Raw genomic sequence first — 114,344 nt, 5'->3', positions numbered from 1 at the left:
GATCTCCACGATCTTGCCGAGGTACATCACCGCGACCCGCTGTGAGAAGTGCCGGACGATCGCCAGGTCGTGGGCGATGAACACGAACGCGATGCCGAGTTCCTTCTGCACCTTCTGGAGCAGGTTGACGACCTGTGCCTGGATGGAGACGTCCAGCGCGGAGACCGGTTCGTCGGCGACGATCAGCTTCGGTTCGAGGGCCAACGCGCGGGCGACACCGATGCGTTGGCGCTGGCCGCCGGAGAACTCGTGCGGGAAGCGGTTGTAGTGCTCGGGGTTGAGGCCGACGATCTCCAACAGCTCCCGGACGCGGCCCTCACGGCCGCCGGACGGGTTGATGTTGTTGATCTCCATCGGGCCGGACACGATCTTGCCGACCGTCTGGCGCGGGTTCAGGGAGGCGTACGGGTCCTGGAAGATCATCTGGATCTCGGACCGGATCGGCGCCAGCTGCTTGCGGCCCGCGTGGGTGATGTCCTGGCCGCGGTAGGTGATGTTGCCGGCGGTCGGCTCCAGGAGCCGGGTGATCAGCCGGCCCGTGGTCGACTTGCCGCAGCCCGACTCGCCGACCAGGCCCAGGCTCTCGCCCTCGCCGACCTGGAAGTCGAGGCCGTCGACGGCCTGCACGGCGCCGACCGTACGACGGATCGGGAAGCCGCCCTTGATCGGGAAGTGTTTGGTCAGCCCGCTGACGTCCAGGAGGGGGGTTGTCTCGCTCATGATGGGAAGTCCTGTTTCTAGTACGTCAGTTGTGCTGGGCTACGGCGGTGAGGTCGGCGAAGAGCTCCTGGCGCTGCTCGGTGGTGAGGTGGCAGGCGGAGCCCCGGCCGTCGACCACCTCCAGCACGGGCCGCTCGCTGGAGCACCGTCCGCCCGGGACCTTCTCGGCGAAGGCGCACCGCGGGTGGAAGCGGCAGCCGGTCGGCGGATTGAGCAGCGAGGGCGGCGAGCCCGGGATCGGCATCAGCGGTACGTCGACCGGTCCTTCGAGGCTCGGCATGGAGCTGAGCAGACCGAGCGTGTAGGGGTGCTGCGGGTCCGTCAGCACCTCCTTCTTGGTGCCGCGCTCCACGCACCGGCCGCCGTACATCACCAGGACGTCGTCGGCGATGTCGGCGATCACGCCGAGGTCGTGCGTGATGAACACGATGGCGGTGCCGAACTCCTGCTGGAGGTCCTTCAACAGGTCCATGATCTGGGCCTGGACCGTCACGTCGAGGGCCGTCGTCGGCTCGTCGGCGATCAGCAGCTCCGGGTCGCAGACCAGCGCCATGGCGATCATCGCGCGCTGGCGCATACCGCCGGAGAAGAGGTGCGGGTAGTCGTCCACCCGGACCTCGGGCTGGGGGATCCCGACCCGCTTCAGCATCTCTATCGCGCGCTCCCGGCTCTCCTTCTTGGAGGCGCCGGTGTGCTTGCGGTACGTCTCCGCGATCTGCTTGCCGACCGTGTGGTACGGCGACAGCGAGGCCAGCGCGTCCTGGAAGATCATGGCCATCTTGTTGCCGCGCAGCCGCTCCAGCTCCCGCTCGGAGGCGGTGAGCAGCTCCTTGTCGTCGAGCAGGATCTCGCCCTCGATCGCCGTGCGGTCGCGGTCGTGGAGGCCCAGGATCGTCAGGTTGGTGACGGACTTGCCGGAGCCCGACTCACCGACGATGCCGAGCGTCTTGCCCTTGGCGAGATCGAAGGAGAGCCCGTCGACGGCCTTGACGATGCCGTCCTCGGTGGAGAAATGGACCTTCAGATCCCTGACGGAGAGGAAGGGCTGCTGATCGGTGCTCGTCACGGGGACGCTCCTGGGGGGTGATGCGGGGGGTAGGGGGTACGGGCGGAGGGTCAGGCGAGCCGGATCCGCGGGTCGATGAAGGCGTAGGCGGCGTCGACGATGATGTTGAAGAACACGATCGCCGCCGCGGAGAGGACGGTGACGCCGAGCAGCATGGGCAGGTCGCTCTGGATGACGGAGATCACCGCGAGGCGGCCGATGCCCTGGAGGCTGAAGACCTGCTCGGTGATGATCGCGCCGCCGATCAGCGTGCCGAGGTCGATACCGAACACCGTGACGATCGGGCCCATCGCGCCGCGCCAGGCGAAGCGCAGGAACACGTTGGCACTGGAGAGGCCCTTGGCGCGGGCGGTGCGGACGTAGTCCTCGCTGAGCTGCTCGACGAGCTGGGAGCGCGCCATACGCGTGTAGTTGGCGGTGAAGATGATCGACAGCACGAGCCACGGCAGCAGCAGGCCCGAGAACCAGGCGGCGGGGTTGTCGGTCAGCGGCGTGTACGAGGGCTGGTCGAGGATGCCGGTCTTGAAGACCAGGAAGTACAGCGCGATGTAGCCGACGAAGTAGATCTGCAGCGAGGAGCCGAGCAGCGAGGCCGAGGTCGCGAACTTGTCCAGGAACTTGCCCTGCTTGAGCGCCGCGATCATGCCGGTGCCGACACCGAAGATCAGGAAGATGACGGCCGAGCCGAAGGCGAGCGAGAGGGTCAGCGGCAGCCGGTCCATGATCGTGCCGAAGACGGGCTCGTTGTTGGCGAAGGAGTAGCCGAGGCACGGCGCGTTGCAGTGTCCGAAGCCGCTGTAGTCACGCCCGACGAAGATGCCCTTGAGCCAGTACCAGTACTGGACCGGTATCGGATGGTCGATGCCCAGGTTGTGCCGGATCTGCGCCAGCGAGGCCGGCGTGCAGTTCTTGCCGCAGGACATCATGGCCGGGTCACGCGGGACGGCGTAGAAGAGCCAGAACGTGATGGCGCTGATGATCAGCAGAATGACCAGCGCGCCGATCGTACGGCGGACAAGGAAGCGGAACATGGGGTCAGGACTTTCCGGACGAGGCGCCGTTGCCGGGGCGTGAGGGGTGTGGAGCCGGTGGGGGGCGGCCCGGTGGAGCCGCCCCCTGGTGCCGCGTGGCGCCTATGCCTTGGCGTAGAGCCTCGTGAGCGCGATGCCGGTGTTACCGGCGTCGTAGACGAAGCCGCCGACCTTCGTACCGTGCATCCAGTTGCGGATGGCGTGGTAGTCCGGGACACAGGCCGCGAGTTCCATGATCTGCTTGTCGATCGCGCCCCAGGCCTTGTTGGCCGCGTCGGCGTCGGTGATCAGGGAGGCCGCCGCGATGGCCTTGTCGACGCCGGTGTCCTTCAGCTGGGCGTAGTTGCTGCGGCCGTCGCCGATGTTGTCGCCGTCCCAGCAGGGGTAGAAGACCGAGTAGCCGCCCGGCCAGTCCGGGCTCCAGCCGGCCGCGAACAGGTCGTACTGGTTGTCGATCTTGCCGATCTGGGTGTAGAAGGTCGACTTGTCGATCTGCTTGTTGACGACCGTGAAGCCGGCCGCCTCCAGCGCGTTCTTGATCGCGACGGCCTGCTTCACCGCGTTGTCCGACGTCTGGTAGGCGATGACCAGCTTCTGGCCGACCTTGCCGGCCTCCTTCAGGAGGGCCTTGGCCTTGACCGGGTCGCCGCCGGGCTTCGTGGTCTTGCCGTACAGGTCGAAGTCCGTGTAGCCGGGCGTCACCGGGGAGAAGATCGTGGTGGCGATCTCGCTGGTGGACGCGCCGCCGCGGATGGTCTGCAGCTGCTGGTTCGGCCAGGCGTAGTTGATGGCCTGGCGGACCTTGACGTCCGTGATGCGGGTGGTGTTGATCGGCCAGTAGTAGGTGACCGTGTCGACCGCGGTGAGCACCTGCTGCTTGAGCTTGGTGTTGGTGAGGACCGTGGCGATCCGCTCGGGGGCGACCTCGTTGAAGATCGACATCGTGTACTGGTCGTTGCCCTTGTCCGCGATGTAGCGGTCGGTCGAGGCCAGCAGCTCGTAGCCGAACTGGAAGAGGTACTTGTCCGGGTAGGCGTTGCGGATCGGGTCCGTCGCCGCGTCCCAGTGCTCGTTGCGGGTGTACGTCAGGGACTTGCCGACGTCACGGGCGGAGATCTTGTACGGGCCGCAGGAGAACGGCTGCTTGTCGTACTTCTCCTTGGTGTCCTTCGACTTCTTCACGAAGGAGTACGCGCGCTCGGCGAGCGTGAAGTTGAAGTCACCGCGGGCCTGGTTGAGGCGGAAGGTGATGGTCTTGCCGTCGATCTCTATGGAGTCGAGGTTCTTGCCCTCATAGGGACCCGTGTACTTGTCGCCGCCGACCAGGAACTGCTGGACGTAGCGCGGGCCCTCGGTGACGAAGGAGGCGAAGAGGCGCTCGAAGGTGTGGCGGACGTCGTCCATGGACAGCTCGGAGCCGTCCTCCCACTTGATGCCGTCCTTGATCGTGAACGACCAGGTCTTGCCGCCGTCCTTGGCGGTGCCCGCGTCCGTGGCCACGTCGCCGACGAGGGTGGCGCCGCCCTTGGAGTCGAGCTTGTAACCGGTCAGGCCACGCATGATCGGCGTGGTGATGAGGATCTCGGTGGAGACGTAGATCTGCGCCGGGTCCAGGTGGTCCATGTCGAACTGGTCGAGCCCGTAGATCGTCCCGCCCTTGACCGCGCCGGCGACCTCGGGGGCGGGGCCCGTCGAGTCGGCCTTCGTGCCGACCGCGATCTTGCTCTGCTTGGCCTTGCTGACCGAGGGGACCTTGCTCTTCGAGGTCGAGTTGCCGCCGCCACAGGCGGTCAGCACCGAGCTCGACGCGGCCACCACACCGGTGGCGATCATGAAGTTTCTACGGGAAAAAGACACAGTAGCCCTGCCTTATGGGTGGGACGGGACCAGCCGGACGACATTGACCGGACCGGAGATGAGAGATGGGTCAGCGCTTGGACTTCGGGTCGAGCGCGTCGCGCGCCGAGTCGCCGAGCAGGTTGAACGCCAGGACGAAGATCACCATGGCCAGACCCGGGAAGAGCATGAAGGTGAAGTCCTGGGTGTAGAACTGGGCGCCCCGCTGGATCATGACGCCCCAGTCGGGGGTCGGGTCGATCATGCCGACGCCGAGGAAGGCGAAGCCCGCCTCCGCGGTCACATAGGCCGGGAGCATGAGCGTGGACTGGATGAGGATCGGGGTCCACAGGTTGGGCAGGAGTTCCTTGAACACGATGCGCATCGGTGACGCCCCGGTCACCTTGGCCGACTCGACGAACTCCCGCTCGCGCAGGCCGAGTACCTGACCGCGCAGCAGACGGGCGATCGACGCCCAGCCGAAGAAGGACATCATCAGGATGAGTGCGGTGGCCCGCAGCCAGGTCGGGATGTTGTCGTCGGCCGCGACGAACAGCCCGAACACCACCGGCATGAAGGCGATGATGAACAGCGTCGAGGGGATCGACAGCACGATGTCGATGATCCGGCCGACGAAGTAGTCCGTCTTGCCGCCCAGATAGCCGGCGGTCACGCCGATCACGACGCCGACGACGGTCGTGATCAGGGTGGCGGCCAGGGCGATGCCCAGCGAGGTCCGGATGCCGTAGATCAGGAAGGTGAAGACGTCACGGCCGAGCTGCGGTTCGATGCCGAACCAGAACTGCGAACTCATGCCGCCGTTCGGGCCCGCCGGGTACGAGAAGGCGTCGAGCAGGCTCGGGTCCTGGCTCGCGTACGTCGTGTACGGATCTTTCCCGTACAGCTTCGAGATCAGTGGCGCGGCCAGCGCGATCGCGAAGAAGAAGATCACGATGATCGCCGATATGACGCCCGTACGGTCACGCTTGAAGCGGCGCCACGCGAGCTGTCCCGGAGACCTGCTCTCGCCGGCCTTCGAGTCGGGAGAAGTGATCGACTTCTCGTCGCTCTCGTCGGTCACCTCAAGCGGGGCCGCGGATGGGGTTGGGGGGGTCATGATGCTCCTGGCCCAAGGGCGGGTCCGATAAGACTCCGCAGGGCACTCCCTACGGGCTACGCCGGACTTTTTCAACGCAATTCATGCAGGGTCAATAAAATCTGGGGCGACTTGTGCTTGTCTTTACCTATTTTACTTCCGCTTGATCATTCCGTAGCTACGCGGGTAGCGCGCCGTGATCGGGCCGTGTTTTATGTCGGACCAAACGTGCGAAACGGGCAATGGGTTCGATATGCGGACGTCTCTGTATCGGAATGCGTACATCGGGGCGTCGTGATCCAACGGTTCTGCATCGCTTCGCGGTGACCCATTGTGCGCTATGCCGAGGATCGTCCGAACGGGGGCCGGAGGTACCCCGAAAGGGTGGGCCCAAAGGCGATGTTCTCCTTTTTGTGCCGATATTGGCCGGTAACGGATCGATCTGGACCGGCTTGCCTGAGGAGGCACTCGATGCGTGGAGCCACGCACGCCAAATGGGCCGCTTGCGCGGCGGCGGTAGCCCTCGCGGCGACCGCCTGTGGGAGCAGCGGCGGGGGCGGCAGCAGCAGCGGCGGCGGTGACGGCAGCGGTGTGCTCAGTGCCTCCTGGGGAGACCCGCAGAACCCGCTGGAGCCGGCCAACACCAACGAGGTGCAGGGCGGCAAGGTCCTCGACATGGTCTTCCGCGGTCTCAAGCGCTACAACGCCAAGACCGGCAAGGCCGAGGACATGCTCGCCGACAAGATCGAGACCACGGATTCGCAGAACTTCACGGTCACCATCAAGAGCGGCTGGAAGTTCAGCAACGGCGAGGCCGTCACCGCGAAGTCCTTCGTCGACGCGTGGAACTACGGCGCCAGCCTCAAGAACAACCAGAAGAACGCGTACTTCTTCGGGTACATCGACGGCTACGACAAGGTCCACCCCGACAGCGGCTCACAGTCCGCGACCACCCTCTCCGGGCTCAAGGTGACCGGCACCGACACCTTCACGATCAAGCTCACCCAGAAGTTCTCCACGTTCCCGGACACCCTCGGCTACGCGGCCTACTCGCCGCTGCCGTCGACGTTCTTCTCGGACCACGAGGCCTGGCTGAAGAAGCCGGTCGGGAACGGGCCGTACACCATCGAGTCGTACACCAAGGGCTCGCAGATGCAGCTCAAGAAGTGGGACGGCTACACCAACGCGGACAAGGCGCAGAACAGTGGCGTGACCCTCAAGGTCTACACCGACAACAACACCGCCTACACCGACCTGATGGCCGGCAACCTCGACCTCGTCGACGACATCCCGGCCGCGCAGCTCAAGAACGTCAAGAGCGACCTCAGTGGCCGGTACATCAACACGCCCGCCGGGATCATCCAGACGCTCGCGTTCCCGTACTACGACAAGGACTGGAACAAGAGCGGCTCGGAGAAGGTACGCCAGGGGCTGTCCATGGCGATCAACCGCGACCAGATCACCGACACGATCTTCCAGAAGACCCGCACCCCCGCCACCGACTGGACCTCACCGGTGCTCGGCACCGCGGGCGGCTTCCAGGACGGGCTGTGCGGGGACGCCTGCAAGTACAACCCCACCGAGGCCAAGAAGCTGGTCCAGGAGGGCGGCGGGCTGCCCGGCGGCCAGGTCAAGATCACGTACAACGCGGACACGGGCTCGCACAAGGAGTGGGTGGACGCCGTGTGCAACTCCATCAACAACGCGCTCGGCAACGACAAGGCGTGCGTCGGCAACCCGGTCGGCACCTTCGCCGACTTCCGCAACCAGATCGGCCAGCACAAGATGACCGGGCCGTTCCGGGCCGGCTGGCAGATGGACTACCCGCTCATCCAGAACTTCCTTCAGCCGCTGTACTACACCAACGCCTCCTCCAACGACGGCCAGTGGTCCAACAAGGACTTCGACAAGCTCGTGAACCAGGCCAACGCGGAGACCGACACCGCCAAGGCGATCAAGCTCTTCCAGCAGGCCGAGGGCGTCGTACGGGACAACATGGCCGCCATCCCGCTCTGGTACCAGAACGGCAGCGCGGGCTACTCCGACCGGCTCTCCAACGTCGCGCTCAACCCGTTCAGCGTCCCCGTGTACAACGAGATCAAGGTCGGCTGAGCCCGCATGGGACGGTACGTCGTCCGGCGACTGCTGCAGATGATCCCGGTCTTCATCGGCGCCACCCTGCTGATCTTCCTGATGGTGAACGTGATGGGCGACCCCATCGCGGGCCTGTGCGGCGACCGGCAGTGCGACCCGGCGACGGCCGCCCAGCTCAAGAAGGAGTTCGGCCTCGACAAGCCCCTGTGGCAGCAGTACCTGACCTACTTGGGGAACATCTTCACCGGTGACTTCGGTACGGCGTTCAACGGCCAGAAGGTCACCGAGCTGATGGCGACCGCGTTCCCCGTCACCATCCGGCTGACCATCGTGGCGATCGTCTTCGAGGTCGTCATCGGCATCACGCTCGGGGTGCTCACCGGCCTCAAGCGCGGCCGACCGATCGACACGAGCGTGCTGCTGCTCACCCTCGTCGTCATCTCCATCCCGACCTTCGTCACCGGTCTGCTGCTGCAACTGCTGCTCGGCGTCGAGTGGGGCTGGATCAAACCCTCCGTCTCCTCGGAAGCGACCTTCAGCGAACTGATCGTGCCCGGCCTGGTCCTGGCCTCGGTCTCGCTCGCCTACGTCACCCGGCTGACCCGGACGTCCATCGCGGAGAACCGGCGCTCCGACTACGTCCGCACGGCCGTCGCGAAGGGCCTCCCGAGACGCCGGGTGATCACCCGCCACCTCCTCCGCAACTCGCTCATCCCCGTGGTCACCTTCATCGGCACCGACATCGGCGCCCTGATGGGCGGCGCGATCGTCACCGAGCGGATCTTCAACATCCACGGCGTCGGCTTCCAGATCTACCAGGGGATCGTGCGGCAGAACACGCAGACCGTGGTCGGCTTCGTGACGGTCCTCGTCCTCGTCTTCCTGGTCGCCAACCTGCTCGTAGACCTCCTGTACGCCGTACTCGACCCGAGGATCCGCTATGCCTGAGCAGCCGTTCGAGCCGGAGCGCGCCATCGCCGGGACCGGCGCGGGCGGGGCGATGGACCTCGCCACGAGCGAGGCGGAGACGTTGGAGAAGACCCCGGGCGGCCCGGAAGGCACGGGCCCCCAGGAGAAGCCCCGCTCCCTCTGGTCCGACGCCTGGCGAGACCTGCGCCGCAACCCCGTCTTCATCATCTCCGCGCTCGTCATCCTCTTCCTGATCGTCATCTCCCTCTGGCCGTCCCTGATCGCCTCCGGCAACCCCCTCAAGTGCGACCTCGCCAAGGCCCAGGAGGGCTCCCAGCCCGGCCATCCCTTCGGCTACGACGGCCAGGGCTGCGACGTCTACACGCGCACGGTCTACGGCACCCGTACGTCGGTGACGGTCGGCGTCCTCGCCACGCTGGGGGTCGCGATCCTCGGCTCGGCCCTGGGCGGACTCGCGGGCTTCTTCGGCGGGGCGTGGGACTCGATCCTCTCCCGCCTCACGGACATCTTCTTCGCGATCCCGGTGGTCCTCGGCGGCCTGGTCCTGCTCTCCGTGGTCACCAGCAACACGGTCTGGCCGGTCATCGGCTTCATGGTGCTGCTCGGCTGGCCGCAGATCTCCCGCATCGCGCGCGGCTCGGTCATCACGGCCAAACAGAACGACTACGTCCAGGCCGCGCGGGCCCTCGGCGCCTCCAACTCCCGCCTCCTGCTACGGCACATCACCCCGAACGCGGTCGCCCCGGTGATCGTCGTGGCCACCATCGCGCTCGGCACGTACATCTCCCTGGAGGCGACCCTGTCCTACCTCGGCGTGGGCCTGAAGCCCCCCACGGTCAGCTGGGGCATCGACATCTCCTCGGCCTCCGCCTACATCCGCAACGCCCCCCACATGCTCCTCTGGCCGGCCGGAGCCCTGGCGATCACCGTCCTCGCGTTCATCATGCTCGGCGACGCGGTGCGCGACGCCCTTGACCCGAAGTTGAGGTGAGGGGGGCGTGCTGGTGCTGGAGATGTGTGGTCCGCGGGAGTTTCCCACTGGGATGGTCTCCCCGCGCGCGAGTCGCCGTCGTCGGGGTGGAGGAGGCGGGTGTGCCGTCCGCACCGGTCGGCCGGTGGGCTTCGGTCGCGTCGACGATCGCCGGGTCCGGGTTTCTCCGACGGCGCGAGCACGCGCCCTCGACCGGGCTACCGGCATGGGTACGCCGGCCGCGTCGATGGTCGCCGGGCCCGGTTTTTCCGTGCCGGGCGACGCAGTCCGCGACGTCCGTCGATCCGAGCCCGAGGCGACGGCGCGACGGCGTGGGAGGTGTGCGAGTCGGGATCGGGCGCGGGCCGTCGTCGCCGCGACGGGCGCTGGCGCACGGTCGGACCCCGGTCGGCCTGTGGGCCCCGGTCGTGCCGGTAATCACTGCGGCCGGCTGTTCCACACCTGGCGGTGCGGTGCGTGGTGTCCGGGGGTCCGAGGTCGAGGTGACGGCGTGACGGTACGGGAGGCGTGCGGGGCGCGGGGTGGCGGTGGGAGGACGGGTGTGGGTACGCCGTCCGCCCGGTGCGCTCGGGCCGGGGCGGCTGAAGTCGGCCCCGGATGCGGTGTGTTCGGCGGCGCGGTGTGCGGCGCCTCTGATGCGAGGGTGAGGTGACCGGCGTCATGCTGCTCGAAGTGCGGGATCTGCACGTGGAGTTCAGGACCAGGGACGGGGTCGCCAAGGCCGTCAACGGGGTCGACTACAGCGTGGACGAGGGGGAGACCCTCGCCGTGCTGGGGGAGTCGGGGTCCGGGAAGTCGGTGACCGCGCAGGCCGTGATGGGGATTCTCGATGTGCCGCCGGGGAAGATCACCGGCGGGGAGATCCTGTTCCGGGGCAAGGATCTGCTGAAGTTCAAGGAAGAGGAGCGGCGCAAGGTCCGCGGTGCCGAGATGGCGATGATCTTCCAGGACGCGCTGTCCTCGCTCAACCCCGTGCTCTCCGTGGGCGATCAGCTCGGCGAGATGTTCGTCGTGCACAGGGGGATGTCGCGGAAGGACGCGCGCGCCAAGGCCGTCGAGCTGATGGAGCGGGTGCGGATCCCGGCCGCCAAGGAACGCGTCCGGGACTACCCGCACCAGTTCTCCGGCGGTATGCGTCAGCGCATCATGATCGCGATGGCGCTCGCCCTCGAACCCGCGCTCATCATCGCCGACGAACCGACCACCGCCCTCGACGTCACCGTCCAGGCCCAAGTCATGGACCTGCTCGCGGAGTTGCAGCGCGAACTCAACATGGGGCTCATCCTCATCACCCACGACCTCGGAGTCGTGGCCGATGTGGCCGACAAGATCGCCGTCATGTACGCGGGACGGATCGTCGAGTCGGCCCCCGTCCACGACATCTACAAGTCCCCGGCACATCCGTACACCCGCGGCCTGCTGGACTCCATCCCGCGACTGGACCAGAAGGGCCAGGAGCTCTACGCCATCAAGGGCCTGCCGCCGAACCTGATGCACATCCCGCCCGGCTGCGCCTTCAACCCCCGCTGTCCGATGGCCCAGGACGTGTGCCGGACCGACGAACCACCCCTGCACGAGGTGGACGAACACCGGGGCAGCGCCTGCCACTTCTGGAGGGAGTGCCTCAATGGTCGAGTCAACGGTTGAGCCGATCCTGGAAGTGACCGGACTGGTCAAGCACTACCCGTTGACCCAGGGCATTCTGTTCAAGAAGCAGGTCGGTGCCGTCAAGGCTGTTGACGGTGTCGACTTCACGCTGGGCAGAGGAGAGACCCTCGGCATCGTCGGGGAGTCCGGCTGCGGCAAATCAACTGTTGCCAAGATGCTCGTCAATCTTGAGCGGCCGACCGAGGGGTCGATCAAGTTCAAGGGCGAGGACATCAGCAAGATGTCCGGCCGCGCCCTGAAGGCCGCCCGCCGCAACATCCAGATGGTGTTCCAGGACCCGTACACCTCCCTCAACCCCCGGATGACGGTCGGCGACATCATCGGGGAGCCGTACGAGATCCACCCCGAGGTGGCGCCGAAAGGCGATCGGCGCAAGCGGGTTCAGGATCTGCTGGACGTGGTCGGGCTCAACCCCGAGTACATCAACCGCTATCCGCACCAGTTCTCCGGCGGCCAGCGCCAACGCATCGGCATCGCACGGGGGTTGGCGCTGCGCCCCGAGGTCATCGTGGCCGACGAACCCGTCTCCGCGCTCGACGTCTCCGTACAGGCCCAGGTCATCAACCTCCTCGACCGCCTCCAGGACGAGTTCGATCTCTCCTACGTCTTCATCGCCCACGACCTGTCGATCGTCCGGCACATCTCGGACCGGGTCGGGGTGATGTACCTCGGCCGGATCGTGGAGATCGGCAGGGACGAGGAGATCTACGACCACCCGACACACCCGTACACCCAGGCGCTGCTGTCCGCCGTCCCCGTGCCCGACCCGGACGCGCGCGAGCACCGGGAGCGGATCATCCTGTCCGGCGACGTGCCGTCCCCGACGAACGTCCCGTCCGGCTGCCGCTTCCGCACCCGCTGCTGGAAGGCGCAGGAGCGCTGCTCGCTGGAGGTGCCGCTGCTCGCCGTACCGGCCGAGTTCCGGCTCGCGAGCGGGCCCGCGGCCCACGACTCGGCCTGTCACTTCGCGGAGGAGAAGACGGTCGTACCGTCGGAAGCACCCCCGGACGATCTTGGGAATGCGGCGGAATAAGGGTGCAAACAGGCATCAACCGCGTTAACACGCAGGCAACTCGGCCGACCCGATCTCGATATACGGACGAGTCAACCTGAACAACGTACGGCCGTGCGGGTGCCGTAAACGGACCGGGGCGCGCCATGTCGCCCCGGTCCGTTGCCCGTTGTCAGCGGGGAAGCCCCAACGAACGCCGCAGGAAGTCCAGTTGCAGGAGCAGCAGGTTCTCCGCCACCGTCTCCTGCGGGGTCATGTGCGTCACCCCGGACAGGGGGAGCACCTCGTGCGGGCGGCCCGCCGCGAGCAGGGCCGAGGACAGGCGCAGGGAGTGGGCGACCACCACGTTGTCGTCCGCGAGGCCGTGGACGATCAGCATCGGGCGGTGCGGCTCGGCCGCGTCCACCAGGCCCGCGTCGTCGATCACGGAGTTGCGCCGGTAGACCTCGGGCTGCTCGGCCGGGTGCCCGATGTACCGCTCCTGGTAGTGGGTGTCGTACAGCCGCAGATCGGTGACCGGTGCGCCGACGACCGCCGCGTGGAAGACGTCGGGGCGGCGCAGCGCGGCGAGGGCGGCCAGGTAGCCGCCGAACGACCAGCCCCGGATCGCGACCCGGCCGAGGTCGAGCGGGAAGTCGGCCGCGAGCGCCTGGAGCGCGTCGATCTGGTCCTCCAGGACGACCGCCGCGAGGTCGTCCCTGATCGCCTTCTCCCACGCCGGCGAGCGGCCCGGCGTGCCCCGCCCGTCGGCGACGAGCACCGCGAAACCCTGGTCGGCGAACCACTGCGAGGTGAGGTGCGCGTTGTGCGCGGCGACCACGCGCTGACCGTGCGGACCGCCGTACGGGTCCAGCAGAACCGGGAGCGGGCTGGTGCCGTCGTAGTCCCGTGGCATAAGCAGGGCGCACGGGACGCGCCGTGCGCCCCCCTCGGTGAACGTGATGCGCGGGGACATTCCCGGATCTTCGGCGTACGACGCGATCGTCACCGTCTTCTTGCCCTCGCGCAGCACCTGTACCTGCGTGCCCGGCCGGTCCGGCACCGCCGACAGCAGTACGGTCACGCCCCCGGCGCGCACCGCCGAGTGCACGCCGGGCTCCTGCGAGACGCGCTCCAAACCGAGTTCGTTGACCCGGTAGACATGCACCTCGCCGATCTCCGGGGCGGGCGCGTCCTCGCCCGCCGAGGCCGCGACCAGCACATTGTCGTCCGAGACGTCCAGCACCGCGCGGACGTGCAACTGCGGTCCGGTGAGCGGGCGTTCGCCGACCGCGAGCACCCGGGCGCCCCCCTCGTCGGCGATCCGCACGAGCCGTCCGGAGGGGCTCCAGCACGGCAGGCCGGGGAAAAGATCAAGCCAAATTGGATCTTCGTCGGCGTGCACCATCCGGGTCGCCCCGGTGTCCGGGTCCACGGCCAGGAACAGCTGACTGCGCTGGTCCCGAGCCTGCACGAGCAGCAGTGGCGCACCCGCCGCTGACCAGTGCACTCGCGCCAGATACGGGTACCGCGCCCGGTCCCAGACGACCTCCGTGCGCACCCCGTTCAACGCGATCGCATAGAGCCGTACCTCCGCGTTGGCCGTCCCCGCCGCCGGATACGCGACCCGCCGCGGCTCGCGCTCCGGGTGGGCCGGGTCGGCGATCCACCAGCGCTGCACCGGCGTGTCGTCCGCACGGGCGACCAGCAGCCGGTCCGAGTCCGGCGACCACCAGAAGCCGCGGGTACGGCTCATCTCCTCGGCCGCGATGAACTCGGCCAGTCCATAGGTGACTTGATCCGACTCCGGCTCGGCGAGCGCCCGGTCGTCCTCGCCCTCGGCTCCCACGACCCGCAGGGCGCCACCGGTGACGTAGGCGATGTGCCGTCCGTCGGGGGCCGGGCGGGGGTCGATCACCGGCCCGGGGACAGTGAGTTCACGTGCCGTGCCGGCCCGTAGCTCGGCCGTGAAAAGCCGCCCTGACAAGGCGAAAGACGCCAACTCGACCGCGCTGTCGGTGGCGTAGCCGACGATCCCCGCACCGCCCTCGCGGGCCCGCTCGCGCCGCGCCTGCTCCTCGGTCGAGAGGTGCTCCGAGGCGCCGCCCAGGAGGGCGCTCGGGTCGGCCGCCACGCGCTCCTCGCCGCCGACCGGATCGAGGACCCACAGCGAGTTCGCGCGGTCCGTGCCGGAGGAGGAGCGCAGGAACACGACCCGGGAACCATCGGGCGCCACGCTGAACGCGCGCGGCGCGCCGAGGGTGAACCGCTGGGTACGGGCGTGCCGTCGGGGGAAGGAGTGAGCCTCGGTCGTCATGCCCCGACCATATTGGCCATGCGCCCCCTTGTGCGGCTGTGCGCCGAGCGATGCGCGAGCGCGGATAGTTATGATCACTGGCGTTGGGTGGGTATGAACCTGCTGGCTGCTGTATGGATTTGCTCTACGGATCCACGCCATGGATCCATTGCCCCCATAGTCCGACCCCCTAGTCCCTGGGATCATTGGAGGTGAGCCGCCGTGGCACTCTCGATTTCGGCGGTGGTGCTGCTGGCGATCGTCGTCTTCCTTCTGGTCAAGAAATCAGGGCTGAAGGGCGGGCACGCGGTCGTCTGTGTCCTCCTCGGGTTCTATCTGGCCTCCTCGACCATCGCGCCCACGATCAGCGATCTCACGACGAACATCGCGAGCATGATCGGCAGCATCAAGTTCTGACGGCCCCCCTTTAGGGTGGGCACATGACCGAACCGCCCTCCCCCACCCTGCGGGCGGGGGGACCCCCATCTCGCTGCGCTCGCCGTCTGCTCCTGGTGCACGCGCATCCGGACGACGAGTCGATCAACAACGGCGCGACCATGGCCAAGTACGCGGCCGAGGGTGCGCACGTGACGCTGGTCACGTGCACCCTCGGTGAGCGGGGCGAGGTCATCCCGCCCGCGTTGCGGCAGCTGACGGGTGCCGCGCTCGGGAAACACCGGGCGGTCGAGCTCGGGGCCGCGACGGGCGAGCTGGGAGTCGGTGACTTCCGTCTCCTCGGCGGCGCGGGCCGCTACCAGGACTCCGGGATGATGGGCACCCCGGACAACGACGACCCCGACTGCTTCTGGCAGGCCGACGTCGACGAGGCCGCCGGACACCTCGTCGAGGTGATCCGCGAGGTGCGCCCCCAGGTCCTGGTCACCTACGACCCCGACGGCGGATACGGCCACCCGGACCACATCCAGGCCCACCGCGTCGCCATGCGGGCCGCCCAACTCGCCGCCGACGCCGGGCAGTCGATCGCCAAGGTCTACTGGAACCGCGTGCCCCGGACCGTCGTGGAAGCGGGATTCGCGCGGCTGCGCGACGCGCTGCCGGAGCTTCCCTTCGCCGAGACCGCCGCCGTGGACGACGTACCGGGTGTCGTGGACGACGGGCGGATCACCACCGCGATCGACGGCACCGAATACGCGGCCGCCAAGACCGCCGCGATGCGCGCGCACGCCACCCAGATCGAAGTCGCCCCGGACGAGCCGTACTTCGTGCTCTCCAACTATCTCGCGCAGCCGATCCTCACCACCGAGTACTACGAGTTGGTCCAGGGCGAGGCCGGCGGCCCGGCGCCCGAGACCGACCTCTTCGAAGGGCTGGGCCTGTGATGAGCGCCAATCAGGGCGGCGGAAGCCTGCTCGCCCAGCCGCTGCAACGGCCGTCCGGGCCAAGGGTGTTGGCCTACCTCGGGCTCTTCTTGCTCGGCGCGGTCGTCGGGGCGGCGGGAGCGCTGGTGCAGGGCGGCTGGTTCCCCGGCGGGCTGCTGCTCGCGCTCGCCGGAGCGGGCGGACTCTTCCTCGGCGGGGCGAGAGCCGCCGGCGGCCGGGGCGGGGCCGTGGCGCCCGCGGCCGGCTGGATGGTCGCCGTCATCCTGCTCACCGCCAGCCGTCCGGAGGGCGACTTCCTGTTCGGCGCGGGAGTCGGTTCCTATCTCTTCCTGCTCGGCGGAATGGCTGTAGCTGTGATCTGCGCCACGTTGGGTTTGGGGCGGCAACCAAGCAGCCCTGACGTCCGACTTGGCAAGTGACGTACCACTTCGCGGTGACGCGCGCGTGCGAGTCCGGTGTGGGTTTCCCCAGCGGCCGTGGGATACCGCCAAGAAGTGGCCAGTATGGTGGTGCGCGCCGCCGAGTCGCCCGTGGGTGTCGGGCGGCGGAGCCAACCGGGAGAACCTGCCTTGAGTCGTGAAACTGACACTCCGTCCTCCGGGCCCGACGGGCGCGGCGGAGCCGCCTACCCCTCGGGGACCCCGCCGTACGGGACGCCCGCGGCTTCCGACGACCGTACGGATGCGGGGCGTTCGGCCGCGCAGCCGGAGGAACGCAAGACCGAGACGACGCTGACGACCCGGATCCGGATCAACATCCCCGGATCGCGGCCCATTCCGCCGGTCGTCGTGCGCACGCCCGTCGCGGACGGCGAGTCCGCCGACGGGTCCACGACCGCCGAGACGCAGCTGCCGAGTTCCGCGCTGCCCACGGGCGTCGTCGAACCGACGGCCGAACTCGCCCTGCCCACACCCGAGGAGAAGACGAGCGACTGGTTCGCGCCACGCAAGTCCGGCCCCGCGAAGGGCGGTCAGGGCGGTGGCGGCACCAACGGCGCAGGAATTCCGGGCGGTTCGGCCGCCGGAACCCCGAGCGCCGGCACTCCGACTCCGGGTGCGCCCGGGGCCGCGCGGCCGACCGGCGGCCGGCCCGGCGGTGTCGTCGGTGCGATGGGCCTGCCGAGCGCTTCCCGGCCGGGCGGCGCCAACGGCTCCACGAACGGTGCCGGGTTCGCCGGTGCCACCGGTGGCGGACCCGTGGCCCCCGGGCACGGCGGCGGCACCGGTTCCTTCGACGTGACCGAGGCGCTGGCGGGGGGCTCGCTGGGCAACGGCTCCCGTCCGAACGGCGGCCCCGGCGAACCGCGCCGCGACGACCTGCCGTACTTCTCGGAGAACGGTCAGGGTGCCCAGGGCGGCCTTCCCGGAGCCGACGGACAGGGCGGCGGCGAGCAGGGCGGTTTCCCCGGGCCCGGCGCCCAGGGCGGCTACCCCGAGACGAACGGCCAGGGTTTCCCCGCGACCAACGGTCACGGCGCGCGCATCGAGCAGTTCCCCGGACCCGACGGCCAGGGCATGGGCCCCGGCGGCCCGGGCGGTCCCGGTGGACCCAGCGGTTTCAACGGCCCGAACGGGCGCGGTGGTCCGGGCGGCCCCCAGGGTCCCGCGGGCCCGACCGGCGGCCCGGTCACCGGCGACGGCCTGATGCTGCCGCCCGGCCCGATGGGCGGAGCGCAGGGAGCCCCCGGTGCGCCGATCGGCTACGCCGACGGCCCGGGCGGCCCGACCAACGGCTCCGGCGGCCCGGGCGCACCCTCCGGCCGACACGGCGGACGCGGCAGGGGCCCGGGTGGTCCGGGTGGTCCCGGCGGTCCGGGGACGGGACCCGGCGGCCCGGGCATGGGCCCCGGTGGCCCCGGTGGTCCCGGCACAGGCCCTGGTGGCCCCGGTGGCCCCGCCATGGGGCTCAGCGGTCCCGGCACGGCCGGCGGTGCGAGTCTCCCCGGCATGATCCCGGGCGGCGGTCTCAGCGACGACACCGCGATCCTCACCCCGCAGAAGCTGGCCCAGCCCGGCATGCCCGGCTACGGCACCCCCGCCGACCAGGTCTCCGGACACACCGTCACCAGCGGTATGCCGGTCGTCCCGGGCAACGGCACCTCGCCGTTCGGCACGGGCACCCACCCCGACGGACCGCTTCCGCACACGCCCCCCAAGCTGCCCGAGCCCGGCTCGGCGCAGAGCGCGCCCGCCGCCAAGAACGCGGGCAAGAGCGCGGCGAAGAAAAAGAAGAAGGGCCGCAGCAAGCTGGTCCTGCTCGGCGTCGGCGTGTTCGTCATCGCGGGCGGCGCCTACGGTGCCGGGCTGCTGATGAACCACACCGACGTGCCGAAGGGCACCACCGTGCTCGGCGTCGACATCGGCGGCGGCACCCGTGACGACGCCGTCAAGAAGCTCGACGACGCGTTCGGCGACCGCGTGAACAAGCCGCTGAAGCTGTCGGTCGGCGGCAAGACGGTTTCGCTGAAGCCGGACCAGGCGGGGCTGCAGTTCGACTTCGCGTCGACCGTCAGCAAGGCCGCCACCAGCGACTACAACCCGGTCTCCGTGATCGGTTCGCTCTTCGGCCAGCACCGGATCGTCCAGCCCGAGATGCCGACGGACGAGGAGAAGCTCCAGGCCGCCCTGGCCAACCTCGGCGGCGGCTCCGGCTCCGGCGCGGTGACCGAGGGCACGATCGAGTTCAAGTCGGGCAAGGCGGTCGCCGTCTACGGCAAGGCGGGCAAGGCCATCGACGCGGCCGGCTCCGTCACGGCCGTGGAGGAGGCGTACCGCACCGAGGTGGAGACCAACACGGCCACCACGGTGACGGTCCCGACGACCACCAAGCAGCCGAGTGTCACGAACGCCGAGGTCGACCGCGAGATGAAGGCCTTCGCGGAACCCGCGATGTCCGCCTTCGCCACGGTCAAGACGGACACCGGTGTCACGCTGCTGCTGAGCCCGAAGAACTCCCTGTGGAAGTTCCTCAAGGTCAAGGCCGTGAACGGCAAGCTCACCGACAGCCCCGACCTGACCGCCCTCAAGGCGCTCTACGGCAACCTCTTCGACGACGTCAAGATCACCCGCGCCACCGGCCAGAAGACGGCCGTCACACCCCAGGAGGTCTACCTCGCCCTCCGCGGGGCGCTGATCAGCAAGACCAACAGGGTGGGGATCATCGACACGACCCCCAACTAGCTGGCGCACGCCCGAAGAACCGAGGGGGCATCCGGAACAGCGCCGGGTGCCCCCTCGGCGTACGGCATCCGCCTCGGTCGTACGACATGACATCTGTCATGCGCGACACCGGACCGCCGACACTGCCGGGCACCGGCCCCGGGCGGCCACGATGGATGCATGACGACAACAGCGGCGACCACCGCCACCCCGGTGGTCGGGTTCGACCAGGTGAGCAAGAGCTACGGCGACGTACGGGCCGTGGACGGACTGTCGCTCGTGCTGCACCCGGGGGAGACGGTGGCCCTGCTGGGTCCGAACGGCGCCGGCAAGTCGACCACCCTCGATCTGCTGCTCGGCCTCAAGCAGGCCGACACCGGCAAGGTCAGCGTCTTCGGCACCAGTCCGCGCGAGGCGATCGTCGCCGGGCGCGTGGGCGCGATGCTGCAGAGCGGCGGGCTGATGGACGAGGTGACGGTCGGTGAACTGGTCAAGCTGGCCTGCGACTTGCACCCCAAGCCGTACAAGGTCGGCGATGTGATCGCCCGCGCGGGCATCGCCCAGATCGCCGACCGCAAGGTCAACAAGCTCTCCGGCGGCCAGGCGCAGCGCGTCCGCTTCGCCCTCGCGACCGCCGGCGACAGCGATCTGATCGTCCTCGACGAGCCGACCACCGGCATGGACGTCTCCGCCCGCCAGGCCTTCTGGGCCACCATGCGCGAACAGGCCGACCAGGGCCGTACGGTCCTCTTCGCCACCCACTACCTCGAAGAGGCCGACGCCATCGCGGACCGCGTCCTGGTCCTGCACCGCGGCCGGCTGCTCGCCGACGGCACCTCCGCCGAGATCAAGGCGAAGGCGGGCGCCCGCAGGGTCGCCTTCGACCTGGACGGCGAGATCGACGAGGCACCGATCCGCTCCCTCCCCTTCCTGACCTCTGTCGACATCAGCGGCCAGACGATCCGCATCCAGTCCACCGACGCCGACGCGACCGTCCACGCGCTCTACGGCCTCGGCGTCTACCCCCGCAACCTCGAAGTCGCCGGACTCGGCCTGGAGCAGGCCTTCGTCGCCATCACCACCGCCGAGGAGGCCAAGCAGTCATGAACAGCCTGATCAAACTGGAACTCACCCGCGCCCTGCGCAACCGCAAGTTCCTGTTCTTCTCGGTGATCTACCCGTCGGTGATCTTCCTGCTGGTCTCCAACCAGTCCGGCACCGTCGACGGCACCGGCCTGAGCATCGCGAAGTACGTCATGGTCTCCATGGCCTCCTTCGGCGCCCTGACCGCCGTCCTGATGGGCAACAGCGAGCGCATCGCCAAGGAGCGCGAGAACGGCTGGGTACGGCAGTTGCGGCTGACCCCGCTGCCCGGGCGCGGCTACGTCCTCGCCAAGACCGCCAGCGCCGCCGTGGTCAGCCTGCCGTCCATCGTGGTCGTGTTCATCGTCGCCGCCGTGCTGAAGGACGTACGACTGGAGGCCTGGCAGTGGCTCGCGCTGACCGGCGCGATCTGGGCCGGCAGCCTGGTCTTCGCCGCGCTCGGCGTCGCCATCGGCTACCTCGCCTCCGGGGACGCGGTCCGCCCGATCACGATGATCGTCTACTTCGGCCTGTCCATCCTCGGCGGCCTCTGGTTCCCGTCCACGACCTTCCCGACCTGGCTCCAGGACATCGCGAAGTGGCTGCCCACGCACGCGTACGCTGCCCTGGGGCAGGCCATCGAGCAGAGCCGGTCGCCCCACGCGAAGGACATCACCCTCCTCGTCGTCTACTTCGCGCTCTTCGCGGGCGGGGCGGCCTGGCTGTACCGGAAGGACACGCTGAAGGCGTGAGCGCGATGACCGAGGACCCGCTGCCGGAGAAGGCCAGGGTGGAACGGCTGATCCGGATCGGACAGCCACCCCGCAACCGGAGCGAGATGCTGCGCAAGCTGGTGTGGATCCTGCCCTGGCTGGTCTTCCTCGGCGCGCCCGTGCAGGACCTGCTGGACGGCCACCACACCACCGCGGCCACGACGGCCGGCTGGGTGGGCCTGGTGGCCTTCACCGGGATCTACCTGGCGGTCGTCTTCCGCACCATGGGCCGCCCCTACTCCGGTTGGCTCGTCGCCGCCATGGTCGCCGTCCTGTGGGTACTGGCCGTAGCGCTGGCCCTCAGCCTCGGCAACTCCTGGCTCGGCCTCTTCGTCTACGTCTCCGTCAGCTGCGGGGTGACCCTCCCCCTGCGCGCCGCGTACTGGACGATCCCGCTGACCACCGCGGCGATGATGCTGGCGGGCTGGTTCGTCGACGACCTGGACGAGGCCTGGGGCCTGTTCCTGATCGTGCTGCTGGTGGGCTACTCGATGACAGGCGTACGGCAACTCGTGCGCACGACGGTCGAGTTGCGCAAGGCGAGGGCCACGGTCGCCCAACTGGCGGCCAACGAGGAGCGGTTGCGCCTGGCCCGGGACCTGCACGATCTCCTGGGCCACTCCCTCTCCCTGATCACCCTGAAGAGCGAGCTGGCCGGCCGGATGCTCCCCGACCACCCCGACAAGGCGGCCCAGCAGGTCGCCGACATCGAACAGGTCAGCCGCCAGGCCCTGGTGGACGTCCGCGAGGCGGTCACCGGCTACCGCCGCCCCCGCCTCCCCGGCGAACTCGCGGGCGCCCAGGTTGCGTTGACGGCCGCGGGCGTCACGGCCGACCTCCCCGCCGAACCGGACCTCACCGACGTCCCCGAGGACAGCGAGTCCGCCCTCGCCTGGGCCCTGCGCGAGGCGATCACCAACGTCGTACGGCACAGCGGCGCCCAGCGCTGTGTCGTCGAACTGGTCCGGCGCCAGACCCTGGACGGCCCGATGCTCGAACTCTCCGTCGAGGACAACGGCTCGGGCGGCTCCGGCAAGGGCCCCGGCAACGGTCTGACAGGCCTCACCGAGCGCCTCGCGAAGGTCGGCGGCTCTCTGGAGACGACCCGCCTCAAACACGGCTTCCGGCTGGTCGCACGAGTGCCCGCGGGCGTTCCGGTCGCTTCGGCGGACGTAGGATCCCCCGCATGAGCCGTACGATCAAGGTCCTCCTCGCCGAGGACCAGTCGATGGTCCGCGAGGCACTGGCCGCACTGCTCGGCCTGGAGGACGACATCGAGGTCGTCGCCCAAGTGGCGCGCGGCGACGAGGTGTTGGCGGCGGCGCGGGAACACGCGGTGGACGTGGCCCTCCTCGACATCGAGATGCCCGGCTGCACCGGCATCGAGGCGGCGGCCCAGGTCCACAAGTCGCTGCCCGCGGTGAAGCTGGTCGTCCTGACGACCTTCGGCCGCCCCGGCTACCTCCGCAGCGCGATGGAGGCGGGCGCCGACGCGTTCCTGGTGAAGGACGCCCCGGCGGCCCAACTGGCGGAAGCGGTACGGAAAGTACTGGCGGGCGAGCGGGTCATCGACCCCACACTGGCCGCAGCGGCCCTGGCAGAGGGCGCCAACCCGTTGACCGACCGAGAGCGCGAGGTCCTGCGAGCAGCGGCAGACGGTTCGACGAACGCCGAGCTGGCCAAGGCGCTTCATTTGTCCCAGGGAACGGTCCGCAACTACCTGTCGACGGCGATCCAGAAGTTGGCGGTACGGAACAGGGCGGAGGCGGTGCGGGCGGCAAGGGAAAAGGGCTGGCTGTAAAAACGTACGCCGGGACCGATGCTTTTAGGGGCGCGGGGAACTGCGCGCCCAGCCACAACGCACCCGCACCCGCCAACTCAGTTCAGCCTGGCCCTCGCAGATTGCGCCTGGCCTCGTACCCGATCCGCAGCAGGTTCATCCACCACAGCCACCACCTCCGCATACGCCTCCAACTCGGCAGCCCCGGTGAGGAAATCCCCCCGCTCGACCAGCAGTTGAGCCCGCTCGTACCGCAACCGAGCCGAATGCGAAGGCAACAGCAACGCCAACTCGACGGCCCACAGGGCGACATCCGACCGCTCCGGCCGAGCCGCAGCCCACGCCCGGATGTTGTTCAGGACGCGCGAAACAACCTCCAACGGCGCCGCAGGCACCAGCATCGAGGGCTCAAGCGAAGCTCCCGTCGCCCCCGCGACCAGCAACTCCGCATCGCCGCCCGACAACACCCGCCCCCCGTCGAACGGATCGGCCAGCACCTGCTCCTCCGCCGGCCCGAACCCCACCACGAAGTGCCCCGGCAGGGCGACCCCGTACACCGGAGCCCCCGCCCGCCGGGCGACCTCCATCCACACCACGGACAACAGGATGGGTAGCCCGCGCCGCCGCCGCAGGACCTCGTGCAGCAGCGAGGATCCCAACCGCTGGTAGTCGCCGGGCGTACCGCGGAACTCGAAGCGGACACCGAGGAGTTGGTGCAGCGCGTTCGCCCACGCGGAGGGCCCGCCGGGGCGGTACGGCAACTGCCCGGCCAGCCGGTCGAGTTCGAGCTGCGCCGCGTCGATGCCCGCGTCGTCCAGCGCCCCGTCGGCCACCGCCCCCACCAGCAGGCACAGCGTGGTCAGATCGGGCCGCTCGGACCGAGCCTCCTCGGCGAACCAGGCACGTACGTCCGCCGCCCGCTCGGGCGACGGGGGAGTGGGACAGGGAACGGGCATGGCGAACTCGAACCCCCTCACGACGAACCGTCGCGACCGATGCCACCGTCGCGACCGATGCCACCGTCGCGACCGATGTCACCGACGTCACCGATGCCATCGGCCGGGGCCGGCTCGCGATAGTGGTGGTAGGCGTGATGCGCCGCGAACCCCATCCCGGAGTACAGCGCCCGCGCCCCCGCGTTGTCCGCCTCGACCTGCAGCCACGCGGCCGACGCGCCCTCCGCCAGCGCCCGCGAGGCCAACGCGGCCATGACGAGCGAGGCCAGCCCCCGTCGCCGTAGCGCCGGATCGACTTCTACGGCACCGAAACCGGCCCACCGTCCGTCGACGACGCACCGCCCGATCGCGGCGGGCTCGGCACCCTCACCAGGGACCGTCGCGAACCACACCGAGGGTCCGCTCCCCAGCACCTTCAGGGCCACCTCGCTCACCCCCTTGCGCTGATAGCGGGCCAGCCACGCGTCGTCGGCGGCCCGGGAGAGGACGACCCCGGCCGGGTCGGCCCGGTCGGCGACCGGGGCCAGCGCCCCGACCCACAGTTCGGCCGTCACCTCACGGGGCCAGCCGCGCCGCTCCAGTTCGGCGCAGAGCAGCTCCTGCGTGCCCTCGGCACCGGTCGCGGTCTGGACGTAGGCGGGCAGGCCGCGGTCGCCGTACCACCGTCGTACGGCGGTGAGGGCCGCGTCGAGAGGCAGACCGGGATCGCCGAGCGGGAGCACGGAGTTGGCGCGGCGGGTGAATCCGGCGGCGGCGCGCAGCTCCCACTCGCCGAGCCGCTCGCTCTCCACGGGCTGCCAGCCGCGCGCGGAGACCTGCGCCAGTTCCTGGTAGGTGGCGGCGGGCCCCCGCCGCCGGGCCGGCGCGGCCGGTACGACCTTGCCCGCGACCAGCGCGGATTCCGGAATGCGGACGGCGTCGCCACCCTTCCGTGTGATCGTGACCACACCGCTGTCCCATGATGTGAGAACACCCACCGTGTCGGTGAACTTCTCCGCCGTGTCTTCATCCTCGCTCAAGCGCCGGACGGAGACCCGTTTGCCCACGTCAGCAGCGGTGATGCGGACCTCAAGACGTCCAGCCGCAGAGATTTCCACAGGTCAGTTCACCCCTCCTGTATGGATCACGCCCCGGAACGGAGATACTAGGTGCGGGCATGGACGACGCCGCGCTCCAGCGCGCCTGGCGGCGGAGCCTACGGAGGCCCGCCAGCGCCCTATCGAGGAGGAACGACAGCGTGACCTACGTCATCGCGCAGCCTTGTGTCGACGTCAAGGACAAGGCGTGCATCGAGGAGTGCCCGGTCGACTGCATCTACGAGGGCTCCCGGTCCTTGTACATCCACCCGGACGAATGCGTCGACTGTGGAGCCTGTGAGCCGGTGTGCCCGGTCGAGGCGATCTTCTACGAGGACGACACTCCCGAGGAGTGGAAGGACTACTACAAGGCGAACGTCGAGTTCTTCGACGAGCTCGGCTCCCCGGGCGGTGCCAGCAAGCTGGGCCTGATCGAGCGCGACCACCCCTTCGTCGCCGCGCTGCCGCCGCAGAACCAGTAAGAGCGGCCCGCACAGACGCGCCGCCTCGGTCCCGTACGGCCTGATCACGCCCGATCAGCGCCCTACGGGACCGAGGCGTTTGCCGTACCGGGCGTACCGGGCGTACCGGTCGCATCGAAGAAAGTGAGCGAGTAACCGTGTCCGCAGTCACCGACCGCCTCCCCACCTTCCCCTGGGACAAGCTGGAGCCGTACAAGAAGACGGCGACGGCGCACCCGGGCGGCATCGTCGACCTGTCGGTCGGCACCCCGGTGGACCGGGTCCCCGATCTGATCCAGAAGGCCCTGATCGACGCGGCCGACTCGCCCGGCTACCCCACGGTCTGGGGCACCCCGGCCCTGCGCGACGCCCTCACCGGCTGGGTCGAACGCCGCCTCGGCGCCCGTGACGTCACCCACCACCACGTCCTGCCGATCGTCGGCTCCAAGGAACTCGTCGCCTGGCTCCCCACCCAGTTGGGACTCGGCCCGGGCGACCGCGTCGCGTACCCCCGCCTCGCCTACCCGACGTACGAGGTGGGCGCCCGCCTGGCCCGCGCGGACTACGAGGTCTACGACGACCCGACCACCCTGAACCCCGAGGGCCTCAAGCTCCTCTGGCTCAACTCGCCCTCGAACCCGACCGGCAAGGTCCTCTCGAAGCAGGAACTCACCGAGACCGTCGCCTGGGCCCGTGAGCACGGCGTCCTGATCTTCTCCGACGAGTGCTACCTCGAACTGGGCTGGGAGGCCGACCCGGTCTCGGTCCTGCACCCGGATGTCAACGGCGGTTCCTACGACGGCATCGTCGCCGTCCACTCCCTCTCCAAGCGCTCGAACCTCGCCGGCTACCGCGCCGCCTTCCTGGCCGGCGATCCGGCGGTCCTGGGCCCGCTCCTGGAGATCCGCAAGCACGGCGGCATGATGACCTCGGCCCCGACCCAGGCGGCCGTGGTCGCGGCCCTGGGCGACGACACCCACGTCCAGGAACAGCGGGAGCGGTACGCGGCTCGCCGCACACTGCTGCGCGAAGCGCTGACCGGCCACGGCTTCCGCATCGAACACAGTGAGGCGAGCCTCTACTTGTGGGCGACGAGGGACGAGTCCTGCTGGGACACGGTGGCCCACCTCGCCGACCTCGGCATCCTGGTGGCGCCGGGCGACTTCTACGGAGAAGCGGGCGACCGCTTCGTACGAGTGGCCCTGACGGCAACGGACGAGCGAGTACGGGCAGCTGTAAACCGCCTCAGCTGAGAGTTCTTGGGGGCGCGGGGAACTGCGCGCCCAGCCCCCACCGGCCCGCAGCCAAAGAACCGGCATGCGAAAGGGGCCCAGGGAACTCCCTGGACCCCTTCAACTCACGGCACGCTCAGCCAAGCGGCAGACCCTTAAGGGGCAGCTCCTGAGCCGTGGGCAGCCCACCCTTGGTGACCGCGTCCGTCGGCAACCCGCCACCGGCCGTCGCGGTCTTCGCCGTGTCGCCGAGCAGGCCACCCGCCTGCCCCGCCGTGTCACCGGCAACGTGCTGCGCGGCCGGAGCCACCGTCTTGGCGACCTTCCCGCCGGTCTTGCCTGCGGCCGGCACCGCCTTCTCCAGCGTCTGGCCACCGGACTTGCCGGCGACCCCCGTGACGTTCTGGCTCGCGCCGTCGACCGTGTTGCCGACGCTCGCCCCGTCCAGGGCGGTCAACGCGCCCAGGTTCGGGGTGGCCGGCAGGGAGGGGGCCGCACTGGCGGAGCCGGCCGCACCGACCCCGGCTGCCGCTCCCGCTGCGACGAGCAGCGCGGCACGGGCGATCCGGCGGGTCAGGGGGAGGGACATGATGCTCCTTGTGTTGATCTCCGGGCTCGGACGCAGTGACTACCGCTCGAAGCGCGCGAAGGTTGCGGAGCGCCAACGTAAAGAGTTGGCAATGCGTCGCATTATCAGCTACGGATAAAAACGGACAAAGGTCGCCCGTCCCGAAAGCCCGCCGAATGCTTGCAGCCCTTTGTTTTCAAGGACTCCGGCGCGCCCGAGGGTGACCAGGCGAAAACCTGAGCACCCCCGGCCCCCGATCGACCGCCCATGACCCCTACGGGTGAGGACCCGTACTACTGACCGGTCGGCCCCTCGGTCTGGATGCGGACCCCGCCCGCGGCCTTCGTGCCGGTCGAGTGCCACGGGTCGTTCGCGCTCCCCGCGGCCCACTCGCGGCCCGCGTACGACACGCGGTCGATGTGCAGCACCGAGGAGTTGGCCACCGCCCAGTGCGCGAGCTGCCAGCCGGTCTTCGTGCTGCCGGACCGCACCGGCAGGGTCACCGTGCTGCTCCCGCCCGTCGCGCTCGCGCTCGGCGACGGCGTGGTCGTGGTCTTCGACTTGGACGCGCCCTTCTTGGACGTCGTCGCCCCGCCGGTCACCTCCGCGCCGGTCTCCTTCAGCACCTCGCGCCCGAAGTCCCGTACCAGCGCGGCCCGTACGGCGTCCGGGCCGGTGGAGGTCCGGGTGGTGTCCGGGAGGCCCTGGCAGGTCAGCGTGGCGGCCGACTGCCCGGTGAGAGCGGCGGACAGCAGCGCGGCGTCCGGCTCGTGCTTGGCGTACGCCTCCGGGTAACCACTGCGCTGCACCCGCTGCGCGGCGACGGTGAGGGGGAGCTTCTGGTAGTCGTCCACCTTGGCCAGGTGCTCGTAGAAGACGCCCGCCGCGTACGTCGGGTCCATGATCTCTTTTTCGGTGCCCCAGCCCTGCGAGGGCCGCTGCTGGAACAGGCCGAGCGAATCCCGGTCCCCGTGCGTGATGTTGACGAGCTGCGACTCCTGGATCGCGGTCGCCAGCGCGATCGTCACGGCCCGCTCGGGCATACCGCGCCCGGTGCCGACGGCGGCGATCGTCGCCGCGTTCATCGTCTGCTCCTGCGTGAACTCGAACTCCTGGCCGTCGCCCTTCCCGGAGACCACCTTGCAACCGGGCCCGCCCCGGCCGCCGGTGACGTACTGAACGACGAGATAGCCCGCGACCGCGAGCAGCACCACGAAGGCGGCCGAGAACCTGAAGAGGCGGCCGCGTCGACGCTTCTTTGGGGTGGGGGACTGCTCAGGCATTCCCACAAGGTAGCGGAGGCTCCTGTTACCGCTGAGCCGGGTGTGGACAAACGGTGGAGACGCCCTTCGCGTTAGGGTCGACGGCATGGCCGATACCCCACTTGACCTCACGCTGGACGCCGCACGGCTCACCGCGCAGCTCGTCGATTTCCCCTCGGAGAGCGGCAGCGAGAAGCCCCTCGCGGACGCGATCGAGACCGCGTTGCGCGCCCTGCCCCACCTGACGGTCGACCGGTACGGCAACAACATCGTCGCGCGCACGAACCTGGGCCGTACGGAACGCGTCATTCTGGCCGGCCACATCGACACGGTCCCCATCGCCGGGAACGTCCCCTCGCGCCTCGACGAGAACGGCGTCCTGTGGGGCTGCGGCACCTGCGACATGAAGTCCGGCGTCGCGGTCCAACTCCGCCTCGCGGCCACGGTCCCGGCCCCCAACCGCGACCTGACGTTCGTCTTCTACGACAACGAGGAGGTCGCCGCTCCGCTCAACGGCCTCAAGCACGTCTCCGAAGCCCATCCCGAGTGGCTGGCGGGCGACTTCGCGGTCCTCCTGGAGCCGACGGACGGTCAGGTCGAGGGCGGCTGCCAGGGCACGCTGAGGATGTTCCTGAAGTTCAAGGGTGAACGAGCGCACTCCGCGCGCGCGTGGATGGGCTCCAACGCGATCCACGCCGCCTCCAGGGCACTGACCAAGCTCGCCGCCTACGAGGCCCGCACGCCGGTCGTGGACGGCCTTCGGTTCCACGAGGGCCTCAACGCGGTACGCGTGGAAGGGGGAGTGGCCACCAACGTGATCCCCGACGCGTGCACCCTGGTCGTCAACTTCCGCTACGCGCCCGACCGCAGCGAGGCGGAGGCCGAGGCCTTCGTGCGCGAGTACTTCGCCGACTGCGGGGTCGACGAGTTCGTCGTCGACGACCACACCGGAGGGGCCCGCCCCGGCCTCAACCACCCGGCCGCGGCGGCCTTCATGGCGGCCGTCGGCGGCGAGGCCCGCCCCAAGTTCGGCTGGACCGACGTGGCCCGCTTCAGCGCCCTGGGAGTGCCCGCGGTGAACTACGGCCCGGGTGCCCAACTCCTCGCCCACAAGGTGGACGAGAGGGTCGAGGCCGCTCTCATCCCCGAGGCGGAGCGGCGGCTGCGGGACTGGCTCACCGCCTGACATCCGTATGTCCCCCCTCCGTAACCCGCGTAGACCTACGCTGAGGTACGAAACACCTGCAAGTGGAGGGAGCGCACATGGCTACAGGCAACCCCGAGGGCAAGCAGCAGCCACCGGAGGAGCAGCGCCTGGGACCGGTCCTCCGGAGGCGCGGCCAGGTGACCGCGAGCACGACCGACCAGCGTCTCCTGGACGCGGGCGGCCCCTCGGACTGGGTCCACACCGACCCGTGGCGCGTACTGCGCATCCAGTCGGAGTTCATCGAGGGCTTCGGCACACTGGCCGAACTGCCGCCCGCGATCAGCGTGTTCGGCTCGGCCCGCACCAAGCCGGACTCAGCGGAGTACGAAGCGGGCGTACGGCTCGGACGCGGCCTGGTGGAGGCCGGGTGGGCCGTGATCACCGGCGGCGGCCCCGGAGCCATGGAGGCGGCCAACAAGGGCGCCCTGGAGGCCAAGGGCATCTCCGTCGGCCTGGGCATCGAGCTGCCCTTCGAGCAGGGGCTCAATCCGTACGTCGACATCGGCCTCAACTTCCGCTACTTCTTCGTGCGGAAGATGATGTTCGTCAAGTACGCACAAGGATTCGTGGTTCTGCCCGGCGGCCTCGGCACCCTCGACGAACTCTTCGAGGCGCTGACCCTGGTGCAGACCCAGAAGGTCACCCGCTTCCCGATCGTCCTCTTCGGCAGCGAGTACTGGGGCGGCCTCGTCGACTGGCTGAAGAACACCCTGATCGCCCAGGGCAAGGCGTCGGAGAAGGACCTCCTCCTGTTCCACGTGACGGACGACGTGGACGAGGCGGTCGCACTCGTGTCGAAGGAAGCCGGCCGGTAGCGGTGGTTGTTTTCAGCCTGTCCGGCGTTTGAGGACGAGGCCCTTTCGGGGCCGAAGCGGGGGTCTGGGGGCGGCAGCCCTCAGGGACGGGACGGGCAGGGGCGGCGGGGGTGAAAAAATCAGGCCAGCCCCCGCCGCGCCACGGCCGGCGGCCGATGCCCGGCGATCGACGCCACCATGTCCAGCACCTGTCGTGTCTCCGCGACCTCATGCACCCGGTACACCTGGGCACCCAGCCACGCCGACACCGCCGTCGTCGCGAGCGTCCCGACGACCCGCTCCTTGACCGGCTTGTCGAGCGTCTCGCCCACGAAGTCCTTGTTGGACAGCGACACCAGCACCGGCCACCCCGTGTCGACCATCTCCCCGAGCCGCCGCGTCGCCTCCAGACTGTGCCGCGTGCTCTTCCCGAAGTCGTGCCCGGGATCGATCAGCACCGACTCCCTGGGCACGCCCAGCGAAACGGCCCGCTCGGCGAGCCCCAGTGTCACGCGCAGGATGTCGGCCATGACGTCGTCGTACGTCACCCGGTGCGGACGCGTCCGAGGCTCGGCGCCGCCCGCGTGCGTGCACACCAGGCCCACGCCGTACCGCGCGGCGACCTCCGCGAGCCGGGGATCGACGCCGCCCCACGCGTCGTTCAGGAGATCCGCGCCGACCTCGCAGACGGCCTCGCCGACCTCGTGCCGCCAGGTGTCGACGCTGATGATCACGTCCGGGAAGCGCCGCCGCACCTCGGCCACGAAACCGACCGTGCGCCGCGCCTCCTCCTCGGCGGTGACCTCCTCGCCGGGACCGGCCTTGACCCCGCCGATGTCGATGATGGCGGCCCCTTCGGCCACCGCCTGCTCCACGCGCGCGAGGGCGGGCTCGTCGCGGAACGTGGCCCCCTGGTCGTAGAAGGAGTCCGGGGTCCGGTTCACGATCGCCATGATCACCGGCTCGTGCGTGTCGAATTCACGCCTGCCCAGCCTGAGCATCCCCTGTGACCTCTCCTAGTACCTACCGGTCTTCAGCCGCCTGTGACCCTAACTGTCAGCGTCGCATGGCACGATCGGACCCTGACACATTCGGCTTCGGCACGTCCGACATCGACGCCCGTGGAGACCTCAGAGATGTTCATGTTCCTGTTCCTGGTCGTCGGGCTCGCCGTCGTGGTCGGCGCCGTGACGCTCTCGGTGATCGGCGGCGGCGAGAACGCCCCGCTGCCCGACGTCGCGCCCGAGCGCCTCGACGACGCCCTGCCCCCGGACCGGCCCGTCGACCAGGCCGACGTGGAGAGCATCCGCTTCCCGCTCGCCGCGCGGGGCTACCGCATGGCCGAGGTGGACGACGCGCTCAGCCGCATCGGCGCCGAACTCGCCGAGCGCGACGCCCGGATCGCCGACCTGGAGTCCGCGTTGGCGGGCGCGCAGAACCACCGCGTCTCGATCGAGAAGCCCGAGGAGGGCGACCACCAGTGAGCGACGCCGTGGCCGGTCCGGACGGCGCCCTGCGCTGCCCCTGGGCGCTGTCCACCGAGGACTACGTCACCTATCACGACGAGGAGTGGGGCCGCCCGGTCCACGGAGACGACGCCCTCTACGAACGGCTCTCCCTGGAAGCCTTCCAGTCGGGCCTCTCCTGGATCACGATCCTGCGCCGCCGCGAGGGCTTCCGGGCCGCGTTCGACGGCTTCCGCATCGCCAAGGTCGCCGCTTTCACGGACGCCGACCGCGAGCGCCTGCTCCTCGACGCGGGCATCATCCGCAACCGCCTCAAGATCGACGCGACGATCGCCAACGCGCGCGTGCTGGCCGACTGGGCACCGGGCGAACTCGACGAGTTCATCTGGTCCCACGCTCCGAAGCCGGGCCCGGCCCCGAAGAGCCTCGGGGACGTCCCGGCGGTCACGACGGAGTCGACGGCCCTGTCGAAGGCCCTCAAGAAGCGGGGCCTGAAATTCGTAGGGCCGACGACGGCGTATGCCTTGATGCAGGCGTGCGGGCTGGTGAACGACCACCTGGAAACCTGCGTTGCCAGGAGCGCCCTGTAGGGGCGCGGGGCTGTATCGATATGCGGCTCCGCCGCGTGGGCGCGACCAGCTCCCACGCACCCGCAGCTCCAGAACTCAGCGACCCAAATACTTCGGCGTCTCCTTGTTGACGAACGCCTCCACAGCGATCGCATGATCCTCCGACGCGCCCGCCCGAGCCTGGAGTTCGTCCTCCTTCTCCAGGGTCTCTTCAAGGGTGTGCGAGAGGCCGTAGGCCACCGACTCCTTCAGCGCCGCATAGGCAACCGTCGGCCCACCGGCCAACGCCCGCGCGACCCGCTCAGCCTCCGCGTGCAACTCCCCCGCGGACACGAGGCGGTTGGCGATCCCGAGGTCGTACGCGTCCTGCGCGGTGATCGTGCGCGGGAACAGCAGCAGGTCGGAGGCGCGCCCCGGACCGACGACCCTGGGCAGCGTCCAGGAGATGCCGGAGTCCGCGGTCAGCGCCACGTTCGCGAAGGCCGTGTTGAAGCCCGCGGTGTCCGCCACCACGCGGTAGTCCGCGGCCAGCGCGAGCCCGAAGCCGGCCCCGGCCGCGACGCCGTTCACCCCCGCCACCACGGGCTTCGCCATCCCGGCCAGCGCCCGCACGATGGGGTTGTAGTGCTCCTTGACCGTGGTCATCGTGGCCCCGGTCCCGGCCTCGCGGTCGGAGGCCAGCAGCGTGATGTGCTCCTTGAGGTCCTGGCCCACGCAGAACGCCCGCTCCCCGGCCGCGGTCAGCAGCACCGCCCGTACGGCGTCGTCGCCCGCCGCGGCCTGTACCGCCTCCCGGAGGGCGACCTTGGTCGCGATGTTCAGCGCGTTCATCGCCTCCGGGCGGTTCAGCGTGATCGTCGCGAGTCCGTCGCTCACCTCGTAGAGCACGGTGTCGGCCATGGTGTGTCCCCTCCGGTGTCGCCGCTTGGGCGTACCGGTCGGTACGCCCTACGTCCGTAGGACAGCATGGCGGAGATCGCCGTCCAAGCACCGGACCGGACGTGTGACCTGCGTCAAAGAATTCCGCGCCGGTTTCGGTCGGCGGGGGTCCGCGCGGCGGCGCAGTATCGCAGTCACATCGGCGAATTGAGTGGTTTTGCTCGCGCGCGTTGCCCAAGCGATGCCGACTGATGTTGGTCATCGGGTCCCGAGATGCGGGATAATGGCTTGGAAGCAATGTGTTCGATGCCGGTGACGCGTGTCTCATTGGGGGCCGCGCGTGCCCTCCATGGGGCCGTCGGCGACGATGAGCTGGTTTCAGGAAGGGGAACGAGCATGGCGGCCATGAAGCCGCGGACGGGCGATGGCCCGCTTGAGGTGACCAAGGAGGGGCGGGGCATCGTCATGCGCGTTCCGCTCGAAGGCGGCGGTCGGCTCGTCGTCGAGCTGACCCCTGACGAGGCCGACGCCCTGGGCGACGCCCTCAAGAAGGTTGTCGGCTGACGCGGCGGAACGCGCCCATCCCCCTTCAGCTGCCCCGGCATCCGAGATGATGCCGGGGCAGCTGCCTTCCCGCGTTCCCACGGCTTCCTACCGCTTGACCGCGCACAGCAGTCCGTCGCCCACCGGGAGCAGTGACGGCACCAGCTCCGGGATCTCGCGGACCGCGCGCAGCAGCTCGCGCAGCCGCAGCACCTCGGTGGGCTGGGGGCCCGAGTCCACGGTCCGGCCGTTGGCGAAGACGCCCTCGAAGACCACCAGGCCACCCGGACGCAGCAGGCGCAACGATTCAGCGAGATAGTCCAGGAACTCCTGCCGGTCGCCGTCGCAGAACACGAGGTCGTAGCCGGCGTCCGCGAGCCGGGGCAGCACGTCCAGGGCGCGGCCCGGGATGAAGCGGGCCCGGTTGCTCGCGAAGCCGCAGGCACGGAAGGCCTGGCGGGCGAACTGCTGGTGGTCCGGCTCCTGGTCGACGGTGGTCAGTACCCCGTCCGGCCGCATGCCGTGGAGAAGATGCATCCCGGACACGCCGGTCCCGGTTCCGATCTCCGCCACCGCCTTGGCGTCCACGGTGGCGGCCAGCATCCGCAGCGCGGCGCCCGTGCCGGGCGACACCGAGCGCAGCCCTGCCTCGCGGGCCCGGTCCCGGGCCCAGCGCAGTGCTTCGTCCTCGGCGACATAGGCGTCGGCGAACGCCCAGCTCGTCTGCCGGTTGCCGGTAATGACCCTCTCCTGTCCCCGTGGTTGCCTGGGCGTGACTGTATCCGTTGGTGCCGGGAACCTGCTGATGGGACCGGGCGTTTAGAGGGGGAGGAATGCACTGGGGGACGCGGCCGGAGGGGAGAGCGGGGGATGAGGATGGATCAGGACGTCGAGCAGCGGCGGGAGCAGGGACCCGAGCATCGGCTCGTACCGCCGGAAGGTCGGTATGAGCATGTATCAAATTCTCGTAAAACCCCTTATCCGGAGCTAACGGGCGAGGTGGCTATGGTAGGGACTCCACTGGACACCACCAGAGCCGACAGGGGAGGTGCGGCTGTACCTGTGGATCGGGGAGGAGTGCTCCGGCGCTTTCTCGGATCGGCGGGCAGGCCGAAATCCGTGAACGACACCGCTGCTGACCACAGCCACGCCGCTGACCATGCCCAGACCGCGACCTTCTCCACCGACGCGGACGGGCAGGCGTGGACTCCGCCCACCTGGGAGGAGATCGTCAGCACCCACAGCGGCCGTGTGTACCGGCTCGCGTACCGCCTGACGGGGAACCAGCACGACGCCGAGGACCTCACGCAGGAGGTCTTCGTCCGGGTCTTCCGTTCCCTGTCGACCTACACGCCCGGCACCTTCGAGGGCTGGCTGCACCGCATCACCACCAACCTCTTCCTGGACATGGTCCGCCGCAAGCAGCGCATCCGTTTCGACGCGCTCGGGGAGGACGCGGCCGAGCGCCTGCCCAGCCGCGAGCCGTCGCCCCAGCAGGTCTTCAACGACGCGCACTTCGACGCCGACGTCCAGCAGGCCCTGGACACCCTCGCCCCCGAGTTCCGGGCGGCCGTCGTCCTGTGCGACATCGAGGGCCTCTCCTACGAGGAGATCGCCGCGACCCTGGGCGTCAAGCTCGGCACGGTCCGGTCCCGGATCCACCGTGGCCGCTCCCAGCTGCGCAAGGCCCTCGCACACCGCTCGCCGGAAGCACGGGCCGAGCGCCGTTCCTTCGTGGCGCGTGTGCCCGCGCTGGGGGGAGGGGGCGCGACCGCGTGAGTGGATCACGTCCTACGCCTGCGGAGCAGCATCTGGGAGACCGACTTTCCGCCCTGGTGGACGGGGAGCTCGGTCATGAGTCGCGCGATCGCGTACTGGCGCACCTGGCCACCTGTACGAAGTGCAAGGCCGAGGCGGACGCGCAGCGCCGACTGAAGAACGTGTTCGCGGAAATGGCCCCGCCGCCCCCTTCCGAGAGCTTTCTGGCCCGCCTCCAGGGACTTCCCGGGGGAGACGGCGACACGGACGACGAGGAACCACCCGGCGGGGGGCTCTTCGCCGGGGTCGGCATCTTCGGCGTCAAAAGAGACGGCCCGCTCGACGCGTTCGAGTTCGGCTACGTCCCCGCGGGCCCGCACGCCGCGACAGCACTGACCCCTTCGTCCGCACCGGCCCGCGAAGGCTTCCGTATCCATGACGTCAGCCGGCACGACAGCGACCGCTCCGCCTCGCGCGGAATGCGGTTCGCGTTCGTCGCCGCCGGCGCGGTCTCACTGGCCGCGATCGCGCTGGGCGGCGTCGCCACGGTCACGCCGGGCGACACCGCGGCCGAGGCGAGGGGCGGCGCGGGCGTGACCCCGGCCCGCACCCAGGGCACGGGCGCCGCGACCGCCGACTCCGGGCGCCGCCGTGGCGTCGGTCCCCTGCTCGCCCAGGGCACGAGCCAGCGCTCGATGCTGGGCGACACCCCGGTGGTCCCGACCTCCGTCTCCGCGCCGCTGCTGCCCGGGGTGCCGTCCCCTGCGGCCGTCCGCGGCGACGACGAGGTCATGCACACGCTGACGGCGCCCGTGGTGGCCGGTGCGGCGGTCATGTCCCCGCTGATACGCCCGCTCAACACGAACCCGCCGGTCGCCCTCACCTCATGGTCGACCGCCCCCGATGTCATGGCCCCCGGCCTGCTGCGCGCACCCGACACCACCTCATCCCCCACTCCCGCCCCCTCCGCCTCCTCCCGCCCCCTCCGCTGACCGTCCCCTGCGCCACACCCCGCCGACCTGGTTGAATCCGGGGAGTACGGGGTGGCACAGCGGGCGGTGGGGAGCACATGAACGAGGGGACACCGGAACCGAGGCCCACGAAACCGAAGTGGTGGGGTCGAGGGCGGGCGGAAACGCCTGGTGCGGCTGCGAGCGGAGAAGCCGCTTCCGCCGATGTCGATGCCGACGCCGATGCCGACTTCGAGCTGGGGCGCCCCGTGGAGGCGCCCGGCGCCGCCCCACAGGCCCTCACGACGGCCTCCGGTGCTCCCGCCCCACCGGCCCCCTCAACGGCTTCCAGCAACCCTGCCCCACTTGACCCCACCCCCACCCCCGTTTCCGACCCCTGGCACCGCTACGACCCCTGGGCGCCCGCACCGCTGATCGCCCCCCTCCAACACACCGGCGCCGCGACGCCCACCCATCAACAGCGCCGCAACCGCACCCGGAGACTCCTCCTCGTCTCCGGACTCGTGCTCGCGCTGGTCTCCGGGGGCGTCGGCGGTGTCGTAGGGGCGTATCTGGAGCGGGACGGTGTCGGTGGGGACGTCGTGCTGCCGCAGGCCGGTGTGGAGAGTGGGGGGCGGGCGGTCGGGAGTGTGGCCGGGATCGCCGCTCGGGCGCTGCCCAGTGTCGTGACCCTGCATGTGACCGGTGACGAGGAGTCGGGGACCGGTACCGGGATCGTGCTGGACACGCGGGGGCACATCCTCACCAACAACCATGTCGTGCAGCCCGCGGGCAGTGACGGCGAGATATCCGTGAGCTTCAGCGGGGGACGGACCGCCAGGGCGAAGGTCGTCGGGCACGACACCGGGTACGACCTCGCCGTGGTGCGCGTGAGCGGTGTGCGCGGGCTCAGGCCGATGCCCCTGGGCAACTCCGACAATGTGCGGGTCGGCGACCCCGTCGTGGCGATCGGCGCGCCCTTCGGCCTCGACAACACCGTGACCGCCGGGATCATCAGCGCCAAGGACCGGCCCATCACGGCCGGCGGCGACGCGGCGGACGGGAGCGACGTCTCGTACGTCGACGCCCTGCAGACCGACGCGCCCATCAACCCGGGCAACTCCGGCGGACCGCTGCTCGACGCCCAGGGGCGGGTCGTGGGGATCAACTCGGCGATCCGGTCCGCCGACGACGGGACCGACACGGGCGACGGCCAGGCCGGTTCGATCGGGCTCGGCTTCGCCATCCCCGTCAACCAGGCCAAGCGGGTCGCCGAGGAACTGATCAACAGCGGGAAGGCCACCCACCCGGTCATCGGCGTCACCCTCGACATGGACTACACCGGGGACGGCGCCCGTGTGGCGACGAAGGGCAGCGACGGGGGTCCCGCCGTCACCACCGGCGGCCCCGGTGCCCAGGCCGGCCTCAAGCCGGGCGACGTCATCACGGAGGTCGACGGCGAGCGTGTCCACTCCGGCGACGAACTCATCGTCAGGACCCGCGCCCACCGCCCCGGCGACCATCTGCGCCTGACGCTCCGGCGGGACGGCAAGGACATGACCGTTTCGCTCGTTCTGGGCTCCTCGACCGGTGAATGAGCCGGTGATTGACAGAAACGTCACAGGTGAGAGCCCCGCAGCCGGTCCCACTAGGCAAACAACCCGGAAAACCGGTCCCATACACCCACTCGTAGCCCACGGGACAGTACCGGTCGGGTGGGATCGCCGGGTACCGTGGACCCGGCCCGGACCACGGAAGACGCGCACTGACCACCGAGGGCCGAGGACCGAGGATCGCAAGGAGCTTCAGGTGTTCAATGACATAGGACCGCTAGAGCTGGTGACGATCATTGTCCTCGCCGTGCTCGTCTTCGGTCCGGACAAGCTCCCGAAGATGATCCAGGACGTCACGCGGACGATCCGGAAGATCCGGGAGTTCTCGGAGAGCGCCAAGGCGGACATCCGGGAGGAACTGGGCCCGGACTTCAAGGACTTCGACTTCGAGGACCTGAACCCCAAGACGTTCCTGCGCAAGCAGCTGGACAACGACGAGCTGGGGCTCAAGGAGATCCGCAACGGCTTCGACCTGAAGAAGGAGATGGCCGAGGTCACGGAGGCGGTGCAGAGCGCCGACACCCCGAGTTCCCCGTCCGCTTCCGGTGGCCGTCTCGACATGACCAAGAAGCCCGAGGACCCCGAGAAGGACGAGCGCCCGCCCTTCGACGCGGACGCCACCTGACCCTCCCGCGCGGCTCGCGCAGCGCTTCCCACGTGACGCGTTTCATACCTCCGCCACGCCCTCGTACGGCCTGAACACGGCCTCCGCACGCCTTACGCGCCGGGCGCTTTCCGGGCTGCCTCCCACGAGGTGGCTATGCTGCCGAGTTGTTGTGCGGACCGGGCGAGTCGCCCGAAGGGGGGCGGGCCGCCCCGGTCCGACGAGAGCGAGGAGGCGTCCGGCATGGAGACGACGAGTCGGGTAGGCGCGCAGGCGCCGGCCGCGGAGGGTGGACAACAGGTCCCCTCCGCCCGGCGCACGGTCGACGGCTATCTGCTGGCGCCCTTCCCGTGGTACGGCCTCGACGAGGCCTTCACGGGGCCGCGCTGGCTGATGCAGGTGGGCATGGCGGCGGACGGTGCCGTCGAGCACGGTTCGATCGGGCACGGCGACGAGCCCTCCGTACGCAACGAAGGCACCGAGGACAAGGAGAAGTTCGCGGTGGTCGTCACCGTCGCGGGCAACCCCGCGCGCCGCACCGCGGACGGCACGGGTCTCCTGGAGGCCACGTCGGTGTCCTCGGCGGCCTGGCTCGCCGGTGTCGGACTGCTGTCCTTCACCTGGCCCGGCCAGATGGACCACACCCTGCGCGACGACTGGCTGGAGCAGCAGACGGAGACGGCGTGGGTGCTGGCGGACGACCTCGTCGGCGACGACTGGTCGACGCTGTCCCTGCCGGTGGACGGGGTGCCCACGCCGTTCCACTACCGCGAGTCGGAGTTCGGCTGGGTGCTCGCCGGGTCGACGCAGGCGGGGGTGCACGTGGGGGCGTACGGCCGGGGCATGAGTGCGTACGGGCTCGGCTTCGCCATGATCAAGGACATCGGCACGTACGCCTAGCGGCGGGCCGCGGCGAGTGGGGAGCTGCGGGCCCGTTGTGGCTGGCCGCGCAGTTCCCCGCGCCCCTGGTGGGCTGCCCTAGAACTTGTTTTTAGGGGTGATCCCCAAGGACAGTCCCGAAAGACCCCGCTGGCGCACCCCGAGCTTCCCCGCGATCGCCCGCAGCGCCGCGCCCGCCGGGGAGTCGGGGTCGCTGAGCACCACCGGCTTGCCCTCGTCGCCGCCCTCGCGGAGGCGGACGTCGATCGGGATGCTGCCCAGTACGGGGACCGAGGCGCCCGTCGTGCGGGTCAGGCCTTCCGCGACCGACTGGCCGCCGCCCGTGCCGAAGACGTCGACCATCTCGCCGCAGTGCGGGCACGGCAGGCCCGCCATGTTCTCGACCACGCCGACGATCTTCTGGTGGGTCTGTACGGCGATGGAACCGGCCCGCTCGGCGACCTCGGCCGCCGCCTGCTGAGGGGTCGTCACGACGAGGATCTCGGCGTTCGGGACGAGCTGGGCGACCGAGATCGCGATGTCGCCCGTCCCGGGGGGCAGATCAAGAAGAAGTACATCCAGGTCGCCCCAGTACACGTCCGCCAGGAACTGCTGGAGCGCGCGGTGGAGCATCGGGCCGCGCCACACCACCGGTGCGTTGCCCGGGGTGAACATGCCGATGGAGATGACCTTCACGCCGTGCGCCGACGGCGGCATGATCATGTTCTCTACCTGGGTGGGAGTGCCGTCCACGCCCAGCATGCGCGGCACGCTGTGGCCGTAGATGTCGGCGTCGACGACCCCGACCTTGAGGCCGTCGGCGGCCATCGCCGCCGCGAGGTTCACCGTCACCGAGGACTTGCCGACGCCGCCCTTGCCGGAGGCGACCGCGTAGACGCGGGTGAGGGAGCCGGGCTGGGCGAAGGGGACCTCGCGCTCGGCCTTGCCACCGCGCAGTGCGGTCGCGAGTTCCCTGCGCTGCTCGTCGCTCATCACGTCGAGGGTCACGTCGACGCCGGTGACGCCCTCGACGCGCGAGACCGCCTCCGTCACGCGTTGCGTGATCGTCTCGCGCATGGGGCAGCCGGAGACCGTCAGGTACACGGTGACCGCGACCGCTCCGTCCGCACCGATGTCCACCGACTTGACCATCCCCAGTTCGGTGATGGGTCGGTTGATCTCGGGGTCGTTCACCGTCGACAGCGCTTCACGCACCGCGTCTTCCGTAGCCATAGGGTCGATGGTACGGCGCCGACCCGTCCCTTCGGCCAGCCCCTCAGCGGTCGTCTGCGTCACGCACGGCAGACCGTTCTGCCGGGAATACGACATGCCCGTCGTGCCGTACGTCCAGCTCCTTCACGAGGTCCTGCAGCTCGGAGCGGATCCAGTCCCGGGTCGCCACCTCGCCGAGACCGATGCGCAGGGCGGCGATCTCGCGGGTGAGGTACTCGGTGTCGGCGATCGACCGCTCGTTCTGCTTGCGGTCCTGTTCGAGGTTGACCCGGTCGCGGTCGTCCTGCCGGTTCTGCGCGAGCAGGATCAGCGGAGCGGCGTAGGAGGCCTGGAGCGACAGCATCAGGGTGAGGAAGATGAACGGGTAGTTGTCGAACCGCAGATCACTGGGCGCGAAGATGTTCCACAGCACCCAGACGATGATGACGATCGTCATCCAGACGATGAACCGGCCGGTGCCCAGGAAGCGGGCGATCCGTTCCGACAGCCGGCCGAAGGCCTCGGGGTCGTACTCGGGCAGGAGCCGGCGCCGGGGCGGGCGCGGCTGGTCGAGCCGGTTCCGCGACCGGGTGGTGGCGGTCGCGCCCGCCGGTGTCCGCTCACGCGTGGTCTCGCGCTCAGGAGTCATGAGCCGCCACCTCCTCTGTCTCTGCCTCGTCCTCGTCCAGGTGGAATTCCGTCTCCCGCCAGTCCTCCGGCAGCATGTGGTCCAGTACGTCGTCCACGGTCACCGCGCCGAGCAGCGACCCGGTCTCGTCGACCACGGGCGCCGCGACCATGTCGTACGTCGCGAAGAACCCGGCGATGAGCTGCAACGAGGCGTCCGGGTCCAGGGGTTGGAGGTCTCCGTCGATGATCGCGCTGACCAGGGTGTACGGCGGGTCGCGCAGCAGCCGCTGGAAGTGGACCGTGCCGAGGTACTTGCCGGTCGGGGTGTCGTCGGGCGGGCGGCAGACGTAGACCTGGGCGGCGAGGGCGGGGGAGAGGTCGGCGTTGCGGATCCGGGCGAGCGCGTCGGCGACGGTCGCGTCGGGCCGCAGGACGATCGGTTCGGTCGTCATCAGGCCGCCGGCCGTGTGCTCCTCGTAGGACATCAGGCGGCGTACGTCGGCCGCCTCGGAGGGCTCCATCAGGTTCAGCAGCCGCTCCTGGTCCTCCTCCGGCAGTTCGCCGAGCAGGTCGGCCGCGTCGTCCGGGTCCATCGCCTCCAGGACGTCGGCCGCGCGCTCCTCCTTCAGCTTGCCGAGGATCTCGATCTGGTCGTCCTCCGGCAGCTCTTCGAGGACGTCGGCCAGGCGGTCGTCGTCGAGGGCGGCGGCGACCTCGGCCCGCCGCTTGGGGGAGAGATGGTGCAGAACATTGGCGAGGTCGGCGGGGCGCAGCTGCTCGAAGGTGGCCAGGAGGCTCTCCGCGCCCTGTCCCTGCTCCTCCAGGGAGAAACCGGTGACGGCGGACCACTCCACGGTCAGCGTCTCGCCCTTGGCCCTTCTGAAGGCTCCGCCGGTCCTGCCCTTGCGGACGAAGATCCGGTCGATCTCCCAGTCGCGGCGGGCGGGCAGCTGCTGCACCGACAGGTCGAGGACGGTGACCTCCTCGTCGGTCTCCACGAGGGTGACGCGCCGGTCGAGGAGTTCGCCGAACACCAGCCGCTCGGTGGGCCGTTGCTCGAAGCGGCGGACGTTCAGCACCCCGGTGGTGACGACCTGCCCGGACTCGATGCCGGTGACCCGGGTCATGGGGAGGAAGATGCGGCGCCGGGTGGACAGTTCGACGACCAGGCCGAGCAGTCGCGGGGGCCGTTGACCGACGCGGAGCATGGCGACGAGATCGCGGACGCGGCCCACCTGGTCGCCGTTGGGATCGAAGACGGCGACACCGGAGAGGTGCGATACGTAGACCCTGGGGGCGCCCCCTGCCATGGCTGCACCTCCCTTTCTTTTCCTGGTTTCCGGATGTTCCGATTTGCCCGCTCGGACGGGCTTCAGGCTAGCCCGTCCGTATGCGATCCGCGCAGGTGGGCGGTCCGGACCGACTGGCTCCGCCGCGCTCCGGGGACCCCGGTACGCTGCCGTACGCCATCGCCCCCCTCCGCACGAAAGGCCCCCCACCTGTGACTGCGATTCCCCAGGTCCGAAACCGTCGTGCGGCGCTGCTCGGCGCGGTCTGCGTGCTGGCTCTGGCGGGCTGCAGCGAGGATCCGGACGCGGGGACCAACGGGGTCGGCAAGCTGGCCGCCGACAAGATCCAGTCGAAGTCGGTGACGGCCGCGGGCGCCGCCGAGGCGGTACGGCTGTCGGGGACCGTCGTCACCAGCGGGCGGACGTACAAGCTCGACATGCGGCTGAAGTCCGACGGCGGCAGCGGCTCGGTCACCTCGAAGGGCTCGACCTTCGGGCTGCTGCGGGTCGGCGAGAAGCTGTATCTGAAGGCGGACGCCGACTTCTGGAACAGCAACGGGGACTCGGGCGTCGGCGACTCGCTGCACGGCAAGTACGTGAAGGTGCCGCAGGGCGACCCCTCGTACAAGAAGTTCAGTGGTTTCACGGACAAGGACGTCCTCCTCTCCAGTCTGCTGACCCTGCACGGGTCGCTCGCGACGGACGGACACCACGACCAGAACGGCGTCCGCACGATCCGCATCACCGGCGACGACGGCTCCGGCGGCACCCTCGACGTGTCGCTTGAGGGCAAGCCGTATCCGCTCCGGCTGGTCCGTGCGGGCGGCGCGGGCACCCTGACCTTCTCGGACTGGGGCAAGAGCTTCGCCGTGACGGAACCCGCGGACGACGACACTGTCGACTACGGCAAGCAACTGCCGTCTTCCTAGCGGCAGTTACCGCTGTTTGCGTTTCTTCAGCAGCAGGCGCGGCAGCGCGGCCGGGGCCGGTTGACGGGTCGTCGCGGGGGAGGGCAGCGGGGGCCGCGCCAGCGAATCCTCCGTCAACTCGGCTGTCGCGCCCGTCGGTTCGAGCCGCAGCACCCGGCACTCGCGCGCCCAGCGCTCCGTCATCGCCTCGCCGTCGGGCGCGTTGAGCCGCTTGCCCTTCAGCTCGCCGACGGCCGCGGTCCAGGCCTCGGACCCCGGCGCCAGTTCCACGACCTTCGCCGTCCATACGACCAGCCGGCCGCCCTTGTCCTTGCTGCGGACCGTGACCTCGGCGCCGCCGCCGTCGACCAGTCCCGGCAGCGGCTGCTCGCCGGGACCGTCGCCGATCAGACAGGCCGCGCCCTCGTGCCAGACGTGCCACAGGGCCCGGGCCGGCACACCCGGACCGCCCACCCAGACAAGGCCGGACTTCTTCGTGGCCTCCTCGACGAGGGCCTGGTCGAGCAGCTCGCTGCTAGTCATGGCACTCAGCCTATCCAGGCCGCTCACAGCCAGCCGTTGCGCTTCAGCGTGCGGTGGATCGCCAGACACACGGTCACCGTGAAGGCGAGCACCGCCGGATACCCGTACTTCGCGTGCAGTTCGGGCATGTGCTCGAAGTTCATGCCGTACACGCCGGTCACCATCGTCGGTACGGCGATGATCGCGGCCCACGCGGTGATCTTCCGCATGTCCTCGTTCTGCGCGACGGACGCCTGCGCCAGGTTGGCCTGGAGGATCGAGTTCAGCAGTTCGTCGAAGCCGATGACCTGCTCGTGGACCCGGGCGAGGTGGTCGGCGACGTCCCGGAAGTACTTCTGGATGTCCGGGTCGATCAGTCGCATCGGGCGCTCGCTCAGCAGCTGCATGGGACGCAGCAGCGGCGACACCGCACGCTTGAACTCCAGTACCTCACGCTTGAGTTGGTAGATCCGCGCCGAGTCGACCCCGCGCGAGACCCCGCCCCTGCGGCCCGGCGTGAACACCTCGGTCTCGACCTCGTCGATGTCGTCCTGCACCGCGTCCGCGACCGCGACATAGCCGTCCACGACATGGTCGGCGATCGCGTGCAGCACCGCCGAGGGACCGCGGGCGAGCAGCTCCGGGTCGTCCTGGAGGCGGTGCCGCAGCGCCCGCAGCGAGCCCTGCCCGCCGTGCCGGACGGTGATGAAGAAGTCCCGCCCGGTGAAGCACATGACCTCGCCGGTCTCCACCACCTCGCTGTTGGCGGTGAGTTGGTCGTGCTCGACGTAGTGGATGGTCTTGAACACGGTGAACAGGGAGTCGTCGTAGCGCTCCAGCTTGGGCCGCTGGTGGGCCTGTACGGCGTCCTCGACGGCGAGCGGGTGGAGTCCGAACTCCCGGGCGATACCGGCGAATTCGGCCTCGGTCGGCTCGTGCAGCCCGATCCACACGAAGCCGCCGTCGCGCCGCACCTGGCGCATCGCCTCGTGCGGGGTGAGCGGCTTGCCGGTGTCGACGCGGGCACCGTCGCGATAGACGGCGCAGTCGACGACGGCCGACGGGGTGCCGGGGTCACGCGTGGTGTCGTACGCGCCGCCGTCCTTGCGCAGGGCGGGGCGGGACGGGCGGACCACGGCACGCAGGTCGCGGATCATCGACATGGCGGGCTCCTTCGCGACGAGCAGCGAAAGGCGCCAACGACGGTTGGAACTGCCCGGAATGGGGACGTCCTGTGTGCGGATGTTTGGCACGTCCACAAAGCGGGGAGCACCGCACCGTCGCGGTGGCGAGTTTCGCTACTGATACAAGGCACTGACTTACAGGCACCGACCGACTGAGAGCTGACTGCGAACAGACAGACCACAGAGAAGGCCGGACGGATCAGGTGAAGAAACGAAGTGCTCTTCCGCGACGGTGAAGAAGTGCGAGCGGCGACAGCCGGCTGGAGGCCAGAACCGGAGCTACGACATCAGCGGCCGGAAGAGCGGGTGGTACTGCCAGGTCGACTTCGGTCCATTGCAGCCCCACCTCCTCCGGCCGGTCCCCCGTAGGGGAGTCTCAAGGGCGTCGGACTTGATCGCGACGCTTCTGCGTGCTGCCCGAACGACCGGCCCAGAGTATCAGCAGGCCGAAGTGTCAAGGCGCTGCTTTGCCCGGTACTGACGAGTTCTATGCTCCCCGCATGGTTGATGTTCTTGCTCTGGTCGAGGCACGGTTGCGCACCGCGCTGGGCGAACCCGACGCGCGCGCGGCAGTCACTTTCCTGGGCACGGACCGCGTCGAGGTACTGCGTTTCCAGGACGCCGGACCGGAGGGCGGCATCGTCCGCTACGCCACGCTCGGCATGTCCGCACAGCCCATGAGCGACCCCACCGCGATGCTCGCCGACCCGGTCTCGGGCCCCCGCGCCGAACTGGTCCTCTCCGTGCGCGGCGGCCTCGCCGACACCGACAAGGTGCTGCGCCCGCTCGCCGTACTCGCCGCGTCCCCGCAGGTCGAGGGCGTGGTCGTGGCCCCGGGCGCCTCGCTCGACGTGGGCGAGCCGCTGTGGCCCGGTGCCCCCTTCACCTCGGTGCTGGTCGCCGAACCGGGCGGCCTGATCGAGGACCTGGACCTCGACGCGCCCCTCGACCCGGTCCGCTTCCTCCCCCTGCTCCCCATGACCCCGAACGAGGCCGCCTGGAAACGCGTCCACGGCGCCCAGGCCCTCCAGGAGCGCTGGCTGACGAACGGGACGGACCTACGGGATCCGTCCCGCACGTCCGTCCCGCTCGACTGACAGCCGGAGTGAGCAAGCTCACCAACGACGGCCGGGATCCGGCTAGTTGGCGAACACCGCGACACTGTCCTCGGTCGCGTGCTTCGGCTCCAGCTCCTCGGCCTCGTGGGTGAGCGCGGTCCGTCGTACGACGACCACCAGCGCGCCCAGCGCCGCGGTGACGGCGGCGACCACGAACGGGATGTGGATGTCGGTCCAGCCCTCGATCCTCGGTGCGAAGAACGGCGCGGCGGCCGCGGCGAACCAGCGGACGAAGTTGTAGCCCGCGCTCGCCACCGGGCGCGGCGCGTCCGAGACGCCGAGGGCCAGCTCCGTGTAGACGGTGTTGTTCACGCCGATGAAGGCACCGGACAGGATCGTGCAGACGACGGCGGTCGTGTGGCTGCCGTAGCCGAGGACGAGCACGTCGACGGCGAGCAGCACCAGGGAGCCGCCGAGCACCTTCAGGGAGCCGAAGCGGGACTGCAGGCGCGGGGCGACGAAGACCGAGAAGACGGCGAGCAGCACACCCCAGGCGAAGAACACGGCCCCCGACTTGTAGGGGGTCATGTTCAGCACGAACGGGGTGAAGGCCAGCACGGTGAAGAACGTGTAGTTGTAGAAGAAGGACGAGATCGCGGCGGAGGCGAGGCCGCCGTGGCCGAGCGCCTTGAGCGGGTCCAGCAGTGATGTCTTCCGCGCGGGCTTCGGCTGTTCCTTCAGGAACGCCGTGATGCACAGGAAGCCGATCGCCATCAGGAACGCGGTGCCGAAGAAGGGGTAGCGCCAGCTCTGGTTGCCCAGCAGGGCGCCGACCAGCGGGCCGCAGGCCATGCCGAGGCCGAGGGCGGACTCGTAGAGCAGGATCGCGGCGGCGCTGCCGCCGGCCGCCGCGCCGACGATGACCGCGAGGGCCGTCGAGACGAAGAGCGCGTTGCCGAGGCCCCAGCCGGCCCGGAAGCCGACGAGTTCGCCGACCGAGCCCGAGGTGCCGGCGAGACCGGCGAAGACCACGACGAGGGCGAGGCCGAGCAGCAGGGTCTTCTTGCCGCCGATCCGGCTGGAGACGAAGCCGGTGACCAGCATCGCGACGGCGGTGATCAGGAAGTACGAGGTGAAGAGCAGGGAGACCTGGCCGGCGGTGGCGTCCAGGCCCTTGGCTATCGACGGCAGGATCGGGTCGACGAGCCCGATGCCCATGAAGGCGACGACCGAGGCGCCGGCGGTGGCCCATACGGCCTTCGGCTGCCGCAGCAGGCTGCCGGTGCCGGCTCCCGTGTCGAAGGGGTCGTCCGTCCCGTCCATACTTCCTCCCAAGTAGTTGGTGTATGCACATAGTAAGTTAGGCAAGGTAATAAATGCAAGCTGCATCTAGTTTCGCTCGGTGAGTGGCCCGAGCCGGACGGGTGATCGTCCTTGACGTGGGGGTGTGAGGGTAGGACCGTGGGGCCCTATGAGGGGCGAACCCAGTTGCCCGAAGTGTGGTGGCCGGGTCAGGGCTCCCGGACTCTTCGCCGATTCCTGGCAGTGCGATGTCCACGGCACGGTGCATCCGGTGCAGCCCGTGATCCCGCCCAGCGTCGAGGCCCTCAGCGTCGTCGTGCATCGCACGCAGGTACCCGTGTGGATGCCGTGGCCCCTGCCGGTCGGCTGGCTGTTCACGGGCGTGGCGTGCGCGGGGGACGACCGGAGCGGGGGTCGTGCGACGGCTGTCGCGTGTTCCGGGCCCGGGCCGCTCGGCGGGATGGGTGAGCTGATCCTTGTCGCGGAGGAGCTGGGGGTCGGGCTCGGGGCGCGGTACGCGGGGATCGACGGGCCGGATCCTGGGCCGTACATGAGCGTCGAGAAGCCGCCGCAGGCGAAGCTGCTTGCGGCCGGGCGGCCTACGCCGTTGTGGCATGTGGCCACGGCGCCGGATGATCGGGCCGTTTTCGCCGGTGAGGCGTTGGGGCTGTGGCTGTGGGCTGTTGTCTGGCCTGAGCAGTCGGGGTTGTTGATGTACGACGAGTTGGTGCTTACGGATTTGCGGGATGCGGGGGCGGAAGTAGATCTTGTGCCGTGCGGTGCGTTGTCGCCGCGCTTGCTGGAGCCGTAGCGGTTCGGTTTGTGGGTTGGTGCGGGTGCGTTGTGGCTGGTCGCGCAGTTCCCCGCGCCCCTTAGGGGCGTGCGCTGCAGGGTGTTCATGAGGGGCCCGCGGTTGCCGTTACCCTTGAGTGGTCCCATGTTGAACTGTCGCCGTCTGGAGCCTGCGCGTGCGTATCGATCTGCACACCCACTCCACGGCCTCCGACGGTACGGACTCGCCTGCTGAGCTGGTGCGGAATGCCGCCGCCGCCGGGCTGGACGTCGTCGGGCTGACCGATCATGACACCAGCCGTGGGTACGGCGAGGCGATCGACGCGTTGCCCTTGGGGCTCACGCTCGTCACCGGGGCCGAGATGTCCTGTCGGATCGACGGGATCTCGATGCACATGCTGGCCTATCTCTTCGATCCCGAGGAGCCGGCGCTGCTCGCCGAGCGGGAGCTGGTGCGGGACGACCGGGTGCCGCGGGCCCGGGCCATGGTGGAGCGGTTGCGGGAGCTGGGTGTGCCGGTGACCTGGGAGCAGGTCGCGCGGATCGCCGGTGAGGGGTCGGTCGGGCGGCCGCATGTCGCCACCGCGCTGGTCGAGCTGGGTGTCGTACCGACCGTGAACGACGCCTTCACCGTGGACTGGCTGGGCGACGGCGGCCGGGCGCATGTGGCGAAGCACGAGACCGATCCGTTCGAGGCGATCCGGCTGGTCAAGGGCGCGGGGGGCGTGACCGTGTTCGCGCACCCGGGGGCCAGCAAGCGCGGGCGCACCGTGCCGGAGTCCGCCATCGCCGAGATGGCCACGGCCGGGCTCGACGGCATCGAGGTCGATCACATGGACCACGACGCGGAGACGCGGGTGCGGTTGCGGGGGCTCGCGAAGGAACTCGGGCTGCTGACCACCGGGTCCAGCGACTATCACGGGAGCCGCAAGAGCGTGCGGCTCGGTGAGTACACGACCGATCCCGAGGTCTACGGCGAGATCACGCGGCGCGCGACGGGTGCGTTCCCGGTGCCGGGTGCCGGCGGAGCCTGACCCCGCCCGCGTCCTCCCCGTTCACCTCTCTTCTGCAAGGCTTGTGGCTCACCCATGTTCGACGTCGCCGTCTTCGGCTCTCTCTTCCTGACCCTTTTTGTCATCATGGATCCCCCTGGGATCACCCCGATCTTCCTCGCGCTGACCGCCGGACGGCCGGCCAAGGTGCAGAGGCGGATGGCCTTCCAGGCCGTGTGTGTCGCGGGCGGGGTCATCACCGTCTTCGGGCTGCTCGGGCACCAGATCCTCGACTATCTGCATGTCTCCGTGCCCGCGCTGATGATCGCGGGCGGGCTGCTGCTCCTGCTGATCGCGCTCGACCTGCTCACCGGCAAGACCGACGAGCCGAAGCAGACCAAGGACGTCAACGTCGCTCTCGTACCGCTGGGCATGCCGCTGCTCGCCGGGCCGGGTGCGATCGTGTCCGTCATCCTCGCCGTGCAGAAGGCCGACAGCGCGGCCACGCAGGTGTCGGTGTGGGCGGCGATCCTCGCCATCCACGCCGTGCTGTGGGTGGTGATGCGGTACTCGCTGCTGATCATCCGGGTCATCAAGGACGGCGGGGTCGTCCTCGTCACGCGGCTCGCGGGGATGATGCTGTCGGCCATCGCCGTGCAGCAGATCATCAACGGGGTCACCCAGGTGATCAGGGCGAGCTGAGCCGGCCGGACACGAAACACCGGACACGCGGAACCCCGCACGGCGTCGGTGCCGTGCGGGGCTCTGAAGTGTGGTCGCGATCCGTCTTCGGTACGCGGGCGAATGTCGTAGGTGTTACGCGGCCCTGAGTGTTACGAGGCCTTGGTCTCGGCGGGGCGGATCCACAGTCGCTGTCCTATGGCGGCGGCCTGTTGCACGATCCGGTTGACGGAGGCGGCGTCCACGACGGTGCTGTCCACGGTGGTGCCGTCGACCTCGTCAAGACGCATGATTTCGAAGCGCATTGGCTTCTCCCTTCGTCTGGTCATCCTCCTGAGGAGAACTACTTGGTTACTGATGTAGTCAACGGGATGCGTGTTACAAACATTCCCTACGCTAAGGAAATTTTTCGAACGCCTAATTACTGACCGGTAAGGGATCGGCACGAGACTGACCGGGACCGGTTGTGTTCGCAGCGTGACCGCCGGGACAATGGTGGCGATGAACGACGACCTCGCGGCCCTCAGCGCCCGCATCGACCGCACGAACGAGCTGCTGCAGCGCATGCTCGCCGAAGTGGCGAAGACGCCCTCGACGCATGCGATCTTCGTCGACGCCGGGTATTTGTATGCAGCCGCGGGCCGGCTCGTCTCCGGGACCGAGGACCGGCGCACCTTCGACCTCGACACGGAGGGCCTCATCGAGGCGCTCATCGACAAGGCCCGCACGATCTTCGCGGACAGCAGGCTGCTGCGCGTCTACTGGTACGACGGCGCCCGCCGCCGCATCCACACCGCCGAGCAGCAGGCCATCGCCGAACTCCCGGACGTGAAGGTCCGGTTGGGCAATCTCAACGCCAACAACCAGCAGAAGGGCGTCGATTCACTCATCCGCTCCGACCTGGAGTCCCTCGCCCGGCACCGCGCGATCAGCGACGCGGCCCTCATCGGCGGCGACGAGGACCTGGTCTCGGCGGTCGAGGCGGCCCAAGGGTACGGCGCCCGCGTCCACTTGTGGGGCATCGAGGCCCCCGAGGGCCGCAACCAGGCCGAGCCGCTCCTCTGGGAGGTCGACAGCCAGCGCACCTTCGACCTGGACTTCTTCAAGCCGTACGTCTCCCGGCGCACCGCCGCCGTTTACGAGGCCGCGGCCACCCGGCCCACCCGCGACGACGTCCGCTTCGTGGGCGCGCAGATCGCCGCGAAGTGGCTCGCCGCGCGGGGGCGGGAAGCGCTGGTGGAGCTGCTGCCCGGGCATCCGTATCTGCCCGGGTCGGTCGACCAGGATCTGCTGGTGGAGGCGGAAGGGCTGCTGCAGTACTCCCTGCGCGGGCAGTCCGATCTGCGGCGGGCGCTGCGGGACGGGTTCTGGGAGCACCTGCAGACGCAGTACTAGCCCTTTTACCGGCTCGCGGTGTCCCAGAAGTCGGCCATGGCCTTCGCCGTCGCGGCCGGCTGGTCCGTGTTCGGCGAGTGCTCGGCCCGCGCGATCACCGTCCGCCGCGCCTTCAGCCGTACGGCCATGTCGTCGAGGAGCGGCACCGGCCAGGTGTCGTCGCGTGAACCCGACAGGACGTGGAGCGGGAGCGGGAGGGCGGCCAGTTCGGCGACCCGGTCCGGCTCGACGCACAACTGGCGTCCCGTGGCGAGGAGTTGGGCCGGCTTCGTGCCCATCCAACGGCGCCGCAGATCGTCCCGGTCGTCCAGCCCCTCGTCCAGCGCACCGCCGGTCTCGGTCTCCTCGGGCGTCTCCATCGCCTGGATCGCGTCCCACACCTCGGCCATCGACATCACGGCGAGCGCGTCCCGCAACAGCTTCACCCGGTCCTGCTGGGACGAGGAGATCTGTGCGGGGCCCGACGCCATGAGCGTCAGCGACACGAACGGCGCGTGGTCCAGGAGTACGGCGGCCCGCGCGATCTGTCCGCCGAGGGAGTGCCCGAGCAGCTGCACCGGCGCGCCGACGGCCTCGGCCAGCGCGAGCACGTCCCGCGCCAACTCGTCCTGGGCGTAGGCGGATTCGTCGTGCTCGGGCCCGTCGGTCTCGTACTGGCCCCGCCCGTCCACGGCGACCGTCCGGTACCCGCGCGCACCGAGCGCCACGTGCAAGGGGTTGAAGTCCTCCTTGCTCCCGGTGAATCCCGGCAGCAGCAGGGCGACCCCCTTCGGCTCGACACCGTCGGCCACGGGCGAGTCCACGACGGCGAACTCACCGCGACCGGTCCGCAGCGGGTACGCGCGAGCGCCGGGGGGCGGGACGAAGGAGGGGGGCCTACTCATGGCCCGAGGTTATCCGGCGAAGCTGAGCGGGTTGGGGACGGGAGGGTGTAACCGGGGTTAACGGGGGAGCGGTGAGTGGCGGGGGAACGCCGACGGCCCGGCCCACGTGGAGTGGGCCGGGCCGTTCGATGTCATGCCCTTCGGGGGCGATCAGCTCTCGCCGGCCTCCGCCGCCGTCGCCGCGGCCTTGCGGGGACGGCGCACCCTCGGCTTGGCCTCCGACTCCTCGGCCGCCTGGGCCGGGATGTCGGCGACGGCCTTGCGGGTCGTGGCGCGACGGCGCGGCTTGGCCTCCGCGTCCTCGGCCACGGGTTCGGCGGCGACGGCAGCGGTCTTCCGGGTCCGGGTGGTGCGCGGCTTGGCCTCGACGGCTTCCGGCGCCTCGGTGGCGACCGCGGCGGCAGCCGTCTTGCGCGTCCGGCGCGGCTTGACCTCGGCGGCTTCCGACGCCTCGACGGCCACCGGAGCGGCGGCCGCCTTGCGGGTCCGACGGGGCTTCGCCTCGACGGCCTCGACCGTGTCCAGGACGGCTTCGGCGGCGACGGCAGCGGTCTTCCGGGTCCGGGTGGTGCGCGGCTTGGCCTCGGCGGCCTCCGGTGCCTCGACGGCCACCGGAGCGGCGGCGACCTTGCGGGTCCGGCGTGGCTTGGTCTCGACGGCCTCGGCCGTGTCCAGGACGGCTTCGGCGGCCACCGCTGCCTTCCGGGTCCGGCGCGGCTTGGCCTCCGCGACGACCCTCTCCTCCACCGCGACCGGGGCCTCGGCGACCTTGCGCGTCGTACGGCGACGGGGCTTCGGCTCCGTGCCCTCCGCGGAGTCGAGCGACGCCTCGGCGGCGCTGCCCTGCTCCTCGGCCGCCTGGGCCGGGATGTCGGCGACGGCCTTGCGGGTCGTGGCGCGACGGCGCGGCCTGGCTTCCGTGCCCTCGGCCGTGTCGACGGCGACGACCTCGGCCGGGGCCGCGGTCTTCCGGGTCCGGGTGCGGCGCGGCTTGGCCTCGACGGCCTCGGCCGTGTCCACGGCGGCCACGGCAGCGGCCTCCGTGGCGGCCACGGCCTCGACCGGCTCCGTGGCGGCTGCGGCCTTACGGGTCCGGCGGCGCGGCTTCGTCTCCTCGACGACCGGGGCCTCGGCCACCGGCGCCTCGGCGACCACGGTCTCGGCCGTCGCGATCGCCGGCTCCGCGGACTTGCGGGTACGGCGGCGGCGCGACGGTGCGGGGGCGTCGAGGGCCGGGCCCTCGGCCGTGGCCACGGCGTTCTCCGCGGCCTCGGGTGCGGCGGCGGAGGTGACTGCCGTGGCCGGCAGCTGCTCTCCCGTCGCTCCGGTGCGGGTGCGGCGACGGCGGCGCGGAGTGCGGGTCGCGGTCTCCTCGGAGGCGGCCAGTGCGGTCTCCTCCGGCGTGGGCGTCACGGCCGTAGCGGCCGAAGTCCCTTCCATCGGGGCGCCGTTGCGCGTACGACGGCGGCGGCGCGGGGTGCGCGCCGGGCGCTCGGCGTCGACGGGACCGGCACCGGAACGGGAGTCGTCCCGGGTGCGGGTGTCCCGGCCGGCGTCACGTCCGCCTCGGCCGCTGTCACGACCGCCACGGCCACCGTCGCGACCGCCACGGCCACGCGGGCCGCCGCGACCACCGGTCTCGCCGAGGTCCTCGACCTCCTCCGCGTCCAGCCCGGCGCGCGTGCGCTCCGAGCGGGGCAGGACACCCTTGGTGCCCGCGGGGATGTTCAGTTCCTCGAAGAAGTGCGGGGAGGTGGAGTACGTCTCCGGCGGGTCGTTGAACTTGAGGTCCAGCGCCTTGTTGATGAGCTGCCAGCGCGGGATGTCGTCCCAGTCGACGAGCGTGACCGCGATGCCCTTGGCGCCCGCGCGGCCCGTACGGCCGATGCGGTGCAGGTAGGTCTTCTCGTCCTCGGGGGACTGGTAGTTGATGACGTGCGTGACGCCCTCGACGTCGATGCCGCGGGCGGCGACGTCGGTGCAGACGAGCACGTCGACCTTGCCGTTGCGGAACGCGCGCAGCGCCTGCTCGCGGGCGCCCTGGCCGAGGTCGCCGTGGACCGCGCCGGACGCGAAACCGCGCTGCTGGAGCTGGTCGGCGAGGTCGGCCGCGGTGCGCTTCGTGCGGCAGAAGACCATGACCAGGCCACGGCCCTCGGCCTGCAGGATGCGGGCGACCAGCTCGGGCTTGTCCATGTTGTGCGCGCGGTAGACGAACTGCTTGGTGTTCGCGACCGTCTTGCCCTCGTCGTCCGGCGCGGTGGCGCGGATGTGCGTGGGCTGCGACATGTACCGGCGCGCGAGACCGATGACCGCGCCCGGCATGGTCGCCGAGAACAGCATCGTCTGGCGGCGGGCCGGCAGGAAGTTGATGATCTTCTCGACGTCGGGCAGGAAGCCCAGGTCGAGCATCTCGTCGGCCTCGTCGAGGACGAGCGACTTGATGTGCTTCAGGTCGAGCTTCTTCTGACCGGCGAGGTCGAGCAGTCGGCCCGGGGTGCCGACGACGACGTCGACGCCCTTGCGGAGCGCCTCGACCTGCGGCTCGTAGGCCCGGCCGCCGTAGATGGCGAGGACGCGTACGTTGCGCACCTTGCCGGCGGTCAGCAGGTCGTTGGTGACCTGTGTGCACAGCTCGCGGGTCGGGACGACGACGAGCGCCTGCGGGGCGTCGGTCAGCTGCTCGGGCTTGGCGCGGCCGGCCTCGACGTCGGCGGGGACGGTGACGCGCTCCAGGAGCGGGAGGCCGAAGCCCAGCGTCTTGCCGGTGCCGGTCTTGGCCTGGCCGATCACGTCCGTGCCGGTGAGGGCGACCGGGAGCGTCATCTCCTGGATCGGGAAGGGGGAGACGATACCGACGGCCTCAAGGGCCTCAGCGGTCTCGGGAAGGATTCCGAGCTCTCGGAAAGTAGTCAGGGTGCTGCCTCTTCTGTGTGCGCGGTGCGAGGCGAGCGCGGGGGTCGTGTCAGGACCGTGCCGGGACGTCGGCTGCCCATACGGCAAGCCGTAAAGACACGGGACAACTGCCGACGCTCTAGCGCTCGAACCGCTGAGGGTCCCCCTCCGAACTTCGTACGCAAAGTGCCGTACGGGTGAGGAGGGCTGTCGGGTCGGAGCCGATCGGGCCACCGACCGGGCATCCTCATTCGTGCGGCCCGGCGAATATTCGGCGGGCGCATTACCACCATACCCCGGAATCACGCACATGCGTTGGCCGATTTGGTCACGTAGTCGTCGTCACACTGACTGACCAGGGCCTTCCGCCGTGCGGTGAGCGGGCTATTGTGCGCTTCATGACGACCGCTGACAACGCCTCCGACGCACCCGCCGAACCCACCGGAGTCGCCGCCCAGGAGTGGGCCACGGCCTCCGCCGACCCGCAGTACCGCAACGCGGTCGTGGACCTGCTCGGCGCGCTCGCGTACGGCGAGCTGGCGGCGTTCGAGCGGCTCGCGGAGGACGCCAAGCTGGCGCCGACGCTCGCGGACAAGGCGGAGCTGGCCAAGATGGCGTCGGCCGAGTTCCACCACTTCGAGCAGCTCAGGGACCGGCTCACGGAGATCGGGGCCGAGCCGACCGAGGCGATGCAGCCGTTCGTCGCCGCGCTCGACGGCTTCCACAAGCAGACGGCCCCCTCGGACTGGCTGGAAGGACTCGTCAAGGCGTACGTCGGCGACTCGATCGCCAGCGACTTCTACCGCGAGGTCGCGGCCCGCCTCGACAAGGACTCCCGCTCGCTTGTGCTGGGCGTCCTCGACGACACCGGGCACGCCAGTTTCGCCGTGGAAAAGGTACGCGCGGCGATCGACGCGGACCCGCGCGTGGGGGGCCGACTCGCCCTGTGGGCACGGCGGTTGATGGGGGAGGCGCTGTCGCAGTCGCAGCGGGTGGTCGCCGACCGGGACGCGCTGTCGACGATGCTCGTGGGCGGAGTCGCGGACGGGTTCGACCTCGCGGAGGTGGGCCGGATGTTCTCCCGGATCACCGAGGCGCACACCAAGCGGATGGCGGCGCTGGGGCTCGCCGCCTAGCTGCGGTTACGCGGGGGCGGATCGCCCCCGGAGTCGTCTCGACGGTCGAAGCAGCAGGGAGAGCGAGGCGGCCGAGACGACCGCCGCGCCGAGCAGGCTCGGCAGGCCGCTGCCGGGGCCCAGCGCGCTGTGCGTGACGAAGTCGCCGAAAAGCGCTCCCGCGACACCGGTCGAGAAGACCAGGGTGCGGGCCGGAAGACGGTCCGCGAGCCGGTGGGTGGCGGCCCAGGCGAGCAGCAGACCCAGCACAGCGGAGCCGAGCGCTTCCAGGATCATCACGGGGGTCCCTCCCACGGTCGGCCTGCGGACTGCTGTCACAGCCGGTCATACCCGTGACCTGCGGAATGCAATCCTCCCCTGTGGGCGACTTGTGCTCCATCTGTGATGGAAACGCGAGGGGGCCCGGCGCCTTTCCGGCCGCCGGGCCCCCTCGCTGTTCGCTCGCGACTACAGCGCGCCGAAGCCCACCTTGCGCGGGGCCGCCTCGCCGAGCTCGACATAGGCGAGCCGGTCGGCGGGGACGAGGACCTTGCGGCCGTGCTCGTCCACGAGGCTCAGCAGCGGAGCCTTCCCGGTCAGTGCCTCGGCCACGGCCTGCTCGACCTCCTCGGCGCTCTGACCGGTCTCCAGAACGATCTCGCGAGGCGTGTGCAGCACGCCGATCTTGACCTCCACGCTATGTCCCTCCGACGGTCAGCAAAGTGCGCGATCTTCCGCGCCGTACGCAGCACACACTAGCCCGGTGAGAGGACGTAGATGTTCCGCGCCGGGAACGCCAGGAGCGAACACCGGACGGGAACAAAAAGGGAGCCCGGCGGTCAGTGGTGCTGTTCGCTGCCGTGCAGCGGGAAACCGGCGATACCGCGCCAGGCCAGCGAGGCCAGCAGCTGGACCGCCTGGTCGCGCGGGACACTGCGGTCACTGTGCAGCCAGGAACGCGCGACGACCTGGGCGAGACCGCCCAGACCGGAGGCCAGCAGCATCGACTCGGCCCGCGACAGGCCGGTGTCCTCGGCGATGACGTCGCAGATCGCCACGGCGCACTCGTTCGTCACCTTGTCGACGCGCTCGCGCACGGCGGGCTCGTTCGTCAGGTCCGACTCGAACACCAGCCGGAAGGCACCGCCGTCGTCCTCGACGTAGGCGAAATACGCGTCCATCGTGGCGCGGACGCGCTGCTTGTTGTCGGACGTCGACGCGAGCGCGGTCTGCACCGCCTGGATCAGCGACTCGCAGTGCTGGTCGAGGAGGGCCAGGTAGAGGTCGAGTTTGCCGGGGAAGTGCTGGTAGAGCACCGGCTTGCTGACGCCGGCGCGCTCGGCGATGTCGTCCATCGCGGCCGCGTGGTACCCCTGCGCGACGAAGACCTCCTGGGCGGCGCCCAGCAGCTGGTTCCGTCGGGCACGGCGCGGCAGGCGGGTGCCCCGCGGGCGCGCCGCCTCTGTCTGCTCGATGGCTGTCACGCCGCCTCCCAAATGTCGTCCTCATGCGGTGAGCGCCGCGCGGCCATCGTACTTTTCGGTAACCCTGGTGTGCGCGCTGCGAGCGCAGAATTTCACGGACCGGACGGTGACGGAAGTCGCGCAAAGTGTTTCGAAAGGGGATGGAGCGGGCATTGGGGCGCGGTTCGGTGCACGCTCCCGGGGGAGGCGGAGGGCGGTGGTGACCGTGGGGCGGTCAGCGATAGTCGTCCTCGTTGATGGCCACGACCCGGGCCTGTTCGATGACGTCGGCCTCGTTCGCGGAGTCCGGGTCCACCTCGGGCCGTGGGTCGTCGCGGTCCGTCGTCACCTCGGTCGACTGCTCGGCGGCGTCGCCCTCCGGGGCTTCGACATCGAGTTCGGCGGCGCCGCTCTCGTCCTCGAAGGTCTCGGGATCGGTGGGATCGACGGCCATGGCGGGCTCCCTTCCTAGTACGTCCCTGTACGTCTCCGACGAAGCAGGGGGCCACATACGGGTGCCCTGTTCTACGAGCCTAGGAGACACTCGATCCGGACGCCATGCGATGAGCGATCCGGACGGCCGCCGACCCGTTCGCTTTCTGTGACGGCGAACACATGAACCACAGCGTGATCGTCTCGTAACATTGCCGTATGTCTTCGACAGAGCTGCCCTCCGTGTCGGTCGCCGCCGTGCTCCCGAAAGTGGCGCCCGTCAGAGTCGGCGACGGCGAGCGGCTCAGGTCGGTCGGCCTGCCGGGGATCACCCTCACGGTGCGGTCGAGGCCACCGGTCCGCGAAGGACTCCCGCCCGTGCTCTACGTCCACGGGCTCGGCGGTTCCTCGCAGAACTGGTCGCTGCTCATGGCCGAGCTCGACGGCGTGGTCGACAGCGAGGCCCTGGACCTGCCGGGCTTCGGCGACTCCCCGCCACCGGACGACGGCGACTACTCCGTCACGGGGCACGCGCGCGCGGTCATCCGCTACCTCGACGCGGCCGGCCGTGGCCCGGTGCACCTCGTCGGCAACTCCCTGGGCGGCGCGGTCACGACCCGCGTGGCCGCGGTACGCCCGGACCTCGTCCGCACGCTCACCCTGGTCTCCCCGGCCCTCCCGGAGCTCCGCGTCCAGCGCACGGCGGTCCCGACGGCGCTGCTCGGCGTACCGGGAGTGGCCTCTCTGTTCACCCGAGTCAGCAGGGATTGGACGGCCGAACAGCGCGTCCGCGGCGTCCTGGGCCTCTGCTACGGCGATCCCGGCCAGGTGACGCCCGAGGAGTTCCGCCACGCCGTCGAGGAACTCGAACGGCGGCTCCAACTCCCGTATTTCTGGGACGTGATGGCCCGTTCCTCCCGGGGCGTCGTGAACGCGTACACCCTCGGCGGCCAGCACGGCCTCTGGCGCCAGGCCGAGCGCGTCCTCGCCCCGACCCTCCTTGTCTACGGCCGCCGGGACCAACTGGTCGGCTACCGCATGGCCCAGCGCGCCGCCCGCGCCTTCCGCGACTCCCGACTGCTGTCCCTGCCGGACGCGGGGCATGTCGCGATGATGGAGTACCCGGAGATCGTGGCCACGGCGTTCCATGAACTGCTCGCGGACGCGGGGGAGTTGGAGTCGCCGACGGAGGTCGGTACGGACACCGGTACTGGCACCGGTGGCGGTGGCGGCACGGGTGTGGTGACGGGGCGTCGGACGGTTGACGCGGAAGCGGTGGGGCGCGGCGGCCGAGGCGGCAAGAGTGGCCGGAGTGGTGCGCGGGGGGTCCGCGACGGCGGTTCGGTGAGTACGGTGAGTGAGGGCGGCGGTGCTGCCACGGGTGCGGGTGCCGGCGCCGCGGGTGACGCCAAGGGCGACGATACGAACGCGGGGAGTTGAGGAGGCGACGTGGGACGCCATAGTCGCCGTAAATCCAACTCCAAGGGTGACTCCGCGGACGGGGGCATAGGCAAGGGGGCCGGTGCTGACGTCGATGCCAACGCCGGTACCGGCAAAGGCGGTCGGGCGGTTCAAGGGCGGCCTCAGGCGGGGGCGAGCCGGCCGGGCGCGCCGCGTTCCGGGGACGGGAACCCGGGCCCTGGAGGGCCCCGTTACGCCGACGGGACCCCGGCGCACGGCTTTCCGAGGCTTCCTGACGGCACTCCCGCCCATGGCTTTCCGAGGCTTCCCGACGGGACTCCGGCGCATGGCATGCCCCGCTTTTCCGACGGCACGCCTGCACACGGAACCCCTCGCTTCCCCGACGGCACTCCCGCGCGCGGTGTCCCGCAGGTCCGTGCCGGGCACCCCCAGCAGCCTGAACCCGGCGGTGGCTGGGGCGAGTTGAGAGGGCGGGCCGGGGTGCCTCAAGCCCCGGTCGCCGGCGGACCCGTACCGCCCGGGGCAGGCCCCGCACTTCCCATCCCCCGGCAGCGGCAGGCGCCGCAGGCGGGGGCTCGGCAAGGTGGGCGGCGTGGTCGTGGTCCCCGGCAGGACTATGTCGACGCCTTCGGCGAGGACGGTGACGTCTCCGCGCCCCGGGCCGGTGTCGCCGCGCACCGCTCCGACCCGTACGCCTCCGTCACCGACTGGCCGTCCGAGAGCGACGCCGGCACCGAGGGCGACGTCGACAGTGCTGGCGCGCCCCCAGGCGGCCGTGACCGGTCCGGCGCCGGCGCTGCTCCCGCCAAGGGCGGCAAAGGGCGCGCCTACACCGGCATCGCCGCCGCGGCCGTCACCACCGTGCTGGCGGTCGTCGTCGCCGGGCAGGTCGCGAGCGACGGTGACAACGGCGGTGTGCGGTCGGAGGCGGCCACCGACCAGGCCCGGGACGTACGGGGTACCGGTGCCGCCTCGGCGCAGCCCAGCGCGTCCGCCACTCCGCGGGTGGCGACGCTGACGTATGCCCAGAAGATGGACAAGAAGTACCCGCTCGGTGCCGCGCTCAAGGGGCCGGACAAGTTCGACGCGGTGCCCGGTGTCGACAAGGCGCCAGGCAAGGGGCGCAAGTACACGTACCGCGTGGATGTCGAGCAGGGGCTCGGGCTCGACGGCACGCTCTTCGCGGAGGCCGTGCAGAAGACGCTCAACGACAACCGGAGTTGGGCCCACAACGGTGCCCGTACCTTCGAGCGCGTCTATTCCGGCAAACCGGACTTCGTGATCACTCTCGCGAGCCCTGGTACCACGGCCAAGTGGTGCGCCAAGTCCGGCCTCGACACCGCCGAGGACAATGTGTCGTGCGACTCGGCGGCCACCGAACGTGTGTTGATCAATGCGTATCGATGGGCGCAGGGGTCGTCAACATATGGGGACAAGATGTACGCGTATCGACAGATGTTGATCAACCATGAAGTCGGTCATCGTCTCGGCTACGGGCACGTCACCTGCGACAAGGACGGTGAGTTGGCGCCGGTCATGCAGCAGCAGACCAAGTTCCTCGACCACGACGGGATCCACTGCCTGGCGAACCCCTGGCCGTACCCGGGGAGTTGACAGGCGACGCTTATGTCACATTGACACGAGCCGCAGCATCCTTCATATTTTTGGGCATGTGGTCTAGTCATGTCGCGCATCGCGCCAGCATCGAGCTGGCGCTCATCGGCGTGACCCCGCTCTGCGTGGCCGACATCCTCTGTCGCTGAACACCGCTCCTGGCGTTCGTGTCGCGACCCGCACCATCACGCCCTTGCCCGTGTGACTTCGGCAGGGCATTTCCGACGACCTGACGCCGGGGCAGACGCCTGTTCATTTCCGTCTCACCCCTCGTCCATCCGTCTCACTATTCGGGAAACCCCATGAGAATTCCCGAACATCCCCCCGAGAGGTCGTCATTCCGATGCGTCAACCGTCCGTCATAGCCCGGCGCGTGGCCGTGGCATCCGTCAGCCTGGCCGTGGCAGCGGGCGCCGCCGCCTGCGGGCCGAAGGACAACGATGCCAAGGCCTCGGGCGGCGACTCCACGCCGCACAAGGGAGGCACGCTCACGGTCCTGAACTCCGACCCCCAGGAGGACTTCGACCCGGCGCGCCTGTACACCTCCGGCGGCGGCAACGTCCCCTCCCTCGTCTTCCGTACGCTCACCACCCGCAACCGTGAGAACGGCGCGGCCGGCGCCAAGGTCGTCCCGGACCTCGCCACCGACACCGGGCGCCCCAACAAGGACGCGACCGTCTGGACGTACACCCTGAAGACGGGCCTCAAGTACGAGGACGGCACCGCGATCACCTCGGCCGACATCAAGTACGGCATCGAGCGCTCCTTCGCCCCCGAACTCTCCGGTGGCGCGCCCTACTTGCGGGACTGGCTGGTCGGCGCGGCCGACTACCAGGGGCCGTACAAGGACAAGAAGGGGCTCAGCGCGATCGAGACTCCCGACAGCCGGACCATCGTCTTCCACCTCAACAAGCCCGAGGGCGAGTTCCCCTACCTCGCCACGCAGACGCAGTTCACGCCCGTCCCGAAGGCGAAGGACACGGGGACGAAGTACGAACAGCACCCGATCTCCTCGGGGCCGTACAAGGTCGTCAGCAACCAGAACGACGGTGAGACGCTTGTCCTGGAGCGCAACAAGTACTGGTCCACGGCCACGGACGCCGAGCGCAAGGCCTACCCGGACAAGATCGACGTCAAGTCGGGGCTCGACTCGTCCGTGATCAACCAGCGGCTGTCGTCGTCCCAGGGTGCGGACGCCGCCGCCGTCACGACCGACACCAACCTCGGTCCTGCCGAACTCGCCAAGGTCGCCGGCGACAAGGAACTCGCGGCGCGCGTCGGCACCGGGCACTTCGGTTACACGAACTACATCGCGTTCAACCCCACGGTCGCGCCGTTCAACAACGTCAAGGTGCGCCAGGCGATCTCGTACGCCGTCGACCGGTCGTCCGTGGTCAACGCGGCGGGCGGTTCGTCGCTGGCCGAGGCCGCGACCACCTTCCTGCCCAACCAGAAGTCCTTCGGGTACGACCCCTACGACCTCTTCCCGGCGGGCGCGTCCGGCAACGCGGCGAAGGCCAAGGAGCTGCTTAAGGAGGCCGGTTACCCGAAGGGGATCACCGTCACCCTGACGCACTCCAACGACAAGGACTTCGAGACCAGTCCGGAGATCGCGACCGCGATCCAGGACGCGCTCAAGAAGGCCGGCATCACCGTCAAGCTGCAGGGCCTGGAGATCAACGACTACAAGGACAAGATCCACAGCGTCAAGACCGAGCCGGGCTTCTTCCTCGCCCACTGGGGTGCCGACTGGCCCTCCGGCGGTCCCTTCCTCGCCCCGATCTTCGACGGCCGCCAGATCGTCAAGGACGGCGCGAACTTCAACACCGGCCTGCTCAATGACAAGTCGGTCAATGCCGAGATTGACGCGATCAACAAGTTGACGAATCTTGACGAGGCCGCCAAGCGGTGGGGTGCACTGGACAAGAAGATCGGCGAGCAGGCCCTGACGGTGCCGCTGTTCCACCCCGTCTACAAGCGACTGGTCGGCAAGGACATCAAGAACGTCGTGATCAGCGACTGGACCGGCGTCCTGGACATCTCCCAGGTCGCGGTCAACTAACCCCATGAGTGAGGCACTTGTCGCCTCCCAGGCCGCCGGGACGGACGTCACCGTCCCGGCGGCCTCGGGGGCCCGTCAGTTCTGGCGGCGGCTGCGCGCGCAGCGCGCCGCCCTCGTCGCGGCGGCCGTCGTCGCCCTGCTCGTCCTGGTCGCGCTCGCCGCGCCGCTGCTCACCGCGATCGAGGGCCAGGACCCCTTCACCTACCACCCGTCGCTCATCGACTCCGCGCGCGGAGGCGTGCCGACCGGCTCCTTCGGGGGCATCACCGGCGACCACTGGCTCGGCGTCGAACCGCAGACAGGGCGCGACCTGTTCGCCCGGCTCGCGTACGGCGCCCGGGTCTCGCTCGGCGTCGCGCTGGGGGCGACCGTCGTGCAGGTCACCATCGGGGTCGTGATCGGTGTCGCCGCCGCGCTCGGCAGCCGATGGGTTGATCAACTGTTGAGCCGGATCACCGACATCATCGTGGCGATGCCGTTGATGATCATGTCGTTGGCGCTGCTGGCGATCGTGCCCAGCAGTTTCCCGCGCCCCCTGCTCGTCGCGCTCGTCATCGGGCTCATCGCCTGGGGCAACATCGCGAAGATCGTGCGCGCCCAGACGCTCACCCTGAAGGAACTCGATTACGTCTCCGCCGCCCGGCTCAGCGGCTGGGGCACCTGGCGCATCGCCCGCCGCGAACTGCTCCCCGGGCTCGCCGCGCCCGTCATCACCTACGCGGCACTCCTCGTGCCGATCAACATCACCACTGAAGCCGCGCTGTCCTTCCTCGGCGTCGGCGTGAAGCCCCCGACGCCCTCCTGGGGACAGATGCTCACCGCCGCCGACGTCTGGTACCAGGCCGCCCCGCAGTACCTGCTGCTGCCCGCCGGCGCCCTCTTCGTCACCGTCCTGGCGCTGACCGTCCTCGGCGACGGCATCCGCACGGCCCTCGACCCGCGCGCGGCCTCCCGCCTGCGCATCGGCACCGGCCGCAAGCGCGAGGCCAAGGCGGACACCAACTCGAAGAAGGCCACGGCGGACGCGAGCACCAAGGAGGCCACTTCATGAGCGGCTTCGGAGGATTCGTCCTGCGCCGCGGTATCGGCACCGTGATCACTCTGCTCGCCATCTCGGTGATCGTCTACGTGGTCTTCTTCGTCACCCCCGGGAACGTCGCCCAGATCACCTGCGGCCCGCGCTGCTCCCCGGAGCAAGTGCACCAGGTGGCCCAGCAGTTGAGGCTCGACGACCCGTTGTACCTCCGCTACTGGCACTTCCTCCAGGGCATCCTCGTCGGCCAGGACTACTCCACGGGCACCTCCGTGGAGCACTGCTCGGCGCCCTGCCTCGGACTGTCGTACCAGGGCGACCAGCAGGTCACCCAGCTGATCCTGGCCAAGCTCCCGGTGAGCCTGTCCCTCGTGTTCGGCGCGATGGTGCTGTGGCTGATCCTCGGAGTCGGCACCGGTGTCCTGTCCGCGTGGCGGCGCGGCCGGTTCACCGAGCGTCTGCTGACCGGCATCACCCTCGCGGGCGTCGCCACCCCGGTGTTCGTGATCGGCCTGGTACTGATGATCGTCGTCTGCGGACAGCTCCAACTGCTGCCCTTCCCGCAGTACGTCGCCCTCACCGACGACCCCGAACAGTGGGCCTGGAACCTGCTGTTGCCCTGGCTCTCGCTGGCCCTCATCGAGGCCGCCGCGTTCGCCAGGCTCACCCGGGCATCGATGCTGGAGACCCTCGCCGAGGACCACATCCGCACGTTCCGCGCGTACGGCGTCGGCGAGCGGTCGATCATCGGGCGGCACGCGCTGCGCGGGGCGTTCGCGCCGATCATCGCGCTCAACGCCAACAACGTCGGCTCGGCGGTCGGCGGCGCGGTGCTCACCGAGACGCTCTTCGGACTGCCCGGCATCGGACAGGAACTCGTCCACGCCGTCAATGTCGTCGACCTTCCTGTGGTCGTCGGCATGGTCCTGGTCGTGGGCTTCTTCGTGGTGATCGCCAACGCCGTCGCGGACGTGCTGTACGCGGTGGCCGACCGACGGGTGGTGCTCGTATGAGTTCGGTCGATGTTTCGGTCGACGCTACGACGGACGGCTCGGTGGACGTCCTTGTGGAGGTCACCGACCTGACGGTCGGATTCGGAGCGCTGCGCGCCGTCGACGGGCTGTCCTTCCGGCTGGAGAAGGGCGCCGCGCTGGGGCTGGTCGGCGAGTCCGGCTCCGGCAAGTCCACGGTCGCCTCGGCCCTGTTGGGGCTGCACCGCGGCACGGGAGCCGACGTGGGCGGCTCCGTGCGCGTGGCCGGCATCGACGTACAGGAGGCGTCCGACGCGGACCTGGGGCGGCTGCGCGGCGGCAAGGCCGCGATGGTCTTCCAGGACCCGCTGTCGTCCCTGGACCCGTACTACGCGATCGGCGACCAGATAGCCGAGGTGTACCGGGTTCACGCGCGCGTGTCGCGTCGGGCCGCACGCGCGCGTGCCGTCGACGTACTGGACCGAGTCGGAATTCCGGACGCGCTACGACGGTCCCGTTCCCGCCCGCACGAGTTCAGCGGCGGTATGCGCCAACGCGCCCTGATCGCCATGGCGTTGGCCTGCGAGCCCGACCTGCTCATCGCCGACGAGCCCACGACCGCGCTCGACGTCACCGTCCAGGCCCAGATCCTGGACCTGCTGCACACGCTCCGCGAGGAGACCGGCCTGGGGCTGCTGCTCGTCACGCACGACGTGGGTGTCGCCGCCGAGAGCGTCGACGAGATCCTGGTCATGCGGCACGGACGGGCCGTCGAACACGGGCCGGTGGGCACCGTCCTCGGGGCACCGACCGCGCGGTACACCCGGGACCTGCTCGGCGCGGTTCCCCGCGTGGACGCGCGGCGCTCTCTCTCCGAGGCGTCCTCCGAGGCCTCTCCTTCGGCCCCGGAGGTCGTCCTGGAAGCCACCGGCCTGCGGCGCGAATTCGGGCGCGGGAAGCGGGTGTTCGCGGCCGTGGACGACGTCTCGCTGACCGTCCACCGGGGCGAGACCCTCGGCATCGTGGGCGAGAGCGGCAGCGGCAAGACGACGCTGGGCCGGATGCTGGTCGGGCTGCTGAAGCCGACGGCCGGCGAGATCAAGCCCGGCGGAGGCGTACGCCCCGACGTCCAGATGGTCTTCCAGGACCCCGTCTCCTCCCTCAACCCCCGCCGCAGCGTGGGCGAGTCGATCGCCGACCCGCTCCGCGCGCGTGGCGAACGGGATGAGGAGCGCATCAGGGCGCGCGTACGCGAACTCCTGGAGCGCGTCGGGCTCGAAGGGGCGCACTACGACCGCTATCCGCACGAGTTCAGCGGCGGTCAGCGCCAGCGCGTGGGCATCGCGCGGGCGCTCGCGGCCGACCCGCGCGTGATCGTGTGCGACGAGCCCGTCTCGGCGCTCGACGTCACCACTCAGGCCCAGGTCGTCGCCCTGCTCGGTGAACTCCAGCGCGAACTCGGCCTCGCGCTCGTGTTCGTGGCCCACGACCTCGCTGTCGTGCGTCAGGTCAGTGACCGGGTCGCGGTGATGCGACGCGGGAGGATCGTTGAACAAGGCCCCGCCGACGAGGTCTACGACTCCCCGCAGGACCCGTACACAAAGCAGCTGTTGGCTGCCGTACCGGCCCTCGATCCGGAGGTGGCGGCCCAGCGGAGGGCGGCCCGACGGGAGTTGGCGACGGTTTGAGGATCGTAGAACGATCTGGGTGTGGATCGTAGAACGTTCCGCACCCGAGTGATCCCTTAGCGCGAGCGAACGCGAACCGCACGGGAAAGTTACGACCGTTCACCCCTTTTGGTGGCGCGATGGACAACCGTCCGTCGCGCCACCGTCATGTCCGCATACGTTCGTCCCGCTGCGAGCCGCCGGGTCAACGGTGGCTCCCCACAAGGGAGATCGGGGGTGTGGTCGTGCGCATAGGACTGGTTACGGAGGGTGGCTATCCATATGTGAGCGGTGACGCCAGACTCTGGTGCGACCGGCTCGTGCGCGGGCTCGGGCAGCACGAGTTCGACGTCTACGCGCTCAGCCGCAGCGAACGCCAGGAGAACGAGGGCTGGCTCGAACTGCCGCCCCAGGTCCGGCGAGTACGTACCGCGCCGCTGTGGAGCACCGACGACGACGGACCGGCGCTCGGCCGCCGCGCACGCCGGCGGTTCCGCGAGCACTACGAGGAGCTGGCGGCGGTGCTGTGCGCGGGGGATGCGCCGGTGCGGGGGCCGAGCGTGTCGGGCGAGTCGACGCCGGGGACGATCGTGTCGGAGGCGGCTGGTTCCGCGAGGCCCGCGGAGTCCTCGGAACCTGTCTCCGCAGGGCCCTCCGCGCTCCCCGGGGAGGCTTCCGCCGTTGTGGCGGACCGTTTCGCCAACGCGTTGTACGGGCTTGCCGAACTCGCCCGCGACGAGGGTGGACTCGTGTCCGCGCTGCGCTCCGAGAGCGCCGTGCGTGCCCTCGAACGCGCCTGTCGTGCGCCCGGCGCACTCCGCTCGGCCCGCGAGGCGCGTGTACCCGATCTCCTCACCGTCGCCGCGCACGTCGAACGCGCCCTGCGCCCCCTCTCGCTCGACTGGTACGAGGACGACGCCCTCGGCTCCGTGGACCTCTGCCACGCGACGGCCGGCGGCACCGCGGCCCTGCCCGGACTGCTGGCCCACCACTTCGCCGGCGTGCCCCTGCTGGTGACCGAGTACGGCGTCCAGCTGCGCACGCACTACCTGGCCTCCGCGGACGCCCCGCCCGCCGTACGCGCCCTGTTCGCCGCCTTCCACGGCAGGCTGGCCGCCGAGGTGTACCGCCGGGCCGCGCTGATCACCCCCGGCAACACCCACACCCGCCGCTGGCAGGAACGCTGCGGTGCCGACCGTACGAAACTGCGCACGGTCCACCCCGGCATGGAGGCGTCCCGTTTCGCGGAGGTGGGCGAGGCGCCCGACCGCGCCGACCCGGACACGCTGGTGTGGGTCGGCCGTATCGAACCCGCCAAGGACCTGATCTCCCTGCTCCACGCCTTCGCGGAGATCCGCAAGGAGGAGCCCAAGGCGCGGCTGCGGATCGTCGGCGCGCCCGCCGGCGCGGAGGGCGCGGCCTACCTGGGCCACTGCCGGGCGCTGGCCGCACAGCTCTTCCCCGACGAGGCCGAGGGCGTGCACGCGGTCGGCGACAACCCGGTGTCCTTCGAGGAGATCGGCGGCCCGGAAGCCCCCACGCTCCCCGAGGCGTACGCGTCCGGCACGGTGATCGTCCTGTCGAGCGTCGTCGAAGGCTTCCCGATCGGCCTGGTCGAAGCCATGTTCTGCGGCCGGGCGACCGTGTCCACGGATGTCGGCGCGGTGGTCGAGGTCATCGGCGGCACGGGACTCGTCGTGCCCCCGCGCAATCCACGGGCGCTCGCCGAGGCCTGCGTGACCCTGTTGCGCGACCCCGAGCGCCGTGAGCGCCTGGGCGCCGCCGCCCGCGCCCGTGCCCTCGAACTGTTCACCGTCGAGCAGAACATCGCGGCATTTCACGGCATTTACCTGGAAGTGGTTTCGCACTCCCCGGTCCGCCGCGTCGTCCTCGACGACACCGGCGAACCCCTCCCGTTCGCCGCGCCCGCGGAGTCCCACGTCCCCGGCCGCTGGACCGGCCCCACGGCGGGCCCGGCAACAGGATCCGTGGCAGGTCTGGCAACGGGCTTCGCGGCGGCCCCGGCGGCTGTCCCCGGAGCGGCCCGTGTCGTGGCTCGCGGCGGCCCGCGGTGGGCGGCGGGAGCACCGGTACGCGCCACCACTCCGCTGCCGACGACGGAGGCGGCCCGATGAGCGGCCTCGGCGAACTCGACCGCCCCGGAACGCCCGCCGGCGCAGAGGCGTGGGACGCGCGGTCGGGGGAGTGGCTCGGAGGACACGGGGAGACGGAGTCGGAACCGGAGTCGGAGACGGAGAACGCGCGGGCCGACGACGCCACCGATCCGCCGGCCGACCGCCCGGCACCCGTCCAGCCCCCTCCCCCGACCGACCGCAAGCCCGCCCCCGCCCGGCGCGGTGCCGCCGACCCCGTGAAGGCGCTGATGCACCGGCACCGCGAACTGTGCGAGCGGGCCGTCGACCCGTTGGAGATCGCGGCGGGCCTTGAGGCGCACGGTGTCACCGACCGGACCGCCACCCGCTTCCGGCACCGTGACGTCTTCTCGCTCGCCGAGGAGATGTACGCGCGCGTGCCCCGCGCCGACACGGCGGCCCCGCACTCCGACGCCGACGTCGTCACTGCGTCCACGCCCCGCGCCACCTGGGCCGTACGCGCCCTGCTGCCCGGAATCCTCTGCGCCGCGGCCGTGACGGGAGTGCGGCTCACGGACGGCCGGGTCCGGCTCGCGGTGGCCGCCGCCGGTGTCCTCGCCGTGGCGTTCGGCGTGCGCATGGCGCTTCGACGCGGCCCACTGAGCACCCTGCCCGGCACCCCCGCGTGGCGCACCCCGCCCGGCACGCGCGTGTGGACGTACTGGCTGCTCGCCTACGCGCTCCTCGGCGACGGTCTGCTCGGCGCCGCGGCCGACGGCGGCCCCGACGTCCTGCCGACCGGTATCGCCGGCGGACCCTGGCCCACGGCCACCGCACCCGTCCTGGCCCTCACCATGGCCTGCGTTCCCGCGGCCTGGTGCGCCCACCACTTCGCCGTACGCGCCCGGCGCAAACTCGCCACCAGTCGCGGCCTGGAGGACTTCGCCGACTCCGTACAGCCGCTGCTGCTCGGCACGTTCGCTCTCTTCCTGTGTGCCCTCTCCGCCCTCCTCGCTCTCTGCGGCGCGGCCCTGGGCGAGCCCGCCGACTATGCCCAGGGCGTCACCCTGGGCGCGCTCCTGCTGCTCGCCCGCCTCCTCTTCGTGCACGGCTTCACCCGCGCCCCGGCCCTCGCGCTGGGCGCGGCGGCCGCGACGGAGGCCATGGCCCTGGCCCTCGACCTCATCGGCCGACTCCCCGGCTGCGGCTTCCTGGCCACGCCCGTCGAAACCCTCGTCGGCTCCTGGGGTCCGGGCGGCATCCCCGCCCTGGCCTGCGGAGCAGCCGCTCTGACCCTCCTGTTCCACACCACCCGCACGCTGACCAGAGCCTCCGCGCACGCGCCGGCGGACGAGCCGCGGTGACGCCGCCATGACCTCGAACCAACCGGCCCCGTCACCCGACCGCAGGCGCCCGGCCCCACCGCCGGAGGCAACCGCATCACCTTGTGAAGGAGAACACCAGATGATCACCTCCCGATCCGGAGAGTCGGCCACGGGAGCCGTCCGATGAGGGTCCTGCTGATCGGAGCCAACGGCTATCTCGGCCGGTTCGTCGCCGACCGCCTGCTCGCCGACCCGGCCGTCCAGCTCACCGCGCTCGGCCGCGGCGACGACGCCGACGTCCGCTTCGACCTCGCGTCCGGCAGCCCCGGAGCGCTCACCCGCTTCCTCGACGCCGTCCACCCCGGAGTCGTCGTCAACTGCGCCGGTGCCACCAGAGGCGGCGCCCGCGAACTCACCCGCCACAACACCGTCGCCGTCGCCACCGTCTGCGAGGCCCTGCGCCGCAGTGGCTGCGGGGCCCGGCTCGTGCAGATCGGCTGCGGCGCCGAGTACGGCCCGAGCCAGCCCGGTTCCTCCACGGCCGAGGACGCCGTCCCCCGCCCCGGCGGCCCGTACGGCGTCAGCAAACTCGCCGCCACCGAGCTGGTCCTGGGCTCCGGTCTCGACGCCGTCGTCCTGCGCGTCTTCTCGCCCGCAGGGCCGGGGACCCCCGCCGGCTCCCCGCTCGGCCGGCTCGCCGAGGCCATGCGCCGGGCCATGCAGTCCGGCGACGGCGAACTCAAGCTCGGCGGCCTCGGCGCGCAACGCGACTTCGTCGACGTACGGGACGTGGCCCGCGCCGTGCACGCCGCCTCGCTCTCCGCCGCGCAGGGCGTCATCAACATCGGCTCGGGCCGCGCGGTCCGGCTGCGCGACGCCGCCTCCGTCCTCGCCCGTGTCGCCGGATACGGCGGAGCGCTGCACGAACTCGACGGTCCGCCCGGACCACTGCGGGGCGCCATCGGCCACCCCCGCACCGACCCCGACCACGCGCCGGTCGCGTACCCGTACCCGGACGGCTGCGGCAGCTGGCAGCAGGCCGATGTGCGCACCGCGCGCGACCGGCTCGGCTGGCGGCCCCGGATCAACCTGGAGGAGTCCCTCGCCGACATCTGGATGGAGGCGGCGTGCCGCATCTGACCAGCGCCACCCCGGGCACCGCGAGCACCGCGGTCCGCACGGGCTTCGGCATCCCCGGGTACGCGCACCCCCTCGTCGCACCGGCCGAGTGGGGCGAACTCACCCGCCCCGGAACCCCCTTGCACTGGGTCGTCCTCAACGTCTCCTCCGGCCCGGGGACGCGTCCCGACCCGCACTGTCTGGAAGCGGTCGGCCGCCTGCGCAACATGGGCGTCCGTGTTCTCGGTCACCTGGACGCCGCGTACGGCGCCCGTGCCTTCGGCGAGTTGATCTCCGAGGCGCACCGCTATCGCGACTGGTACCGGGCCGACGGTTTCCTCCTGGACCGCTGCCCCACCGGAGGCACCGCGCTCCCCGAGGTCCGCCGCACGGTCACCACGCTCCGCGAGATCCGTGACGGTGCCCACGTCGTCCTGGGGCACGGGACCCACCCGCATCCCGGATACGCCGAGTTCGCCGACCAGTTGGTGACCTTCTCCGGCCCGTGGAGCGACTACCGCTGGTCGCAGGTCGCCGAGTGGACCGCCGACCACCCTCCCGAACGCTTCTGCCACTTCGTGCACAGCGTTCCGCGCGGCCATCTCGACGAGGCGCTGCGCATCGCCCGCTGGCAGGGTGCCTCGACGATCTACTTCACCGACCGCACCGATCGCGGGGGCCGCACCGACCCCTGGGAGACCATGCCCGGCTACTGGGACGAGATCGTCTCGCGGATCGGAACGGGTGTCTCGGAATGAAGAGGGGCATGGCAGTGTTACGGGGAGAACAACTGTAGTGATTGACCGACCAACGGAGACCCCGTGTCGCTGCCACCCCTGGTCGAGCCGGCTGCCGAGCTCACCGTAGACGAGGTCCGCAGGTACTCCCGCCACCTGATCATCCCCGACGTGGGCATGGACGGGCAGAAGCGGCTGAAGAACGCCAAGGTGCTCTGTGTGGGCGCCGGCGGTCTGGGTTCGCCCGCGCTGATGTACCTGGCCGCGGCGGGCGTGGGCACGCTCGGCATCGTGGAGTTCGACGAGGTCGACGAGTCGAACCTGCAGCGCCAGATCATCCACAGCCAGGCCGACATCGGCCGCTCCAAGGCGGAGTCGGCCCGCGACTCCGTGCTGGGCATCAACCCGTACGTGAACGTGGTCCTGCACGAAGAGCGGCTCGAAGCCGAGAACGTGATGGACATCTTCAGCCAGTACGACCTGATCGTCGACGGCACGGACAACTTCGCGACCCGTTACCTGGTCAACGACGCCGCCGTACTGCTGAACAAGCCGTACGTGTGGGGTTCGATCTACCGCTTCGACGGCCAGGCCTCCGTCTTCTGGTCCGAGCACGGCCCCTGCTACCGCTGCCTCTACCCGGAGCCCCCGCCCCCCGGCATGGTCCCCTCCTGCGCCGAGGGCGGCGTCCTGGGCGTGCTGTGCGCGTCCATCGGCTCCATCCAGGTCACCGAGGCGATCAAGGTCCTCACCGGAGTCGGCGACCCGCTCGTCGGACGCCTGATGATCTACGACGCCCTGGAGATGCAGTACCGCCAGGTCAAGGTCCGCAAGGACCCCAACTGCGCGGTCTGCGGCGAGAACCCGACCGTCACGGAGCTCATCGACTACGAGGCCTTCTGCGGCGTCGTCTCCGAGGAGGCCCAGCAGGCGGCCGCCGGTTCGACGATCACTCCCAAGCAGCTCAAAGAGTGGATCGACGACGGCGAGAACATCGAGATCATCGATGTCCGCGAGGTCAACGAGTACGAGATCGTCTCGATCCCCGGCGCCAAGCTGATCCCCAAGAACGAGTTCCTCATGGGCACCGCCCTGGAGACCCTCCCGCAGGACAAGAAGATCGTCCTGCACTGCAAGACGGGTGTCCGCAGTGCGGAGGTCCTGGCCGTCCTGAAGTCGGCCGGTTTCGCGGACGCGGTCCACGTCGGCGGCGGCGTGATCGGCTGGGTCAACCAGATCGAGCCCGACAAGCCGGTCTACTAGGCACACGCCTTCCCGGGAGGGGCTCGGCACCACGCGTGCCGGGCCCCTTCCCGCTGTCCGGGCGGACGCGGACGCTACGAGGCGCAGACCTTGCCGTCCTTGGGCACCGTCCCCTTCAGCAGATACGCGTCCACCGTCGAGTCGACACAGTCGCTCCCACTGCCGTACGCGCCGTGGCCCTCGCCCTTCCAGGTGAGTTCCACACCGACGCCCTTGCCCAACTCGTCGACCATCTTGCGGGCACCCTCGTACGGCGTCGCCGGGTCCCCGGTGTTGCCGACCACCAGGATCGGCGCCGCACCGGGCGCGCTGACCTCCGGGGTGTCGTACTGCCCGGCCACCGGCCAGTCGTGACACCAGCCGGCCGTGTCCCAGCCCAGGAAGTCGCCGAACACGGGGGAGATCTTCTCGAACTCGGGCAGCAGCTTCTGTGTCTGCTCGGGCGTCGGCCGCTGCTTGTCGTCCAAGCACGATATGACCCGTTGTGAATGCGTCGTCGTGCCGTAGTGCCCCGCGCTGTCACGGTCGTTGTAGCCGTCGGCGAGCGTCAGCAGCTCCGAGCCGTCGCCCTCCTTCGCGGAGTCCAGGGCGCTGGTCAGCGTGGGCCAGCTCTCCTTGCTGTACAGCGGAAGGACGATGCCGGTCAGGGCGAGCGTCTGGGTCAGCTTGCGCCCGGTCGTAGTCGTCAGCGGTTTGCTGTCGATCTGCTTCAGCAGGGCCGCGATCTTCTTCGAGCCCTGCGCGGGGTCCTGTCCCGTCGACTTGAGGTAGTCGTCCAGGGCGCGCTGGAAGCCCCGGGTCTGGTTCAGGGCGTGGCCCACCGAGTCGGCGGTCGGGTCGACGACCGCGTCCAGGATCAGACGCCCCACCTTCTTCGGGAACAAGTGGGCGTAGACACCGCCGAGTTCGGTGCCGTAGGAGATGCCGAAGTAGTGCATCTTCGTGTCGCCCAGGACCTGGCGCATCAGGTCCATGTCGCGGGCCGTGTCGGTCGTCGACACGTGCGACATGAGCTTCCCGGCGGCCTTCTCGCAGCCCTTGCCGAAGTCGGTGGCGTCCTGGAAGTACGTCTTCTCCTCGGCCGGGGTGTCCGGTGTGGCGTCCACGTCCTCGGCGGCCTGGATCGCCTTGTCGCTGCGGCAGCGGACGCCCTCGCTGGCGGCGACCCCGCGCGGGTCCCAGCTCACCAGGTCGTAGCGCTCGTGCAGCGCGGACACGGTGGTGGCGTACGCCGGCATGAAGTCCACGCCCGAGCCGCCGGGGCCACCGAAGTTGAACAGCAGCGAGCCGATGCGGTCGCCGCCGGTCGCCTTCGAGCGGATCAGCGCGAGCCCGATCGTGGAGCCGTCCGGCTTCGCCCAGTCCAGCGGCACCTTCAGCGTCGCGCACTGCCAGTCGCTGCTGGGCGCGGCCGAGTCGCCGGTGGCCTTGCAGCGCCCCCAGTCGAGCTTCTGCGCGGTCAGTGACGCGGGCAGCGCGGCCGTGGTGGACGCGGCGGAGGACGAGTCGGCTGCGGACGGCTTGGCCTCCCCCGTGCCCGCGCCGCCCTTGCCGTCGTCCGACGAGCCGCTGCTACAGCCGGCCGTCAGCAGCGCGGCGGCGGCCACCAGAGCCGTCCACCGTACGAATCGCGCCATGTGAATTCCCCCCTCGCAGGCCGTCCGCGTCACGCCGCGGATGGCGGTCAGGCCATAGTAGGCGGCGTGAGCCGAGCCCGTGACGGCCTGTGGATAACCGTTTGACCTGCGGTTTTGCTCGAATTTCGGGGGTCGGGTCAGGAGCAGACGGTGCCGGCCGCGGGCACTTTCCCGTTCAGCAGATAGCCGTTCACCGCGCTTTGCACACACTTGTTCTTGCTGTCGTACGCCCCGTGCCCCTGGCCCTTGTACGTCAGCTCGACCGCCACGCCCTTGCCCAGCGCGTCCACCATCTTCCGCGCGCCCTCGTACGGCGTGGCCGGGTCACCGGTGTTGCCCACGACGAGGATCGGCGCCGAACCGGCCGCGCTCACGTCGGGATGGTCGGCGGCGCCCGGCACGGCCCAGTCGGTGCAGCTGACCATGCCCCAGGCCAGGAAGTCCCCGAACAGGGGGGAGGCGGCCCGGAACTCGGGCAGTTTCTGTTCCACGTAGTCGGCTGTGTAACGCGGCTTGTCGTCGGCGCAGTTGATGGCGACGTTCGCCGCGGCGATGTTGCTGTACTCGCCGTTCTCGCTGCGCCCGTTCATCGAGTCGGACAGCGCCATGAGGACCTTGCCGTCACCGCTGTAGGCCTGTTCGAGCCCTTCGGTGAGGTACTCCCAGAAGTCCTTGGAGTACAGCGCCTGCGCGATGCCGTTGGTCGCGGCGGTCTGGGTCAACCGGCGGGGGAAGATGCCCGGGATCGGCTTGCTGTCGAGGCTCTTGAGCAGCTTGGCGATGCGGTCCTTGACGTCCTGTGCGGTGTCGCCGATCGGGCAGTCCGTGGTCTTCGACGTGCAGTCGTCGGCGAAGTTGTCGAGCGCCAGTTGGAAGCCCTTGGCCTGTCCCAGGGAGCCCTGTTCGGAGTTCTGGGTGGGGTCGACGACCGCGTCGAAGACGGCGCGGCCCACGTGCTTGGGGAACAAGTGGGCGTAGACACCGCCGAGTTCGGTGCCGTAGGAGATGCCGAAGTAGTGCAGCTTGTCGTCGCCGAGGACCTGGCGCATCAGGTCCATGTCGCGGGCCGCGTCGGTGGTGCGCACCTGGGGGAGCATCTTCTTGGAGTTCTTCTCGCAGGCCGCGTTGAACTGCTTGGTGTTGGCCAGGAGTTTGGTCCGCTCGGCCGCGTCGTCCGGTGTGGCGTCCTGCTGGAAGTACTCGTCGAGCTGGGAGTCGCTCTCGCACTTGACGCCGGCGCTGCGGCCGACGCCGCGCGGGTCGAAGCTCACCAGGTCGTAGCGGGTGCGCAGGGTCGCGTAGTCCTCGCCGAACGCGGGCAGTGTGGTGACGCCCGAGCCGCCGGGGCCGCCGAAGTTGAAGACGAGCGACCCGATCCGCTTGTTCGCGGGGCCGCTGGTCTTCGCCCGGACCAGGGCGAGCCCGATCGTGTCGCCCTTGGGCCTGCTCCAGTCGAGAGGCGCCTTCATGGTGGCGCACTGCCACTTGTCGCCGTTCGGCAGCGGCGACGGCGCGGCGCCGCCGCCCTCCGACTCGGACGGGGCCGGGCAGTCCTTCCAGCTCAGCTTCTGGGCCGTCGGATCCTCGTCCTTGGAGTCGCCGCCGCAGCCCGCCAGGGTGGCGGACAGCAGGACGACTGTGGCGGTCAGGGCAGCGGCACGCAGCCGGGAGGGGTTCGGCATGGTCCCATCCTGAGGTCGCACACGGCAGGGCGCTCGGGGCACGGGCCGTACGAGGTACGCACGCGTGCGTGCCCCATGTTCCTCTGCGCGTGCTCTACAGGGAGCCCTTGCGGGACAGGTGGTTGAAGAACAGCCAGCCCGGCAGCACCGGAATCCACAGCGTCAGCAGCCGGTACAGCAGCACCGCGGGAGCGGCGACCTCCTTGGGCAGGCCGACGGCGATCAGACCGAGTGTCAGGCTCGCCTCGACGGCGCCCACACCGCCCGGCGTGGGGGCCGCGGAACCGAGCGCGTTGCCCGCGAGGAAGACGACGGCGACGCTGGCCAGGCTGAGCGACGTCGACTGGTCGCCGAACGCCCGGATCGACGCGTCCAGGCACATCACGAAGCAGGCCGTCAGCAGCAGCATGCCGCCGATGCCGGTGACCAGCTTCTGCGGCCGCTGCAACACGTCGAGCATGCGCGGGATGACACCCGCGAACAGCGACCGCACGCGCGTGACGAGGAACTTCCGCAGGAACGGCACCGACGTCACCACGAGCACGAGCACCGCCACCGTCAACAGCCCGGCGATGACCGTCCTGGACGGCGACAGCGACGGTGTCTTCTCGGTGCCGGTCAGATAGCCGAACGACAGCAGCATCAGGATGTGGCAGCCGAGGCCGAACAGTTGCGACGCGCCGACACTCGCCACCGCGAGCCCGGGCCGCACCCCGGCCCGCTGCAGGAAGCGTGTGTTCAGGGCGACACCGCCGACCGCGGCCGGCGCCACGATCTTCACGAACGACCCGGCGACCTGCGCCGCCACCGCCCGCAGGAACGGCACCCGCTCCGGCACGAACCCCAGGAGGGCCATCGCCGCCGCGAAGTAGCTCAGCGCCGAGAACAGCACGGCGGCGGCCACCCAGCCCCACTGGGCGTTGGCGACGAGCGGTCCGAATTCGATGTGCGTGAGCTGCGTCAGCAGGAAGTACGCACCGATCGCGCCCGCGATGAAACTGATCAGCGTGCGGGGCCGCACCCGCTCCAGACGAGCCGGTTCGACCGGCGCCTGCGGTCTGATCAGCAGCACCTGGTGGCGGATCTGGGTGAGCAGATCCTCCTCGCGCGCCTCGTCCAGGGCATCGTCGATGGCCCGCTTCTCGGCCCGCTGCTCCGCCCGTACGGCCTTCTTGTCGGGCTTTTCGAGCACGGGAGTGGAGCCGCTCTGCGAGGTCGCCTCCGCGTGGGCCAGCCTGGTCTGCCGGGACGCCTCAAGGATCGCCTCGCGCTCCCGCTGGGCCCGCTCCCGGGACAGCCGGCGCAGCGTCGCGCGCGTGGAGCGCGACAGCGCGATGGGCTGGAGCATCGGCAGACAGTCCGCCACGGCGTCGGGACCGAGGACACCGACCGCCGACGCCACCGCGCGCTCGGCGCCCACCCGCAGCCCGAGTGTCGTCACCAACTGGGCGACGTCCATGCGCAGCAGCAGTTCACCGGCCGCGATCTCACCGCCCCGCAGGTCCGTCAGGATCACCTTGCCGGAACGATCCACCAGAATCGCGTCACCTGCGAGCCTGCGGTGGGCGATGCGCCGCGACTGCAACGCCTGCACCTGGTGCCAGGTCAGGCGCAGCAGATCGTCGGTGATCTCCTCGTCCGCGAGCGAGTCGAGAGTGCGCCCACCGGTGTGCTCGTAGACGAGCATCACGGCGTCGGGGCCGAGTTCCGAGGTCGCGATCAGCTTGGGGGCGTTGGCCCCGGCCGCGATCGCCGCGTACGCCAGCAGGGCCTCCTGCTCCAGCGCCTGGCGCAGCGACTGGAGGCTGCTGCGGGTCGCGAAGCCCCGGAGCGTCAGATTGCGCCACGCGCGGTAGAAGAAGCCCTGGGCCTGCTGTTCCCGGTCGACCACGGTGACGTCCAGCGGCGGACCGTCCTCCAGGGTGACGAAGTAGCGCCGGCCGCGATCGCCGTTCTCGGTGTCGACGGCCTCCTCGCGGGCCGCGCCCACGGGGTGGAAGCCGACCGTCCGCAGGCCCGCCATCAGCGTCCGGCCGGTGGGACGGACGTTCGGGGAGCCCACCGCGTACAGCGTCCCGTAGGCGACGGTCCAGCCGATCAGCACCGTGAGGATGATCGAGAACGGAGTCGTGTACCCGGTGACCAGCATCGAGAAGGCGTCGAGCAGCAGCACGATCCACAGCACCGAGCGCCAGCGCGGCCTGCGGGACATGCCTACGGCCGTCATGTAGGCGATGACGGGCGCCAGATAGCCGTGCACCGGGTCGGTGAGCGCGTGGATGTCACCGGGGGAGGGCTGGGTGAGCGCCTCCTGGATGGAGCCCGGGGCGGCCTTGGCGACCCACAGATCAGTGGCGAGTGTCACTCCATGGGCGAGGACCGCCGCGAGCACGCCGTCGGCGATGCGCAGCCCGTCGCGCTTGATCAGCCGCTCGATCGCGAAGGCGACCGGCACCAACAGGATGGCGATGCTCGACGCCAGCCCCGCGATCTTGATCAGCAGGTCGGGCGCCTGGCCGGTGCCCTTGTTGATGTCCTGTTCGAGCCCCGAAGTCGTGCCGTGCGCGAACGCGGCGATCGCGAGCAGTACGACGATCGCAAGAAAGCCCACCAGGAGGCGCATGAGATCGGAAGGGCGGTGCACGCGCGCGGGGAGGAGCGGTTCGTCGCCCTCGACCTCTTCGGCGTGCGTCTCGCCGTCGCAGTCGTCGAGGCCGGGCGTGGGGTCGGGCGCGGGCGTCTCTGCGGGACCCTCCGAGGGGTCCTGCGCGGGCGCGTCGGCGGTGTCCGGGCGCGACGCAGCGTCAGAGGTGCCCTCCGCGTCTTCGGGGTGCACACCCTGCTGCTTCATCGTCTCTTCTTGATCTCGTATCACCAGTCACCGCCCGCACGATGGTGGCATGCCCCACCGACACACGGGGGCATCAGGGTGCAAATGCGGGGGCGCACAGTCTGCCCCACGCGCCGCTCCGGGGCGAGGGATACGCACAGTCGCCAGCGCGTCGCACTGTCGGTGCCGTGCGGCAGGATGGGGCGGATGAGCGAGCAGAGCCTTCCGGACGACACCGACCCGGAGCACGCGGACGCGCTGCCCGAGTACGCGGAGCGGGTCCTCGACGTGGCAGAACGCATTCCGCCCGGGCGCGTCATGACGTACGGCGACGTCGCCGAATGGCTGGAGGAGGGCGGACCACGCCAGGTCGGCCGCGTGATGGCCCTCTACGGAGGAGCCGTCGAATGGTGGCGCGTCGTCCGCGCGGACGGCGTCCTGCTGCCCGGCCACGAACTGGAGGCCCTCGCCCGTTACCGCGAGGAGGGCACCCCTCTGAAGGAGGCGAGCAGAGCCGCCGAGGGCCACCTGCCACGCGTCGACATGAAACGGGCGCGATGGGACGGCGGCGAACGCGCGGACGGTCACACCTGACAGCTTCCGCCATCGGACCCGCCCGGGTGCGGCCTGTGATCCGTACGGGGGAAACGGGGCACGTCCGTGGCATGCCGTACGTTCGAGGGGCGAGGGACACACGGGTCGTGAGAGCCCTGCGGGAAGAGGCGGAAGTCCTGCTCCCGTACGACCCGTCGGCGTAGCGTCGGCTGCACGCGTCCCCCTCACCCCGCTGCCACCGACCTCGACGCACGGCAGCCTGCCAACCAGTACACCCACCAGGACCGGCGAACCACGTGAGCTCCTCTTCCTCCACCAGGCGCCTGTCGCACCCCCAGGTGCGACAGGGGAACCGTGGCGCTTACCGACTGGTGCGTACCCCGCCGACCCGGCCGGCTCCCCCTCACCTGGACGCGCCACAGCGCTCGGTGGTTGACCATGAGGCCGGTCCGCTGCTCGTCCTCGCAGGTCCCGGCACCGGCAAGACCACCACCCTCGTGGAGTCCGTCGCGGCCCGGATCGCCCGGGGAGGTGACCCCGCGCGGATCCTCGTGCTGACGTTCAGCCGCAAGGCCGCCGTCGAACTGCGCGACCGCATGGCCCTGCGCATCGGCGCCGCCCGCGCGCCCCGGGCCACCACCTTCCACTCGTTCTGCTACGCCCTGGTCCGCGCCCACCAGGACAGCGACCTGTTCGTCGAACCGCTACGGCTGCTGTCCGGCCCCGAACAGGACGTCGCCGTACGTGAACTGCTCGCGGGCCAGCCCGACCTGGAGCGGCTCGGCCTCGCGCACGTGCGCTGGCCGGACGAGCTGCGGGCCTGCCTGACCACCCGAGGCTTCGCCGACGAGGTCCGCGCGGTCCTCGCCCGGAGCCGCGAACTCGGCCTGGACCCCGGGGCCCTGGACGCCTTCGCCCGCCGCATCGGCCGCCCCGACTGGCGGGCCGCCGCCGCCTTCCTCGCCGAGTACCTCGACGTACTCGACCTCCAAGGAGTGCTCGACTACGCGGAACTGGTCCACCGCGCGGTGCTCCTCGCCCACCGCCCCGAGGCCGCCGAACGGCTCGCCGCCCAGTACGACGCCGTGTTCGTGGACGAGTACCAGGACACCGACCCGGCCCAGGTACGACTGCTGCACGCCCTCGCGGGCGGCGGCCGCACCCTCGTCGCCTTCGGCGACCCCGACCAGTCGATCTACACGTTCCGGGGCGCCGACGTGAACGGCATCCTGGACTTCCCGAGCGCCTTCCCGCGCGCGGACGGCAGTCCCGCCCCCGTAGAGGTGCTCCGGACCTCCCGCCGCTCCGGCGCCAACCTGCTGACCGCCACCCGCCTGCTCACCCAGCGCATGCCCCTGACCAGGCTCCCGGCCCAGAAGGTGCGCGCCCACCGCGAGCTGTCCCCGGTGCGCGACGGCGGACGTGTCGAGGTGTACACGTACCCGACCCCCGGCACGGAGCTGGACAACATCGCCGACATCCTTCGCAGGGCACACCTGGAGGACGGCGTCCCCTGGAACGACATGGCCGTCCTGGTGCGCGCCGGCTCCCGGACGATCCCCACGGTCCGCCGCGCCCTCACCGCGGCCGGCGTCCCCCTGGACATCGACGGCGACGACCTGCCCCTGCGCCACGAGCCGGCGGTGGCACCCCTGCTGACGGCGCTGCGGGCGGTGGCGGTCGCGGAGGCGTCCGGGGACGCACCGGCCGAAGCGGACGATTCCGACTCCGACGCATCTGACGAGAGCCCCACGGGCACCTCCTGGCTCGACACCGAGACCGCCCTCACCCTGCTCGCCTCGCCCCTCGCCGCCATGGACGCCGCCGACCTGCGTCGCCTGGGCCGTGCGCTGCGCGAGGAGGAGCGGGCCGGTGGCAACCCCGTGCCGCCGCCCTCCGACGAACTGCTCACGCGGGCGCTCGCCGAGCCGGAGCGGCTGGTGGCCCACGACCCGACGTACGCGCGGGGAGCCCAGCGCCTGGGCGCCCTGCTGCGCAAGGCACGCGAGCGCCTGGCGGGCGGCGGTACGGCCGAGGAGGCGCTGTGGGACCTGTGGCAGGGCACTCCCTGGCCCGGGCGCCTGGAGCGCGCCACGCTGCGCGGCGGCGCGGCCGGGCGCAACGCGGACCGGGACCTGGACGCCGTCTGCGCGCTGTTCGCGACCGCGGCCCGCGCGGAGGAGCGCACCGGGGGCCGGGGCGCCCTCAACTTCCTGGAGGAGATCGACGCCGAGGACATCGCCGCCGACACCCTCACCCGCCGTGCCGTACGCCCCGACGCCGTACGCCTCATGACCGCACACCGCTCCAAGGGCCTGGAGTGGCGCGTGGTCGTCGTGGCCGGTGTCCAGGAGGGCCTGTGGCCGGACCTGCGCCGCCGCGGCTCGCTCCTGGAGGCGGATCGCATCGGCCGCGACGGACTCGCCGAACCACTCACCCCGGGGGCGCTGCTCGCCGAGGAACGCCGTCTGTTCTACGTCGCCGCCACGCGCGCGCGTGAACGCCTCGTCGTCACCGCGGTGAAGGCACCCGCGGACGACGGCGACCAGCCCTCCCGCTTCCTCACCGAACTCGGCGTCGAGCCCAAAGACGTCACAGGGCGTCCGCGCCGCCCGCTGTCCGTCGCCGCACTGGTCGCCGAACTGCGCGCCACGACCGTCGACCCGCGCGTGTCCGGCACCCTCAGGGAGGCCGCCGCGCGGAGGCTGGCCCGGCTGGCCGCGCTCGCCGACGAGGACGGCCGCCCGCTGGTCCCGTCCGCGCACCCGTACCGCTGGTGGGGCATGTTCGAGCCGACCGAGAGCAAGGTGCCGCTGCGCGACCGCGACCAGCCCGTCGTGCTCTCCGGGAGCGCCCTCGACCAGCTCGCCAACACCTGTGCCCTGCAATGGTTCCTGGGCCGCGAGGTGAAGGCCGATGCCCCCGCGACCGCCGCCCAGGGCTTCGGGAACGTGGTGCACGTCCTGGCCGACGAGGTCGCCTCCGGACGCACCCCCGCCGACCTGGCCGTCCTCATGGAACGCCTCGACACCGTGTGGAACGCGCTCGCCTTCGACGCGCCCTGGAAGTCGGCGCAGGAGAAGGACAACGCGCGCGTGGCGCTCGAACGCTTCCTGAAGTGGCACGTCGACTCCAACAGCCTCCGCGCCGGCCGCACACCGGTCGCCAGCGAGCACGACTTCGACGTCACCCTCGAAGCGGGCGACTACGAAGTGCGCATCCGCGGCTCCATGGACCGCGTCGAGACGGACCACGAAGGGCGCGCCTACGTCGTCGACTTCAAGACCGGCAAACAGACGCCGACCGCCCGCGAGGTGGAACGCCACCCCCAGCTCGCCGTCTACCAACTCGCCGTCCAGGAAGGCGCCGTGGACGAGGCCTTCGACGGAGTGCGCCCCGAACCGGGCGGCGCCGAACTCGTCCAGCTGCGCCAGGGCGCCGCCGTACGGGACGGCGGCGAGACCCTGCCCAAGGTGCAGGCCCAGGAGCCCCTGGAGGGGGAGTGGGCCGGTGAACTGCTGGCCACGGCCGCGGGCAAGGTCCTCGACGAACGGTTCACGCCGAAGACCGGCCAGCACTGCACGCACTGCGCGTTCCGGGCCTCGTGCAGCGCGCGGCCCGAGGGACGGCACGTGGTCGAGTAGCGCGCGTGACACATCGCACCACCTGTGCTGACCTGCGCTTCTGTTTCCCCTGAGGGCGATTGGTCCTCGACTGTCAGTGGCCGCAGCTAGCCTCTCCGACATGCCCGCCCGTATCACCGATCCCGATCAGCTCAAGGAGCTCCTCGGCATCCCCTTCACCCCGGAGCAGACGGCCTGCATCATCGCGCCGCCCGCCCCGCAGGTGATCGTGGCCGGAGCCGGGTCGGGCAAGACGACGGTGATGGCGGCCCGCGTGGTGTGGCTGGTCGGCACCGGCCAGGTCGCCCCCGAACAGGTCCTCGGCCTGACCTTCACCAACAAGGCCGCCGGTGAACTCGCCGAGCGCGTCCGCAAGGCGCTCGTCAAGGCGGGCGTCACCGACCCCGACGTCATCGACCCGGACAACCCCCCGGGCGAGCCGGTGATCTCGACGTACCACGCCTTCGCGGGCCGCCTCCTGACCGACCACGGCCTGCGCATCGGCCTCGAACCCACGTCCCGCCTGCTCGCCGACGCCACCCGCTTCCAGCTCGCCGCGCGCGTACTGCGCGAAGCCCCCGGCCCCTACCCGGCGCTCACCCGCTCCTTCCCGGACCTCGTCAGCGACCTCCTCACCCTCGACGCCGAGCTGTCCGAACACCTCGTACGCCCCGAGGAGTTGCGCGCGTACGACGCCGAGCTGCTGCGCGACCTGGAGGGCCGCAAACTCAGCAACCCCGAGCTGCGCAAGGTCCCCGAGGCGGCCGACGCCCGCCGTGAACTCACCGAACTGGTGAGCCGCTACCGGACCGCCAAGCGCGAGCGCGACCTGCTCGACTTCGGCGACCAGATCGCCCTGTCGGCCACCCTGGCGCGCACCCGCCCCGAGGTCGGCGAGATCCTGCGCGACGAGTTCCGGGTGGTGCTCCTCGACGAGTACCAGGACACCTCGGTCGCCCAACGCATCCTCCTGGCAGGCCTGTTCGGCTCCGGCACGGGCCACGCGGTGACCGCCGTCGGCGACCCCTGCCAGGCGATCTACGGCTGGCGCGGCGCGTCCGTCGCCAACCTCGACGACTTCCCCGAGCACTTCGCCCACGCCGACGGCCGCCTCGCCGCCCGCCAGTCGCTCAGCGAGAACCGCCGCAGCGGTGGCCGCCTCCTCGACCTCGCCAACGGCCTCGCGGAACCCCTGCGCGCCATGCACGCGGGCGTGGAGGCCCTCCGCCCGGCCCCCGGCGCCGAGCGCGACGGCATGGTGCGCTGCGCGCTGCTGCCCACCCACGCCGAGGAGATCGACTGGCTCGCCGACTCCATCGCCCACCTCGTACGGACCGGGAAGGCACCCGGCGAAATCGCCGTCCTGTGTCGTACGGCCACCGACTTCGCCGAGATCCAGGGCGCCTTGGTGACCCGAGACGTCCCGGTCGAGGTCGTCGGACTCTCCGGGCTGCTGCACCTGCCCGAGGTCGCCGACCTCGTCGCCGTCTGCGAAGTCCTCCAGGACCCCGGCGCCAACGCCTCCCTGGTCCGGCTGCTGACCGGCCCGCGCTGGCGCATCGGCCCCCGCGACCTCGCCCTCCTGGGCCGACGCGCCCGACTCCTCGTCGCCCACACGCGCGTGGGGGCCGACGACGACCCCGACCGCAGGCTCGCCGAGGCCGTCGAGGGGGTCGACCCCTCCGAGGTGATATCGCTCGCCGACGCCCTCGACACGTTCCTGGAGACACCCCTCTACGGCTCCGACGGCGCCGGGGACGACGACGGACTGCCCTTCTCACCGGACGCGCGCGTGCGCTTCGCCCGCCTGGCCACCGAACTGCGCGACCTGCGCCGCTCCCTGTCCGACCCCCTGATGGACGTCCTGCACCGCGTCCTGGCCGTCACCGGCCTGGAGGTCGAACTCGCGGCGTCCCCGCACGCGTTGGCCGCCCGCCGCCGCGAGACACTGTCGAACTTCCTGGACGTCGCCGCCTCCTTCGCCGCGGGCGACGGCGAGGCGACCCTGCTCGCCTTCCTCGGCTTCCTGCGCACCGCCGCCCAGTACGAGAAGGGCCTCGACAACGCCCTCCCTGGTGGCGAAAACACCGTCAAGGTCCTCACCGCGCACAAGTCCAAGGGCCTGGAGTGGGACGTCGTGGCCGTCCCCGGCCTGGTCACCGGGACCTTCCCCAGCAGCCAGGGCCGCGAGAAATGGACCGCCCAGGGCAAGGTCCTCCCGCACGCGCTGCGCGGCGACACCGCCACCCTGCCCGACGTCGCCTCCTGGGACTCGAAGGGCATGAAGGCCTTCCACGAGGCCATGAAGGACCACCAGCACACCGAGGAACTCCGCCTCGGCTACGTCACCTTCACCCGCCCCCGCTCCCTGCTGCTCGGCTCCGGCCACTGGTGGGGTCCCACCCAGAAGAAGCGCCGAGGACCGTCCGACTTCCTGCAGGCCCTCTACGACCACTCCGCGGCCGGGTACGGCGAGATCGAGGCCTGGGCGGACGAACCCGAGGAGGGCGAGGAGAACCCCGCCCTGCAGACGGCCACCGCCGACCAGGCCTGGCCACTGCCGTTGGACGACACGGCGATGGCCCACCGCCACAAGGCCGCCAAGATGGTCATGGACCACCTGGAGCGCCTCGCCTCCCACGACGAGAGCCACCCCGCGGCCACCCACGACCCGAACGCACACGACGACCCGGACTGGCCCCCGCCACCGGAGGACGACGAGCCGCCGTACGACGATCCCCTCTACGACGAGTCCCTCTACGAGGAAACTCCCCTCGACGCCGAAGAGGGCCTCCCGGAGGACGACCCCGCCGACTGGGGCGCCTGGACCACGGACCGCCCGACCGTCCCGCACCAGGCGACGGCCCCGGACCTCGCCGAACACCCCAGTGCGCCGGGGGACGCCCGCCCGCACCCCGCGGAACCACGCGGCACCCGCCTCACCCCCGAGGAAGCCCGAGCCATCGCCTCCTGGGACCGCGACCTCGACGCGCTCACCGGGGAGCTTCTGCGCGCCCGCCGAGGCGTCACCGACGTCCCCCTGCCGGCCTCCCTGACAGCCACCCAGCTGCTGCACCTGGCCGCCGACCCGGACGGGCTCGCGCAGGAACTCGCGCGCCCCATGCCACGCCCTCCACAACCCGCCGCACGTCGAGGCACCCGCTTCCACGCCTGGGTGGAATCGCGCTTCGAAGAGCTGACCCTGCCCATGCTGGAGCCGGAGGAACTGCCCGGCAGCGAAGCCGAGATCGCCGACGAACGAGATCTGGAAGCGCTCAAGGACGCCTTCGAACGCACCGAGTACGCCCGCCGCACGCCCTACCGCGTCGAGACCCCCTTCCAGCTCTCGATCGCCGGCCGCGTCGTACGGGGCCGTATCGACGCCGTCTACAAGGAGGGCGACGGCGACGAGGCGACGTACGAGATCCTCGACTGGAAGACCAGCACCACCCGCACCGCCGACCCGCTCCAGCTCGCGATCTACCGGCTCGCCTGGGCCGAGCGGCAGGGCGTGCCGCTGGAAGCGGTCACGGCCGCGTTCCTGTACGTGCGCGGCGGCGAGGTCGTCCGGCCGGAGGGCCTTCCGGACCGGGCCGCCCTGGAGCGACTGCTGCTGGAGGAGCCGGGCGCACAGGTGGAATCACCGGGCGCGCAAGGGGAGTAGCCGGCCGCGCAAGCAAACTGTGAGGAACCGCCCACCGAGGATGTCAGTGCGGGCCGATAGGCTCGTGACCATGAGCCACACCGTTGACAGTGCCGTCAGCGCGGTCCGCACGTACATCGAGCAGCACCGCGCAGCCTTCCTCGACGACCTCGCCGAGTGGCTGCGCATCCCGTCCGTGTCGGCGCAGCCCGAGCACGCGCCCGACGTCCGGCGCAGCGCGGACTGGCTCGCCGCCGCACTCAGGGAGACCGGTTTCCCGACCGTCGAGGTCTGGCCGACCCCGGGCGCCCCGGCCGTCTTCGCCGAGTGGCCCGCCGACGATCCCGAAGCACCCACGGTCCTCGTCTACGGCCATCACGACGTACAGCCCGCCGCCCGCGAGGACGGCTGGGACAGTGAGCCCTTCGAGCCGGTCGTCCGCGGAAACCGCCTCTACGCGCGCGGGGCCGCCGACGACAAGGGCCAGGTGTTCTTCCACACACTCGGCGTCCGCGCCCACCTCGCCGCCACCGGCCGCACCGCCCCGGCCGTGCACCTGAAGCTGATCGTCGAGGGCGAGGAGGAGTCCGGCTCCCCGCACTTCCGGGCACTCGTCGAGGAGCGCGCCGACCGGCTCGCCGCCGACGCCGTGATCGTCTCCGACACCGGCATGTGGTCCGAGGACACCCCCACGGTGTGCACCGGAATGCGAGGCCTCGCCGAGTGCGAGATCCGGCTGTACGGCCCCGACCAGGACATCCACTCCGGTTCCTTCGGCGGCGCCGTGCCCAACCCGGCGACCGCCGCCGCCCGCCTCGTCGCCGCACTGCACGACGAGCACGCACGCGTGGCGGTCCCCGGCTTCTACGACGGCATCGTCGAACTCACCGACCAGGAGCGCGAGCTATTCGCCGAGCTGCCCTTCGACGAGCGGGAGTGGCTGCGCACCGCCAAGTCGTACGCCACCCACGGAGAGGCCGGACACACCACCCTGGAGCGCATCTGGGCCCGCCCCACCGCCGAGGTCAACGGCATCGGCGGCGGCTACCAAGGCGCGGGCAGCAAGACGATCATCCCGTCCTCGGCCATGGTGAAGCTCTCCTTCCGGCTGGTCGCGGGCCAGGACCCCGACCACATCGAGAAGGTCGTCCGCGACTGGGCCGCCCGGCAGGTGCCCGACGGCATCCGCCAGGAGATTGAGTTCAGTGCCGCCACGCGCCCGTGCCTGACCCCGCTGGGCCACCCGGCACTGCAGTCCGTCGCGCGCGCCATGGCCGTCGCCTTCGAGAAACCGGTCCTTTTCACCCGCGAGGGTGGCTCCGGACCGGCCGCCGACCTCCAGGAAGTCCTCGGGGCACCCGTCCTCTTCCTGGGCATCTCCGTCCCCTCCGACGGCTGGCACGCCCCGAACGAGAAGGTCGAACTCGACCTCCTCCTCAAGGGCGTCGAAACCACCGCCCACCTGTGGGGAGACCTCGCCGACACCTGGCGCCACGCGCCCTGACGAACCACGCGATCCGGAACGGCGACACGCGCGAGGCACACTGGAAGTACCGCCCCGCACACCCGTCCCCGCCGGACCCGGTCGCCTCCTGCCGTACGTCCCGCTGAACCGCCCGCCGAAACAATCCGCATTGCCGGGGGAGTTGGAAGCACCCGTGACCACCTGGACCGACCACACAGCCGACCGACCCATCTCGCTCACCGCCCCGAGCGGCATCGACCGAGCCGCCCACCACCGGCTCGACGAGGCCTGGCTCGCTGCGGCGTGGAGCCACCCCACCACCCGCTGCTTCGTGGTCTCCGGCGGCCAGGTCCTCATCGACGAGACGCCCGACGGCAAGACCGAACTCGTCATGACCCCGTCCTTCGAGGCCCCCCTCACCGAGGCGCACCGCTACTTCCTGGGCACCGACGACGACGGCGTCAGCTACTTCGCCCTCCAGAAGGACGCGCTGCCCGGCCGTATCGACCAGTCGGCGCGGGCGGCGGGCCTGCGCGAGGCGGGGCTGCTGCTGTCTCCCCGGGACGTGGGCCTGATGGTGCACGCGGTCGCCCTGGAGAACTGGCAGCGCCTGCACCGCTTCTGCTCCCGCTGCGGCGAGCGCACGGTGATCGCCGCGGCCGGCCACATCCGCCGCTGCCCGGCCTGCGGCGCCGAGCACTACCCGCGCACCGACCCCGCTGTGATCATGGCGGTCACCGACGAGGAGGACCGGATCCTGCTCGGCCGCCAGGTCCACTGGCCCGAGGGCCGCTTCTCGACGCTGGCCGGCTTCGTGGAGCCCGGCGAGTCCATCGAGCAGTCGGTGCGCCGCGAGGTCTTCGAGGAGGCCGGCATCACCGTCGGCCACGTCGAGTACGTCGCCAGCCAGCCCTGGCCCTTCCCGTCCAGCCTCATGCTCGGCTTCATGGCCCGCGCCACTTCGACGGACATCAACGTAGACGGCGACGAGATCCACGAGGCCCGCTGGTTCTCCCGCGAGGAACTACGCGCCGCCTTCGAGTCCGAAGAGGTGCTGCCGCCCTACGGCATCTCGATCGCGGCCCGGCTGATCGAGCTCTGGTACGGCAAGCCGCTGCCGACGAGAACTTTCGTCTGAGGCCGGCAAGAAGAAGCAGACAGCAAGGCGGACAGCAGGAAGGCGGCCCCTGAGATGTCAGGAGCCGCCTTCTGCGGAGCCGCGTGCAGCGATCGTCGATCAGGCGCCGACCTTCTGCTTGACCTGGGCCAGCGAAGGGTTCGTGAGCGTCGAACCATCGGCGAAGAGCAAGGTCGGGACCGTCTGATTCCCGCCATTCGCCTTCTCGACGAACGCCGCGGAATCCGGGTCCAGCTCGATGTTGACCTCGTTGTACGCGATGCCCTCGCGGTCCATCTGGCTCTTCAGCCGACGGCAGTAACCGCACCAGGTGGTGCTGTACATCGTCACGGTGCCCGACATTCTCTCGCGCTCCTCAACAGCTCAGGGAATAGGTCCTCGCAGTGGAGGAAACGTACGCGACGCACCCGCCATTCCCGCCGGGGGTATCCCACGGGACGTGACGCCTGCCGCATTAGTACGACTGCGGGTGCCTCCCTGTGGACAACCGGCTCACCCGTCTCCGGCGACCTGGCAGCATGGCCGTGTGACAGCAGCAACGCACTCCCCCCTCTTCCCGCAGGTACCGGACTCGGCCGACGCGGTGCTCGAAGGGCTCGACCCCGAGCAGCGCGAGGTGGCGACCGCCCTGCGCGGTCCGGTGTGCGTGCTGGCGGGCGCCGGCACGGGCAAGACCCGGGCGATCACCCACCGCATCGCCTACGGAGTGCGCGCCGGGGTCCTGCAGTCCTCCAGCGTGCTGGCCGTCACCTTCACCAACCGCGCCGCCGGAGAAATGCGCGGCCGACTGCGCCAACTCGGTGCCACGGGAGTGCAGGCACGTACGTTCCACTCGGCCGCCCTGCGTCAGCTCCAGTACTTCTGGCCGAAAGCGATCGGTGGCAGCATGCCCCGGCTCGTCGACCGCAAGATCCAGCTCGTCGCCGACGCGGCGGCGGCCTGCCGCATCCGGCTCGACCGCGGTGAACTGCGGGACGTCACCGCCGAGATCGAGTGGTCCAAGGTCACCCAGACCGTCCCCTCCGACTACGCCGCCGCGGCCGCCAAGGCGGGCCGCGACGTCCCCCGCGCCCCCGCCGAGATCGCCCAGCTCTACGCTGCCTACGAGGACGTCAAACGCGACCGCGCGGTCATCGACTTCGAGGACGTCCTGCTGCTGACCGTCGCCGTGCTCCAGGACCGGCACGACATCGCCGAACAGGTCCGCTCGCAGTACCAGCACTTCGTGGTCGACGAGTACCAGGACGTCAGCCCGCTCCAGCAGCGCCTCCTGGAGCTGTGGCTCGGCGATCGCGACAATCTGTGCGTCGTCGGCGACGCCAGCCAGACGATCTACTCGTTCACCGGGGCGACCCCCGACCACCTCCTCGACTTCCGCACCCGCCACCCCGGTGCCACCGTCGTCAAGCTGGTCCGCGACTACCGCTCCACGCCCCAGGTCGTGCACCTCGCCAACGGCCTGCTCTCCCAGGCCAGAGGCCGGGCCGCCGACCACCGACTGGAGCTGATCTCCCAGCGCGCCGCGGGTCCCGAGCCCGTCTACGCCGACTACACCGACGAGCCCGCCGAGGCCGAGGGCGCCGCGCGCCGCATCCGTGACCTGATGGCAGCGGGCGTGCCGGCGAGCGAGATCGCGATCCTGTTCCGCACGAACTCCCAGTCCGAGACCTACGAGCAGGCCCTCGCCGACGCCGGAGTTCCCTACCAACTGCGCGGTGCCGAGCGGTTCTTCGACCGCCCCGAGGTCCGCAAGGCCGGCGTTGCCCTGCGCGGCGCGGCCCGCTTCGGCGGCAACGACTCCCTCCTCGACGACGTCGTCGACCTGCCCTCCCAGGTCCGTGCCGTCCTCTCCGGCGAGGGCTGGACCACCGAACCACCGGCCGGCTCCGGAGCCGTCAGAGAGCGCTGGGAGTCCCTGGCCGCCCTGGTCAACCTCGCCCAGGACTTCGCCGCGGCCAGACCCGGAGCCACCCTCGCCGACCTGGTCGCCGAACTCGACGAGCGGGCGAACGCCCAGCACGCCCCGACCGTCCAGGGCGTCACCCTCGCCTCCTTGCACTCTGCCAAGGGTCTGGAGTGGGACGTCGTCTTCCTGGTCGGCGTCGCCGAGGGCATGATGCCGATCTCCTACGCGAAGACCGACGAACAGATCGAGGAGGAGCGCCGCCTCCTGTACGTCGGGGTCACCCGTGCCAGGGAACGGCTCCACGTCTCCTGGGCGCTCGCCCGCTCACCCGGCAGCCGCCCCAACCGCCGCCCCAGCCGTTTCCTGGACGGCCTGCGCCCCGGCTCGACCGGTGCCGCGGGCAGACCCGGCCTGGTCGCCCCCGGCGGCATCGAACGCGGCTACCCGGGCACCGGCCCCGCAGCCGTCCCACGGCGGACACAGCGCACCGTGGCCCGCTGCCGGGTCTGCGGTCGCACGCTCACCGACGCCGGCGAGATGAAACTGATGCGCTGTGAGGACTGCCCCTCCGACATGGACGAGGGCCTCTACGAGCGCTTGCGCGAGTGGCGGGAGGTCCAGGCGCAGCGCAGCGGCCAGCCGGCGTTCTGCGTCTTCACCGACAAGACGCTGATGGCGATCGCCGAGACCGTCCCCGACGACGAGGGCGAACTCGCGCGGATCCCGGGCGTCGGAGTGCGCAAGCTCAACCGCTACGGGGCCGATGTCCTGGCCATCTGCTGCGGTCAGGAGCCTGCGGAGGGTGCTGCGGGGGGCTGATGAAAACTCGTCGGAAAAATAGTTTGCGCATGCCCCAGCGATCCCCATAGGTTCTAAGCCACGGGAACAGAAGGCCTTCTCGGAGGCCCTGATTCCGTGATGTACTTGCATATCCGAAGGATCGGGCTCACCCCCGGTCCCCCGAGACGCCGAGAGGAGGCGATTCCAGTGATCAGCATCAACACCAGCTCCGCCAGCACCGTGAAAATGACCGATCCCTCGGTCGTCTCCCTGTGCATGCTCGGCGTTTCGAACCTGGGCACCGGTCTGTCCGGCATTTCTGCCGCCCGTCCGGCGTCCGCTCTGTCTCTCGCGGTTCTTCCCATCCGTGAGCGCAATGAGCGACCGACCAAGGCACTGGAAGCAGTAGGAGCACAGGCGCAGGCCTATGCCTTTGCGCCCGGTGCCGGAAGCCGGAAGCAGACGACGCAGCACCACCAGATGTGGGCCTTCCGTGGGCCAGAACCCTGGAGTGATCCAGCCTGATTGATCAGGCCGGCGCCTTCAGGGCCGCGGAACCCCATCCGGGATCCGCGGCCCTTCTGTTTGTCCCCGAACGGGGATGACGGAGCGAAGGGGCCTCGGGACAAGAAAAGAACCCGGTACCAAGCCGACACCCGGTCCAACAGGGCCGGACCGACCAGACGAGGAAGAACAACCGTGCAACTCGAAGCGCACGCCCCGTCCGTACCGCCTTCCGAAACGATCCCCCCGCCCGGCCTCACGGAGGACTCCACCTTGACTCCGCTCACTGCGCTCACCGCGCTCGACGACGCCATCGAGAACCTCGGCGTACCCGTCCCCTGCCGTTCCTACGACCCGGAGGTCTTCTTCGCCGAGTCGCCGGCCGATGTCGAGTACGCCAAGTCCCTCTGCCGCACCTGCCCGCTGATCGAGGCCTGCCTCGCCGGCGCCAAGGAGCGGCGTGAGCCCTGGGGCGTCTGGGGTGGCGAGCTCTTCGTCCAGGGTGTCGTCGTGGCCCGCAAGCGGCCGCGTGGCCGTCCGCGCAAGAACCCGGTCACGGCATGAACACCATCTTCGGAACGATCGACCGCCCCCTCACGCACGACCCCAAGAAGCAGGCCCCGATGAAGCCGTCCACTCCCAGCGAGCCCGCGGGCTCCGCGATCCCAGACTTCACCACCACCGGTGCGACCGAGTCGCGCCAGAACAGGACCCGAGAGATGCAACTCATCCCAGAAGCCCTGGCCCGTGCGCATATGCACGAGCGCCTGCAGGAGGCCGAGCGGGAACGGCAGGTCACCCACCTGCTGGTCGCTCGCCGGATGCAGCGCAGGGCCGAGCGTGCCTCGATGCGCGCCCGCCGTGCGCTCGCCGTGGCCGTCATGCAGTAATCGATCACACCTGAAGCGGTGGCCTCCCCAGCCCGGGAGGCGAATGCTCCCCGCGGGGGCCGGTCCGTCCGAACGGACCGGCCCCCGCGGCGCGTTCTACCCCCGTCCCCGGCCGCGGCGATATCGTCGCCGGGTGACGAGTCTTCCCGGAGGCAGTGACACCAGCGCCTCCACCGCGGAGCCCCAACCCCTTGTATGCGCCCGCTGCGGCGCCCGGTCCGAGGGCCCGCAACTCACCTGGACCTGTTCCGTGGAGAACGGAACCCGGCACTACTTCTGCGACACCTGCGCCAGGGAGAACCTCAGGGCGATCGAGGGACGGCTGGACTCCGACTGGTGGTAGACCGCACTCGCGCCCGTCCTCGCGGTGGGGCTCAGGCCTCCGCCGCCGGTTCCTCCTCGTACTCGTCCGGATCCTCCGGCACGAACCCCGGCAGCCACTCCTCCAGCTCCTCGCGCAGCCGTACCGTCGCACCCAACTGACACAGAACGCCGATTGTGCTCAATGTCACTCGGTGTATCAGGAGGTACGCCGGAGGCAGGTTGAGCTGCTTGCCCAACTGGTGGGCAGGGGAACGGGGATCGGCGATCCGGGCGGCCTGACTGCGCATCCAGCCGCGGGTGAAGGTGAACTCGTCGACCTGGGCCGGCTCGATGATCGGCACCAGGTAGTCGAGGACGGCGTCCGGGTCCAGCTCTATCGAATCCTTGACGAAGCCCTCCGTGCACAGCAGTTCGTAGACCGCCTCGGCGTCGCCGTCGAGTGTCATGCGCAGGGAATCGCCGATGGGGGTCGGCAGACCACCGGGGAGCCGGTCGACCGTGCCGAAGTCCAGGACACCCAGGCGCCAGTCGCCCTTGCCGTCCGGGTCGGCGGGCAGCAGACGGAAGTTGCCCGGATGCGGGTCCGCGTGCAGCAGGCCCGTACGGGCCGGGCCGGAGAACAGGAAGCGGGCCAGGAGCTGACCTGCCCGGTCGCGCTGCTCCCGAGTGCCGTCGGAGATCACCTCCGACAGGGGAATCCCGTCTATCCACTCCGTGACCAGAACCTGGTCGCACTGGTGGACCACGGCGGGCACCACCACATCCGGGTCGTCCTCGAACTCCTCCGCGTGCACCTGCTGGGCCTGCGCCTCCAGGCCGTAGTCCAGTTCCTCGGAGACCCGGTCGCGGAGCTCGGCGATGAGGGGCTTGATGTCCATCCCGGGGATGAGCGGGCCCAACAGGCGGGCGAAACGGCTCAGTTGGGTCAGGTCGGAGAGGAGGGCCTCGCCGGCGCCCGGGTACTGCACCTTGACCGCGACCTCGCGGCCGTCGTGCCACACCGCCCTGTGCACCTGGCCGATCGACGCCGCGGCCGACGGCTTGTCCTCGAACTCCACGAACAACTCACGCCAGTCCTCACCGAGCCGCTCCGCCAGCACGCCGTGCACGGTGCGCGTCGGCATCGGCGGCGCCGCCTCCTGGAGCTTGGTCAGCGCGGCACGGTAGGGACCGGCGACCTCCTCGGGCAGGGCCGACTCGAAGACGGACAGCGCCTGCCCGAACTTCATCGCCCCGCCCTTGAGTTCGCCGAGCACCTTGAACAGCTGCTCCGCCGTGCGCTGTTGGAGCTCACGGCTGACGATCTCCGCGGACTCGCCCACGATCCGTTTCCCGAGCCCCCACGTGGCTCTCCCGGCGAAGCCGAGCGGGAGCGCGGCGAGCTTGGCGGTACGGGTGACCGCCTTGCGGGGAAGATCAGACATGCGCCCTCCAAGTCCCAGCCGGCCGGGCCGAGTCTGCCTTACGGCGCACATCCCTCGACGGCCGGTCCTCTGCCATTGTCGCGTGTCGATCCTCGTCCGTAGAGGTGTGTTCCTCCTTACCTTTCTCCGCGGCTCCGCAGGGGCATGCGGAATGTGCCCAGACCGGGCGCGCGTGCCAGTGCAGACCGGGTAGCGAGACCTCCCACCGCGCGCCCGCGCTCGACGGCGACTGCCCGTCCAGGAAGGCGAGCGCGTGCGTGGCCGCCAGCCCGGCGACGGTCGTGGCCAGCGCCAGATCGCAGGGCCGCACCCGGGGCTGCCTGCCCGAACGCCACTGCGCGACCAGCCGGGGCCAGGTCGGATCCCGGTCGGTGCGCGCGTGGTGCAGACAGCCCGCGCAGGCCGACTCGCCCGGCAGCACCAGCGGGCCCACTGTTCCCGTGCCCTCCACGACACCGACGTACAGATGAGGGGTCCCCGAGGCGATCAGGTCGGCGGCGACCGACGGATCCGGCGCGTGCACGGCGACGTCGTCGCGCGGGGCGAGGACCACCAGGGAGAAACCGGGTTCGCCCGCCTCCCGCGCGGTCCCGGAGGTTCGGCGCGGCGACCGGTCCGGAGCCGCCCGGCGCACGGCCCGCCGTGCCGACTCGTCCCTGCGCTCGCCGACGGCCTCGGCGGGCAGTCCGCCCGGAGCGACGTCCCAGGGCTCGGTGTCACCGCCGTCGCGCACGTCGACCTCGCCGATCCCCGCGCCAGACAACAGCGTGGCCAGCACCGCGCCCACCCGGCCCGCTCCTCTCACCTGCACGCGCAGTTCGCGACGCGCCGCCAGTCGGGCCATCGCCGCGCCCGGCTCGCCGGTCGTCAGAGAGAGCGAGGCGAGGTCCGGGCGCAGCCGGTCCAGGACGTTTTTCTTCGCGCGGAGGGCGTCGGCCGCGGGACCGCCGCCTTTCGCGTCGTCGAGCAGGCCCGCGTGCGTGAGCCCCTTCACCAGCTGGTCGACATGGCCGTCGGGCAGATCCATCCGCCGGCCCTCTTCGCGTAGCAGCGGCAGTCCGCGCGTGCCGTTGAGCAGGTCCAGGAAACTGCCCGTCGCCGTGTCCATCGGGCCGAGCGTCATCGCGTGCGCCGGTGTCATCCCGAACTGCACGGTGTTGAGATCACGCCAGCCGCGCCGCAGCGCGGGCTTCACCATCGGATGCATGACAGGCCCCCGTAGCCGTAGGAAGTACGTCCCGTGTTCCGGTGGAGGTGGTCGGTGCTCCGCCGGTGGTGCCAGAGTGCCCGGCCGGGCCGGAGGACGCCGAAAGTTGTCCACAGGTGGTGGGGATTCGTCGTACGAATCAAACGCTTGGTGGGGGATCGACACCGAAACCGTCCCGGAGTCGGGACTTCCCGCGTGTGCAGAGGGTAACGTCATGGCGTGCCCGCCGACCCACTGCACAGCGCCGGAAAACCACAGCGCAGTACGACGAGCCAGCCGCCAAGCGGCTCGGGGGCGAGCGCGATCGAGGTTCGCAGGAGTGCGCGTCGGCGCAGAACGGTCTCCGCGTACCGCGAGGGCGATCGCACCGTCGTGCTGATCCCCGCCCGCATGTCCGAGGCGGAGGAGAAGCGCTGGGTCACCGTCATGCTCGACAAGCTGGCCGCCCAGGAAAGCAAACGGGTGCTCGGTGACACGGAGTTGGCCGAGCGCGCCGAGCGCTTGTCGGCCCAGTACTTCGAGGGACGCGCCCGGCCCACCTCGGTGCGCTGGGTCACCAACCAGAACACGCGCTGGGGATCCTGCACGCCCTCCGAGGGCAGCATCCGGCTCTCCCACCGGCTGCAGGGCATGCCCGAGTACGTCGTCGACTACGTGCTGCTGCACGAGCTCGCGCATCTCCTGGTGCCCGGGCACGGGCCCCGTTTCTGGCGGCTCCTGGAGGCGTATCCACGCACCGAGCGGGCCAAGGGGTACCTCGAAGGTGTGGTCGCGGCCGAGCGGCTGCCCAATCCACCGGGCGCCCGCGAGGAGTGACCGTCCCCTGTGGGGGATTGTGTACCGGGTCTGTACCGACTTACTCCGGTGTCGGAGATTGCCGTTAGCCTGACGCGACGCACATCGCATCGGGATGGGGGACGGTCGTTACGCATGGCCAGGGAATTCCAACGCGGCCACAAGGCCAAGATCAGTGACCTCACCGCGGGCACCGATCTGTACGTAGGCGTACAGATCACCGGCCCCGGGCTGACGTTCGACATCAGCTGCTTCGGCCTCGACGCCGAGGAGCGGCTTTCGGACGACCGGTACTTCGTGTTCTTCAACCAGCCGAAGTCCCCCGAGGAGTCCATCCAGCTCCTGGGCGCCCAGGCGGGCGACGCCGAGTCCTTCCGGGTCACGCTCGACAAGATCCCGCCGCAGATCCACAAGCTGGCGTTCACGGCCACGCTCGACGGCGCCGGACAGATGTCCCAGATCGCCCCCGGATACGTCCGGATCGTCGCGGGCGGCGAGGAAGTGGCCCGCTACTCGTTCAACGGTTCGGAGTTCACCACCGAGCGGGCCGTGATGCTGGGCGACTTCTACCTGAAGGACGTCTGGCGGTTCGCCGCCGTCGGCCAGGGCTTCGACGGTGGCCTCGAAGCGCTGCTGAAGAACTTCGGCGGCGAGGTCATGGAGGAGGAGGCCCCGGCCGCGCCGCAGCCGCAGTCCGGCGCCGCCCCGGGCTTCGCCCCGCCCCCGCAGAGCTCCGCGCCGCCCGCGTTCGGCGCCCCGCCCGCTCCGGCGCCCGCACCGGGCTTCACGCCCCCGACGGCCCCGGCGCCCGCACCCTCCGTGCACGCCGCGCCGACGATCATCGCCCCGATGACCCCGCCCGGCCCCGGAACCGTGCCGCCCCCGGGCCCCGTCCCCGCGCCCTACGGCCAGCCCCCGCAGCCGTACGGGCAGCAGGCCCCCGGCCAGACCGCGCCGCCGCCTCCCGGGTACGGCCAGCCGCCGCAGGCACCGCCGCCCCCGCCCGGCTACGGCCAGCCCACCCCGCCTCCGGGCTACGGCCAGCAGCCGCCCGCCCCTCCGGGATACGGGCAGGTTCCGGCCCAGCCGGCCGGCTACGGAGTGCCCTCCGGCGCTCCCCAGGGCGCCGGTGTGTCGGCCGCGCTGCAGAAGTTCAAGGAGACGCCCACCGGGCAGCGCTGGACGCAGCAGAACAAGAAGCTGATCCGCGTCGACCTCGGCATCGGTGACCAGCCCGTACTGGCCCGCCAGGGCAGCATGGTCCTCTACCAGGGCAAGGTCGACTTCGGCTACAAGGGCGCCGGGTTCGCCGGCCGGCTCGTCGGCAACGCGACCGGCCAGGAGATGCAGCTGATGCGCTGCACCGGCCAGGGACAGGTGTTCCTCGCCGAGAACTCCACCAACCTGCACCCCGTCGAGCTCCAGGGGGACGCGATCTGTGTCTCCGCGGAGAACGTCCTCGCCTTCGATGAGAGCCTTCAGTACGAGGTCAGACGCATCGAGGGACACGGCATCCCCGGAGGCGCGCTGTTCACGATGCAGTTCCAGGGGACCGGCACCATCGTCGTGAAGACCCACGGCGAGCCCGTCGTCCTGCCGGTCACGCCGACCACGTTCGCCGACTGCAACGCGGTCGTCGCCTGGTCCGCCGCCGCCCAGGTGATCGTCTCCAGCCAGGTCCGGATGCGCCGCAACGCGTACCCCGGCGACACCGGCGAGAGCGTCAACCTGCAGTTCCGGGCCGCCCCCGGCAACTTCGTCGTCGTCCAGCCTTACGAGGTCTGAGGGAGCCCGTCATGAACCAGCCGCTCGCGGGCTACGCCCCCGCACCCGTCACCGCCCGCATGGAGAACCACGGCAACAACATGCTGAAGGTCGCCATGCAGACCGGAAGCGACCTCTTCGCGCGCGTGGGCTCGATGATCGCCTACGAGGGCTTCATCCAGTACGAGCCCAACCCGCCGGCCGTGCGCCAGATCGCGCGCGACTGGATGACCGGCGAGGGCGCGCCCCTGATGAAGTGCTCCGGGGACGGACTGCTCTACCTCGCCGACTACGGCGCGGACGTCGTCGTGATCAACCTCAACGGCGACGGGATCTCCGTCAACGCCACCAACCTGCTCGCCTTCGACACCTCCCTCACCTGGGGTGTCGAGCGCGTCAAGGGGCTCGCCAAGTTCGCCGGGCAGGGCCTGTGGAACACCAAGATCAGCGGCCAGGGCTGGGTCGCGCTGACCTCCCGTGGCAAGCCGATCGTCGTCGACTGCGGTGGTGGTGACGACGAGACCTACGTCGACCCGGACGCGCTCGTCGCCTGGTCCCCGAACCTCAAGGTGAAGGGCAAGCGCAGCTTCAAGGCGCAGTCGCTGATCGGCCGCGGCAGCGGCGAGGCCTACCAGATGGCCTTCTCCGGGCAGGGCATCGTCGTCGTCCAGCCCAGCGAGGACAGCACCGACCGTCTCCGGTTCCGGGGCTGAGGGGGGAACACGACACCATGCAGAGCCCGCTTTTCGCGTTCAACGACTCGCAGTCCCAGGACCGCTACAGCCTCCAGAACAAGCAGATGCTGCGCATCGTCCTGGAGGGCCACGACGACATCCTCGCCCGCAAGGGCACGATGGTCGCCTACCAGGGGCTCGTCGAGTTCGACGCCGAGTATCAGAACACCCGGCAGGCCTACGCCCGCGCGGCCACCGGCGAGGGCCTCAGCCTGATGCGCTGCCACGGGCAGGGCACGGTCTTCCTCGCCAACCTCGCCCAGCACATCCACGTAGTGGATGTGGAACAGGACGGCCTCACCGTCGACAGCAGCTACGTCCTCGCGATGGACTCCTCGCTGCACCACGAGGTCATCGCCGTGGACAGCCAGTACGGCATCTCCGGCTCCGGGAAGTACCAGCTCAACATCACCGGCCGCGGCAAGGTCGCCCTGATGACCTCGGGTGCGCCGCTGATGATGCAGGTCACGCCCGACAAGTACGTCAACTGCGATGCCGACGCGATCGTCGCCTGGTCCACCGGACTGCGCGTCCAGATGCAGGCTCAGACGCACTCCTCGGGCGTGTGGCGGCGCCGAGGCAACACCGGTGAGGGCTGGGAGCTGAGCTTCATGGGCAGCGGCTATGCGCTCGTCCAGCCCAGCGAACTCCTGCCGCCGCAGAACGCCGGCATCGGCCAGGGCCTCGCCGCGCAGTACGGCATGGGCCAACACGGCGCCCACGCCCAGAACCAGGGCAACGCCTGGAGCTGAGCGTCCAGAAGTCGAACGTAAGGGGCGCCCGCAAGTGCGAGCGCCCCTTACACGTTCACAGCCTGGCGCGCGTCGCCTCCAGCAGCCGCACGACCGACTCGTCGGCTACGGCCGCCACCTCGTCGTAGGGGAACCAGCGCAGGTCCAGCGACTCGTCGCTGATCTCCTGGACGGCGCCGGGTGGCGCCACGACGGCGTACTGGACGTCGTAGTGGAAGTGGCACGGTGCCGGGATGGGATGGAGGTCGAGGCGGGCAGGACCGCCCGGCAGCAGGGTCAGTCCCGTGATGCCGGACTCCTCCCTCGCCTCGCGCAGGGCCGCCGCCTCCAGAGAGGTGTCCTCCGGCTCGCAGTGGCCGCCCATCTGGAGCCACATCCGCAGCTTCTTGTGGAGCGTGAGCAGCACTCGCCCCTGCTCCGGGTCGACGACCAGGGCACTCGCTGTGATGTGCCCATCCCCGCAGGACTTCCACATGCCGTCCGGGTGAGCGGCCAGGTGGTCCAGGTAGGCCTGGCGCAGCTCCGTCTGGTCCTCGTAGCTCTTCAGTACGAGGACCGCGTCGTCGTACAGGCTCACTCGGTGTCGTCGTCCTTCTTCTTCAGGTCGGGCTTCTCGGCAGCCTCGCCGAGCAGCTTGTCCAGCTCGGAGAAGTCCAGCTGCTCGCGGTGCACGAAGCCGTCCGGATCGTCCAGGTCGGAGGCCGTCGGCAGCATGTCCGGGTGGGCCCACAGACCGTCACGGCCGTCGACACCGCGCGCGTCGGTGAGCGAGGCCCACAGCCGGGAGGCGTCGCGCAGCCGGCGAGGGCGCAGCTCCAGGCCGATCAGTGTGGCGAACGTCTGCTCGGCGGGACCACCCGTCGCGCGACGGCGCCGCAGGGTCTCGCGGAGCGCGTCGGCGGACGTCAGGCGCGGCTTCGCGGCGGCGTGGACCACCGCGTCCACCCAGCCCTCGACGAGCGCCAGAGCCGTCTCCAGACGGGCCAGGGCGGCCTTCTGCTCGGGCGTGTCCTCCGGCTGGAACATGCCCTGCTGCAGGGCGTCCTGCAGCTGCTCCGGGTTCTGCGGGTCGAACTGGCCGACCACGTCCTCCAGCTTGGCGGTGTCGACCTTGATCCCGCGCGCGTACCCGTCGACCGCGCCGTACAGGTGCGAGCGCAGCCACGGCACGTGCGCGAACAGGCGCTGGTGGGCGGCCTCGCGCAGGGCGAGGTAGAGCCGCACCTCGTCCTGCGGAATGCCCAGGTCCTTGCCGAACGCCTCGATGTTCAGCGGCAGCAGCGCGGCCTTGCCGACCGGGCCGAGGGGCAGGCCGATGTCGGTCGAGCCGACGACCTCGCCCGCGAGCACGCCCACGGCCTGTCCGATCTGGGTGCCGAACATGGCGCCGCCCATGGAGCGCATCATGCCGATCAGCGGGCCCGCCATGGCCTGCATCTCCTCCGGCAGGACATCGCCCATGGCCGCGCCGACGCGCTCGGCGACCGGGTCCACGAGCTCCTTCCAGGCGGGCAGGGTCGCCTCGACCCACTCCGCGCGGGACCACGCCACGGCGGAGCCGGCACCGGACGGCAGCGAGGTCGCGTCGTCCAGCCACAGGTCGGCGAGGCGGACGGCCTCCTCGACGGCGCTGCGGTCGGCGGGGCCGATGCTCGCGTCCTTCGTGCCGTCCTGGGTGCCCTGGGAGACCGTCTGGCGGGCGATCTGCTTGGCCATGTCCCAGTTCACCGGGCCGCCCTCGTACGAGAGCATCTGCCCCAGCTGCTGGAACGCGGCGCCCAGGTCGTTGGGGTTCAGTGAACCGAACATGGCTGCGAGCGGATTGTCCGCACCGGGGCCGCCAAAGCCCCCGGCACCGGGCAGCCCGCCAAAACCGAACGGGTTGGCCGGTCCCTGACCACCACCGCTCTCCTGGTCCTTCTTCTTGCCCTCGTCGCCGTCGTCCGGCTCCTCCGGCGGAAGGCCGAATCCGAATGGGGTGTCACTCACGGGATTCCTCGGCTGTTAAGGCCGCCGGTCTCTCTCCGACGGCACGACTGCCCTTCAACACCACCCAGCGTAGACACCGCGGGCCGATCAGGCCTCGGTGCTTCGCCGAGACCTGGCCTGCGGCAGGATGGATGCCACCTGGTCCGGACGCGTCACGCGCGTCCGTACTGAAGACAACCGCTGGAGACGCCCGGTGAGTTCCCCAGATCCGCAGGTTCGCGCAGCGCGAAACCACTCAACCAGTCCCGCCGTGCGCGGGCCCGTCGTCGCGGTCACCGGCGCCGCGTCCGGGATCGGGGCGCTCCTCACCGAGCGGCTCGCCGCCTCCGAGGAGATCAAGCAGGTCATCGCCATCGACGAGCGCCGCGGCGAGTGCGCGGCGGCCCAGTGGCACATCCTCGACGTGCGGGATCCGGCCATCGCGGAGAAGCTGCGCGGCGCCGACGTCGTCGTACATCTGGCGCTGGACCTCGATCTGGAGACCGATCCGGCCGCCCGTTCGGCGTACAACGTCCGAGGGACGCAGACCGTGCTGACCGCCGCCGCGGCGGTCGGTGTCCACCGGGTCGTGCTCTGCACCTCGGCGATGGTCTACGGAGCGCTGCCCGACAACGAACTGCCGCTCTCGGAGGACGCCGAACTGCGCGCCACCGCGGAGGCCACCGGTGTCGGCGACCTCCTGGAGGTCGAGCGGCTCGCGCGGCGCGCGCCCCGGGCGCATCCCGGGCTCAATGTCACCGTCGTCCGCCCCGGAGTCCTCGTCGGCGGCACCGACACCGCGCTGACCAGGTACTTCGAGTCGCCGCGACTGCTGGTGGTGGCCGGATCGCGGCCCGCCTGGCAGTTCTGCCATGTCGAGGACCTGTGCAGCGCCCTGGAGTACGCGGTCCTGGAGAAGGTCGACGGGGAACTCGCCGTCGGCTGCGACGGCTGGCTGGAGCAGGAGGAGGTCGAGGAGCTCAGCGGCATCCGGCGCATGGAGCTGCCGTCCGCGGTCGCGCTCGGCGCGGCGGCCCGGCTGCACCGGATCGGACTCACGCCGTCCCCGGCCGGCGACCTGGCGTACACGATGTACCCCTGGGTGGTCAGCGGGAGCCGGCTGCACGACGCGGGCTGGCGGCCCCAGTGGACCAACGAGGAAGTGCTCGCGCAGCTCCTGGAGGAGGTCGCCGGGCGGCACACGGTCGTCGGGCGGCGGCTCGGCCGCAAGGACGCGACGGCGGCGGGCGCCGCGGGCGCGACGGTCGCACTGCTCGGCGCGGCGGCGGTCGTACGACGGGCACGGAAGGCCCGGCGCCGGATCTGAGCAGCGCAAGCCTCTGAAACACGTGCTCCTGTAGGACGCTCCAAACAGGCACGCGCGCGTGCCTGTTGAAAGTGCTATTCCGCGCTGTCGGCGGGGTGCGGCACGATGGAGGCATGGCACCCACGATCGACCACCCCGGTGAGCAGGCCGCGCAGGATCCCGTCAAGCTGATCGGGATCCGGGAGACGCCGCTCTCCGTGGACGAGGTCTTCCGGGCGGTCGGGGACGACGCGGCAGGTGGGACGGCGCTGTTCGTCGGGACCGTGCGCAATCACGACGGCGGTGCCGACGTCGACCGGCTGGGGTACTCGTGCCACCCCAGTGCCGAGGCCGAGATGCGCCGCATCGCCGAGAAGGTCGTCGCGGAGTACCCGGTGCGGGCGCTGGCCGCCGTCCACCGGGTGGGGGATCTCGGGATCGGGGACCTGGCCGTCGTCGTCGCCGTGTCGTGTCCGCACCGGGGTGAGGCCTTCGAGGCCTGCCGGAAGCTGATCGACGATCTCAAGCACGAGGTGCCGATCTGGAAGCACCAGCAGTTCTCCGACGGCACCGAGGAGTGGGTCGGCGCCTGTTGACGCACGCTCATCGACTTCTCAGCCGCCCTCCGGTTGCGTAACCGCCCCCCTGGCATGAGCGTTGTCAGTGGGGCTGGCTAATCTGCTGATCAGTCAGTCGAGTTCACTCGTCCGGGGTTGGGAGGTCGGCATGGCGGCACTCGCCTGGTTGTTGATTCCGCTGGTGGCCGCGATAGGCGCCGGCCTGTGGGGCAGTTGGGCCAACCGGACCCGCAAGGTACGCAGCGACGGCCCGGAGCTGGACGGCTATGCCCGCTTCCGCGAGGCCATGGACAAGTCCCACTCGGGCACGTGAACGCAGGCGTGACCGGAGGGCGGCCCTGACGGTGCGCTGACAGAAGCGTCCCGTACTGTCGTGCCATGCCACGCCGCACCGCGACGATGCTCGCCTCCACCCTGATGCTGATCGCGCTCCTGTGCGCGGGAGTCCTCATCAACGTCCCGTATGCGGAGATGTCACCGGGCCCGACGGTGAACACGCTCGGGGACCACGACGGCGAGCCGGTACTGCAGATCACCGGGCGCAAGACCTACCCGACGACCGGTCACCTGAACATGACGACGGTCCGGGTCACCAGCGCCGACTACAACATGAACCTCATCGAGGCCGTGTACGGCTGGCTCGCCCACGACGACAAGGTCGTCCCGCACGACACGCTGTACCCGGACGGCAAGACGGAGCAGCAGTCGACCCAGGAGAACGCCGAGGAGTTCAGCCAGTCCCAGGAGAGCGCCAAGGTCGCCGCCCTGGACCAGCTGGGCATCCCGGTGAAGTCCTGGGTCATCGTCTCGACTGTTCTCAAGGACTCCCCGGCCGAGGGCAAACTGCACGCCGGTGACGTGATCAAGGCCGTCGACGGTACGACGGTGAAGCAGCCCGACGACGTCGCGAAGCTGGTCACCAAGCACAAGCCGGGCGAGAAGGTCGTGTTCACGATCGTGTCGGCCAAGGACCAGGCCGCCGCGGTGAAGGCCAACAAGACGGCGACCGCGACGAAGGACATCACGATCACCACGGCGACCTCCGACGACACGGGTGCCAAGCGCGCCATCGTCGGCATCTCCGCCGGAACCGATCACACGTTCCCGTTCAGCATCGACATCAAGCTGGCCGATGTCGGCGGCCCGAGCGCCGGCCTGATGTTCGCGCTCGGCATCTACGACAAGCTCACCCCGGGCGACCTCACCGGCGGCAAGTTCGTGGCTGGCACCGGCACCATCGACGACACCGGCAAGGTCGGCCCGATCGGCGGCATCTCGATGAAGACCGTCGGCGCGCGCAGCAAGGGCGCCCAGTACTTCCTGACGCCCGCCGAGAACTGCGCGGAGGCCGCCAAGGACACCCCCAGTGGCCTCCGGCTCGTCAAGGTGAACACCATCAAGGACGCGATCAGCGACCTCAAGCTGATCAACAGCGGCAAGACCGCCGACCTCCCGAAGTGCAGCACCAAGGACTGAACAGGCCTCTTCTTTAAGAAGACCTCGCGTACGACTCCGGGGGCGCCCTCAGACCGAGAGCGCCCCCGGAGTCGTACCGGAGCCGTACGAGAAGACAGGTCGTCAGTCCTCGAAGGTCGCCGACAGGGCCTCCGCGAGGCCCGGGACGAGGGCGCCGCCCGTGAGGACCTCCGTCGGGGAGTCCTTCTCGCGCAGCCGCAGGGCCGAGTCGCGGGTGCCGTCGCGCAGCACCGCGACCGTCATCCGGACCTCCTGGCGGTCCGGGTGCTGGGCGACCCACTCGGTGAGCTTCTTCTCGCTCAGCCCCTCCGGGACGGAGGCCTCGGCGGACGGCGGCAGCATCAGCCGCTCGACGGTGAGCGCGCAGCCGGCCACCGCGTCGGGCCAGGCGATCGTGCCGAGGAACTCGTCCAGCGGCTTTCCGGCCGGGATCTCCTCCTGCTCGATCGGGGTGAGACCGGTGGTCTCGGGCTCGTCCCGCAGGCCGAGTTGGGCCGCGAGACCGGGCTCCTGGGCCCGCAGTCGCGCGGTGTCTACGAGGGCGAAGAGGCGAGCGGGCTGGTCCCAGCCGAGGCCGGAGGCGTACTCGTCGATCTCCAGTACGGCCCGGGTGAGGGGGTTCGCTGCCATGGGAGTGTTGGACATGGTCACAATCCTGCCTCGTTCATGGCCGGAATCGGGAACCGAGTAAACGGTGAGTAAGTTGCATAGGTGTGGGCCCGCGATCACGCGGGGCTACGGACGGTCCGCGAACCCGGGGGCCTGACGCAACGACAGCGACCAACAGCGAACTTCGAGGTGCGCACCTTGGCTTTCCAGATGCCGGACCGCGGCGGAGGCCCGCAAGGGCCGCGGATCAGAGTGGGCCGCCCGTCCCGGCGTGTCCGGACTTTGCTCATGACACTGGGCGTCCTTGCCGTACTCGGCATGGCGTTCACGATGTTCGCGGGCTTCTGGACGGACTGGCTCTGGTACCGGTCGGTGCATTACTCGTCCGTGTTCACCACCACCCTGACGACGAAGATCGGCCTGTTCTTCGTCTTCGGCCTGCTGATGGCGGCCGCGGTCGGGGTGAACATCTGGCTGGCGCACCGCCTGCGCCCGCCGCTCAGCGCCATGTCGATGGAGCAGCAGAGCCTCGACCGCTACCGCATGGGCATCGCGCCGTACAAGAAGTGGCTGCTGCTGGCGATCACCTCTCTTGTCGGGCTGATCGCGGGCGCCTCGGCGTCCAGTCAGTGGCGGGTCTGGCTGATGTGGGTCAACGGCGTGCCCTTCCACCAGAAGGACCCGCAGTTCCATCTCGACGTCTCCTTCTACGCCTTCGACCTGCCCTGGTACCGCTTCCTGCTCGGCTTCGGCTTCGCGGCCGCGATCCTCTCGCTGCTGGCCGCCGCGCTGACGCACTACCTGTACGGCGGGCTGCGCATCACCAGCCCGGGGGCGCGTGCCACGGCCGCCGCCACCGGCCATCTGTCGGTGCTGCTCGGCATCTTCGTCGCCCTCAAGGCGGTCGCCTACTGGCTCGACCGCTACGGACTCGCGGTCAAATCCAGCGACTTCAAGGCGACGGGTGACTGGACCGGCCTCAGGTATGTCGACGCGAACGCGTATCTGCCGGCCAAGACGATCCTGTTCTGCATCGCCGTCATCTGCGCGCTGCTGTTCTTCGCCACCCTGTGGCGGCGCACCTGGCAGCTGCCCGTCATCGGCTTCGGCCTGATGGTGCTCTCCGCGATCCTCATCGGCGGCCTGTACCCGGCGATCGTCCAGAAGTTCACGGTCCAGCCCAACGAGCAGGCCAAGGAAGCCCCGTACGTCCAGAAGAACCTCAAGGCGACGCGCGAGGCCTACGGCATCGACGACACCAAGGTCACGGAGTACTCGGGGACGAGCACCACCAAGGACAAGACCAAGCTCCGCGCGGACGTCGATTCCACGGCGAGCATCCGGATCGTGGACCCGAACGTCGTGTCGCCCACGTTCCAGCAGCTCCAGCAGATCAGGAACTACTACGCGTTCCCGACCAACCTGGATGTCGACCGCTACACCGAGGACGGCAAGGACCAGGACACGGTCATCGGGCTGCGCGAGCTGAACCTCAACGGCATCCCGAAGAACAACTGGATCAACGACCACTTCCGCTACACGCACGGCTACGGAGTGGTCGCCGCCAAGGGCACCGAGGTCGACTCCGAGGGCCGCCCGGTCTTCACCGAGTCCGACCTGCCGTCCTCGGGTGACCTCGGCAAGTACGAGCAGCAGATCTACTACGGCGAGAAGACCACCACGTACTCGATCGTCGGCGGTCCCCAGAAGGAGATCGACTACTCCGACGACAGCGGTGAGAAGACCACCAGCTACAAGGGCAAGAGCGGGGTCAACCTCTCCAACCCGCTCAACCGGGCCGCGTACGCGGTGGCGTTCAACGAGCCGCAGATCCTTTACTCCGGTGCGATCGGCGAGGGTTCGCGGATCCTGTACAACCGCACGCCCAAGGAGCGCGTCGAGGCGGTGGCGCCCTGGCTGACCATCGACGGCGACGCCTACCCGGCGGTCGTGGACGGTCGTATCCAGTGGATCGTCGACGCGTACACCACCAGCAACGGATACCCGTACGCCTCGCGGACGACCCTCGGGGACACCACGGCCGACTCGCTCACCGCGACCAACAACAACCGCGCGGTGGTGGCCCAGCAGAACCAGGTCAACTACATCCGCAACTCGGTGAAGGCGACCGTCGACGCGTACACCGGTCAGGTCAAGCTCTACCAGTGGGACACCGAGGACCCGGTCCTGAAGACCTGGATGAAGGCGTTCCCCGGCACGGTCGAGCCCAGGACGGACATCTCGGCCTCGCTGATGGCCCATCTCCGGTACCCGCAGGACCTGTTCAAGGTCCAGCGCGAACTGCTCACCCGCTACCACGTGACGGACGCGCAGACGTTCCTCAGCGGCAGCGAGGTGTGGCAGGTGCCGGACGACCCGACGAACAAGTCGGGCAGCGCGGTGCCGCCGTACTACCTGAGTATGAAGATGCCGGACCAGAGCGCGCAGGCGTTCTCCCTGACGACGACGTTCACGCCGAACGGGAGAGACAACCTCAGCGCCTTCATGGCGGTCGACTCCGAGGCGGGCAGTTCCGACTACGGCAAGATCAGAATCCTGAAGCTGCCGACCAGTACGACCGTCGGCGGTCCTAAACAGGTGCAGAGCGCCTTCAACTCCCAACAGGACATCGCGGAATCCATCAAGCTGCTCAAGGGCGGCGACTCCGACATCGAGTACGGCAACCTGCTGACGGTGCCGCTCGACGGAGGACTGCTGTATGTGGAGCCCGTCTACGTACGCGGTGGTGGACTCAAGTACCCGCTCCTGCGCAAGGTGTTGGTGGCCTACGGCAACAAGACCGCGTTCGAGGACACGCTGGACGAGGGGCTCAACAAGGTCTTCGGGGCGGAGACTTCGACCACGCCACCGGACACCGGCACCACCACTCCACCGACATCCAGCAATCCAACGGTCCAACAGGCCCTGAATGACGCCCAGAAGGCCTTCGACGCGGGGCAACAGGCCCTGAAGAAGGGCGACTGGGAGGCGTACGGGCAGGCACAGAAGGATCTGCAGGCCGCGCTGAAGCGGGCCGAGGACGCGCAGGCCGCGGCTGAGAAGAGCAGCGGCGGCGCCAAGAGCACTCCGAGTCCAAGTACTGGTCCCAGTGCCAGTAGCAGTCCCAGCAGCAGACCGAGTGCCAGCAGCAGTCCGAGCAGCGCGAGTGGTTAGCGCAGCTCAGACGGCAGTTGATCACTAGGTCAGAGGCCCACCCTGCACCGTGGTACGGTTGCAACACAACGGCGCGGGGTGGAGCAGCTCGGTAGCTCGCTGGGCTCATAACCCAGAGGTCGCAGGTTCAAATCCTGTCCCCGCTACTGATCGCGAAGGCCCGGATCCTTTCAAGGATCCGGGCCTTCGCGCTGTGCGAACGCATGTGCCGACGAGGGTGACGGCCGTGGCGCCGGGGGGACTTGGTGAAACCGTGTTTCGCTTGTCTCTCTGTGGGCATGTCGACAAAACGCTGTAGAGACCTCACTGGCTGAGGTATACCAGGTGTACCCAGGTTGCAGGTGGTGCGACGATGGACGTTATGGGGGACAAGGCAACTCTGTTGGATACAGGGCGTTTTGTGCAGCCTTCCGACCGGGACGAGACCGGTGAGGGGGAGGCTGTCGACGAGGCACGCACACGGCTCGCCGCACAGGCCGGCGAAGTCGAGGCGATGAGTGTCCTCGGAGCGATGCTGCTGCGCCGCGGTGATCTCGACGGAGCCGAGCCCCTGCTGCGTGCCGCCACCGCCGAGGGCGACCGGGCCGCGGCCAACAACCTGGGTGTCCTCCTCCACCAGCGCGGATACACCGACGACGCCGCCGGCTGGTGGCGGATCGCGGCCGTGGCCGGGTCCGCCGCCGCCGCGCACGCGCTCGGCCGGTACCACCGCGAGCGCGGTGACGAACCCGCCGCCGAGTACTGGCTGCGCCAGTCCGCCGAGCAGGGCCACGCGCTCGGCGCGTACGCGCTCGCCGACCTGCTGGAGCACCGCGGGGACACCGCGGCCGAGCAGTGGATGCGGTCCGCCGCGGAGCGCGGGCACCGCGAGGCCGCGTACCGGCTGGCGCGCGCGCTCGATCGGCGGGCGCCGCATGAGGACGAGTTCGGGACCGGAGACGGTCATGGGGGCGGAGACCGGGACGGGACCTCGGGCGGGGTTCGGTATGGGGATACGGCCGGCAGCGGGAGCAGGGCCGGCAGTCGAAGCGGGGACGGGTCCGACAGTGGTGCCGGATCGGCCTCCGGAGGAGCCCCGGTCCCCGGCGACGAAGCCGAGCAGTGGTACCGGCAGGCCGCCGCCCGTGGGCATCAGCGGGCCGCACTGCAACTCGGGGCGATCCTGGAGAAGCGGGGGGAACTCAAGGAGGCAGGGCGCTGGTATCTGACGTCCGCCAAGGACGGCGAGGCCCGGGCCGCCTGCGCGCTCGGGTTCCTGCTGCGCGACGCCGGCGACACCGAGAGCGCCGCCGTGTGGTGGCTGCGCGCCGCCCAGGACGGCGACGGCAACGCGGCCAACGCGCTGGGCGCGCTGCACGCCGAGCGCGGCGAGACCCAGACCGCCGAGCGGTGGTACCGGGCCGCGATGGACGCCGGTGACGTGAACGGCGCGTACAACCTCGGCCTGCTCTGCGCCGAGCAGGCGCGCACCGCGCAGGCCGAGCAGTGGTACCGGCGCGCGGCCTACGCCGGACACCGTGAGGCGGCCAACGCGCTCGCCGTGCTGCTGCTCCAGGGCGGCGACGCGACCGGTGCCGAGCCGTGGTTCTCCAAGGCCGCGGAGGCCGGCAGCGTGGACGCGGCCTTCAACCTCGGGATCCTCTTCGCCGGGCGCGGCGAGGAGACCGTCGCGCTGCCCTGGTACGAGCGGGCGGCTGCCGCCGGGCACACCGAGGCTGCCTTGCAGGTCGGGATCGCGCGGCTGCGGGACGGCGACGAGCGGGAGGCCGAACAGCATCTGCGGTGCGCCGCCGGCGGGGGAAGCGCGGAGGCGGCGTACCGGCTGGCCTCGGTGCTCGACGCGCGGCGACCGCCGACGCCCGCGCACGAGCTGGGTGAGCAGGTGCACGAGAAGACCGAGTGCGAGGAGTGGTACGAGCGGGCGGCCTCCCAGGGGCACCGGCGTGCGCAGGTGCGGGTCGGGATGCTGTCCGCCGCGCGCGGCGATGTGGTCGAGGCGGCCCGGTGGTACCGGGAGGCGGCCGAGGCCGGGTCGCGCAACGGGGCTTTCAACCTTGGGCTGTTGCTGGCTCGGGAGGGGAGTGAGCCGGAGGCTGCGGTGTGGTGGGCGCGGGCCGCTGACGCGGGGCACGGGCGGGCGGCGTTGCGGCTGGCGCTGGTTTACGCGCGTCGGGGGGAGTTGGCTGAGGGGCAGCGGTGGGCTGATCGGGCCGTGTCTCTTGGGCCTGTTGAGGTGTCGGAGCGGGCGGCTCGGTTGCGGGATGCGTTGCGGCAGGAGCTGACGGCGTAGGGGGGCGTTTTTCGCCCCCGCCGCCCCTACCCGTCCCGTCCCTGGGGGCTGCGCCCCCAGACCCCCGCTTCGGCCTGGACGGCCTCGTCCTCAAACGCCGGACGGGCTGATGGTGCCGGACCGGGCTGCGAAGTGAAGGGCGCTGACCTGCGCTGTTAAACGATTTGCTTCTCTCGGTACGACTGACGTAGTGTCGTGTTTACCGACGCGGGGTGGAGCAGCTCGGTAGCTCGCTGGGCTCATAACCCAGAGGTCGCAGGTTCAAATCCTGTCCCCGCTACTGAAGGCCGAGGGCCGGAATCCAGATCATGGATTCCGGCCCTCGGTGTTTTTACGGCTGGTGGCCCACCGCTTCCTCGTACAGCGAGCGGTCCACGGTCCCGGACTCCGGGAGCGCGGCCCCCTTTGACACCCCCGCCGCCTTGTACGCGGCCTGCAGGCGGGTCGTCGTCCCGGCGCGGATCTCCCAGTCCATGGAGAGCGACGGGGTCGACTTCAGGACCGTCTCGTCGGTCTTCAGGAGTTTCGCTAGGTACGAGACGAAGGCCGGGTCGCTCTTGTAGTCGCCCGCGAAGTACGTGTTCACCGTGCGGATGTAGGCCCGGAGGAGGGCCACGCCGGCGTCCACGTCGTCGTGCAGGAGGCTGCGGCCGTACAACATGCCGCCCAGGGGCTCGCCGAGGGGCTGGCCGCCCAGGAAGGCGTACTGGGGGTTGCCGTCGACCTTGCGCCAGACGGGGTCAAGGAGCCATGCGGAGTCGACGCCGCCGTTCTGGAGGGCGGTGAGGACGTCGGCCGAACCGAGCTGCTGGTACTGGATCTTGTCGAGGCCGCCGCCGTGGGTCGCCAGGGCCTTCTCCATGGGGTACGCGATCACCGAGCCCTTGCCGATCATCGTGCCCATCCTGCGGCCCGCCATCCGGACGTCCGCCGCCGTCTCGCCCTTCTTCAGCTTCACCCACAGGCCGCTCTTCGACTTGGGGTCGGGGGAGAAGTTCCCGGCGACCCACTTGATGTCGAAGCCGCCCTCGACGCCGTTCATGACGGAGGCCTCCGGGGCCGCCCACATCGCGTCGATGTCCCCCTTCGCGAGGAGGGGCAGCGCGTCCGGGGTCGGCAGCGCCTTGAGCGTGACGTCCAGGCCCTCCTGCTTGAACTCGCCCTTGTCCAGGGCGACTTCGAGCGGGGCTACGTACTCCGCGCTCAGTGTTCCGGTCGCGATCGTCACCTTCCGGGTCTTGGGGAGGGGCTGCGCGGAGGGGGCGAGCGGCAGACAGCGGGCCGGGACGCGGGTGGGGGAGAGGTCCGCCGGGTCCGTCCAGGACGACTTGCCGCAGCCCTCCACGGGCTTGATGGTGCGGTTGCCCACGGTCGCGCCCGAACTCCCGGAGCCGTCCGAGTACTTCGACGAGCAGCCCGCCGACATCACCACCGCCGCGACGACGACCATCACACCGTACGCACGCCTTCTCACGACTGCCCCCGTCCACGGTCCCGCGGTGCCCACGGTGTGAGCAACCGGCCTGCCACACGCACCAGTTCGGAGAAGACGACCCCCAG

The 114,344-nt window shown here is 70.3% G+C and carries 102 protein-coding genes and 2 tRNA genes (2 of these 104 cut by a window edge); 66 read left to right on the top strand and 38 right to left on the bottom strand.

Annotated elements, in window-relative coordinates:
- The 5 genes from ACIBJH_RS01295 to ACIBJH_RS01275 form a co-directional block, all read right to left on the bottom strand.
- Nucleotides 1-720, bottom strand: the 5' portion of a protein-coding gene (locus tag ACIBJH_RS01295) for an ABC transporter ATP-binding protein (protein WP_399114793.1). The gene continues 327 nt to the left of window position 1, outside the view; the window shows 720 of its 1,047 coding nt (coding positions 1-720); the start codon lies at nt 718-720; the stop codon falls past the left edge of the window.
- 25 nt (nt 721-745) lie between these two features.
- Nucleotides 746-1,786: an ABC transporter ATP-binding protein gene (locus ACIBJH_RS01290; protein WP_399114792.1), complete on the bottom strand. Its 1,041-nt coding sequence runs from the start codon at nt 1,784-1,786 to the stop codon at nt 746-748.
- 50 nt (nt 1,787-1,836) lie between these two features.
- On the bottom strand, nt 1,837-2,817 hold the full coding sequence (locus ACIBJH_RS01285; protein ID WP_399114791.1) for an ABC transporter permease: 981 nt from the start codon (nt 2,815-2,817) through the stop codon (nt 1,837-1,839).
- Between the two features lie 102 nt (nt 2,818-2,919).
- Entirely contained in the window at nt 2,920-4,650 is a 1,731-nt protein-coding gene (locus ACIBJH_RS01280) for an ABC transporter substrate-binding protein (protein ID WP_399114790.1), read from the bottom strand.
- A 94-nt stretch (nt 4,651-4,744) separates the two neighbouring features.
- Nucleotides 4,745-5,770: an ABC transporter permease gene (locus ACIBJH_RS01275; RefSeq protein ID WP_399114789.1), complete on the bottom strand. Its 1,026-nt coding sequence runs from the start codon at nt 5,768-5,770 to the stop codon at nt 4,745-4,747.
- A gap of 450 nt (nt 5,771-6,220) precedes the next feature.
- Between ACIBJH_RS01275 and ACIBJH_RS01270 the strand changes: the two genes are divergently transcribed.
- The 5 genes from ACIBJH_RS01270 (at nt 6,221) to ACIBJH_RS01250 (ending at nt 12,465) form a co-directional block, all read left to right on the top strand.
- Entirely contained in the window at nt 6,221-7,861 is a 1,641-nt protein-coding gene (locus tag ACIBJH_RS01270; protein ID WP_399114788.1) for an ABC transporter substrate-binding protein, read from the top strand.
- Between the two features lie 6 nt (nt 7,862-7,867).
- Nucleotides 7,868-8,791: an ABC transporter permease gene (locus ACIBJH_RS01265; RefSeq protein ID WP_399114787.1), complete on the top strand. Its 924-nt coding sequence runs from the start codon at nt 7,868-7,870 to the stop codon at nt 8,789-8,791.
- Complete coding sequence (locus ACIBJH_RS01260) at nt 8,784-9,764, top strand: ABC transporter permease (protein WP_399114786.1); 981 nt, start codon at nt 8,784-8,786, stop codon at nt 9,762-9,764. The genes ACIBJH_RS01265 and ACIBJH_RS01260 overlap by 8 nt, the downstream gene beginning before the upstream one ends.
- A gap of 660 nt (nt 9,765-10,424) precedes the next feature.
- Nucleotides 10,425-11,411: an ABC transporter ATP-binding protein gene (locus ACIBJH_RS01255; RefSeq protein WP_201054271.1), complete on the top strand. Its 987-nt coding sequence runs from the start codon at nt 10,425-10,427 to the stop codon at nt 11,409-11,411.
- The gene (locus ACIBJH_RS01250) at nt 11,392-12,465 is read left to right on the top strand and encodes an ABC transporter ATP-binding protein (protein ID WP_399114785.1); all 1,074 of its coding nucleotides are present in this window, start codon (nt 11,392-11,394) and stop codon (nt 12,463-12,465) included. The genes ACIBJH_RS01255 and ACIBJH_RS01250 overlap by 20 nt, the downstream gene beginning before the upstream one ends.
- Nucleotides 12,466-12,616: 151 nt before the next feature.
- Here the strand turns inward: ACIBJH_RS01250 and ACIBJH_RS01245 are convergent, their stop codons facing one another.
- Entirely contained in the window at nt 12,617-14,740 is a 2,124-nt protein-coding gene (locus ACIBJH_RS01245; protein WP_399114784.1) for a prolyl oligopeptidase family serine peptidase, read from the bottom strand.
- Nucleotides 14,741-14,941: 201 nt separating this feature from the next.
- Between ACIBJH_RS01245 and ACIBJH_RS01240 the strand changes: the two genes are divergently transcribed.
- The 8 genes from ACIBJH_RS01240 (at nt 14,942) to ACIBJH_RS01205 (ending at nt 22,874) form a co-directional block, all read left to right on the top strand.
- Entirely contained in the window at nt 14,942-15,136 is a 195-nt protein-coding gene (locus ACIBJH_RS01240; protein WP_019058412.1) for a hypothetical protein, read from the top strand.
- A gap of 23 nt (nt 15,137-15,159) precedes the next feature.
- The gene (gene mshB / locus ACIBJH_RS01235) at nt 15,160-16,059 is read left to right on the top strand and encodes an N-acetyl-1-D-myo-inositol-2-amino-2-deoxy-alpha-D-glucopyranoside deacetylase (protein ID WP_399114783.1); all 900 of its coding nucleotides are present in this window, start codon (nt 15,160-15,162) and stop codon (nt 16,057-16,059) included.
- The gene (locus ACIBJH_RS01230; protein ID WP_399114782.1) at nt 16,059-16,478 is read left to right on the top strand and encodes a DUF6113 family protein; all 420 of its coding nucleotides are present in this window, start codon (nt 16,059-16,061) and stop codon (nt 16,476-16,478) included. Before mshB ends, ACIBJH_RS01230 begins: the two co-directional genes overlap by 1 nt.
- 150 nt (nt 16,479-16,628) lie before the next feature.
- The gene (locus tag ACIBJH_RS01225) at nt 16,629-19,238 is read left to right on the top strand and encodes a hypothetical protein (RefSeq protein WP_399114781.1); all 2,610 of its coding nucleotides are present in this window, start codon (nt 16,629-16,631) and stop codon (nt 19,236-19,238) included.
- A 159-nt stretch (nt 19,239-19,397) separates the two neighbouring features.
- Entirely contained in the window at nt 19,398-20,324 is a 927-nt protein-coding gene (locus tag ACIBJH_RS01220) for an ABC transporter ATP-binding protein (RefSeq protein ID WP_399114780.1), read from the top strand.
- Nucleotides 20,321-21,052, top strand: a complete 732-nt coding sequence (locus ACIBJH_RS01215) for an ABC transporter permease (protein WP_399114779.1) — start codon at nt 20,321-20,323, stop codon at nt 21,050-21,052. The genes ACIBJH_RS01220 and ACIBJH_RS01215 overlap by 4 nt, the downstream gene beginning before the upstream one ends.
- Nucleotides 21,049-22,263 (top strand): sensor histidine kinase, encoded by a 1,215-nt coding sequence (locus tag ACIBJH_RS01210; RefSeq protein WP_399114778.1) that lies wholly within the window; start codon nt 21,049-21,051, stop codon nt 22,261-22,263. The genes ACIBJH_RS01215 and ACIBJH_RS01210 overlap by 4 nt, the downstream gene beginning before the upstream one ends.
- Nucleotides 22,260-22,874, top strand: a complete 615-nt coding sequence (locus tag ACIBJH_RS01205) for a response regulator (protein WP_399114777.1) — start codon at nt 22,260-22,262, stop codon at nt 22,872-22,874. Before ACIBJH_RS01210 ends, ACIBJH_RS01205 begins: the two co-directional genes overlap by 4 nt.
- A 77-nt stretch (nt 22,875-22,951) precedes the next feature.
- Here the strand turns inward: ACIBJH_RS01205 and ACIBJH_RS01200 are convergent, their stop codons facing one another.
- Together ACIBJH_RS01200 and ACIBJH_RS01195 are read right to left on the bottom strand one after the other, a co-directional pair.
- Nucleotides 22,952-23,809, bottom strand: a complete 858-nt coding sequence (locus ACIBJH_RS01200) for a tetratricopeptide repeat protein (protein ID WP_399114776.1) — start codon at nt 23,807-23,809, stop codon at nt 22,952-22,954.
- A 17-nt stretch (nt 23,810-23,826) separates the two neighbouring features.
- Entirely contained in the window at nt 23,827-24,906 is a 1,080-nt protein-coding gene (locus ACIBJH_RS01195) for a GNAT family N-acetyltransferase (RefSeq protein WP_399114775.1), read from the bottom strand.
- A 140-nt stretch (nt 24,907-25,046) separates the two neighbouring features.
- On the opposite strand from ACIBJH_RS01195, the gene fdxA reads away from it, so the two are divergent.
- Both fdxA and ACIBJH_RS01185 read left to right on the top strand, forming a co-directional pair.
- On the top strand, nt 25,047-25,367 hold the full coding sequence (gene fdxA / locus ACIBJH_RS01190; RefSeq protein WP_019058397.1) for a ferredoxin: 321 nt from the start codon (nt 25,047-25,049) through the stop codon (nt 25,365-25,367).
- A 137-nt stretch (nt 25,368-25,504) separates the two neighbouring features.
- A complete protein-coding gene (locus ACIBJH_RS01185) occupies nt 25,505-26,599 on the top strand; it encodes a bifunctional succinyldiaminopimelate transaminase/glutamate-prephenate aminotransferase (protein ID WP_399114774.1) in 1,095 nt (364 codons plus the stop codon).
- Between the two features lie 115 nt (nt 26,600-26,714).
- Here the strand turns inward: ACIBJH_RS01185 and ACIBJH_RS01180 are convergent, their stop codons facing one another.
- Together ACIBJH_RS01180 and ACIBJH_RS01175 are read right to left on the bottom strand one after the other, a co-directional pair.
- Nucleotides 26,715-27,167, bottom strand: a complete 453-nt coding sequence (locus tag ACIBJH_RS01180) for a hypothetical protein (RefSeq protein ID WP_019072065.1) — start codon at nt 27,165-27,167, stop codon at nt 26,715-26,717.
- A gap of 272 nt (nt 27,168-27,439) precedes the next feature.
- Complete coding sequence (locus tag ACIBJH_RS01175; protein WP_399114773.1) at nt 27,440-28,429, bottom strand: heavy metal transporter; 990 nt, start codon at nt 28,427-28,429, stop codon at nt 27,440-27,442.
- A gap of 85 nt (nt 28,430-28,514) precedes the next feature.
- On the opposite strand from ACIBJH_RS01175, the gene dapE reads away from it, so the two are divergent.
- Together dapE and ACIBJH_RS01165 are read left to right on the top strand one after the other, a co-directional pair.
- Entirely contained in the window at nt 28,515-29,594 is a 1,080-nt protein-coding gene (gene dapE, locus ACIBJH_RS01170; RefSeq protein WP_399114772.1) for a succinyl-diaminopimelate desuccinylase, read from the top strand.
- Nucleotides 29,595-29,671: 77 nt separating this feature from the next.
- Entirely contained in the window at nt 29,672-30,430 is a 759-nt protein-coding gene (locus ACIBJH_RS01165) for a TIGR00730 family Rossman fold protein (RefSeq protein ID WP_399114771.1), read from the top strand.
- Between the two features lie 119 nt (nt 30,431-30,549).
- On the opposite strand, the gene folP is transcribed toward ACIBJH_RS01165, so the two are convergent.
- The gene (gene folP / locus ACIBJH_RS01160) at nt 30,550-31,410 is read right to left on the bottom strand and encodes a dihydropteroate synthase (RefSeq protein ID WP_399114770.1); all 861 of its coding nucleotides are present in this window, start codon (nt 31,408-31,410) and stop codon (nt 30,550-30,552) included.
- A 135-nt stretch (nt 31,411-31,545) separates the two neighbouring features.
- Here folP and ACIBJH_RS01155 point away from each other — a divergent pair, with 135 nt between their 5' ends.
- Together ACIBJH_RS01155 and ACIBJH_RS01150 are read left to right on the top strand one after the other, a co-directional pair.
- The gene (locus ACIBJH_RS01155; RefSeq protein WP_399115571.1) at nt 31,546-31,893 is read left to right on the top strand and encodes a DivIVA domain-containing protein; all 348 of its coding nucleotides are present in this window, start codon (nt 31,546-31,548) and stop codon (nt 31,891-31,893) included.
- Entirely contained in the window at nt 31,890-32,465 is a 576-nt protein-coding gene (locus ACIBJH_RS01150; protein ID WP_399114769.1) for a DNA-3-methyladenine glycosylase I, read from the top strand. The genes ACIBJH_RS01155 and ACIBJH_RS01150 overlap by 4 nt, the downstream gene beginning before the upstream one ends.
- 75 nt (nt 32,466-32,540) lie before the next feature.
- Here ACIBJH_RS01150 and ACIBJH_RS01145 read toward each other — a convergent pair whose 3' ends face one another.
- Nucleotides 32,541-33,344 carry an enoyl-CoA hydratase/isomerase family protein gene (locus tag ACIBJH_RS01145; RefSeq protein WP_399114768.1) on the bottom strand — a complete coding sequence of 268 codons (804 nt, stop codon included), beginning with the start codon at nt 33,342-33,344 and terminating at the stop codon, nt 32,541-32,543.
- A gap of 375 nt (nt 33,345-33,719) precedes the next feature.
- Here ACIBJH_RS01145 and ACIBJH_RS01140 point away from each other — a divergent pair, with 375 nt between their 5' ends.
- On the top strand, nt 33,720-33,887 hold the full coding sequence (locus ACIBJH_RS01140; RefSeq protein ID WP_003966491.1) for a DUF3117 domain-containing protein: 168 nt from the start codon (nt 33,720-33,722) through the stop codon (nt 33,885-33,887).
- 87 nt (nt 33,888-33,974) lie between these two features.
- Here the strand turns inward: ACIBJH_RS01140 and ACIBJH_RS01135 are convergent, their stop codons facing one another.
- Together ACIBJH_RS01135 and ACIBJH_RS01130 are read right to left on the bottom strand one after the other, a co-directional pair.
- Entirely contained in the window at nt 33,975-34,673 is a 699-nt protein-coding gene (locus ACIBJH_RS01135; protein ID WP_315986651.1) for an O-methyltransferase, read from the bottom strand.
- A gap of 12 nt (nt 34,674-34,685) precedes the next feature.
- Complete coding sequence (locus tag ACIBJH_RS01130) at nt 34,686-34,820, bottom strand: hypothetical protein (protein ID WP_399114767.1); 135 nt, start codon at nt 34,818-34,820, stop codon at nt 34,686-34,688.
- Between the two features lie 123 nt (nt 34,821-34,943).
- Between ACIBJH_RS01130 and sigE the strand changes: the two genes are divergently transcribed.
- From sigE to ACIBJH_RS01105, 5 genes are all read left to right on the top strand, one after another.
- Nucleotides 34,944-35,645: an RNA polymerase sigma factor SigE gene (sigE, locus tag ACIBJH_RS01125; protein ID WP_019072074.1), complete on the top strand. Its 702-nt coding sequence runs from the start codon at nt 34,944-34,946 to the stop codon at nt 35,643-35,645.
- The gene (locus tag ACIBJH_RS01120) at nt 35,642-36,616 is read left to right on the top strand and encodes a zf-HC2 domain-containing protein (protein ID WP_399114766.1); all 975 of its coding nucleotides are present in this window, start codon (nt 35,642-35,644) and stop codon (nt 36,614-36,616) included. The genes sigE and ACIBJH_RS01120 overlap by 4 nt, the downstream gene beginning before the upstream one ends.
- Nucleotides 36,617-36,843: 227 nt before the next feature.
- A complete protein-coding gene (locus ACIBJH_RS01115) occupies nt 36,844-38,172 on the top strand; it encodes a S1C family serine protease (protein WP_399114765.1) in 1,329 nt (442 codons plus the stop codon).
- 211 nt (nt 38,173-38,383) lie between these two features.
- Nucleotides 38,384-38,812 (top strand): sec-independent translocase, encoded by a 429-nt coding sequence (locus ACIBJH_RS01110; protein WP_399114764.1) that lies wholly within the window; start codon nt 38,384-38,386, stop codon nt 38,810-38,812.
- A gap of 222 nt (nt 38,813-39,034) precedes the next feature.
- Nucleotides 39,035-39,691 (top strand): hypothetical protein, encoded by a 657-nt coding sequence (locus ACIBJH_RS01105; RefSeq protein ID WP_399114763.1) that lies wholly within the window; start codon nt 39,035-39,037, stop codon nt 39,689-39,691.
- Between the two features lie 78 nt (nt 39,692-39,769).
- On the opposite strand, the gene ACIBJH_RS01100 is transcribed toward ACIBJH_RS01105, so the two are convergent.
- Genes ACIBJH_RS01100 through ACIBJH_RS01090 form a run of 3 tightly spaced genes read right to left on the bottom strand, consistent with a single transcriptional unit; the run spans nt 39,770 to nt 42,822 of the window.
- Complete coding sequence (locus ACIBJH_RS01100; RefSeq protein ID WP_399114762.1) at nt 39,770-40,903, bottom strand: Mrp/NBP35 family ATP-binding protein; 1,134 nt, start codon at nt 40,901-40,903, stop codon at nt 39,770-39,772.
- Between the two features lie 43 nt (nt 40,904-40,946).
- Nucleotides 40,947-41,531 carry a DUF1003 domain-containing protein gene (locus ACIBJH_RS01095; protein ID WP_399114761.1) on the bottom strand — a complete coding sequence of 195 codons (585 nt, stop codon included), beginning with the start codon at nt 41,529-41,531 and terminating at the stop codon, nt 40,947-40,949.
- On the bottom strand, nt 41,521-42,822 hold the full coding sequence (locus ACIBJH_RS01090; RefSeq protein ID WP_399114760.1) for a magnesium transporter MgtE N-terminal domain-containing protein: 1,302 nt from the start codon (nt 42,820-42,822) through the stop codon (nt 41,521-41,523). Before ACIBJH_RS01090 ends, ACIBJH_RS01095 begins: the two co-directional genes overlap by 11 nt.
- A gap of 191 nt (nt 42,823-43,013) precedes the next feature.
- Here ACIBJH_RS01090 and ACIBJH_RS01085 point away from each other — a divergent pair, with 191 nt between their 5' ends.
- On the top strand, nt 43,014-43,730 hold the full coding sequence (locus tag ACIBJH_RS01085) for a hypothetical protein (RefSeq protein ID WP_399114759.1): 717 nt from the start codon (nt 43,014-43,016) through the stop codon (nt 43,728-43,730).
- Nucleotides 43,731-43,736: 6 nt separating this feature from the next.
- Here the strand turns inward: ACIBJH_RS01085 and ACIBJH_RS01080 are convergent, their stop codons facing one another.
- Both ACIBJH_RS01080 and ACIBJH_RS01075 read right to left on the bottom strand, forming a co-directional pair.
- Complete coding sequence (locus ACIBJH_RS01080) at nt 43,737-44,252, bottom strand: hypothetical protein (protein WP_399114758.1); 516 nt, start codon at nt 44,250-44,252, stop codon at nt 43,737-43,739.
- Nucleotides 44,253-44,275: 23 nt separating this feature from the next.
- Entirely contained in the window at nt 44,276-45,394 is a 1,119-nt protein-coding gene (locus ACIBJH_RS01075) for a magnesium and cobalt transport protein CorA (RefSeq protein ID WP_399114757.1), read from the bottom strand.
- 521 nt (nt 45,395-45,915) lie between these two features.
- Here ACIBJH_RS01075 and ACIBJH_RS01070 point away from each other — a divergent pair.
- The gene (locus ACIBJH_RS01070) at nt 45,916-46,512 is read left to right on the top strand and encodes a suppressor of fused domain protein (RefSeq protein ID WP_399114756.1); all 597 of its coding nucleotides are present in this window, start codon (nt 45,916-45,918) and stop codon (nt 46,510-46,512) included.
- Nucleotides 46,513-46,554: 42 nt separating this feature from the next.
- On the opposite strand, the gene ACIBJH_RS01065 is transcribed toward ACIBJH_RS01070, so the two are convergent.
- On the bottom strand, nt 46,555-47,796 hold the full coding sequence (locus tag ACIBJH_RS01065; RefSeq protein WP_399114755.1) for an MFS transporter: 1,242 nt from the start codon (nt 47,794-47,796) through the stop codon (nt 46,555-46,557).
- 148 nt (nt 47,797-47,944) lie between these two features.
- On the opposite strand from ACIBJH_RS01065, the gene ACIBJH_RS01060 reads away from it, so the two are divergent.
- From ACIBJH_RS01060 to ACIBJH_RS01050, 3 genes are all read left to right on the top strand, one after another.
- Nucleotides 47,945-48,586 carry a DUF6758 family protein gene (locus ACIBJH_RS01060; protein ID WP_026179063.1) on the top strand — a complete coding sequence of 214 codons (642 nt, stop codon included), beginning with the start codon at nt 47,945-47,947 and terminating at the stop codon, nt 48,584-48,586.
- A gap of 157 nt (nt 48,587-48,743) precedes the next feature.
- Nucleotides 48,744-49,601, top strand: coding sequence for a PHP domain-containing protein (locus ACIBJH_RS01055; RefSeq protein ID WP_399114754.1), 858 nt, complete (start codon nt 48,744-48,746; stop codon nt 49,599-49,601).
- 54 nt (nt 49,602-49,655) lie between these two features.
- Complete coding sequence (locus tag ACIBJH_RS01050; protein WP_399114753.1) at nt 49,656-50,261, top strand: MarC family protein; 606 nt, start codon at nt 49,656-49,658, stop codon at nt 50,259-50,261.
- A gap of 131 nt (nt 50,262-50,392) precedes the next feature.
- Here the strand turns inward: ACIBJH_RS01050 and ACIBJH_RS01045 are convergent, their stop codons facing one another.
- Entirely contained in the window at nt 50,393-50,545 is a 153-nt protein-coding gene (locus ACIBJH_RS01045; RefSeq protein ID WP_019058373.1) for a hypothetical protein, read from the bottom strand.
- Between the two features lie 196 nt (nt 50,546-50,741).
- On the opposite strand from ACIBJH_RS01045, the gene ACIBJH_RS01040 reads away from it, so the two are divergent.
- Nucleotides 50,742-51,635 (top strand): NYN domain-containing protein, encoded by an 894-nt coding sequence (locus ACIBJH_RS01040; RefSeq protein WP_262055811.1) that lies wholly within the window; start codon nt 50,742-50,744, stop codon nt 51,633-51,635.
- Nucleotides 51,636-51,640: 5 nt separating this feature from the next.
- On the opposite strand, the gene ACIBJH_RS01035 is transcribed toward ACIBJH_RS01040, so the two are convergent.
- Both ACIBJH_RS01035 and ACIBJH_RS01030 read right to left on the bottom strand, forming a co-directional pair.
- Nucleotides 51,641-52,519, bottom strand: coding sequence for an alpha/beta fold hydrolase (locus tag ACIBJH_RS01035; protein ID WP_399114752.1), 879 nt, complete (start codon nt 52,517-52,519; stop codon nt 51,641-51,643).
- Between the two features lie 150 nt (nt 52,520-52,669).
- The gene (locus tag ACIBJH_RS01030; protein ID WP_399114751.1) at nt 52,670-55,345 is read right to left on the bottom strand and encodes a DEAD/DEAH box helicase; all 2,676 of its coding nucleotides are present in this window, start codon (nt 55,343-55,345) and stop codon (nt 52,670-52,672) included.
- 467 nt (nt 55,346-55,812) lie between these two features.
- Between ACIBJH_RS01030 and ACIBJH_RS01025 the strand changes: the two genes are divergently transcribed.
- Complete coding sequence (locus ACIBJH_RS01025) at nt 55,813-56,550, top strand: ferritin-like fold-containing protein (RefSeq protein WP_399114750.1); 738 nt, start codon at nt 55,813-55,815, stop codon at nt 56,548-56,550.
- 6 nt (nt 56,551-56,556) lie between these two features.
- Here the strand turns inward: ACIBJH_RS01025 and ACIBJH_RS01020 are convergent, their stop codons facing one another.
- The 4 genes from ACIBJH_RS01020 to ACIBJH_RS01005 form a co-directional block, all read right to left on the bottom strand.
- A complete protein-coding gene (locus ACIBJH_RS01020) occupies nt 56,557-56,826 on the bottom strand; it encodes a hypothetical protein (RefSeq protein WP_262056281.1) in 270 nt (89 codons plus the stop codon).
- Between the two features lie 171 nt (nt 56,827-56,997).
- Entirely contained in the window at nt 56,998-57,225 is a 228-nt protein-coding gene (locus ACIBJH_RS01015) for a DUF3107 domain-containing protein (RefSeq protein ID WP_019072095.1), read from the bottom strand.
- 143 nt (nt 57,226-57,368) lie between these two features.
- Nucleotides 57,369-58,013 (bottom strand): TetR/AcrR family transcriptional regulator, encoded by a 645-nt coding sequence (locus ACIBJH_RS01010; RefSeq protein WP_200714443.1) that lies wholly within the window; start codon nt 58,011-58,013, stop codon nt 57,369-57,371.
- Between the two features lie 214 nt (nt 58,014-58,227).
- Nucleotides 58,228-58,446 (bottom strand): hypothetical protein, encoded by a 219-nt coding sequence (locus tag ACIBJH_RS01005; protein ID WP_399114749.1) that lies wholly within the window; start codon nt 58,444-58,446, stop codon nt 58,228-58,230.
- Nucleotides 58,447-58,643: 197 nt separating this feature from the next.
- On the opposite strand from ACIBJH_RS01005, the gene ACIBJH_RS01000 reads away from it, so the two are divergent.
- From ACIBJH_RS01000 to moeZ, 12 genes are all read left to right on the top strand, one after another.
- Nucleotides 58,644-59,864: an alpha/beta fold hydrolase gene (locus tag ACIBJH_RS01000; RefSeq protein WP_399114748.1), complete on the top strand. Its 1,221-nt coding sequence runs from the start codon at nt 58,644-58,646 to the stop codon at nt 59,862-59,864.
- A gap of 9 nt (nt 59,865-59,873) precedes the next feature.
- On the top strand, nt 59,874-61,460 hold the full coding sequence (locus tag ACIBJH_RS00995) for a DUF3152 domain-containing protein (RefSeq protein WP_399114747.1): 1,587 nt from the start codon (nt 59,874-59,876) through the stop codon (nt 61,458-61,460).
- 56 nt (nt 61,461-61,516) lie between these two features.
- On the top strand, nt 61,517-61,609 hold the full coding sequence (locus ACIBJH_RS00990; RefSeq protein ID WP_399114746.1) for an Ms4533A family Cys-rich leader peptide: 93 nt from the start codon (nt 61,517-61,519) through the stop codon (nt 61,607-61,609).
- Nucleotides 61,610-61,803: 194 nt separating this feature from the next.
- Nucleotides 61,804-63,522: an ABC transporter substrate-binding protein gene (locus ACIBJH_RS00985; protein ID WP_399114745.1), complete on the top strand. Its 1,719-nt coding sequence runs from the start codon at nt 61,804-61,806 to the stop codon at nt 63,520-63,522.
- A 4-nt stretch (nt 63,523-63,526) separates the two neighbouring features.
- Nucleotides 63,527-64,573, top strand: coding sequence for an ABC transporter permease (locus ACIBJH_RS00980; RefSeq protein WP_399114744.1), 1,047 nt, complete (start codon nt 63,527-63,529; stop codon nt 64,571-64,573).
- A complete protein-coding gene (locus ACIBJH_RS00975) occupies nt 64,570-65,568 on the top strand; it encodes an ABC transporter permease (RefSeq protein WP_399114743.1) in 999 nt (332 codons plus the stop codon). Before ACIBJH_RS00980 ends, ACIBJH_RS00975 begins: the two co-directional genes overlap by 4 nt.
- Entirely contained in the window at nt 65,565-67,214 is a 1,650-nt protein-coding gene (locus ACIBJH_RS00970; protein WP_399114742.1) for a dipeptide ABC transporter ATP-binding protein, read from the top strand. Before ACIBJH_RS00975 ends, ACIBJH_RS00970 begins: the two co-directional genes overlap by 4 nt.
- A 263-nt stretch (nt 67,215-67,477) precedes the next feature.
- Complete coding sequence (locus tag ACIBJH_RS00965) at nt 67,478-69,328, top strand: glycosyltransferase (RefSeq protein ID WP_399114741.1); 1,851 nt, start codon at nt 67,478-67,480, stop codon at nt 69,326-69,328.
- Entirely contained in the window at nt 69,325-70,650 is a 1,326-nt protein-coding gene (locus tag ACIBJH_RS00960) for a hypothetical protein (RefSeq protein ID WP_399114740.1), read from the top strand. Before ACIBJH_RS00965 ends, ACIBJH_RS00960 begins: the two co-directional genes overlap by 4 nt.
- A 144-nt stretch (nt 70,651-70,794) precedes the next feature.
- A complete protein-coding gene (locus tag ACIBJH_RS00955) occupies nt 70,795-71,751 on the top strand; it encodes an NAD(P)-dependent oxidoreductase (protein ID WP_200714859.1) in 957 nt (318 codons plus the stop codon).
- The gene (locus ACIBJH_RS00950; protein WP_399114739.1) at nt 71,739-72,488 is read left to right on the top strand and encodes a spherulation-specific family 4 protein; all 750 of its coding nucleotides are present in this window, start codon (nt 71,739-71,741) and stop codon (nt 72,486-72,488) included. The genes ACIBJH_RS00955 and ACIBJH_RS00950 overlap by 13 nt, the downstream gene beginning before the upstream one ends.
- 63 nt (nt 72,489-72,551) lie before the next feature.
- Nucleotides 72,552-73,730: an adenylyltransferase/sulfurtransferase MoeZ gene (gene moeZ / locus ACIBJH_RS00945; RefSeq protein ID WP_019072108.1), complete on the top strand. Its 1,179-nt coding sequence runs from the start codon at nt 72,552-72,554 to the stop codon at nt 73,728-73,730.
- A 74-nt stretch (nt 73,731-73,804) separates the two neighbouring features.
- On the opposite strand, the gene ACIBJH_RS00940 is transcribed toward moeZ, so the two are convergent.
- From ACIBJH_RS00940 to ACIBJH_RS00930, 3 genes are all read right to left on the bottom strand, one after another.
- Nucleotides 73,805-75,367, bottom strand: coding sequence for an alpha/beta hydrolase (locus ACIBJH_RS00940; protein WP_399114738.1), 1,563 nt, complete (start codon nt 75,365-75,367; stop codon nt 73,805-73,807).
- 137 nt (nt 75,368-75,504) lie between these two features.
- A complete protein-coding gene (locus ACIBJH_RS00935) occupies nt 75,505-77,049 on the bottom strand; it encodes an alpha/beta hydrolase (protein ID WP_399114737.1) in 1,545 nt (514 codons plus the stop codon).
- Between the two features lie 94 nt (nt 77,050-77,143).
- Complete coding sequence (locus ACIBJH_RS00930) at nt 77,144-79,900, bottom strand: YbhN family protein (protein ID WP_399114736.1); 2,757 nt, start codon at nt 79,898-79,900, stop codon at nt 77,144-77,146.
- Between the two features lie 186 nt (nt 79,901-80,086).
- On the opposite strand from ACIBJH_RS00930, the gene ACIBJH_RS00925 reads away from it, so the two are divergent.
- The 5 genes from ACIBJH_RS00925 (at nt 80,087) to nudC (ending at nt 90,303) form a co-directional block, all read left to right on the top strand.
- Nucleotides 80,087-80,473 carry an MGMT family protein gene (locus ACIBJH_RS00925; RefSeq protein WP_399114735.1) on the top strand — a complete coding sequence of 129 codons (387 nt, stop codon included), beginning with the start codon at nt 80,087-80,089 and terminating at the stop codon, nt 80,471-80,473.
- A 257-nt stretch (nt 80,474-80,730) separates the two neighbouring features.
- Complete coding sequence (locus ACIBJH_RS00920) at nt 80,731-84,078, top strand: ATP-dependent helicase (RefSeq protein WP_399114734.1); 3,348 nt, start codon at nt 80,731-80,733, stop codon at nt 84,076-84,078.
- Nucleotides 84,079-84,178: 100 nt separating this feature from the next.
- Nucleotides 84,179-87,721 (top strand): UvrD-helicase domain-containing protein, encoded by a 3,543-nt coding sequence (locus ACIBJH_RS00915; RefSeq protein WP_399114733.1) that lies wholly within the window; start codon nt 84,179-84,181, stop codon nt 87,719-87,721.
- A 70-nt stretch (nt 87,722-87,791) separates the two neighbouring features.
- Entirely contained in the window at nt 87,792-89,204 is a 1,413-nt protein-coding gene (locus ACIBJH_RS00910; RefSeq protein ID WP_399114732.1) for a dipeptidase, read from the top strand.
- Between the two features lie 154 nt (nt 89,205-89,358).
- Nucleotides 89,359-90,303: an NAD(+) diphosphatase gene (gene nudC / locus ACIBJH_RS00905; RefSeq protein WP_043674596.1), complete on the top strand. Its 945-nt coding sequence runs from the start codon at nt 89,359-89,361 to the stop codon at nt 90,301-90,303.
- 99 nt (nt 90,304-90,402) lie between these two features.
- Here the strand turns inward: nudC and ACIBJH_RS00900 are convergent, their stop codons facing one another.
- A complete protein-coding gene (locus ACIBJH_RS00900; protein WP_019072117.1) occupies nt 90,403-90,645 on the bottom strand; it encodes a mycoredoxin in 243 nt (80 codons plus the stop codon).
- 184 nt (nt 90,646-90,829) lie between these two features.
- Between ACIBJH_RS00900 and ACIBJH_RS00895 the strand changes: the two genes are divergently transcribed.
- The 5 genes from ACIBJH_RS00895 to ACIBJH_RS00875 all read left to right on the top strand — a co-directional run bounded on the left by ACIBJH_RS00895 (nt 90,830) and on the right by ACIBJH_RS00875 (nt 94,726).
- A complete protein-coding gene (locus ACIBJH_RS00895) occupies nt 90,830-93,028 on the top strand; it encodes an ATP-dependent DNA helicase UvrD2 (RefSeq protein WP_399114731.1) in 2,199 nt (732 codons plus the stop codon).
- A 168-nt stretch (nt 93,029-93,196) separates the two neighbouring features.
- Nucleotides 93,197-93,514, top strand: a complete 318-nt coding sequence (locus ACIBJH_RS00890) for a hypothetical protein (RefSeq protein WP_381243024.1) — start codon at nt 93,197-93,199, stop codon at nt 93,512-93,514.
- Between the two features lie 174 nt (nt 93,515-93,688).
- The gene (locus ACIBJH_RS00885; RefSeq protein WP_019072119.1) at nt 93,689-94,057 is read left to right on the top strand and encodes a WhiB family transcriptional regulator; all 369 of its coding nucleotides are present in this window, start codon (nt 93,689-93,691) and stop codon (nt 94,055-94,057) included.
- The gene (locus tag ACIBJH_RS00880) at nt 94,054-94,383 is read left to right on the top strand and encodes a hypothetical protein (RefSeq protein ID WP_201052430.1); all 330 of its coding nucleotides are present in this window, start codon (nt 94,054-94,056) and stop codon (nt 94,381-94,383) included. The genes ACIBJH_RS00885 and ACIBJH_RS00880 overlap by 4 nt, the downstream gene beginning before the upstream one ends.
- Before the next feature lie 133 nt (nt 94,384-94,516).
- Nucleotides 94,517-94,726 carry a hypothetical protein gene (locus tag ACIBJH_RS00875; RefSeq protein ID WP_399114730.1) on the top strand — a complete coding sequence of 70 codons (210 nt, stop codon included), beginning with the start codon at nt 94,517-94,519 and terminating at the stop codon, nt 94,724-94,726.
- Between the two features lie 31 nt (nt 94,727-94,757).
- Here ACIBJH_RS00875 and ACIBJH_RS00870 read toward each other — a convergent pair whose 3' ends face one another.
- Both ACIBJH_RS00870 and ACIBJH_RS00865 read right to left on the bottom strand, forming a co-directional pair.
- Nucleotides 94,758-96,131 (bottom strand): ABC1 kinase family protein, encoded by a 1,374-nt coding sequence (locus ACIBJH_RS00870; RefSeq protein WP_399114729.1) that lies wholly within the window; start codon nt 96,129-96,131, stop codon nt 94,758-94,760.
- The gene (locus ACIBJH_RS00865; protein WP_399114728.1) at nt 96,124-97,338 is read right to left on the bottom strand and encodes a TOMM precursor leader peptide-binding protein; all 1,215 of its coding nucleotides are present in this window, start codon (nt 97,336-97,338) and stop codon (nt 96,124-96,126) included. Before ACIBJH_RS00865 ends, ACIBJH_RS00870 begins: the two co-directional genes overlap by 8 nt.
- A gap of 219 nt (nt 97,339-97,557) precedes the next feature.
- Here ACIBJH_RS00865 and ACIBJH_RS00860 point away from each other — a divergent pair, with 219 nt between their 5' ends.
- The 4 genes from ACIBJH_RS00860 (at nt 97,558) to ACIBJH_RS00845 (ending at nt 101,383) form a co-directional block, all read left to right on the top strand.
- Nucleotides 97,558-98,154 carry a M48 family metallopeptidase gene (locus ACIBJH_RS00860; protein ID WP_399114727.1) on the top strand — a complete coding sequence of 199 codons (597 nt, stop codon included), beginning with the start codon at nt 97,558-97,560 and terminating at the stop codon, nt 98,152-98,154.
- 114 nt (nt 98,155-98,268) lie between these two features.
- Nucleotides 98,269-99,918, top strand: coding sequence for a TerD family protein (locus tag ACIBJH_RS00855; protein ID WP_399114726.1), 1,650 nt, complete (start codon nt 98,269-98,271; stop codon nt 99,916-99,918).
- Between the two features lie 11 nt (nt 99,919-99,929).
- On the top strand, nt 99,930-100,610 hold the full coding sequence (locus tag ACIBJH_RS00850; protein ID WP_093629034.1) for an AIM24 family protein: 681 nt from the start codon (nt 99,930-99,932) through the stop codon (nt 100,608-100,610).
- Nucleotides 100,611-100,627: 17 nt separating this feature from the next.
- Entirely contained in the window at nt 100,628-101,383 is a 756-nt protein-coding gene (locus tag ACIBJH_RS00845) for an AIM24 family protein (protein WP_399114725.1), read from the top strand.
- A 55-nt stretch (nt 101,384-101,438) separates the two neighbouring features.
- On the opposite strand, the gene ACIBJH_RS00840 is transcribed toward ACIBJH_RS00845, so the two are convergent.
- Complete coding sequence (locus tag ACIBJH_RS00840; RefSeq protein ID WP_399114724.1) at nt 101,439-101,960, bottom strand: NUDIX hydrolase; 522 nt, start codon at nt 101,958-101,960, stop codon at nt 101,439-101,441.
- Nucleotides 101,957-103,372, bottom strand: a complete 1,416-nt coding sequence (locus ACIBJH_RS00835; protein WP_399114723.1) for a zinc-dependent metalloprotease — start codon at nt 103,370-103,372, stop codon at nt 101,957-101,959. Before ACIBJH_RS00835 ends, ACIBJH_RS00840 begins: the two co-directional genes overlap by 4 nt.
- Nucleotides 103,373-103,565: 193 nt before the next feature.
- Between ACIBJH_RS00835 and ACIBJH_RS00830 the strand changes: the two genes are divergently transcribed.
- From ACIBJH_RS00830 to ACIBJH_RS00815, 4 genes are all read left to right on the top strand, one after another.
- A complete protein-coding gene (locus tag ACIBJH_RS00830) occupies nt 103,566-104,678 on the top strand; it encodes an SDR family oxidoreductase (RefSeq protein WP_399114722.1) in 1,113 nt (370 codons plus the stop codon).
- A 113-nt stretch (nt 104,679-104,791) separates the two neighbouring features.
- Entirely contained in the window at nt 104,792-105,253 is a 462-nt protein-coding gene (locus ACIBJH_RS00825) for a molybdenum cofactor biosynthesis protein MoaE (RefSeq protein WP_399114721.1), read from the top strand.
- Between the two features lie 130 nt (nt 105,254-105,383).
- Nucleotides 105,384-105,548 (top strand): hypothetical protein, encoded by a 165-nt coding sequence (locus ACIBJH_RS00820; protein WP_019072131.1) that lies wholly within the window; start codon nt 105,384-105,386, stop codon nt 105,546-105,548.
- A 65-nt stretch (nt 105,549-105,613) separates the two neighbouring features.
- A complete protein-coding gene (locus ACIBJH_RS00815) occupies nt 105,614-106,711 on the top strand; it encodes a PDZ domain-containing protein (RefSeq protein ID WP_399114720.1) in 1,098 nt (365 codons plus the stop codon).
- A gap of 102 nt (nt 106,712-106,813) precedes the next feature.
- On the opposite strand, the gene ACIBJH_RS00810 is transcribed toward ACIBJH_RS00815, so the two are convergent.
- The gene (locus tag ACIBJH_RS00810) at nt 106,814-107,356 is read right to left on the bottom strand and encodes a PPA1309 family protein (RefSeq protein WP_399114719.1); all 543 of its coding nucleotides are present in this window, start codon (nt 107,354-107,356) and stop codon (nt 106,814-106,816) included.
- Between the two features lie 174 nt (nt 107,357-107,530).
- On the opposite strand from ACIBJH_RS00810, the gene ACIBJH_RS00805 reads away from it, so the two are divergent.
- From ACIBJH_RS00805 to ACIBJH_RS00790, 4 genes are all read left to right on the top strand, one after another.
- Nucleotides 107,531-110,494: a UPF0182 family protein gene (locus ACIBJH_RS00805; protein ID WP_399115570.1), complete on the top strand. Its 2,964-nt coding sequence runs from the start codon at nt 107,531-107,533 to the stop codon at nt 110,492-110,494.
- Between the two features lie 72 nt (nt 110,495-110,566).
- Nucleotides 110,567-110,640, top strand: a tRNA-Met gene (locus ACIBJH_RS00800).
- A gap of 206 nt (nt 110,641-110,846) precedes the next feature.
- Nucleotides 110,847-112,784: a tetratricopeptide repeat protein gene (locus tag ACIBJH_RS00795; RefSeq protein WP_399114718.1), complete on the top strand. Its 1,938-nt coding sequence runs from the start codon at nt 110,847-110,849 to the stop codon at nt 112,782-112,784.
- Between the two features lie 206 nt (nt 112,785-112,990).
- Nucleotides 112,991-113,064 (top strand) — tRNA-Met (locus ACIBJH_RS00790).
- A 51-nt stretch (nt 113,065-113,115) separates the two neighbouring features.
- Here ACIBJH_RS00790 and ACIBJH_RS00785 read toward each other — a convergent pair.
- Nucleotides 113,116-114,210, bottom strand: coding sequence for an ABC transporter substrate-binding protein (locus ACIBJH_RS00785; protein ID WP_399115569.1), 1,095 nt, complete (start codon nt 114,208-114,210; stop codon nt 113,116-113,118).
- A 44-nt stretch (nt 114,211-114,254) separates the two neighbouring features.
- Nucleotides 114,255-114,344 carry the 3' end of an ABC transporter permease gene (locus ACIBJH_RS00780; RefSeq protein ID WP_399114717.1) on the bottom strand. Its footprint extends 774 nt past the window's final position, so 90 of the gene's 864 nt are visible here — the last part of the coding sequence; its start codon lies beyond the right edge, outside the window; its stop codon occupies nt 114,255-114,257.

This window comes from Streptomyces sp. NPDC050548, from assembly GCF_044457385.1.
Taxonomy (GTDB): Bacteria; Actinomycetota; Actinomycetes; order Streptomycetales; family Streptomycetaceae; genus Streptomyces.
Note: the sequence above shows the minus strand (reverse complement) of the source record. Positions and strands in the feature narration are given on the sequence as shown.

Coding starts and splice junctions, on each gene's coding strand:
- dapE (WP_399114772.1), top strand. CDS start 28,515: ATGGCCGATACCCCACTTGACCTCACGCTGGACGCCGCACGGCTCACC.
- ACIBJH_RS00815 (WP_399114720.1), top strand. CDS start 105,614: ATGCCACGCCGCACCGCGACGATGCTCGCCTCCACCCTGATGCTGATC.
- ACIBJH_RS00925 (WP_399114735.1), top strand. CDS start 80,087: ATGAGCGAGCAGAGCCTTCCGGACGACACCGACCCGGAGCACGCGGAC.
- ACIBJH_RS01220 (WP_399114780.1), top strand. CDS start 19,398: ATGACGACAACAGCGGCGACCACCGCCACCCCGGTGGTCGGGTTCGAC.
- ACIBJH_RS01040 (WP_262055811.1), top strand. CDS start 50,742: ATGAACGACGACCTCGCGGCCCTCAGCGCCCGCATCGACCGCACGAAC.
- ACIBJH_RS01005 (WP_399114749.1), bottom strand. CDS start 58,446: ATGGCCGTCGATCCCACCGATCCCGAGACCTTCGAGGACGAGAGCGGC.
- ACIBJH_RS01095 (WP_399114761.1), bottom strand. CDS start 41,531: ATGACTCCTGAGCGCGAGACCACGCGTGAGCGGACACCGGCGGGCGCG.
- mshB (WP_399114783.1), top strand. CDS start 15,160: ATGACCGAACCGCCCTCCCCCACCCTGCGGGCGGGGGGACCCCCATCT.
- ACIBJH_RS00805 (WP_399115570.1), top strand. CDS start 107,531: ATGCCGGACCGCGGCGGAGGCCCGCAAGGGCCGCGGATCAGAGTGGGC.
- ACIBJH_RS01050 (WP_399114753.1), top strand. CDS start 49,656: ATGTTCGACGTCGCCGTCTTCGGCTCTCTCTTCCTGACCCTTTTTGTC.
- ACIBJH_RS01270 (WP_399114788.1), top strand. CDS start 6,221: ATGCGTGGAGCCACGCACGCCAAATGGGCCGCTTGCGCGGCGGCGGTA.
- ACIBJH_RS00985 (WP_399114745.1), top strand. CDS start 61,804: ATGCGTCAACCGTCCGTCATAGCCCGGCGCGTGGCCGTGGCATCCGTC.
- ACIBJH_RS01265 (WP_399114787.1), top strand. CDS start 7,868: ATGGGACGGTACGTCGTCCGGCGACTGCTGCAGATGATCCCGGTCTTC.
- ACIBJH_RS01000 (WP_399114748.1), top strand. CDS start 58,644: ATGTCTTCGACAGAGCTGCCCTCCGTGTCGGTCGCCGCCGTGCTCCCG.
- ACIBJH_RS01175 (WP_399114773.1), bottom strand. CDS start 28,429: ATGCCTGAGCAGTCCCCCACCCCAAAGAAGCGTCGACGCGGCCGCCTC.
- ACIBJH_RS01230 (WP_399114782.1), top strand. CDS start 16,059: ATGAGCGCCAATCAGGGCGGCGGAAGCCTGCTCGCCCAGCCGCTGCAA.
- ACIBJH_RS01065 (WP_399114755.1), bottom strand. CDS start 47,796: ATGGACGGGACGGACGACCCCTTCGACACGGGAGCCGGCACCGGCAGC.
- ACIBJH_RS01275 (WP_399114789.1), bottom strand. CDS start 5,770: ATGACCCCCCCAACCCCATCCGCGGCCCCGCTTGAGGTGACCGACGAG.
- ACIBJH_RS01035 (WP_399114752.1), bottom strand. CDS start 52,519: ATGAGTAGGCCCCCCTCCTTCGTCCCGCCCCCCGGCGCTCGCGCGTAC.
- ACIBJH_RS00855 (WP_399114726.1), top strand. CDS start 98,269: ATGGCCAGGGAATTCCAACGCGGCCACAAGGCCAAGATCAGTGACCTC.
- ACIBJH_RS00935 (WP_399114737.1), bottom strand. CDS start 77,049: ATGCCGAACCCCTCCCGGCTGCGTGCCGCTGCCCTGACCGCCACAGTC.
- ACIBJH_RS00825 (WP_399114721.1), top strand. CDS start 104,792: ATGGCACCCACGATCGACCACCCCGGTGAGCAGGCCGCGCAGGATCCC.
- ACIBJH_RS01250 (WP_399114785.1), top strand. CDS start 11,392: ATGGTCGAGTCAACGGTTGAGCCGATCCTGGAAGTGACCGGACTGGTC.
- ACIBJH_RS01205 (WP_399114777.1), top strand. CDS start 22,260: ATGAGCCGTACGATCAAGGTCCTCCTCGCCGAGGACCAGTCGATGGTC.
- ACIBJH_RS00940 (WP_399114738.1), bottom strand. CDS start 75,367: ATGGCGCGATTCGTACGGTGGACGGCTCTGGTGGCCGCCGCCGCGCTG.
- ACIBJH_RS00960 (WP_399114740.1), top strand. CDS start 69,325: ATGAGCGGCCTCGGCGAACTCGACCGCCCCGGAACGCCCGCCGGCGCA.
- ACIBJH_RS00970 (WP_399114742.1), top strand. CDS start 65,565: ATGAGTTCGGTCGATGTTTCGGTCGACGCTACGACGGACGGCTCGGTG.
- ACIBJH_RS00810 (WP_399114719.1), bottom strand. CDS start 107,356: ATGTCCAACACTCCCATGGCAGCGAACCCCCTCACCCGGGCCGTACTG.
- ACIBJH_RS00795 (WP_399114718.1), top strand. CDS start 110,847: ATGGACGTTATGGGGGACAAGGCAACTCTGTTGGATACAGGGCGTTTT.
- ACIBJH_RS00955 (WP_200714859.1), top strand. CDS start 70,795: ATGAGGGTCCTGCTGATCGGAGCCAACGGCTATCTCGGCCGGTTCGTC.
- ACIBJH_RS01080 (WP_399114758.1), bottom strand. CDS start 44,252: ATGACTAGCAGCGAGCTGCTCGACCAGGCCCTCGTCGAGGAGGCCACG.
- ACIBJH_RS01255 (WP_201054271.1), top strand. CDS start 10,425: ATGCTGCTCGAAGTGCGGGATCTGCACGTGGAGTTCAGGACCAGGGAC.
- ACIBJH_RS01075 (WP_399114757.1), bottom strand. CDS start 45,394: ATGTCGATGATCCGCGACCTGCGTGCCGTGGTCCGCCCGTCCCGCCCC.
- ACIBJH_RS00915 (WP_399114733.1), top strand. CDS start 84,179: ATGCCCGCCCGTATCACCGATCCCGATCAGCTCAAGGAGCTCCTCGGC.
- ACIBJH_RS00980 (WP_399114744.1), top strand. CDS start 63,527: ATGAGTGAGGCACTTGTCGCCTCCCAGGCCGCCGGGACGGACGTCACC.
- ACIBJH_RS01280 (WP_399114790.1), bottom strand. CDS start 4,650: ATGATCGCCACCGGTGTGGTGGCCGCGTCGAGCTCGGTGCTGACCGCC.
- ACIBJH_RS00845 (WP_399114725.1), top strand. CDS start 100,628: ATGCAGAGCCCGCTTTTCGCGTTCAACGACTCGCAGTCCCAGGACCGC.
- ACIBJH_RS01130 (WP_399114767.1), bottom strand. CDS start 34,820: ATGCTCATACCGACCTTCCGGCGGTACGAGCCGATGCTCGGGTCCCTG.
- ACIBJH_RS00850 (WP_093629034.1), top strand. CDS start 99,930: ATGAACCAGCCGCTCGCGGGCTACGCCCCCGCACCCGTCACCGCCCGC.
- ACIBJH_RS01045 (WP_019058373.1), bottom strand. CDS start 50,545: ATGCGCTTCGAAATCATGCGTCTTGACGAGGTCGACGGCACCACCGTG.
- ACIBJH_RS01155 (WP_399115571.1), top strand. CDS start 31,546: ATGTTCATGTTCCTGTTCCTGGTCGTCGGGCTCGCCGTCGTGGTCGGC.
- ACIBJH_RS01090 (WP_399114760.1), bottom strand. CDS start 42,822: ATGGCAGGGGGCGCCCCCAGGGTCTACGTATCGCACCTCTCCGGTGTC.
- ACIBJH_RS00930 (WP_399114736.1), bottom strand. CDS start 79,900: ATGAAGCAGCAGGGTGTGCACCCCGAAGACGCGGAGGGCACCTCTGAC.
- ACIBJH_RS01030 (WP_399114751.1), bottom strand. CDS start 55,345: ATGACGCTCCCGGTCGCCCTCACCGGCACGGACGTGATCGGCCAGGCC.
- ACIBJH_RS01200 (WP_399114776.1), bottom strand. CDS start 23,809: ATGCCCGTTCCCTGTCCCACTCCCCCGTCGCCCGAGCGGGCGGCGGAC.
- ACIBJH_RS01215 (WP_399114779.1), top strand. CDS start 20,321: ATGAACAGCCTGATCAAACTGGAACTCACCCGCGCCCTGCGCAACCGC.
- ACIBJH_RS01245 (WP_399114784.1), bottom strand. CDS start 14,740: ATGACGACCGAGGCTCACTCCTTCCCCCGACGGCACGCCCGTACCCAG.
- ACIBJH_RS00870 (WP_399114729.1), bottom strand. CDS start 96,131: ATGTCTGATCTTCCCCGCAAGGCGGTCACCCGTACCGCCAAGCTCGCC.
- ACIBJH_RS01025 (WP_399114750.1), top strand. CDS start 55,813: ATGACGACCGCTGACAACGCCTCCGACGCACCCGCCGAACCCACCGGA.
- ACIBJH_RS00990 (WP_399114746.1), top strand. CDS start 61,517: ATGTGGTCTAGTCATGTCGCGCATCGCGCCAGCATCGAGCTGGCGCTC.
- folP (WP_399114770.1), bottom strand. CDS start 31,410: ATGCTCAGGCTGGGCAGGCGTGAATTCGACACGCACGAGCCGGTGATC.
- ACIBJH_RS01070 (WP_399114756.1), top strand. CDS start 45,916: ATGGTTGATGTTCTTGCTCTGGTCGAGGCACGGTTGCGCACCGCGCTG.
- ACIBJH_RS00785 (WP_399115569.1), bottom strand. CDS start 114,210: ATGTCGGCGGGCTGCTCGTCGAAGTACTCGGACGGCTCCGGGAGTTCG.
- ACIBJH_RS00880 (WP_201052430.1), top strand. CDS start 94,054: ATGAACACCATCTTCGGAACGATCGACCGCCCCCTCACGCACGACCCC.
- ACIBJH_RS01060 (WP_026179063.1), top strand. CDS start 47,945: ATGAGGGGCGAACCCAGTTGCCCGAAGTGTGGTGGCCGGGTCAGGGCT.
- ACIBJH_RS01260 (WP_399114786.1), top strand. CDS start 8,784: ATGCCTGAGCAGCCGTTCGAGCCGGAGCGCGCCATCGCCGGGACCGGC.
- ACIBJH_RS01140 (WP_003966491.1), top strand. CDS start 33,720: ATGGCGGCCATGAAGCCGCGGACGGGCGATGGCCCGCTTGAGGTGACC.
- ACIBJH_RS00900 (WP_019072117.1), bottom strand. CDS start 90,645: ATGTCGGGCACCGTGACGATGTACAGCACCACCTGGTGCGGTTACTGC.
- ACIBJH_RS00865 (WP_399114728.1), bottom strand. CDS start 97,338: ATGCATCCGATGGTGAAGCCCGCGCTGCGGCGCGGCTGGCGTGATCTC.
- ACIBJH_RS00910 (WP_399114732.1), top strand. CDS start 87,792: ATGAGCCACACCGTTGACAGTGCCGTCAGCGCGGTCCGCACGTACATC.
- ACIBJH_RS01100 (WP_399114762.1), bottom strand. CDS start 40,903: ATGGCTACGGAAGACGCGGTGCGTGAAGCGCTGTCGACGGTGAACGAC.
- ACIBJH_RS01285 (WP_399114791.1), bottom strand. CDS start 2,817: ATGTTCCGCTTCCTTGTCCGCCGTACGATCGGCGCGCTGGTCATTCTG.
- ACIBJH_RS01180 (WP_019072065.1), bottom strand. CDS start 27,167: ATGTCCCTCCCCCTGACCCGCCGGATCGCCCGTGCCGCGCTGCTCGTC.
- ACIBJH_RS01145 (WP_399114768.1), bottom strand. CDS start 33,344: ATGGCCGACACCGTGCTCTACGAGGTGAGCGACGGACTCGCGACGATC.
- ACIBJH_RS01020 (WP_262056281.1), bottom strand. CDS start 56,826: ATGATCCTGGAAGCGCTCGGCTCCGCTGTGCTGGGTCTGCTGCTCGCC.
- ACIBJH_RS00820 (WP_019072131.1), top strand. CDS start 105,384: ATGGCGGCACTCGCCTGGTTGTTGATTCCGCTGGTGGCCGCGATAGGC.
- ACIBJH_RS01165 (WP_399114771.1), top strand. CDS start 29,672: ATGGCTACAGGCAACCCCGAGGGCAAGCAGCAGCCACCGGAGGAGCAG.
- ACIBJH_RS00975 (WP_399114743.1), top strand. CDS start 64,570: ATGAGCGGCTTCGGAGGATTCGTCCTGCGCCGCGGTATCGGCACCGTG.
- ACIBJH_RS01105 (WP_399114763.1), top strand. CDS start 39,035: ATGGAGACGACGAGTCGGGTAGGCGCGCAGGCGCCGGCCGCGGAGGGT.